Source organism: Chryseobacterium urinae (genome assembly GCF_030518295.1).
Lineage (GTDB): Bacteria > Bacteroidota > Bacteroidia > Flavobacteriales > Weeksellaceae > Chryseobacterium > Chryseobacterium mucoviscidosis.
In genome coordinates, this window is record NZ_JAULSJ010000010.1 from 57,672 (window position 1) to 143,139 (window position 85,468).

Here is an 85,468-nt window from a genome sequence, read left to right on the forward strand (position 1 = left end):
CTATCTGTTGCTTGATATTTCTAACATTAGTTTTATTTGTATTACTAGTTTTACTTTCTATACTTGATAAGAAAATACCTTGCTCAAAAGAATACTGTTCTTGAATTTTGTAATAATTCATTTGTTGAACCTCAGAGATAACCGTACTTAACTCTTCTTTATCAGTATTTTGATAGGAGATAGTTTTATCATTACTTTTTACATTAATACGATAGAAGAATGGATTAATATTTTTAATTTTAATAGCAACAGGCTCATTTCTTCTAACTTGAATTTTCTTCTCATCAAATTTCCCAGACGCAAAATCATATACTATGAGTTTCGTCAACCCTTCTATAAGAGGCTTACTTTCTTTGCAAGTCTCTTTTTGTGGCACGGCTAGACTATCTTGAGCACTTAAACTATTCACTAATAGAAAAAATAATGTTAATAATAAAATTTTAGTTTTCATGGCTATTAATTTTTAAGTTTGTCCTTCAAAGTTCCTTTAAAAACAAACTTCTGTCAATTACACAAATGGGTGATTTAACACAAAAAACAGCACCATAAAAATGATGCTGTCTGTATTCAATATTTAAAATTTACTATAAATCGATTCTGAAAAACAGATGTGTTCCGTTTTCCGTGGTGACTTCGCAGTGTCCATTTTGTTCCTGCATTCTCCGTTTCATATTTCGAAGTCCGTTTCCTTCTGATTTTTCGTGGTTAATTCCTATTCCGTTGTCGGAGATTTTCATCATGAATTCTTTGTCTTTCTGGATGAATGACAATTTAATCTGATTGGACTGGCTGTGTTTGTAAGCATTGTTCAAAGCCTCTTTTAAACATAGAAATAAATTTCGTCTCTGTTCTGTAGTGATTACTGTTTCCAAAACAACGTCTTCGCTTTCTGTAAGCAGGAGAATTTTTGTTTTTTTCAAAAAATTTTGTGCATACATCTTTGAATAATCGATGAAGCTTCCCAACGTATCGTTTCCTGAATTGAGGCTCCAAAGCATTTCCCGCATGGAAAGATTCATTTCTTCGGAGGTTTTCAGGAGTTCATCAATATCATTTTTCAGATTATCATTTTCAGCTCGTTGTTTTAAAAATTCTGCCTGAAGTTTAAGAGCTGAAATTCCTGCACCGAGATCATCGTGCATATCGTGTGAAATCCTTTCACGCTCTGCTTCAATGGATTTTTGTTTTTCGAGTTCTTTTTGGAGGAGCTGGTTTTGGTGTTCGGATTGTTGGAGTTGTTTTTCACGTAAATGAAGAATTTGTCTTTTATTATAGGTTAAAACTACAAAAATGATGAATACCACAAAAATCATCATGATTCCGATTGCAATTATATAAGCAAGCTTTATATCATCTTGAATATGCACCATCATTTAGCCTTTCATATTTTTTTAATGAAACGTAAAACATAATATACATTCCAATATTAATAATATTCTGTCCTCTCCTTAAAAACTGAAGAAATTCTTCATCTTCTTTTTCAAAATAAAACATTGGTGTTACTCTAAAAAGAAAAAAGCAGCTCCACATTATTAAGGCTGTTGCAATCCAAAATGTAGAATCATTAGTGATTTTATCTTCATCAAAAAAAGATACTTTTTGATAAAACCACAAAAGAGAATTTATTATATAAAAAGATAAAAGTGTGATTCCAATATTTTTATCAAAATCTGAACTTAAAAAATTAGTAAATAATAAAATTAATAATAAAGAAATTACTGCTATTAAAAATGATATTTTTTTTAAATTATTTAATAAAACTTTAGAAAAATAAAAAGAGAAAAACAATATACAAAAAATATTGTATAAATTATATAATATACCAATTTTACTATCTGGATAATATATATAAAATAAAAAAGAGATTAAATCTGTGAGTAATGAGACTACAAGATAAATTAATAAATAATTTTGAGCAGATAAGCTTAATTTTCTGCTCAAATTATATGCTTTTATTGCTGTTAACAATAAAACTATTTTATATATAATTCCAATAATCATTTTTATGGTCTTAAATCTCCCATATCGAAGTAATAAGATGATTTCCCAAGTATTTTTGTTCTGTAAAACTCTCCAATAATAGTAAGTTGCTTTTCTCGGTCTTTATATGCTTCTTCATATTTTTGTACTATGATAGAATCCTCTGTTATTCTTCCTACTCTAAACATAATAGAATTAAAATTTATGATTTCTGCAAGTCTAAATTTAACATATTCATAATTTTTAATCCTTGCATATTCAATAATATTATCACTAATATCATCCCAAGAATAATAAATGGCCTTTGTATTTCCCATACCATAGTGTGAATAGTATTTAGTTAATGCTTTGTACATTGGACTATTATTATGGTAATCATATTCAAGTTTATCATATTCTTCATCTGTTAATATGTTATCGCTTAATTTAAAACTATTATTAATTAGATTGAAAATAATATAATTTCGATTTTCACTTGCTGGTTTTGTGTCTTTTTTTACTGGGATAGCAATTAAATACAAATAATTTGGAGAATTTGTTTGTTTGGTTATCTTTCCATAATTATCCTTTAGTTCTACAAAACGTAGTTCAAGACCAACACTATTACTAATGTTATTATCTCGTAATTCTTTTAATATAGATACAGGAACTTCATAAGTATCAAAGTATTGCTTATAATCGACAGTTGTTATATTTTTTAATACTCCATTTTTAGCTTGATATATAAAATGTTCAGCCAAGTAATCATCAATCTCTTCACCTCCTTCTCTCATTGGTTTAATTCCATATTGATTGAGTGGTATTAATTTATTTCCTTTCGCCCTTTTTGAATATGTCATAGTGTCGATTTTATTTTTTAAGATATCATTACTGTTTATATTTTGAGATTGCTCCTTTTCATCTGGTGAATGATTAGCATTTCTATCTTTTACACAACTTATAACTGACATATAAATTGCAATGTATAATAGATACTTGTTAAATTTTTTTTCCATGATTTCTCAGTTTTTAAAATGGTTAAATTTATTAATAGCCTCCACTTTGTTATTGACGTGGAGTTTTCTGTAAATGTTTCCGACGTGTTTTTTCACGGTATCGATGCTGATGAATTTCTTATCGGCGATTTCTTTGTAAAGCAATCCTTGAGATAAAAGTTCCAGTACTTCTTTTTCTCTTTCCGTAAGTTCATCATAGCCTTTTATTTCGGGGAGCTTTCTTTCGAAGTGGCTGAGAACTTTTCGGGCAATCGAGAAACTCATGGGAGCACCACCGTTGTAGACATCTCTTATTGAGGAAAGGATTTTATCCATGCTCTCGCCTTTTACAAGGTAGCCCATTGCACCGGCTTTTAAAGAATTGAAGACCTTTTCATCATCTTCAAAACTGGTACACATGATAAACTGCGTTTGAGGCAATCCCTTCCTAAGCTTTTCGATAATTTCAATACCGAGCATATCCTGTAACTGAATATCCATCATCACTACATCCGGAGAAAGGTCAGAAAGATTTTTTAAAGCTTCATTTCCATCAAAAAACTGCGCAACCACTTTCATGTCATCCTGATAATTGATGACTTTCTTCAACGCATTGTTGTAGTTTTTTTCGTCTTCTACTATGGCTATGGAAATGCTCATGTCGGTAATTTTGTTTAAGACAAATTTCAACAGAAAACAAAACAGAGTCAATTACCCTTTTGTGTAATATTCAGAGTTTGAGTTCATGACCATTTGGTTTAGTTTTTGTTTTTACTAAATTTAGTGAAAATTATTTTACAAACGAAAATATTTAACAATCAATACCTTAAAAAAATTAACATCATGAAAAATGTACTTTTCATCGCCGTTTCAGCGCTTTCTCTGTCGCTGATAAGCTGCAAAAAAAGTGAAGAAGGGAATAAAAATGTTTTAAAAACCTCCGATTCGGGAGCTATATTGGCAGATAACGGCAAAGTAGACTCTACGATAAGTTACGATACGGATATTAACGGCAAGAAAAGTATAAAAACAGATTATGTATACAAAGCCACCGACGGAAGCCTTGCAAAAGTGGTTTTTAATTATGAAGAAAAGACAATGAGCATAAGAAGTAACAATAAAACTTTCATTTTAAATAAAGTAGAATCCAAAGGAAATGAAACAACTTATGAAAAAATGGATATGAAGGCTACCGTGAAAAGAGACAGCTTAATTTTGGATCAAGGGAACAACATCATCCAGCTTGTAAAAACTAAAATATAAAACATAAAAAAACCGTTCAGATTGCTGAACGGTTTTTCTTTTTATATCTGATGAATATTATTCTTCAGTTTTTTCTTCTGTAGAATCTGCAGCTTCAGCCGTTGGCTCAGCAGCTTTTTCTTCTACTACAGGAGCTTCAGCTACTACAGCTTCTTTCTTAGCTGTTGCAGATCTTCTGCTTCTTCTTGTTGCTTTTTTCTCTTCCGCATTTGGATTGTAAAGCTCGTTGAAGTCTACCAATTCGATAAGAGCAGTATCAGCAGCATCACCTGGTCTGAATCCTGTCTTGATGATTCTTGTATAACCACCGTTTCTCTCAGCGATTTTTGGAGCTACAGTTCTGAACAATTCAGCAACTGCTTCTTTATTTTGAAGATATGAAAAAACAATTCTTCTGTTGTGTGTAGTATCTTCTTTTGCTTTTGTTAATAGAGGCTCAACATATACTCTCAAAGCTTTAGCTTTAGCAACAGTAGTGTTGATTCTTTTATGCTCAATTAGAGAACAAGCCATATTAGAAAGCATAGCACTTCTGTGAGAAGCTGTTCTTCCTAAGTGATTGAATTTTTTACCGTGTCTCATTATTAATTATTTATCAGCGTCTAACTTATATTTTGCAACGTCGAAACCGAAGTTAAGACCTTTTGAATGCACTAATTCTTCTAGTTCTGTCAAAGATTTTTTACCAAAATTTCTGAATTTCATCAAATCAGACTTACTGTAAGAAACCAATTCTCCAAGAGTTTCCACTTCAGCCGCTTTCAGACAGTTAAGGGCTCTTACGGAAAGATCCATATCTGCTAATTTAGACTTAAGTAATTGTCTTGTATGAAGAGTTTCCTCATCATATTGGATAGATGCTTTTACGGCTTCTGTTTCAAGCGTGATTCTCTCATCAGAGAACAGCATGAAGTGATAAATTAATATCTTAGAAGCTTCTGTTAAAGCATTCTGAGGACTGATAGATCCGTCAGTTTCTATATCTAATACAAGTTTTTCGTAGTCTGTTTTTTGCTCTACACGATAATTTTCAATGCTATACTGTACTTTCTTGATTGGCGTGAAAATAGAGTCAATCGCAATTGTACCTACAGGTGCATTGTTTGACTTATTTTGTTCAGAAGGAACATACCCTCTTCCTTTTTCTATATTGAAAGTAATTTCGAAAGTTACATCACTGTTCAGGTTACAGATCACCAAATCCGGGTTTAATACCTCAAATCCGTTGACAGACTTACCTAAATCACCAGCAGTAATAATCGTTTGACCTGAAACTTTAGCAACAACCTGCTCATTCGATTGGTTTTCTGCCGTAGCTTTTAATCTTACCTGCTTAAGGTTAAGAATAATTTCGGTAACGTCTTCAATTACTCCTGGAATAGTTGAAAATTCGTGCTCTACACCTTCTATTTTGATAGATGAAATAGCATAACCTTCCAGAGAAGAAAGCAACACTCTTCTCAAAGCATTACCGATTGTAAGCCCGAAACCTGGTTCTAGTGGTCTGAACTCGAATTGACCTCTAAATTCATCAGAGTTAAGTAAAATTACTTTATCGGGTTTTATGAATTGTAAAATTGCCATATTATTGGGTTGAGCAAAAATTTGATTAAAAAATTATTTAGAGTAAAGTTCGACGATAAGCTGTTCCTTGATGTCTTCCGGAATTTGGATTCTCTCAGGAGCAGAAACGAAAGTACCTTCTTTCTTCTCATCGTTGAATTGTAACCACTCATAATTTGCTTTAGAAGCTAATGCGTTTGTAACTACTTCAAGAGACTTAGACTTTTCTCTTACAGCGATTACATCACCAGCTTTTAGCAAATAAGATGGAATATTTACCAGCTCTCCATTCACCGTAATGTGTCTGTGAGAAACCAATTGTCTTGCAGCAGATCTTGTTTTAGCAAAACCTAATCTGTACACTACGTTATCCAATCTAGATTCGCAAAGTTGTAATAGAACTTCACCTGTTACACCTTTACTTCTGTGTGCTTTGTCGAATAGGTTAGCAAACTGTCTTTCTAAAATACCGTAAGTATATTTAGCTTTTTGCTTCTCAGCTAACTGAACTGCGTATTCAGATTTTTTAGCACCTCTTCTTTTGTTAGGACCGTGTTGTCCTGGCGGTTGGTTTTTTCTTTTCTCGAAGTTTTTGTCATCTCCGTAGATTGCAGCACCAAACTTTCTAGCAATCTTAGTTTTAGGTCCAATATATCTTGCCATTGTTTTAGATTTTAGATTCTAAATTTTAGATTTTAGATTTTAATAAATGTAATCAAAGACATTTAAAATTTAAAATTCAAAAATTTAAAATTTTAGATTATACTCTTCTTCTTTTTGGTGGTCTACATCCATTGTGCGGCATAGGAGTCACATCAATGATTTCGCTAACTTCAATTCCTGAATTGTGGATAGATCTGATTGCAGATTCTCTACCTGCTCCCGGACCTTTCACAAACACCTTTACTCTTCTTAATCCAGCTTCGTGAGCTACAGCAGAGCAATTTTCAGCTGCCATCTGAGCAGCAAATGGAGTATTCTTTTTAGAACCTCTGAAACCCATTTTACCGGCAGAAGCCCAAGAGATAACCTCTCCGTTTTTATTTGTTAAAGAAATGATGATGTTATTGAAAGAAGCCTGAATATGAGCTTCACCAATAGCTTCAACTTTTACTTTTCTTTTCTTAACTACTTTAGTTTGTTTTGCCATAATTCCTAACGATTATTTACTAGCTTTTTTCTTGTTAGCAACAGTTTTTCTCTTTCCTTTACGGGTTCTAGAGTTGTTTTTCGTTCTCTGGCCTCTTAAAGGTAATCCAAGTCTGTGACGTATTCCTCGTTGGCATCCTATGTCCATTAATCTCTTAATGTTCAATTGCACTTCAGATCTTAATTCTCCTTCTACTTTTACGTTTTCAGAGATGTATGTTCTGATTGCAGCCAATTCATCGTCATTCCATTCGTTGACTTTCTTGTCTTCGCTGATACCGGCAGCTTTAAGGATTTCTGAAGCAGTGCTTCTTCCCACCCCGTAGATGTAAGTTAAACCGATAACGCCTCTTTTGTTTTTTGGTAAATCAATACCTGAAATTCTCGCCATAATTTAATTTTAGCCTTGTCTTTGTTTAAATTTTGGGTTCTTTTTGTTGATTACGAATAGTACACCTTTTCTGCGTACGATTTTGCAATCAGCGCTTCTTTTTTTAATTGATGCTCTTACTTTCATTTTGATAGTATTTATTTTTTAACAATAGCCAAATGGAACGGATGCTCCATTTGGCAGATTGTTTTTAATATCTAAATGTAATTCTCCCTTTTGTTAAATCATAGGGAGACATTTCCAATTTCACCTTATCACCAGGTAAAAGTTTAATATAATGCATTCGCATTTTACCAGAAATATGAGCGATGAGTACATGCCCATTTTCAAGCTCTACACGGAACTGGGCGTTTGAAAGTGCTTCCGTAATAACGCCGTCTTGTTCAATATGTTTTTGTTTCGCCATAAATTAATATCCAGTCGTTCTTGATAATTTAGACTGCATTAAGCCATCATAGTGATGGTTCAGCAGATAAGTATTAATCTGTTGAACGGTATCTAAAATTACTCCCACCATAATCAATAGTGATGTTCCCCCGAAAAATAGGGCAAACGCATCTGTCTGAACAAAGGTTCCATGCACAATTGCCGGAAGGATTGCAAAGATAGACAAAAATATTGCACCCGGCAAGGTAATTTTTGATAAAATATCATCTAAATAATCAGCCGTCTCTTTTCCGGGTCTTACTTTCGGTACTAAACCTCCGTTTCTCTTTAAATCATCAGCCATCTGGTTCACCGGAATTGTAATTGCAGTATAGAAAAACGAGAAGATAATAATTAATAGCGCAAACAATACATTGTACTGCCAGCTAAAAACATTCTTGAAACCTGCAAGAAAAGTATTGGACTCATCTACTTTCGTTAATAAACCAGGTACGAACATCAATGCCTGAGCAAAGATAATCGGCATTACACCGGCTGCATTAACTTTCAATGGAATCCACTGTCTCGCTCCCTGCATAAGATTTCTGTTTACACCTCCTCTTGCCTGAGCTCTGCTTACATACTGAATAGGGATTTTTCTAACAGCCACAGATAATACCACAGCTAAAAGAACAACCAACATCCAGAAAATTACTTCAATAAGGATCATGATAGATCCCATTCCACCTTTTCCGTTCTGCACTGCCATTTCCTGAACGAATGCTTCCGGTAATCTTGAAAGAATCCCCACCATAATAAGGATAGAGATACCGTTTCCGATACCTTTGTCGGTGATTTTTTCACCTAACCACATTGCGAATACTGAACCGGCAACCAAAATAACAATACTTGGCAACCAGAACATAATAGAATTTGGCTCTACATAATATGCAGATGAGAACTGAGCATACGGTAAAAACAACTGAGTGATCGATGTTAAATAAGAAGGGGCCTGTACAAGACAAACTCCGATTGTTAACCATCTTGTGATCTGGTTCAATGTATTTCTACCAGACTCTCCATCTTTCTGAAGCTTCTGAAGATAAGGAATAGCCATTCCCATCAACTGAACAATAATAGAAGCAGAAATATAAGGCATGATACCTAACGCCATTACGGAAGCGTGGCTGAAAGCTCCCCCCGTAAACGACGAAAGCAAGCCAAGGAGACCTGCTCCTTGCTTGTTACCGCCTTGATTTTTATAATGCTCTAAGAGATCCCCTACTTCCGCAAGGTTAATTGCAGGTAATGAGATATAAGATGCGAATCTATACACAAGGATAATTCCTAAAGTAAAGAGAATTTTATCTCTAAGTTCTTTAAGACTCCAAATATTTTTGAGGGTTTGTATAAATTCTTTCATTAGTGATTATTATAAGGTAATTGCTTTTCCACCTGCCTTAGCGATAAGCTCTTCAGCAGATTTAGTGAACTTGTCAGCAGAGATTGAAACCGCAGATTTCAATTCTCCTCTACCCATAATTTTCACTAATTCGTTTTTAGTAATTAAACCATTCTCAATCATAACTTCTCTTGTAATATCTCCTGTGATAGATTTATTTTCAATTAAAGTCTGGATTGTATCAAGGTTAACTCCTCTAAACTCTTTTCTGTTTACGTTTTTGAATCCGAATTTCGGTAATCTTCTTTGTAAAGGCATCTGACCTCCTTCAAAACCGATCTTCTGAGAATAACCGGCTCTTGCTTTCTGTCCTTTGTGACCTTTAGTAGCAGTACCTCCTTTTCCGCTGCCTTGTCCTCTACCAATTCTTTTTGAATTGAAAGTAGATCCTGCAGCTGGCTTTATGTTGTTTAAATTCATTTTAAAATTATTTTAAAAATTATTTTTGAACTTCAAGTAAGTGACTAACTGCAGCTATCATTCCTAAGATAGAAGGAGTAGCTTCGTGTTCTACAACTTGGTGAAGTTTCTTAAATCCTAATGCTTCAAGCGTTCTCTTTTGGGTTTTTGTTCTTCCAATAGCGCTTCTTACTTGCTTTACTTTGATTGTTGCCATTGTTTTATATATTAACCGTTAAACACTTTACTTAGAGAAACTCCTCTCATTCTAGCGATTTCTTCAGGTCTTCTGATATCCAATAACGCTTTGAAAGTAGCTTTCACCACGTTGTGAGGGTTAGAAGATCCTTTAGATTTTGAAAGGATATCGTGAATACCAGCAGACTCCAATACTGCTCTTACCGCACCTCCGGCGATAAGACCTGTACCGTGAGAAGCAGGTCTTAAGAAGATATCTGCACCTCCGTATCTAGCAGTAGTCTGGTGAGGAATTGTGTGGTTCATTACAGGAACTTTCACAAGGTTTTTCTTAGCGTCTTCCACTGCCTTAGCAATTGCAGAAGCAACCTCTTTAGATTTTCCTAATCCGTAACCGATAACTCCATCTTCGTTACCTACAACTACGATAGCAGAGAATCCGAAAGCTCTACCTCCTTTAGTTACTTTTGTTACTCTGTTAACAGCTACGAGACGATCTTTAAGTTCTAATCCTCCCGGTTTTACTCTTTCTATATTATCTAGTCCTAACATATTTTCCGAAATTTAATGATTAGAATTTAAGTCCACCTTCTCTCGCACCATCCGCTAGAGCTTTAATTCTCCCGTGATATACGAATCCGTTTCTATCAAATACAATATTTTCGATTCCTGCAGCGATAGCTTTAGCAGCAATAGCTTTACCTACAGCAGCAGAAACTTCAGTCTTAGTTCCGTTAGCGTCAACTCCTTTCTCTCTTGAAGAAGCAGAAGCCAAAGTTTTTCCACTGTTATCGTCGATTAACTGAGCGTAAATTTCCTTATTACTTTTGTATACAGATAATCTTGGCAATTCAGAAGATCCGGAGATTTTTCCTCTTACTCTTCTTTTGATTCTTATTCTTTTTTCTAATTTACTTAATGCCATAATACTTATAATTTATTAAGCAGATTTACCAGCTTTACGTCTAACAATTTCTCCTACGAATCTTACCCCTTTACCTTTGTATGGTTCAGGCTTTCTGAAAGAACGGATCTTTGCAGCTACCATCCCTAGAAGTTGGTTGTCGTGAGACGTTAAAGTAATAATTGGGTTTTTACCTTTTTCAGTCAATGTATCTACTTTTACTTCGTTTGGAAGTTCAAGCACGATACCGTGAGAGAATCCTAAAGCTAACTCAAGTTTTTGACCTGCATGAGAAGCTCTGTATCCTACCCCTACTAATTCCAGTTTCTTTTCGAAACCTGTGTTTACACCAACAATCATGTTGTTGATTAACGCTCTGTATAAACCGTGAAGCGCTTTGTGTTGTTTAGCATCAGATGGTCTGTTTACATTCAGTTCTCCATCTTTCTGTTCTATAGTAATTCCTGCTGTAAGCTCCTGAGAAAGTTCTCCTTTAGGACCTTTTACAGTTACCACACCATCTTTTTCAGTGATTGTAACTCCTGCTGGAACTGTTATAATTGCTTTACCAATTCTTGACATTTTCCTGTGATTAAAAATTAATAAACATAGCAGATTACTTCACCGCCTACTTTTTCTTCTCTAGCTTTCTTGTCAGTCATTACTCCTTTAGAAGTAGAGATGATAGAAATACCCAAACCGTTTAGTACTCTTGGAAGTTCTCCTGAACCTTTGTACTGTCTTAAACCTGGTCTAGAAGCTCTTTGAATAGACTTGATAGCTGGTTTGTTGGTTTGCTTATCGTACTTTAAAGCGATTTTAATCGTACCCTGAACAGCGCTATCTTCAAACTTGTAGTTTAAGATATACCCCTGATCGAATAAGATCTTAGTAATCTCCTTTTTGATTTTCGATGCAGGAATTTCCACCACTTTGTGGCCTGCGCTTTGTGCGTTCCTTACTCTTGTTAGGAAATCTGAAATTGGATCTGTTACCATTTTTCTTTTATAAATTATTGGTTAAAGAACAATCAGTATTGTAAGGACTTGAAGAGTAAAATATCAGACCTCAGAAATCTTGGTCTGATATTTTTATCTTTAGTATCCAGACAACTTAATTGTCCCGATTTTTAATTAGTAATTATTACCAACTAGCTTTTTTAACTCCCGGGATAAGACCGTTGTTTGCCATTTCTCTGAAAGTTACTCTGGAAATACCGAACGTTCTCATGTATCCTCTTGGTCTACCTGTTAGTTTACATCTGTTGTGTAATCTTACAGGAGAAGCATTTTTAGGCAATTTTTGAAGTCCTTCGTAATCACCAGCTTCTTTAAGAGCCTGTCTTTTAGCAGCGTATTTAGCAACTAGTGCTTCTCTTTTGCGCTCACGCGCTTTCATTGATTCTTTAGCCATTTCTTAGTTCTTTTTAAATGGTAAACCGAAGTGAGTTAATAATGCTTTTGCTTCTTTATCTGTTTTCGCAGTAGTAACGAAAGTGATGTCCATCCCCTGGATTTTTTTCACTTTGTCAATTACGATCTCAGGGAAGATGATCTGCTCAGTGATCCCTAAGTTGTAGTTTCCTCTACCGTCGAAACCATCAGCCTTGATTCCAGAGAAATCTCTGATTCTTGGCAAAGCAGAAGAAGTTAATCTGTCTAAGAACTCATACATTTTATTCGCTCTAAGAGTAACTTTAGCACCTACAGGCATTCCTTTTCTCAATTTGAAAGCAGCTTCGTCTTTCTTAGAGATCGTACCTACAGCCTTCTGACCAGTGATGTTCGTTAATTCTTCAACAGCATAATCGATGATTTTTTTGTCTGCTGTAGCATCTCCTAAACCTTGAGATAAAACAATTTTCTCTAATCTAGGTACCTGCATTACAGATTTGTATCCGAATTCTTCCATCATTGCAGGAACAATCGTTTCTTTATATGCTTTTTTGGGTCTTGCTATATATTCCATGTGTTATTTAAAATTATAAAGTTTCACCCGTTTTTTTGTTGATTCTTACTTTCTTATCTCCTTCGATTTTGTAACCTACTTTAATAGCTTTTCCGTCTTTTCCAACTAAAGCTACGTTTGAGATATGAATAGAAGCTTCTCTTTCAACGATTCCTCCTTGAGGATTTGAAGCTGAAGGCTTAACGTGTTTTTTAACGATATTAAGTCCTGCAACTACTACTCTTGGGTCTCTTCCTTCTTTTTTGATCACTTCAATAACTTCACCTGTACCACCTTTAAGACCTTTCTTACCTGTAGTTACGATTACGTTATCTCCTCTTTTTATTTTTAACTTTGACATTTTTTTACAATTTTAAATATTAAAGTACTTCAGGAGCTAATGAAATGATTTTCATATATTCTTTGTCTCTCAACTCACGAGCAACCGGTCCGAAAACACGGGTTCCTCTCATTTCTCCCGCTGCGTTTAGCAATACACAAGCATTGTCTTCGAATTTGATGTATGAACCATCTTTTCTTCTTACTGCTTTTTTAGTTCTTACTACTACAGCTTTAGATACCTGACCTTTTTTAGCGTTTCCTGATGGTGTAGAATCTTTGATAGTAACAACGATTTTATCACCAACTGAAGCATATCTTCTTCTGGTTCCTCCCAGAACTCTGATAACCAATACTTCTTTAGCACCTGTGTTATCAGCAACTTTTAATCTTGATTCTGTTTGTAACATTATTACTTAGCTTTTTCAATGATTCTTACTAATCTCCATCTCTTGTTCTTGCTCAAAGGTCTAGTTTCCTGGATTAAAACTGTATCTCCTTCTGCGCATTCGTTGTTCTCGTCGTGTGCAGTATATTTTTTCGTTTTTAATACGAATTTACCGTACATCGGGTGCTTTACTCTCGTAGTTTCACTAACAACAATAGTTTTTTCCATTTTATTGCTGGAAACCACTCCGATTCTTTCTTTTCTTAAATTTCTATCCATTTTAAAATGAAATTATTGTTTGTTAGTTAACTCAGTGTTTAGTCTAGCGATTGTTTTTCTCAAATCTCTGATTTGGATCGGGTTTTCAATTGGGCTGATCGCATGAGCCAATTTCAATTTAGAATATTGAGCTTTTGCTTCAGTTAATTGAGCTTGAATATCACCCGCGCTTAAATTTTTAATATCAGCTTTTTTCATTGTATTCAAAGATTAAAGAGGTTTAACAAAATCGTTAGCAACGATGAATTTAGTAACTACTGGTAATTTTTGTGCAGCAAGTCTTAAAGCTTCCTTAGCGATATCGTAAGGTACACCTCCGATTTCGAACATAATTTTACCTGGTTTTACTACAGCTACCCAATATTCCACAGCACCTTTACCTTTACCCATACGTACTTCCGCAGGTTTTTTAGTAATTGGCTTATCCGGGAAAATTTTAATCCATAGTTGTCCCTCTCTCTTCATATATCTTGTCGCAGCGATACGAGCAGCTTCAATTTGTCTTGCAGTGATCCAAGCACCTTCTGTCGCCTTGATTCCGAAAGTTCCATAAGCAAGTTGACTACCTCTCTGGGCATTCCCCTTCATTTTCATCTTATGAACTCTACGGAACTTGGTTCTTTTTGGTTGTAACATAATTTCTAAATTTTAGATTTTAGATTTTAGATTTTAGATTTTTTTTATTTTAAAAAAGTAACGGTAATTTAAAATTCAAAATTTCTAATCTAAAATTTTAATTATTATTGTTATTGTTGTTGTTTTTTCTAGGTCTTCTGTTGTCTCTGTCTCCTCCTCTGTTATCTCTTCTGTCTGACTGACCTCCTTTTTTCTGTTGTCCCACTAATGGAGAAAGTTCTCTTTTACCGTAAACTTCACCTTTCATGATCCAAACTTTTACTCCTAGTTTTCCGTACTGAGTAAGTGCTTCACCGATATGGTAATCGATATCTGCTCTGAAAGTAGACAATGGAATTCTTCCTTCTTTGAAAGATTCTGATCTTGCCATTTCAGCTCCGTTCAATCTACCAGAGATCTGAACTTTGATACCTTCTGCACCCATTCTCATTGTACCTGCCATCGCCATTTTAACAGCTCTTCTGTAAGAGATTCTGTTTTCAATCTGCTTAGCAATGCTGTCTGCAACTAATACTGCATCAAGCTCTGGTCTTTTGATTTCGAAGATGTTGATCTGAATATCCTTTTTAGTTAATTTTTTCAACTCTTCTTTCAGTTTATCAACTTCCTGACCTCCTTTACCGATGATAAGTCCCGGTCTAGCAGTAGTAATTGTAACTGTTACTAATTTTAATGTTCTTTCAATATAAATTCTTGAAATCCCACCTTTAGATAATCTAGCTTCAAGGTATCTTCTGATTTTGTAGTCTTCCGCGATTCTGTCTCCATAATCGTTTCCGCCAAACCAGTTAGAATCCCATCCTCTGATGATACCTAATCTGTTACCAATTGGATTTGTCTTCTGTCCCATACCTTGATTTAGTTTTCTTTATTACCTAAGATTAATGTAACGTGGTTAGATCTTTTTCTGATTCTGTACCCTCTACCTTGCGGAGCTGGTCTTAGTCTCTTCAATTGTCTTGCACTATCCACGAATATTTCTTTAACGATAAGGTTTGCTTCCTCGATGTCAGCCCCTTCGTTTTTCACTTGCCAGTTAGCAATTGCAGAAAGAAGTAATTTTTCTAATTTGTTAGAAGCTTCTTTCTTAGAATATTTAAGGATATAAAGAGCTTTATCTACTTGCTCTCCTCTAATGATATCAGCAACTAATCTCATTTTTCTCGGAGAAGATGGGCAGTTATTTAATGAAGCCTTAACAACATCTTTGTTAGCTTCTTTTCTTGCGATTGCGCTATCTTGTTTTCTTGATCCCATGATTATCTGCTTCCTTTGTTTTTGTTACCACCATGACCTCTGAAAGATCTTGTTGGAGAAAATTCGCCTAACTTGTGACCAACCATGTTTTCTGTAACATAAACAGGGATAAAAGATTTCCCGTTGTGTACAGCAATAGTTTGTCCTACGAAGTCCGGAGAGATCATAGATGCTCTAGACCAAGTTTTGATAACTGTCTTCTTACCAGACTCTATATTTGCCTGAACCTTCTTATCTAAAGTATGATGAATGAACGGTCCTTTCTTAAGTGATCTTGCCATAATTATTTTCTTTTAGATACGATGTAACGGTTAGACACTTTGTTTTTCTTTCTAGTTTTGTAACCTTTAGCCGGTTTACCGTTTCTAGATCTTGGGTGACCTCCAGAAGAACGTCCTTCACCACCTCCCATTGGGTGATCTACAGGGTTCATTACTACCGCTCTTGTTCTTGGTCTTCTACCTAACCATCTGCTTCTACCAGCTTTACCTGATACAGTTAATTGGTGATCAGAGTTGGAAACAGATCCAATCATTGCCATACATTCAGTAAGGATCATTCTGGATTCTCCTGAAGGCAATTTAATGATTGCATATTTCCCGTCTCTTGAAGTTAATTGCGCTGAAGAACCAGCACTTCTTGCTAAAATAGCACCTTGACCAGGCTTCATTTCAACACAAGAAATTACAGTACCCAATGGAATGTTTTTCAATTTCATTGCGTTACCTACATTTGGTTCTACGCTTTCACCTGAAACTACTTTTTGGTCTACTTTGATACCGTTTGGAGCGATGATGTATCTCTTCTCTCCGTCTGCGTACTCTAATAAAGCGATAAATGCAGTTCTGTTTGGATCGTATTCTACAGATTTTACAGTTGCTTCAACGTTTGCTTTGTTTCTTTTGAAGTCAATAATTCTGTATTTCTTTTTGTGTCCACCTCCGGTGTAACGCATGGTCATTTTACCTGTTTGGTTACGTCCACCTGACTTTTTAATACCAACTGTTAGAGATTTCTCTGGTTTGTTAGTAGTAATTTCCTCAAAATTGTTTACAATTCTGAATCTCTGTCCCGGGGTGATAGGTTTTAATTTTCTAACAGACATTACTATTATTTATAATTATAATTAATTTACAGCAAAAATATCGATAACCTCACCTTCAGCAAGTTTGATTACCGCTTTTTTCAATTTGTTTGTCTTTCCTACTTGAAGACCTTTTTTAGTGTATTTCGAAGAAACCTTCGGAGCATAAATCATTGTATTAACGTCTGCTACTTTTACACCATAAGCCGCTTCTACAGCTTTCTTAATCTGGATTTTATTCGCCTTAGTATCTACCAAGAAAGAATAAGAACCTCTTAAATCTGTAAGGTAATTAGCCTTTTCTGAGATAACTGGTTTAATGATAATAGACATGATTTATTTCTTTAAATTTTCCTGGAATTTTTCTACTGCACCTTCGAAGAATACGATCTCACCTGCGTTTACTAAATCGTAAGAACTCACTTCGTTGAAGTTCATTACTTTAGTCTTAGGTAAGTTTCTTGAAGATAAATACACATTCTTGTTAGCTTCAGGAAGAATGAACAAAGATTTTTTACCGTTTAATGTTAATGCATCTAATAAAGTAATAAAATCTTTAGTCTTAGGAGCTTCGAAGCTCATATCTTCTAAAACTTTAATGCTGTTGTCTCTCATTTTCTGAGATAAAACAGATTTCTTAGCTAATCTCTTAAGAGCTTTGTTCAATTTGAATCTGTAATCTCTTGGTTTTGGACCGAATACTCTACCTCCTCCTCTGAAAGTTGGAGATTTAATATCACCATATCTAGCAGAACCAGATCCTTTTTGCTTCTTAAGTTTTTTAGTAGAAGCTGTGATTTCGCTTCTTTCTTTTGCTTTATGAGTCCCTTGTCTTTGTGCTGCAAGGTACTGTTTAACTTCTAAGTAAACCGCGTGCTGATTTGGCTCAATTCCGAATACTGTTTCGTCTAGAGTTACTTTTCTTCCGGTCTCTTTTCCTGATGTATTTAATACTACTAGTTCCATTTTCTGATAATTACATAAGAATTTTTAGCTCCCGGAACAGCACCTTTTACTACTAAAAGATTTTGTTCTTGATCCACTTTTAATACCTGAAGGTTTTGTACAGTTACCTGCTTACCTCCCATTCTTCCAGCCATTCTCATCCCTTTGAATACTCTTGAAGGGTCAGATCCGGCACCGATAGAACCTGGAGCTCTAAGTCTGTTGTGCTGACCATGAGTTGCCTGCATTACACCTCCAAATCCGTGTCTTTTAACAACACCCTGGAAGCCTTTACCTTTTGAAGTACCTGTTACGTCTACGAATTCTCCTTCATTGAACAAGTCTACCTTTACTTCTTCTCCTACTTTTACTTCATCAACGAACTCTCTGTAGAACTCTACCAATTTAGCTTTAGGAGCAGAACCAGCCTTTTTGAAATGACCAGCTAACGCTTTACCAACGTTCTTCTCACTCTTGTCATCGAAACCTAATTGAACTGACTTATAACCGTCTTTTTCAATGGTTCTGACCTGTAAAACCGAGCATGGACCAGCCTGAATAACTGTACAAGGAATATTTTTCCCTGCTTCGTCAAACAAAGAAGTCATACCGATTTTTTTACCAATAATACCTGACATTGTTTATGTTATAATAAAATTTATCCTTTATTTATCACCATTTTTGGAGGTCTGAAGTAATTTCTACTTTTGAATATAGGCATACTACGCCCCTAAAATGAGTGTGCAAATTTATGAATATTTTTATAACTGACAAATATTTTCAGTAAAATATTTTGATTTTTAGTGATTTAGATAATTATGAGAAAACTTGAGCTAAATTTCACAGAATTTTTTTTTGAATTATGAAAAATTTAAAAATGAAATAATTTATTTAACAATAACACTGATTCCAATTTCTTCAAGCTTATTTTTATCCTCGTCTAAAATATCACCATCTGTAATCAGAAAATCAATTTTATCCAGATCCGCGATTTTTCCGAAACCTTTTTTATTCAGTTTGGAAGAATCTGCCAGAATCACTACTTTATCCGAACATTCAATCATCAGTTGATTAAGATGAGCTTCCGCAGCATTCGAAGTACTGATCCCGAAATCCATATCAATTCCGTCTACTCCAAGAAATAATTTATTGCACGAGAAATGTTTCAGAATCGTCTCAGAGATGGAACCTACAATAGAAGTCGAACTTTTTCTCACCTCTCCTCCCAATTGTATAATATTAATGTTCGGATTATTGCAAAGCTCGATCGCAACACGTAAAGAAGAAGTAAGAACTGTTAATGGGCCAAAATTTACCAGCATTCGTGCAAGATAATGCATCGTGGTTCCTGAAGCCAGAATAATACAGTCGTTCTCCTGAATCAGAGAAAGCGCACCTTTCGCAATATTCTTTTTAGCCTCTACATTGATATTTTCCTTTTCATCAACATTTTTTTCGTACGCATACCTCACCTGCTTACTTGCTCCTCCGTGATTCCGGAACAGCAATCCAAGACTTTCAAGATAATTAAGATCCTTTCGGATCGTAACCGACGAAACATTGAATTTCTCACAAAGATCCTGAACCAGAATATGATCTTTTTCGTCTAATTCCTTTAAAATATCATTATGCCTTGGAAGCAATTTCTCCATTATGTTTCGTTTTCTCAAAAATACCATTTTTATTTTGATTCGAAAAATTTCATTTATTTTCTTTTTGGTTTCGTTTTTAATTTATAACTTTGAAAACGAAACATAACGAAATATTATGAAACGAAACGAAGAACTCAGCAAATTATCCACCGTTAAAGAATGGGACTTTATCATCATTGGCGGAGGAGCGAGTGGATTAGGTTCGGCACTGGACGCAACGAGCAGAGGATTTAAAACGTTACTGTTAGAATCTCACGATTTTGCAAAAGCAACTTCCAGCAGAAGTACAAAACTGGTACACGGCGGCGTAAGATATTTAGCACAAGGAGATATAGGCTTGGTAAAAGAAGCTTTAAAAGAAAGAGGTTTACTGGCAAAAAATGCAGCACACGTTGTAAAAAACCAGTCTTTTATTATTCCAAATTACACTTGGTGGGAAGGAATTTATTATAAAATAGGACTTTCCATTTACGATTTTCTAGCCGGGAAATTAAGTTTGGGTAGAACGAAATACATCAGCAAATCAAAAACCGTAGAGAAACTTCCGACCATCGAACAAAAAGGTCTGGCAAGCGGAGTGGTTTACCAGGACGGGCAGTTTGATGATGCAAGACTGGCGATCAACTTAACACAGACCATTATCGAAAAAGGCGGAACAGCGGTTAATTACGTAAAAGTGATTAATCTGATGAAAAATGATTCCAATAAGATCATCGGTGTTGTTGCGGAAGATCAGTTTACAAAACAGCAATTCGAAATCAAAGCGAAAGTTGTTATTAATGCAACCGGAGTTTTCACGAATGATATCTTAAATATGAACAACCCGAAACACGGAAAATTCGTCGTTCCAAGTCAGGGAATCCATTTGGTTCTGGATAAATCGTTTCTGAAAAGTGATGATGCAATCATGATTCCTAAAACTTCAGACGGAAGAGTTCTATTTGTCGTTCCGTGGCACGACAGAGCTTTGGTAGGAACAACAGATACTTTACTGGAAAACGAAAGTTTTGAGCCAAGAGCTTTGGAAGATGAGATTAAATTTGTCCTGAATACCGCAAGACAATATTTAGCAAAGAAACCAACCCGTGAAGACGTAAAATCTGTTTTCGCAGGACTCAGACCTCTCGCAGCTCCGAAAGACGGCAGCAAAAGCACAAAAGAAGTTTCCAGAAGTCATAAAGTCGTTACTTCAGACACGGGACTCATCTCCATTATCGGAGGAAAATGGACGACATACCGTAAAATGGCGGAAGACACGATTGATGAAGCCATGAAAGTTCATAACCTCGGAATAACCACTTCCAAAACAGAACATCTTTCGATTCATGGAAATGTGAAACCCGAAACGGTAAACAGAACCCATCATTTATATGTTTACGGAGCCGATATTCCGGAAATAAAAAAACTACAGCAGAACAATCCTGAATTATCAGAAAAAATACATCCTGATCATCCCTTCACCATGGCAGAAGCAGTCTGGGCAATACGAAGCGAAATGGCACAAACCATTGAGGATATTTTAGCACGAAGAGTACGGCTTTTATTTTTAGATGCAAGAGCAGCAATCGACAGCGCGCACAAGATTGCACAGATCATCGCAAAAGAAAACGGGCATTCTGCGGAATGGGCAGATGAACAGGAAAGAGAATTTATCGAATTGGCGAAAGGATATTTACTGACTCCTTATTCTCCAAGATCCATTTAACCTTAATTTACGATCACAGCATGAGTGAAAAGTTGATTCTCGCTCTGGACCAAGGTACGACTTCGTCGAGAGCCATTTTATTCAATCACAGCGGAGAAATTGAATTTGTTTCTCAGAAAAGTTTTGAACAGATCTTTCCTACACCGGGCTGGGTAGAACACGATCCCAATGAAATCTGGTCTTCACAGGTTTCCGTAGCGGCGGAAGTCATTGCCAAAGCAGGAATTTCCGGTCGGGAAATTGCCGCCATCGGAATCACCAATCAGCGTGAAACCACCGTTGTATGGGATAAAGAAACCGGAGAACCTGTGTATAATGCCATTGTATGGCAGGACAGAAGAACGTCCAAATATTGTGACGAATTAAAAGAAAAGGGACATACTGAAACCATCAAAGAAAAAACAGGTCTTGTACTGGATGCTTATTTTTCAGCAACAAAACTGAAATGGATTTTAGACAATGTAGAAGGCACAAGAGAAAAAGCAGAAGCCGGAAAATTATGTTTCGGAACAGTAGACACTTTCCTTGTCTGGAAACTTACGCGCGGAAAAATGTTCATCACCGATGTTTCGAATGCAAGCAGAACCATGCTTTTGAATATTCATACTTTAGAATGGGACGATGATTTACTGGAACTCTTCAACATTCCAAGAGCGATTTTACCTGAGGTGAAACAAAGCAGCGAAATCTACGGAGAAACAGCCACTACATTATTCTCCACAAAGATTCCGATTGCAGGGATTGCGGGAGATCAACAGGCTGCATTATTCGGACAGATGTGTACGACTCCGGGAATGGTAAAAAATACGTATGGAACTGGCTGTTTCCTTTTAATGAATACAGGAACAGAAGCCGTTTTATCTAAAAACAATTTACTGACGACCGTTGCATGGAAAATTAATGGAGAAGTGAATTACGCTTTGGAAGGAAGTGTTTTTGTAGGAGGTGCAGCGATTCAGTGGCTGAGAGACGGTTTAAAATTAATCCGTTCCGCAGAGGAAGTAAATACTTTGGCACAATCGGTTGAAGATAATGGCGGTGTGTATTTTGTTCCTGCATTAACGGGTTTAGGCGCTCCTCACTGGGATCAGTATGCCCGCGGAAATATCGTTGGCGTAACCCGCGGAACCACAAACGGGCATATCGCAAGAGCAACTTTGGAAGGTATTGCTTTTCAGGTGTATGATATTGTAAAAGCAATGGAAGCTGATTCCGGAACGGAAAGTCTTGAATTAAGAGTAGATGGCGGAGCTTCTGCAAGCGATTTGCTGATGCAGATTCAGTCGGATTTATTCGGATTTAAAATTACAAGACCAAAAACACTGGAAACAACCGCTCTGGGAGCGGCTTATCTTGCCGGACTTGCTGTCGGATACTGGAAAAATATTGATGAAATACAGTCTCAATGGATCATTGATAAAGATTTCCATCCGCAACTGGAAAAAGAAAAAGTGGAAAAGATGGTAAAAACCTGGACAAAAGCAGTACAGCGTTCTCAAAACTGGATCGAAGATTAACCTTTTAAAATAAAACTATGACTCCATTTACAGCAGAAATAATCGGCACAATGCTGATGATCCTTTTAGGAAACGGCGTAGTTGCCAATGTTGTTTTGAAAGGCACAAAAGGAAACAACTCCGGCTGGATTGTAATTACCACCGCTTGGGCTCTGGCAGTTTTTGTGGGGGTAACCGTCGCAGGACCTGTCAGCGGAGCACACCTGAATCCCGCAGTGACTTTAGGTCTGGCTTTCGCAGGAAAATTTTCATGGGATCTGGTTCCTACCTATATTGCCGGAGAAATGATCGGGGCAATGTTGGGTGCGTCTCTGGTCTGGATATTCAATAAAGATCATTTTGCCATTACGGAAGACGAAGGGGCAAAACTTGCATGTTTCAGTACAGGACCTGCCATCAGAAAACCTGTTTCCAATTTAATCAGTGAAATGATCGGAACTTTCGTTTTGGTATTCGTGATTTTTCATTTTGCAGATCCAAGCATGACTTTAAATAATGATCCGAACGCAAAAATAGGATTAGGAAGTGTAGGAGCTTTACCAGTCACTTTATTGGTCTGGGCAATTGGTCTTTCTTTGGGAGGAACCACAGGCTACGCTATTAATCCGGCAAGAGATCTCGGACCAAGAATTATGCACGCTCTTCTTCCGGTAAAAGGAAGCAGTGACTGGAGTTATGCATGGATTCCCATTGCAGGACCAATCATTGGAGCTGCTCTTGCTGCGTTACTTCACGGAATACTGAGCTAACAACACCTTTTTTTATGAAAAAACTAATCTATTTATGCCTGATTTTATCAGGTACAGGGAATCTTTTTGCCCAAGAAAACACAGAAACAAAGGAAGAAAGCAGACTGGATTTTACCGCAAACATTCAGAATAACCATCTTTGGAGAGGTTTAATAATTACCGATAAACCAGTCGTTATGGGAAATCTTTCCTACGCTCTGGATAAAGAAAAAAAATGGAAGGTCGGGATTTGGGGCGCATCTGCTTTAACGGACGACAAAGACAATACGCATTATAAAGAAATCAATTACTATGTACAATTTTCCAACGGAAGATTTTATATTGGATTGTGGGATTTATTTAATTCAAGAAATATAAACACTGCGGTGGCTTCGGAAGATATTTTTAATTATTCCAACAGGAGAACAGCGCATATTATCGATTTAAGAACGAATTATACATTTGGTGCTTCTTTTCCTTTAAATATTGAAGCAGACATTATGCTGTATGGAGGAGCTAATGCGGGAGAAGTGGTTCTGGAATCTGACGGAACGTATAAAAAGAATAAATATTCAACATATATTCAGGCGAGTTATCCTGTCATTAAAGATAAAAAAGTAAATCTGGACGCGTTTGTAGGAGCCGGATTTGCGTTAAATGATAAAAGATTTCTTTACGGAAACGGAGAAAACAGTTTTGATATTGTAAATGTAGGCGTGAAGGCAGGTAAAACGGTAAAAATCACAGATCATTACAGCCTGCCTGTTTCCATGATGGCAATGTGGAATCCTTCCAATAAGTTCGCAAGAATTCAATTAGCTGCAACGGTATTTTAAAAATTAATTGTTAGTGATGTACAAACCATCTCTTTTTGAGGTGGTTTTTTGCTTTTATTAAAAAAATTTTGTTTTTCGAAAATAAGTGAAATGCCTTTGCTTATCTAAATCTACGGTGTTAATAATTTCAATTTCTTTGTCTTTCTTTGCGTTTAGTTTCATCGCTAAGTTAAACAAAGAGTAAAATTAAACTTTACAAAATCTTGTATAAAAGTAATTACCGTGATTTTACGGTGTAATTTTTGATAGGATATTTTTAATTTTGGGAAAAATTCACTTGTGAAAAAACTTTTATTTCTACTCACACTTCTTTTAGGCTTCCTGTCATTTGCACAGTCGAAAGTTCCGTTTTTCGGGAAAAGAGATTTTATCATAGAAAACGGAGCTAACGGATCAGGAACGCCCAGTTATTATATTAACATCAAAGATAACGGCGATGTCTATTTCGGTTTTATACAGATCAATCAGGCAGACGGAACGGAAAACAAAGAAGAGATCAATGCCGGAAAATATAACCCGAAAGTAATGAAGGTTTATTTCAAAACTTATAATGAAACATTTTACGTGAAATTCGATAAAGAAAAAATTTATCTGACCGATGAAAACGGAAAAGTGAAAAGATCCGATGATTGCTGTCCTGTTTCTGAAATGGAAAAAACAAATTGCGAATGCTCAGGAATATTATACCAATGATGAAAGCTTCTCAACTTCTGTTAATTTTATTTCTCGTTATTTCCTGTGGTAAAAAACAGTCTCATCCGTACACTTTTTATTACTGGAAAACCCGTTTGGCTTTAGACAAAACAGAGAAAGACGTTTTACAAAAAGCAACCGATCCTTATTTATATACGCGTTTTTTTGATGTTGATAAATTGGACGGGAAGTTTCAGCCTGTCGGAGTTATTACAAAGGATCAGAGTTTCAGTACCGACAAAACTGTTGTTCCAACTGTTTTCATCACGAACCGGACTTTTCTCAACATTACCAATGAGGAAATACAGTTTCTTGCAGCAAGCATTAATGATTTAATTAAAAAGAAGACTTCAGAATATCAGTTGAAGACCGGCAATAAAATACAAATTGACTGCGACTGGACTGCAGGAACCCGCGGTGATTATTTTAAATTTCTGAAAAAATTAAAGGAAGTTTCTAAAAAATCGGTAACCTGTACACTTCGTCTTCATCAGGTAAAAGATAAAAATATCATGGGAGTTCCACCGGTTGATAAGGTTTTTCTCATGTGCTACTCCACTTCTTCACCACTGGAAAATTCTGATAAAAATTCTATTTTGGATGTGAGTACACTCAAAAATTACCTTTCTAAGCTGGAAGATTATCCTGTTAAAAAGATTGAGGTTGCCTTACCAATTTATTCGTGGGGAATTGTCACCAATCATTTGGGAAAACATAAACTGATTAATGCTTTATCTGAAAAGGATCTTAAAAACCCCGATTTTAAAAGGATATCCGACACAGAAATTGAAATACAGAAGGACGGATTTTATTTCGGAAGTTATCTGAACAAAGGTTTCAGAATTAAAATTGAAGAAATTTCAGATGAGCAGCTTCAGGAAGTTATCCGTTTTCTGGAGAAAAAAATAAACAACTTTACTATGATTTATTATCAGCTAGACAGTAAATTTGTTACAGGTCAGAACTTTAGCTTGTAAATTCAATTAAAATTCTGCGTAAATTGCATTATGCTTAAAAAGATAACTCTTACAGATTTTTAAACGAAACGGCGTAAGATTTATTTCAACTAAACATACATTCATTAAAATTATAAACTTAAAAAAACACCATTAACAAAATGAAAAAGTATTTTCTTTCGCTTGCGGTTCTATCGCTTTTTTACAGTAAAACTGAAGCATGCGCATGGTCTGATCCGGATTATGAATATTTCAATCTGTTTACGCAGAGTATCATCAAGGATAAATCTTACCTGCCTTTTCTTCACAGCTATTCCACCAGATTTTATACTGATTTTAAACAGTCCCAGATTCCTAATGAAAATGTGGATGCCTGGAAAAAATTCTTTAATAATCAACTAACTTTTGCGGAGACAGATTATCTGGTGAATAAAATGAACATCAATGATCTGAATGCTCTGAAAAATGGCAGCACGAACAATCAGCTTCTTACGAAACTCGGATTTGGTTTCTATTCTAAATATAAGGAAGCGATTGATTATCTTATTGAGGCAAAATATCTTGAACCGTACATGAAAATCAACTATGTTGAAAGTCCGGATTCTTTTTATTACCGTGAAAGCGAAAGTTCCCAAAATGCAACAAATCTTGATTACAATAAAACCATCACGGCATTAACCTCTCTTTACAATGCGGCAAAAAATCCTGAAATCAAACAGCGTTACGGATATCAGTTGGTGCGTTTCAACCATTACACAAGAAATTACGAAGCAGCGGTTGAAGCTTTCAAGAATTATGTTGAACCCATAAAATTAAGAGGAGCAACCTATTTTATGGCTCTCGATCAATTGGCGGGCGCACAACGCGGACTGGATCTGAAAAGTGATGCCAACTGGAATTTCTTTCAGGTTTTTATGAACAGTAAAAGCCGCAAAGAATCTGCCTTCGTGTCTATGAAACTTTCGGACACTGCTTCTTTTAATAATATTATGAAAAGAGCGGGAACAAATGAAGAAAAAAACATGGCTTATTTTCTTTTAGGCTATGAGGATTTCAACAATCCGATTCCGATCATGGAAAAAATGTTTGAAATAGATCCTGATTCTGAAATTCTGAAAGTGATGGCGGTGAGAAGCATCAATGAACTGGAAAGAAACTATCTTCCGATTTATTATTACACCAACAATAATGAAAAAACTGCGGTAAAAGTTTCTGCAAACACTACAGCGGATCAGCCAAAAACTGAAGTTGCGGAAGCTCCAAAAGAGGAAAAAATATCGTTCTGGCAGAAAATCGTGCGCTTTTTTAAGAAGTTATTCGGAGTTAAAGATAAAACGAGTACTGAAATGAAAGCAGATCAAAGCGATGATGAATTGCTGGACAACCCGAACAGAATTCCGGTTTTCAACAAGAATAATTATTACTATGACGATCAGACGAAAGATTTCTTAGATGATCTGGAAAAATTCACAAGCAAAACAAAAGAAAAATCTAAGGACGAATACTGGCAGATTGCAGATGCTTATCTGAAGTTCCTTAAGAAAGATTATAAAGCCAGTACGGAGATCTTATCAGACATTCAAACCAGCAATCCCGAATATCAGGAACAGATTAAAAGAATGAAAGTTCTGAATGACATTGTTTCCCAGCCTAAAATTGATGCGGATTTCGAAGATCATTTAATGAAAGATTATGCTGAATATTTTGTGGATAAACCGGAAGAGCCTAAAAAAGACAGTACGGAAACAGAATATGATTATTATGGTGAGGCTCCTTCTACAAAAGATTTCCTGAAAGATGTTCTTGCCAACCGATATTTCCTGCAGGGTGAAGACGGAAAATCTTTCCTGATGAGCAATACGCTTTCTGATCTTCAGTACAATCCCAACTCCAGTCTGGTAAAAAGTGTGGAAGATTTTTACAGAAAGCCGAACAAAACGAAATTCGAGGAACAGATTATTGCTAAAAATATTGATGATGTAGGAAATATCGATGCCTTTTTTGCCGTTATTTATGGTGACAGAGCCATGAGACAGGCAGATTTTGAGAAGGCTAAATCATACTACACAAAAGCTCAGAATTTCACAGGAATTCCTAGAATCAATTATGACTGGGACGGGAATTCTCAGAAAAAAACGCCTCATCAATACGGAGCTTCAGAATACAATGGTTTCCGAAGTATTTCGGATCTTGTTTTCGGGCATAATGTTTGGGAAAGTTATCAGAGTGCGCCAGAAGAAAGTATGGTGAAGGAAGATTTTTCTCAGTTTTCTTTCATTAAACCTATGATGAATAAACTTGAATTGGCAGATGCTTTAATTCAGCTTAAAAAAATAGGAAGCGGTAAGGACGAAAGATCAACAAAAGCCAATCAGCTCATTGGAAATCTTCTTTACAATACTTCTTCTTTGGGATATTACAGACAGTTATTTGTGATGGATGTTGACAATACGAATGGCGGAAAATATAATTTCTGGAGCACCGACAGTGAAACGCCGTATCAGTACTACTACAAGAACTTTACAAATACTACTTTTATTGAACCTGATAATTTTGATCTGGCAATTAATTATTATAAAAAAGCATTGAATACATCAACGGATAAAGAACAGAAAGCAAGAATTCTGTTTCAGATGGCAAGTGCGGAACAGGGGAAATATTATCAGTATGAAACTAAAAATCCTTCGAACGTAGACTACTCGGATCCAAAATGGAGCGAGAAAACGGATGCTTTCCAAAAGCAGTTAGATCAGATTAAAAATCAGAAATACAGAACGTATTTTGCCATGCTGAAAACGCAATATGCAGATACGGAGACTGCCAGAAATTTAATGGGAAGCTGTTCTTATTTCGGGTATTTTATGAAATAGTATTCAATAAAAAAAGGAATCAGATCGATTCCTTTTTTTTATTTTCTTTTTGCTGTTGCAACCACTCTTCATGTTTTTTTCGGAAAGCATCATGCTTCCGATCCTGATTTCTTTTGGCAGCATCAATAGAATGTGAAGAATGGATATCTTCATCTTCTTCTGCAAAATCTGCCAGTTTTTCATAGTAACAATGGAGCTGATCGAGTTCTTTCTCCGTTAGATCTTCAATATCCACAATTCTGTTGCTGGCTTTTTCATTCGCGGCGATCAGTTCATTTAATTTGATCTGAATGGCTTTCGAGTCTTTATTCTGTGCCTTCTGAATTAAAAATACCATCAGGAATGTGATGATGGTTGTTCCGGTATTAATTACGAGCTGCCATGTTTCGGAGTACTTAAAAATCGGTCCTGAAGCACCCCAGATAATAACGATTAAGGTTGCTCCGATGAAGGCGTAGGAACTTCCTGTAAATTTTGTTGCCCAGTCTGAAAATTTTTCGAAAAAACTTTTGTCTGAAGTTGCCATTTTTCTTGATATTAATACTTTTTAAACATCAAAAACTCCGCCGAAAAAACTGCGTTTAAAGATAAGTTAAAAGGGCATGAGTTTTATTTATATTGTATGGCTTGTTTCCAAAAACAAAATATGACAATACATAAAAAAATCCGCTCCCCGAAAGGAACGGATTTTATATAATCATTGCAAAGTATGCAATTATCACACTTTAATTTCAACATCTACACCTGAAGGAAGTTCTAACTTCATTAGAGCATCAACAGTTTTAGAAGAAGAAGAGTAGATATCCATCAATCTCTTGTGAGCTGATAACTGGAACTGCTCTCTTGCTTTCTTGTTTACGTGTGGAGATCTCAACACTGTGAAGATTCTCTTGTTGGTTGGCAATGGAATTGGTCCGTTTACAACAGCACCAGTAGCCTTTACCGTTTTTACGATTTTCTCTGCAGATTTATCTACCAAGTTGTAATCGTAAGATTTAAGTTTTATTCTGATTCTTTGTGACATTTTAATCTAATTTAATATTAACCTTTAGCCTTAGCGATTACTTCTTCAGCAACGTTTGTAGGAGCAGCTTCGTATTTCTCGAATTCCATAGAAGATGTTGCTCTACCTGAAGATAACGTTCTAAGAGAAGTTACATAACCAAACATTTCAGATAGTGGAACGAAAGCTTTGATAACTTTAGCGTTGTTTCTGTCGTCCATACCGTTTACAGTACCTCTTCTTCTGTTAAGGTCACCTACGATATCACCCATGTACTCTTCAGGAGTTACTACTTCAAGCTTCATGATTGGTTCCATGATAACCGCTTTAGCAGCTCTACCAGATTCTTTGAAACCTAGCTTCGCAGCCAATTCGAAAGATAACTGATCCGAGTCAACCTGGTGGTAAGATCCATCTTTCAATGTAATCTTCATAGATTCTACCTCAAATCCAGCTAAAGGACCGTTCTTCATTGCTTCTCTGAATCCTTTTTCAACTGAAGGAACAAATTCCTTAGGAATGTTACCTCCTTTAATTTCGTTGATGAATTCAAGACCTGTTTTACCTTCGTCTGCAGGACCGATTTCGAATACGATATCCGCGAATTTACCTCTACCTCCAGACTGTTTTTTGTAAACTTCTCTGTGGTTAGCTTTTTGTGTAAGAGCTTCTTTGTATTCTACTTGCGGCTGACCTTGGTTAACCTCTACTTTGAACTCTCTTCTCATACGGTCTACGATGATATCCAAGTGAAGCTCACCCATACCTGAGATAATAGTTTGTCCTGAAGCCTCGTCTGTCTTAACCTGGAATGTTGGATCTTCTTCAGCTAATTTAGCTAAAGCGTTACCCATTTTATCCTGGTCAGCTTTCGTTTTAGGCTCAACAGCGATACCGATTACCGGATCTGGGAAGATCATTGATTCAAGAACGATTGGGTTCTTTTCATCAGATAATGTATCTCCTGTTTTAATATCTTTAAATCCTACAGCAGCACCAATATCTCCAGCCTCGATATACTCAACCGGATTTTGCTTGTTTGCGTGCATCTGATAGATTCTTGAGATTCTTTCCTTGTTACCAGATCTTGTGTTTAGTACATAAGAACCAGCATCCAATCTTCCTGAATAAGCTCTGAAGAATGCTAATCTACCTACGAACGGGTCAGTAGCAATTTTGAAAGCTAATGCAGCGAAAGGCTCCTCAACAGATGGTTTTCTTTCGATATCAGCGTCAGTTCTTGGATCTGTTCCTTTGATATTGTCCTTATCCAATGGAGAAGGAAGATATTTACAAACAGCATCAAGCATGAACTGTACTCCTTTGTTTTTGAAAGAAGATCCACAAGTCATTGGAATGATAGAAAGATCGATAGTCGCTTTTCTTAATGCTTCGTTGATTTCCTCTTCAGAAATTGAATCAGGATCTTCGAAGAATTTCTCCATCAAAGTCTCATCATAATCCGCTACAGCTTCTACTAATTTCTCTCTATATTCAAGAACTTCATCCTTCATGTCTTCAGGAATCGGAACTACTTCATAAGTAGCACCTTGTCCTGCTTCATCCCAGATGATCGCTCTGTTCTTAATTAAGTCTACAACCCCTTTGAAATCTTCTTCAGCACCGATTGGTAAAACGATTGGAACTGCATTAGATCCTAACATTTCTTTTACTTGTTTTACAACGTTCAAGAAGTCAGCACCCTGTCTGTCCATTTTGTTTACGAATCCCATTCTCGCAACTTTGTAGTTGTCAGCCAATCTCCAGTTTGTTTCAGACTGAGGCTCTACTCCATCTACTGCAGAGAATAAGAATACCAAACCGTCCAATACTCTCAAAGATCTGTTTACTTCTACAGTGAAGTCAACGTGTCCCGGTGTATCGATAATGTTGAAGTGGTAAGGTTTTGTTTCAGGTAATTTCTTACCTTGATCTGTTGGGAAATTCCAGTTACAAGTAGTTGCAGCAGAAGTAATCGTAATACCTCTTTCTGCTTCCTGTTCCATCCAGTCCATTGTAGAAGCACCATCGTGAACCTCTCCAATTTTGTGGTTTACACCTGTATAGAATAAAATCCTTTCTGTAGTGGTAGTCTTACCTGCATCAATGTGAGCAGCAATACCAATATTTCTTGTAAATTTAAGATCTCTTCCCATTTCAGATTAGAATTTGAAGTGTGAGAAAGCTTTGTTTGCTTCCGCCATTTTGTGAGTATCTGTTTTCTTTTTGAAAGCAGCACCTTCTTCTCTTGAAGCAGCTACTACCTCATTAGCTAATTTTAAAGCCATAGACTTATCATTTCTCTTTTTAGAGTAGCTAATTAACCATTTCATTGCCATAGAAATTTTTCTATCTGCTCTGATTGGCATTGGGATCTGGAAGTTAGCTCCACCTACTCTTCTAGAACGTACTTCTACGTGAGGCATAACATTTGTTAATGCATCTTTCCAGATTTCAAGGGCTGTTTTTTCAGAATCTCCTTTTTTAGTTTCTACGATATCCAACGCATCATAGAAAATTTTGAATGCGATTGACTTCTTACCGTCAAGCATTAAATTGTTTACGAATCTCGTTACCAACTGATCATTAAATTTTGGATCTGGTAACAACGGTCTTTTTTTCGCTTTCGTCTTTCTCATTGTTTCTGTACCTTATTTAATGATTATTTTTTCTTTCCTTTTGCTGGTGCAGCTGGTGCCTGACCTGGTTTAGGTCTCTTAGCTCCGTACTTCGATCTTCTCTGCGTTCTTCCATTTACACCTGCAGTGTCTAATGCACCTCTTACGATGTGGTAACGTACTCCCGGTAGGTCTTTCACCCTTCCGCCTCTAACCAATACTATCGAGTGCTCCTGAAGATTGTGTCCTTCGCCCGGGATATAGGCATTCACTTCTTTACCGTTAGAAAGTCTTACCCTTGCAACTTTTCTTAGTGCAGAGTTAGGTTTCTTAGGTGTAGTAGTATATACTCTCGTACATACACCACGTCTTTGTGGACAAGAATCTAGGGCAGCCGATTTGCTCTTCTTGGCAAGCGTGGCTCTTCCTTTTCTTACTAATTGTTGAATAGTAGGCATTTAATTGCTTTTTATTTTAGGGTGCAAAAATAGTAATATTTTTTTAATTAACAAGCAGTTATATAGAAATAATATTTTTATTTAAAATTTAATTAACAGATACTTACGGTTTAATCCACGATTGTGACTTGTACGTTTCGGTTCCACTTAAAATTCCTTACATTCTATTTAAGTTTATTAAGATTATTTTTATTAATTGAAATGGATATTGTTAAAATAAGTAGCATCGACTACAATTTTTGATTTAATATATAATATGTATACAGAAGAACTTCATGAAACTGATGTTGCAAATTAGAATGCAAAGATTATTATATTTAAATTCATTCTAAAAATATCAAAGATAAGTATCATCAATCACGAAACCGCATTTTCGGCACAATATTTACTTAATATTGTTACAGAAAAATAAACTACAATAGAGATATGAAAAACGCCAACATTATCGGTCTTAAAGAAACCGACTGCAAAAAGATTTCAGAAAAATTAAATATTCTTTTAGCTAACTATTCTGTATTTTATCAGAATACAAGAGGCTCTCACTGGAACATTAAAGGAGATCAGTTCTTTACCCTTCACCCAAAATTTGAAGAGCTTTATAATAGTCTTGTTTTAAAGATTGATGAAATTGCAGAAAGAATTTTAACATTGGGTGCTACACCGGCTCACAATTATTCAGATTACCTGAAAGTATCAACCATAAAAGAAAGCGTGGAAGTAAGCGATGCTACAAAAAGTGTTGAAAACATTTTAAATTCATTTAAAGTGGTAATTGATCTTCAGAGAGAACTTTTGGATATGACGGAAAAAGCAGGAGATGAAGGAACCAACTCGCAAATGAGCGATTATATTACAGAACAGGAAAAAGAAGTTTGGATGTACAACTCCTATCTTGGAAAGTAAAGAAAGAAAAAATATCCGGAAAATTTAAAAAAATCACCTTACATTTAGGTGATTTTATTTTTAATAACTATATTCGCGTACAAATTACACAATTATGCACAACGTACGATTAAACTCTATCCTAGATAACGACTTTTATAAAATAACGATGCAGAATGCGGTAGTAAAATTATTCCCAAGTTCTGTGGTAAAATATGAATTCATTAACCGTGGAAAACATCAGTTTCCTGAAGGTTTCGATATTGCCTTAAGAGAAGCGGTTAATAAAATGGCAGAACTTAAGCTGACAAAAGACGAAAAAAAGTTCATGGCAAGAACCTGCCCTTATATTGATCTTCCCTATCTTGATTTCCTTGAAGGTTATCATTATGATCCTTCCGAAGTTAAAATTCATCAGGAAGGAAACGATCTTTCCGTAACCGTTGAGGGATTATGGTACCGAACGATACTTTGGGAAGTCCCATTATTAGCTCTTATCAGCGAGCTTCACTACGAAATGAACCACATGGAAAGAGACTCTAATGAAGTGGTGATGAACAAAACATTGGAAAAAGCTGAAACACTGGCAAAACTGGGCGTTAATTTCGCAGAATTCGGAACCCGCAGAAGACACTCTCATAAAGTTCAGAATCTGGTTATGGAAGCTTTAACACAAAAGAAAGACTCTACATTCATCGGTTCTTCTAATGTACATTTCGCCATGAAATACGGTGTAAAACCTATCGGAACCCATGCTCATGAATGGTTTATGTTCCACGCAGCAGAATACGGTTTTAAAATGGCAAACGAACTGGCTCTGGAACATTGGGTGGATGTTTACCGTGGAGATTTGGGAGTTGCGCTTTCAGACACCTACACAACAGATGTTTTCTTTCAGCAGTTTGATAAAAAGTTTGCGAAACTCTTCGACGGTGTTCGTCACGACAGCGGCGATCCTCTGGAATTTGCAGATAAAACCATTGCCCATTATGAAAGACACGGCATTAATCCGCTATTTAAATACATTATTTTTTCAGACGGTTTAAATCTTGAAAAAGTAGAAGAAATCACCAATTACTGCAAAGGAAAAATCGGAGTTTCTTTCGGAATCGGAACTAATCTTACCAACGATGTCGGCTTAAAGCCAATGAATATTGTCATGAAACTTATCGGCGTTCAGGCTCCGAACAAAGAATGGATTCCAACCGTAAAATTATCCGATGAACATGGAAAATATACCGGAGATCCTAAAATGATTGAACTGGCGAAGGAATTTTTAAGAATAAAAGAGTAAAATAATTATGAAGAATTATTTTAGTTTTTAATTAAAAAAACGGAACGCTTCCAATAAATATAAAAAGACGATTTCTAATCATAGTCTTAATGAGAAAACTATCTTTCGTTTTATTGTTACTATCATTAATCAACTGCAAGAATAAATCTTCCGTATTTGAAGTAAAAATAAATCATGTTTCAAAAAATATTATTAATGAACTTAAGCATTTAAAAGAAGAGGAAACCAACTTTTCCGGATTACTTTATAAAGATGAAAAATACGAAGTGCGGAAAAGCTGCTCCGGTGAATGGGGAGGAACTGTTTATTTTAAAAACAGACAAAACAATGTCATTCATTATGCAGTGGCAACCTGCCCTGTTTCTGTAAATAAAATAAACGGAAAATATTACGTTTCGAATTCTTTGGCGCATATGATGGGATTTTCAGAGATTCTTGAAATTGCAGATCCTGAAAAAATGGCAACAACACAAAAAATTCCGGTTTATCATCCTGATATTATAACTCGCGAATATGAATCAGAATCAACTTTAGGAACAAAAAAAATTCTTGATACAACAAGAGTTCTCATCGTATCAAGTTTCGTTTATAACAAAAACTGTATTCAATAATTTCAGGTATTGACGGAACAAAAACAACCATTTCGGAATTAAAAAATAACCGGTTTGAAACAGCAACTGAACTTCCTGAAAAGATTTTTTATTCAGAACCCATTATTGTTAAAAAAGCAGAGAATGATCTTGAATTATATTTCCAACATCCCCAAAAAGGAATTATGAAAGTTCATGATAATAAAATTCAGATAACGTATTACGAAAAATAAAAAACTGGCTGTCAAAATTATGACAGCCAGCTTTTTCTAATAATCAATGCAAATGTAAGGTTTACGCGCAAGTACACAACAATAAGGATTACTGCAGAAGGTATATCCCGGATTACAGACTCCGTATTCTAAAGGAACTTGGCAGTTTTCATAAGCGCCACCTGCAATTGCTTTCAGCTCTTTTCTGTTTAAAGACTTTAAATTTTTCATAGTATTTTGTTTAATTTGCTCCTACTCTTAAGATTTTCGGACACCTCTATAATAATTCCTTTTGTGGAGATTTAAATATACAAAATATTTTTACACAAAAATTTACACAAGGTTTTCTTATCTTTATAAAAAACAAAACATCATGAAAACCATTGAAGAAGTTCTGAAAAAATTAGACGAAATCATTATCTGGGCGAAAGAAAATCAAAGTCCGGTCGGATATTTTGCCTGTACCTACAGAATTATGACGGCGCAGGTTCTGAAAGGAATTCAGCAGAAAAAATTTGAAGACAATCCGAGAATGACTGTACTGGATATTGCTTTTGCCACACGTTATCTTGAAGCTTGGGAAGCTTATTCGAAAGGACAAAAATGCACCAACTCCTGGTTTATCGCTTTTGAAGCCGCAAAAAACAAAAATCTGCTCATCTTACAGCACATTTTCTTAGGCATGAATGCACACATCAATCTCGATCTGGGAATTTCCGCTGCATCCATTATGCCCTACCGAAAAATCAATCCGCTGAAAAAAGATTTTGAAAACATCAACAATGTGATTGCTTCCATTAACCAGAAAGTTCAGGATTCTTTAAACATGATTTGTTATCCAGTAGAATTAATTGACAAACTTTCCAACGGAAAAGACAACGTTATTTTGGATTTTGCCATTTCAAAAGCGAGAGATACTTCATGGGCAACTGCCGTTATCGCGTCAAATACGCCAAATTTCCTACGCGAGAACGTGATCGGAATTGTTGATTATGCAGCAGCAAAAGTTGCCACCCAAATTTTGAATCCTAAAATCCTCACTCCTTCTTTATTAAAGGAATTGAAAAAATGTGAAAGCAATGACGTGGTAAAAAACATAGAAATTTTAGCCTCCACCAAAAATGTTTAAGTTTCTTATGTAACCTTACCATTAATTTAATCCGATCCAAATAAGATTCTTAGTTTTTACCCAGCTTTTTCATAAGAATAGCTTCCATCTTTTCGTAGCCTTTTGCCGTAGGATGAATTTCGTCTTCGGTGTAGATCTTATCCAGTCCGTTTCGGGAATCTTTCATTTCGGAATGATAATCCACGTACGGAATATTGTTCTTTTTCGCATACGCTTCAATCATTGTATTCAGGGCAATTACTTTTTCCGCAGGATGCATATCTTTTCTCCAGCCGAAATCGTAAGCAGGAAGCACCGAACAAAGCACCACTTTAATATTATTCGCTTTTGCGAGCTCCACCATCGAAACAATATTTCCGAAAACTTTATCCAGAGAAATCGGCCCCTGATTTTCGGCAATATCATTGGTTCCGGCAAGAATAATGACTCTTTTTGGTTTTAAATTGATCACATCTTCACGGAATCTTAAAAGCATCTGCGAAGTTACCTGTCCGCTGATCCCTCTTCCGACAAAATTATTTTTTGTAAAAAATGATGGATCTGTGGAAAACCAGCCTTCCGTAATAGAATCTCCCATAAAAACAGAATTTGGAGCCGTTTTTTTGGCTACAACTTCCCGATTTTGCTTTTCATATTTCGTATAATTGGCAAAATCCTGTGCGGAAAACAAGGCTGAAAACATAATGGCCGCAATGCTTAAGAATTTCATGAAACTTATTTTTGATTTGAAAAGATGAAATAACGGAAAACAAATTGATCCTGCAAATATCTTTTCCGAAAAACTAACATTTTTAGATGATTAATTTTTAACAACAATATCACAAAACATTTTTAATTTTTTATTACACCAAAAGCTTTGAATATCGTAATCAACATATTATAATTGAATATCCGTTAAACAACCTATTACTATGCACTGAAATGAAAATCAATTATTTATAACAGGCACTTCGACAAGCTCAGTGTGAAACCTCTAATACTAAACGCTTAATTTCTAGCGATGTCAAGCTGAGCCTGTCGAAGCTTTAGGTTAATAAACGTACAATCAATATTATAACGATCTTTTAAACCTTTTGCGGCTAAAAAATAATTCCTAAAATAAAACTTACGGTTTTCCATAAAAGAAATCAATTTTCCTTTTTGTAATTTTGAAAAATGGAGATGACATATTTAATTATAGGATTTATAGCCGGAGGAATTCTTGGTGCGGTTATTTTATACTTCGCCCAGAAATCTTCTACCGTTTCGAGGAATTCTTACGATGAACTCAATAATTTACACATTAAAAACAGTTCCGATTTAGAAAATTCCAATCAGAAAATTCAGGAATTAACACAAAATATCAGCAGGGAAAAAGAAATCAATGCACAGCAGAGCGACCTTCTGAATGATCTGAAAAATGAATTTGCCAAAATTTCTGCGGAATACGCTTCTTTAAACACTCAGTTTTCCGAACAGAAAGAATTTAATGCGAAACAGAATCTTCAGATCGAAAATCTTTTAACAGAAAAACAGACTTTGTTTGCAAAAAACTCCGAGCTTTCCGCGATTAACGAAAGCTTACAGAAATCTTTGCAGACGCAGAAAGAAGAGATCGCAAAAATTCAGGAAGAATCTAAATTGCAGTTTGAAAATCTAGCCAATAAAATCCTTGAAGAAAAGACGGAAAAATTCACCACCTTAAATCAAAACAACCTTAAAACCATCCTTGAACCATTTCAGGAAAGAATCGTGGAATTGAAAAACCGCGTGAATGAAGCCTACGAAAAGGAAAACAAAGAGCGTTTTTCTCTTGCCGAAAAAGTAAAAGAATTAGCAGAACTGAATCAGCAGATTTCTGAAGATGCGAAAAAACTGACGAGAGCTCTGAAAGGCGAAAGCAAAACGCAGGGAAACTGGGGAGAAATGATCCTCGAAAGCATTCTGGAAAAATCCGGACTGGTAAAAGGTAGAGAATATTTCCTTGAACATGAACTTCGTGATGAAGACAACAAAGCATTGTTCTCAGAATTTTCCGGTAAAAAAATGCGCCCCGATGCCGTTATAAAATATCCCGATGAAAGAAATGTTATCATAGATTCTAAAGTTTCGCTCACAGCTTTTACCGAACTGGTAGACGAAACCGATCAGGATGTTTATTTAATGAAACTCAATCAGCATTTATCTTCTATTAAAAATCACATTACCCAGCTTAGTCAAAAAGCATATGATGATTACGGAAAATCTCTGGATTTCGTGATGATGTTTATTCCAAGCGAACCGGCTTATATTGCAGCAATGCAGGCAGACCAGAATCTTTGGAATTTTGCCTACGAAAGAAGAGTTCTGCTTTTAAATCCAAGCAATCTGATTACTTCTTTAAAACTGATTGCCGATCTCTGGAAACGCGAATACCAGAACAGAAATTCTATGGAAATTGCGGAAAGAGGGGCAAAACTGTATGATAAATTCGTAGGTTTTATCGAAAATCTGGAAAAAGTAGGAAAAAATCTAGATCAGGCGAAAAACGTTTATAATGATGCTTACAAGCAGCTTTCAACAGGAAATGACAATTTGGTGATCCAAACCCAAAAGCTGAAATCTTTGGGGATAAAAAATAAGAAAGACCTTCCGCAGAGTCTGGTAGAAAACTCCCAGACCGCACTGGAAAATTTAGAAGAATAAAATTTACAACCTCAGATCGGCTCTGAGGTTTTTTATTTAACTGCAAATTTTAACTAATTTTGCAGGATGTTAATAGAAAGCTTTCAGAACGAAAAAGTAAAATACGTTACCAAACTTCTTAGTGATAACAGATTCCGTAAGAAATCGGATGTTTTTGTGGTGGAAGGACAGCAGGAAAACGACCGCGCTCAGAAATATCATTTTGAACCGGTAGAATTTTTTATCTGTGAAACTATTTTTCAGAAAGAACTTCCCAAAGGAAAAATTCATCTCGTTAGCGAAAAAGTGTACGAAAAAATCGCCTATCGCGGAACTTCGGAAGGAATTATCGGGATTTACAAAACAAAAGAAGCCGATCTATCTTCGTTTAAACCAAAGGAAGATTCAACGATCATTATTGTAGAAGGTGTTGAAAAACCGGGAAATCTGGGGGCTATTTTGCGCAGTTGTGAAGCTTTCGGTATTGATGCGTTAATTGTTTCAGACGGAAAAACCGATTTTTATAATCCGAATGTAATCCGCTCAAGTGTAGGCTGTTTATTCGGAATGGAAGTTTTTCAGGCAGAAAACCATGAAACATTAGATTTTCTTCAGAAAAACAATTTCAATATTTACACAACGATCATGGATGAAACTGCCGAAGATCTTTACAAAAGAGATTTCAAGCAGAAATCTGCCGTTCTATTCGGGACAGAACATTCGGGATTAAGTAATTTCTGGATCGGGAAAGGAAAAAATACACTGATTCCGATGGCAGGAAGCATTGATTCTTTAAATCTGAGCAATGCTGTTGCCATTACGTGTTACGAAACACTGAAGCAGAAGAAGGGGTAATTTGGTTGTTGAGGATTGGTTGATGGTTCATCGTTGATCGCTAACAAACCAACAATTACTAAACATATAAGCATAAAAAAACCGTTCCACTGAGTGAAACGGTTCTTTTATTTTTAAGCTTAGATTATTTCTTAGCAGCTTCTTCTTTCTTAGCTTCAGCTTTGATTTCTTCTTTAGCAACTTTAGCGTCAGCTTTAACTGAATCTTTAGCAGCATCAGCAGCAACAGTTACTGAATCTTTAGCAGCGTTAGCTGTAGAATCGATAGCTGTAGTAGCAGAATCTGTAGCAGCAGCAACTGAATCTGTAGAAGCTTCAGTAGTGTTAGCTTCAGTTTTTTTACAAGCAACTAGAGAGATTGCAGCGATAGCAGCTACGAATAATGACTTTTTCATAATAAATTAAATTTAATTTTGTTAATATTGTTTTATAAAATCTTTTTCTGTTCTGTTATTTGAACAAGACAAAGGTATAGCAGATAGAAAATTTGTTTAGGAAAAATAATTGTAATACCTTTGTAAAATAGTTTTACAAAATAACATTACTGATAATCAATAATTTAATCATTTTAAAATAAATTGACGGACTTAGATCTATTACATTTTGAGCAGTTAAAAAAGGATGTCCAGGCTCAATATCTGAAAGAATACACTCCTTCCTATGACGATATTTCGAAATGGAAGGGTATCGACATCATTTATTTTCAGGAAGATCTCAGAAAAAAGGCAAAAGGGAACATCAGCGAAAAATCTTTTTATACCTATTTTAAGAATTCGCCGGTTACCAAACTGCCAAGAATCGATATGCTGAATTTACTCAGTATTTATGCAGGTTACGACTCATGGTATGAATTCAAAAAACAGCATCTTTTTGCAGGTGAATTGCTGCAGGATGATGAAGATTTGAAAGACAATGAACTTAAAGAACTGGAAAAAACAGTTTCTGCATCACTCGATTTGCCAAAAGATGACGATTTACCTAAAAAACAGGAATTTAAAACCCCTGAAAACTCAGATTTACAAAAATCAATAATTGAAAATCAATTAATTACTAAAAATTCAGAGACTGAAAAAATTTCCTTAGCAGAAGTTGAAAAACCCAAGAAAAATTTCATCAGAAAGAATGTTTGGGCAATTGTCACCACTATTTTGGTAATTCTTACCGGACTTTTAGGATTTAAAGATGCGATCTTCCAAAAAACTTATGTGTACTGTTTTACGGATGCCGACAGAAATTTAAGTATTCAGCGTGAAATAGAAATCAAAGTGATCAAGGAAAACGAATCTCCAATTCTTTATCGGATAAAACCCGGAGAATGTTTCAGATATGCCACAAAGGACAAAAATCTTAAAATGCAGATCAGTTCTCCGTTTTATGAATATCTGGAAGTGAACCGAAACTTAGAAAATGCCCCTGAAGAGGAGACCATCGAGCTGAAACCCGATGATTATAAGATGGCGCTTTATTATTTTTCAACAAAGGATGTAAAGGGAGAAAATTCGCAGGAACAGAATGATCTCATCACCCAAAAAAGAAGACAACTGGAAAACCGAATCAGCAATAACGCCGTGATCACTCAGGTTTACGACAGTGATATTTACGGACTTGAAACCTTGGATAAGGAAGATTACATTACCTTAGTTACCACACCTACAACATCACTTAAAAACCTTAATGTTATCGAGATGAAGACGGATAACAAAGGGAAAATCGTATCTATTAAATTTAAAATCTCAGCCAATGAAAACAATAAATAACTTTTTGTTTTTTATCATATTAATAGGATTCACCATGACTTCGTGCATTAAAAAAGAAGAAAACGGAGGACAGAGTGATCTGGAAAAGCTACGAAATACGAACAACAAAACGGTAAAAATGGACAGTACTCAGGCTATCAATTCCATTACTTCGCAAAAAGTACAGGATGTGCTGGATTTGTCTACGTTATATCTTTCCGGACAGAGAAATACGGAAATTGACACGGCAATTTACTCTAAAATAGAAAAGTATTTCCAGAAGTCTGATTCTACTACCTTTAAGGATCTTTTTAAAGAGCTTGAAAGCCTGAATGTAAAAAAAGTACGCGTAAGCAATCTGAATGTTTTCCAGAAAATTAAGGAAAAAGACACGCTGAATTTTGCCAAATTCAATGTGGAATATTTTGGGGATAAAAATAAATCTTTGGGAAATTTTGAGCGAAATGCACAATACACTTTGGTATCAAAACCTTCTCAGAAAAGCAAGGAATTTAAATTTTACTTTGTGAAATTTTACTCTGATGCTCCTGAAAAAGACAGTACCGCATCGGGTGTCACCAAATAGTCGAGCGGAATATCATTTTCCCAGACATCATCAATATTTTCTTCGGGGTTAAAATAATTAACTCCGATTTTTTTTGTCTTTTCCGAAAGCGTTTCAAAAAAACCATCGTAGAAACCTTTTCCGTAACCTACTCTATTTCCTTGTCTGTCGCAGTATAAAAGGGGCGTAATTACAAAATCAAAATCCAGAATACCTGAATCTTCATCAGAAACAGGTTCGGAAATTCCCCAGTTATTCAACTCAAATTTAGAATCTGCAAAAATTTCTACCGAAATCAGTCTTGTATCGACAATTTTAGGGACAAAAACACGGATCTTTCTGCTTAAAAAGTAGCTGACGAAAATCTGGGTATTTACTTCCCTAAACTTCTCAATCGGAATAAAAATATGGATTTTCTGGTTTTGAGAAGGTTTGAAATATTCAATGAAATTTTTAAAAATCTTTTCAGATAACAATAAAGCCTCATCAATCGACAAGGCTTTTCTTTTTTGCATATATTTTTTTCTTAATTCTGCTTTTAACATAGTGTTTATGCGTTTTCAGAATCAAGGATTTTGTACAATTTATCCGACAGACGAACTCTGAAAGGCAGTTCGAAAGTAATCTGATCTCCTGCTTTTGCTGTGTCGCTGAAAGCTCCGTTCACAAAAATCTGAGAAATGGTTATTTCCTGATCTCCTGTTGTCGGACCGGAAATTAATACTTTATCTCCTACTGCAAGTTCATTGTTTTCAATTAAAAACTGAGCAATCTTAGATTTTGAATAATAATGCTCCGCTTTTCCGATTAATGTCTTTTTAACTTTTATTTTCTGACGGATATCTTTTGTTTCAGCTTTTGCTAAAGGCTTATCTGGTAAATCTCCGGATTTTTTGAATTTCAAAGCTTCAGATTTTCCTTTTCTGAATACTTTATTTCCTACCTGAAGCCCCTTTCTTTTAGCAACCTGCTCTTCCCAAGGCAAATGGATCGTTTCCTGACATTCTGTCGAACAGCAGTTTTCCATCGCTGCTTTACATTCATCACACTGGATAAACAGTAAATGACACGCATCGTTCGCACAGTTCGTATGATTGTCACACGGTTTTCCACACTGGTGACACTGCGCAATAATGTCATCGGTAATTCTTTCGCCTAATCTGTGGTCGAATACAAAGTTTTTACCGATAAACTTACTTTCTATGCCTTCTTCTTTTATCTGACGGGTGTATTCTATAATTCCGCCTTCCAATTGAAATACATTTTTGAAACCCTGATGTTTGAAATAAGCACTCGCCTTTTCGCAACGGATTCCTCCGGTACAGTACATCAAAAGGTTTTTATCTTCTTTGAAATCCTGTAGCTGCTCGTTGATAATCGGCAGACTTTCTCTGAAGTTTTCCACATCCGGAGTAATTGCTCCTTCAAAATGCCCGACTTCACTTTCGTAGTGATTTCTGAAATCTACGACAATGGTGTTCGGATCTTCAAGCAAACTGTTAAATTCTTTTGCTCTTAAATGAACGCCTTTATTGGTAACATCAAAAGTCTCATCGTTCAGACCATCGGCTACGATTTTGTTTCTGACTTTGATGGTTAATTTTAAAAAGGAATGATTGTCCTGCTCCACTGCTACATTCAGACGAATGCCTTTCATGAAATCGTATGCTTCCAGGGTCCCGCGAAATGCTTCGAAATTATCCGCAGGAACGCTCATCTGAGCGTTAATTCCTTCATGCGCTACGTAGATACGACCAAGTGCATCGAGTGCATTCCAGGCTATAAATAAATCGTCGCGAAATTTTTTGGGATCTTCAATTTTGGCATACGCATAGAAAGATAGGGTAAGGCGCTCTTTTCCGGCCTCATCAATTAGTCGAGCTCTTTCTTCTGCGCTTAAGGTGTTATACAGTTGCATGCTATAAACGTTTTAAGTGAGAAAATTTTTGCAAAGATAATTATTTTCAGATTAATGAAAAATATAAGATTTGTCAGGTATATATTCAGATTGGTACTCTTTTGGATGAATCATCTTCAACCTTTGTAATTTTATGACATTTAAAACATCAATATGCCATAATGTCATTAATATTTTTTTAAGGTTCGTTAATTGAGATTTTAAAATTTATGGGATAATGCATAAATTATTGCAATTGTTGTTAAATTTTAGTTAAAAATGAAACATTATGTACCAATTGCATACGTATTTAGCATTAAATTTGTTTCCAGTAAAATGAAAAAGTTAACATCAATAAATAACAAAGAAAGATATACAATGAAGAGTACTTTAAAAAAACTATTACCATTTGCAGTAGTAGGAGTAATTTCCGGTGCTACTACCGTTGGAGGATTACAGTATCTTAATCACGATTCCAACAGCGCAGATCAATCATATTTTACAAAATCTTCTAATGTTTCCTTCGCAGGGATGAATTCCGCTGCAGTGGGGGACGATTTTGTAAAAGCTGCCAAAACGACAGTTCCGGCAGTGGTAACCATCAAAAATTACCAGTCTAGAACCACAAGTAGAGCTTCTGAGCAGGATATGTTCGATTTCTTCTTCGGAGATCCGTTCGGAGGAAGAGGACAGCAGAGACAAAAGCAGCAGGTTCCGGATAATATGCCTTCAGGAATGGGATCGGGGGTAATTATTTCGCCGGACGGATACATCATTTCGAACAACCACGTTGTTGCAGGAGCCAATAAGTTAGAAGTGGTTTTAAGCAACAAAAAATCTTATATAGCCACTTTAGTAGGAACAGACCCGAATACAGATATTTCCCTTCTTAAAATTGAAGAAAAAGGATTGCCTTATTTAAATTTTGCAAATTCCGATAATATTGAAGTAGGACAATGGGTACTTGCCGTAGGAAATCCGCTTGGATTGAATTCTACCGTTACAGCAGGTATTGTGTCTGCCAAAGGAAGAGGAATCGGAATTTTAAGTTCACAGGGAAAAGCCGCTAATCCGATTGAAAGTTTCATTCAGACCGATGCAGCAATTAATCCGGGGAATTCAGGAGGAGCTTTGGTAAACACAAACGGAGATTTAATTGGTATTAACTCAGCGATTCAGTCTACAACAGGTTATTACCAAGGGTACGGATTTGCAGTTCCGGCAAACTTAGCGAGAAAGATTGTTGAAGACATCAAGAAATTCGGTATCGTACAGAGAGGATTCTTAGGGGTTACTTCTTTAGATCTTTCAGACGATCAGCTTGTTGCCGCTTACAATAAAGATAAAAAGACCAATTATAAATCCGGTTCAGGAGTTCTGGTAACAGGATTCGGAGAAAGCAGCGGTGCAGAAGATGCAGGATTAAAAGTAGGTGATATCATTACCCAGATTGATACAACGCCAATTACAGATTTTGCTGATCTTTCCATTGCGATCGGAAGCAAACGTCCGGGAGATAAAGTGACGGTAACTTACCAGAGAAACGGAAAACCTTCCACAACAACGGTTACATTAAGAGATCAGAAAGGAGGCACTTCTACAAGAACCAAAGCAGATCTTAGTGTAACGGAAAAAATCGGAGCCGATTTCCAGAGTATTGATGATAAAACAAAAGCGTATTATGGGCTGAACAGCGGAGTAATCGCCAAAAATGTAATTGAAGGTGGTGAAATGGCTAAAGCAGGAATCGTAGACGGATACATCATCACAGAGATCAACGGGAAACCTGTAAACTCACAGAAAGACGTAGAAAACATTCTGAATAAGTTCACCGGAACTGCCCAGATCAAATACATGGATGACTACGGAAGAGGGTATCAGAGAGGCTTTAAAATGCCTTAATAAAAAGAGCTAAACTTCACTTCATATCAAAAACCCGGCTGCCTCAAATGAGGCAGCCGGGTTTTTTTTAGTTTAATATTCAGAAACATCTTATTTAATTGAAAAAGAAATCCTGCAACTGAAATCAGCAAACCAGCCTTCCGGAAAGCTTCCTGCACCCCTGCAACAGCTTTTCAGGGAACCGGGAAAGGATGTTTCACCCCTGCAGCAAACTTTCCGGAAAGCGGGAAACCTTCCTGCACCCTAGTAAGAAACTTTCCGGAAACTGATACACAAACAAAAAACGCTGCATTTCTGCAACGTTTTTTTATTTAAGATTTATTCATTTTTTCAGCGATTCTTCTTTTCTTCTTTCGTTCATAAATGACTTCTACAATCTTACCTCCGATCCACGAAAACGGGAAGAACGTAAGAAAAATAGAGATTTTATAGAAGGTAGGATGATAAGGGAAAACAATAACATCCAGCATGGCTATAAAAAGCATAATGAAACCAATAAGAATAGCATAAGCCACCTTAGCATATTTTACGATAATGGCAGTTGCCACCCCTCCCACTGTAGTTCCCAATCCGGAAATAAACAGCAGGAAACCGAAAAACGCACCGTCGTTCTGCTTGCTCTGAAGAAATCTCTGCCAATGCTCGAACGGAGCAAAAGCATCGAAATTTACCCATTGCGGAAATGCTCTTATCCCAAGAGTAATGATAAGCCCTGCAATCACAAGACCTACGATAACCGCAATTGTATTTCTTATAAAGTTCATTAATCCTGATGTGCGATCATAGAAATTTCGATATCCACATTTTTCGGCAGACAGGAAACCTGTACCGTTTCACGCGCAGGAAAGCTTTCCGCGTCCAGATAGGAAGCGTAAATATCATTCATTACCGCAAAATCATCCATGCTTTTAAGGAAAATGGTTGCTTTTACCACATTCTTAAAAGTCATTCCTGCTTCTGTAAGAATTGCTTCAAGGTTTTTCATTACCTGATGGGTTTCTTTTTCAATTCCTTCTACAAGTTTACCGGTTGCAGGATCTACAGGGATCTGCCCGGAAATATACAATATTCCGTTTGCCATATTGGCTTGTGAATATGGTCCGATCGCTGCAGGAGCATTTACGGTGTTGATTACTTTTTTCATGAAAATTTATTTTGGGTGCAAATATAAAATTTATATTCTATTTCTATAATCAAATATTAGAAAGGTGCGTTTGGCTGTGTAAAACTTCTGTCTTTATACTTCAGCGCATCACTTAAGATATTGGCTTTGATCCCGATAAAGAAGTCATATACTTTATATTGCCCGAAAGGAACCCAGTTGAAATTAATGGTAAAACTTCGCTGATCTCTTGCAAAACCGATTCTGGTATATGCAAGTTTCTGCGTCACCATATCGTAGTGGGTACTTCCGTTGATGTTCCAGTAAGGCGTTAGCTTAAGACTTCCGTCCAGTCCCACAGAAGCCAGTCTCGTTGGTGTTCTGGAAGCTGAACTTTTGGTGTAGGCATAGTTTGCATTTACATTCAATGTCCATGCCTGATCGAAATGCGCATAATTATCATCATCAAAATAATAATTTTCGTTCCTTACTTCCCCTTTGGTTTTATACTTTTTGGCATAATCTGTTTTCTCTCCAAAGATTTCGCTGCTCAGAGGATAAGACATCTGAACGTTGAATCCCTGAACACTGAAGTAACCAAACTCTTCTGTTCTTATTCCGGCATCCTGTCCCGGAAGATAGATAATTCTGTATGGGTCCAAAGATAAGCTTGTATTCAGGCTCAGTTTATTATTAAAGAAAGAAGACTGTCCTGTAATTGTTATGATAGAAAAAGGATGATCTTTCGCTGCAAAATTATAATTTCCGGAAAGGTTAAGAGATTCAAAAATCTTTATTTTCTTCACTCCTGTAGAATCGCTTTTCGATCTTACCTTCATCTCTAAATTATTCCCGATGTTAAAACCTAAAGCTCCTACTAATCCTGTCGTCGGACTTCCGATAATTCCGCCTTCAAAAATAGAATATGGTGTTAAAGCTCCATTTGCATCGTAATAATTTTTAAAATATCCATATCCGGAACCTCCGAAATCCGGAGAATAGGTAAACCCAATACTTGGCGTCATCATGTGTCTGATAGCCTCAATGGCAGAACCTTTCTTAAAGTTTGCCTGTCCATACAAAGTAGTCTGAATACTTGCTGTTGTTGAAAACGTAGAATATCCTGAAATTCCTTTATTGGTTTCTGTAACTACTTTATTCTGGATAGGGTCGTAGAATTTATTGATGGTTTTTGTGGTTAACGCATTATCAATATTCGCTCCCAAACTGAATGTGAAATATTTTGCTACGGTTGTATTGGTTCCCAGAGCAATGTTATTTTTCACTCCGGTTTGCAGTTTATCCCACATTGCCGCTTTAAAAAGCTCGCCCTCGTTGGTCTGAACAAAGTTTGATAAATTAATTCCTGTGTTTACGGTTAAATTTTCAAGCAGACCGGAACGCACTCCTGTTTTGGATCTGAATAAATAAAACTGATTGATCGCCACGTTCATCTGCGGCAGACGAAGATCTGATAAACCGGTGGCAAAATTCTGCGAATAGGAAGCCGTTCCCGTAATGGTAACCGGAAGTTTTAAAAATCTTTTGGTAAGGGTAACCGTAGAGTTTTGCTGGGTATTTAAAACATTCTGATTTAAAATATAATTATTGTTCAGTGTATTGTTATAAAATTTTGTACTCACAATATCTACCGATGCAGAAAATGTAAGGAAAGGATTGGCTTTGGAATCCTGTGTATGTCTCCACGCAATTCTGTACGTTCCTGTTTTGCTGTAATCATCTAAACCTTTGATCCCACGAACCATGGTTCCGATGTCCGCAGAAAAGTTTCCGGAATAGCGGTATTTTTTAATATAGTTCATTTCAGGCCGCAGGTTCCAGCTTCCTTTGGTGTAAATATCCGAAAGGATTTTAAGGTCAAAATGTTCCCCGATTGGCTGATAATAACCTAAACCGTTCAGGAAGAATCCTACATCCTGTCTTTCCCCGAAACTCGGAATCAGGATTCCCGCAGATCTTTTGCTTGAAAAAGGAAGGATCGCAAAAGGCATGATAAGCGGAGTGGGAACCTGCTCTATATACATCTGGATCGGTCCCGAAACAATAGACGATTTATTTTTTGTTTTTACAAGCTTCAGATATCTTGCTCTTAAAAAATAATCTGCCGCTGTATCTTTTTTCTTGATGTAATAATCGTCCGTCGTATAATCTGCCCGGCTCATCGCAAAGATACTGTCGTTGTACTTTTTGGTTTTGTTCGCGGTAATAACCCCTTCGTTTTCTTCGGTTCTTGCATTAAATGCAATTGCCTGTCTTGTTAAGGTATTATACTGAAATTCTGTAGTTTCGTATTTCTTCCCTGCCTGTGTTGTAATAACAGGCTCAATAATTCTTCCCAAAGAGTCCTGTTTTCCTCTTGCGTACATGAGATGTTTCTGCTCATCAATGGAAATATAGTCTGCATCAATCTGCATATCCTGATATTTCACCTGCGCATTTTTGTTCAGATACACCATTTTCTTCTGGAAATCTCTTCTCTGGTAGTCTGCTTTTGTCTGCAGAACAGATTCCAAAGGTTCCTTTTTCAGAACAATGGTATCTTTTTTGGAAATAGTATCATTAACCGCATTTTCAGGCAATTTTTTGGGCGTTTGCTGTGCTAAAAAATTGTTAAAAATTAGGATAATTAAAATTTGTAATATATTTTTGGAGACGGTTTTGACCAATTTTTTGTTATATTTATATGTATACAATTAAGGCTCAAAATTAATATAAATTTTAAAACTGTAAGATGTACAAAGTAAATTTTAAAATAATTTTATCATTTCTCTTCATCCTGACTGCCAACTTTATTTTTTCGCAAAAGAAATTTACCATTGTTTTGGACGCAGGACACGGAGGAAGTGATTACGGAGCAAACAGAACCTACACCGATATCGGAAGGATCTCCGAAAAGGATGTAACGCTCTCCATTACCCTTAAAGTAGGAGCAATGCTCGAAAAAAATAAAGATTTTAAAGTAATCTACACAAGAAAGATCGACGAATATCCTTCTTTGTCGGACAGAACCAATCTTGCGAACAGAAGCAAAGCGGATCTTTTTGTTTCCATTCACTGTAATTCTTCTAAAAGACCAACCGCATACGGAACCGAAACTTATGTACAGGGACCGGATCAGAATGATACCAATCTAGAAGTGGCAAAACGTGAAAATGATGTGATCTTTCTGGACGAAAAAGATAAGCAGACCTTCGGTTCTTATGATGCAAGCTCTCCGGAATCTTTAATTGCCCTGAAACTTCAGCAGAGCAAATATCTGGAATCCAGCCTTCTTCTGGGCGGACTGGTAGAAAATAATTTTGTAAATAAAGACAAAAGAAGTTCCCGCGGTGTGTTCCAGAAAAACCTGCACGTTCTGCGTATGAACGCGATGCCTTCTGTATTAATTGAAACCGGATTCATCAATCATCCAGAAGAAAGCCATTATCTGGCTTCTGAAAAAGGACAGGATGAAATTTCCGAAAGTATTTATCAGGCAATTATTGATTATAAAAAAGCGATCGACAGAAAATCAGGTGTTTCCGCAGTGGTAAAAAAACCTGAACCTGATAAACTGGCGGAAATCGCACTGAAAAATGATTTCAGAATTTTACTGTTGAGTTCTCCGGAAAGATTCAAGGAGGGAGATCCTGCTTTAAAAGGGTTAAATTACATTCTGCCTATTAAAGAGAACGGACAGTACAAATATTATTACGGGGTTACCAACCTTGCTTCTGTAAGAGATATTAACATTAAAACAGCAAAAGACGCCGGATTCCGGAATGCCTATGCGGTAGGATTTATGCCGAACCAGAAATTAAGTACAGGATATTACACCATTGAAGTCTACGTGGGCGAAAAACTGAATGGAAATTCTTTCATTCTTCAGACGCTGAAAGACGTGGAAAGAAACAAAGAAAGCGGCGTTTTCTATTATACCTACGGAAAAGTGTATACTTTGGAGGATGCGGTAAAATTACAGAAAGAGCTTGATGCTAAAGGAATTAAGAATACTGTGATTCAAAAAGTTTTCAAATAATAAAAAAATAATTTTGAAGTTAAAAAGTTAATTATTACTTTTGCAACCTCAAAATTTGGCCTATTCGTCTAGTGGTTAGGACTCAAGGTTTTCATCCTTGCAACAGGAGTTCGATTCTCCTATAGGCTACCAAATTTATATCATGCCGGATTTAAAAATACAAGAAGCAAAATTGCTTTTTAAGAAAATCCACTCTAACCCAAAAAGTTATGATTTAAAAATCAATGAAGACGGGATAACAGGCAGTGATGATAAAATAAGTTTCAGACTTGACAGGACTGGAGAAAGGGTAACTTTTGAAGTAACGATTGACGGACTTACCTTCACCAACACCACTGGAGAATGGAACAATGCGATGGTAATGCTGAAAAGCACCATCAAAAAATTAGAAAGAGAAGAAGAGAATATTAAAATAGAACAGGCAATAGATAAACTCAAAAAATATTTATCTGAAGAAAATTAAAAATTTTTGAAAATAAATTTGGAGGATAAAAAAAAAGTTTTTACTTTTGCACTCACATTTGAACGATATGGCAAATCATAAATCAGCATTAAAAAGAATCAGACAAAACGAAGTAAGAAAACTTCGTAACAGATACTACCACAAGACTGCTAGAACAGCGATGAAAGTGTTAAGAAATGAAGAAGATAAGGCTGCTGCTGCAGAGCAATTGCCAAAAGTTATCTCTTTGTTGGATAAATTAGCTAAGAAAAATATTATCCACAAAAACAAAGCAGCTAACTTAAAAAGCAAATTAACTAAGCACGTTAATAAACTAGCTTAATAAGTATAGTTGGCCCGTTCGTCTATCGGTTAGGACCTCAGATTTTCATTCTGGTAAGAGGGGTTCGATTCCCCTACGGGCTACAAAACTTAATTACTACTCTAACCTGGTAATTAATAAGAGTTGAAACTTATAAAAACAAAAACTAACCCTGCGATTATTCGTAGAAATTAGATGGCCCGTTCGTCTATCGGTTAGGACCTCAGATTTTCATTCTGGTAAGAGGGGTTCGATTCCCCTACGGGCTACTACACACGCTGTAAATCAGTGATTTACGCATAGCGGGGACTAAAACAGGGACTTCAAGTCCCTGTTTTTTTATTATCTCTTTCTTCCATATTGTTGTATTTCTATTTTTTGTACATTTTCATTTTCAAAATTTTTATCAATTACTCTGATAATATTCGTCTTAAATAATTGTGAATTCTCCACCATTCTCTCCTCTAAATAACCCCTACTCTCATTAATTTTCAACTGCATTTCCTTCTCCTCCCTATACTTCTCAACCAATCCCTCCCGAACATTAGGCAAATCCTCCAACCTTTTATCCAATTCAGCAATCTTATCTTCAGTAATTTTTGTCTGCTGTTCAATCTCCGTCACATTCACGCCTTTTTGAGAAAGAATATCAATTTCCTCTTGGACTTTCTCCTTTGTCAAATCAATCGTTTTTTGATAAAATGGAAGCTGGTTTTTCCAGTATTCGGCATTGTCGCCCTCTTCCTTGGAATAGCCTAAGATTCGGTTGTAGTTATGTTGCGCTTTAGTTACTTCTTCCTGAATTTTAATAAAACTGTCATATTTTCGAAGCACAAAAGCAGAATCAGCCAAAAATTTATTTTTTTCGGTTTCAATTTGCTTTTTCATCAGTTCAATTTCTATATTCGCTCTGGTTTCGGGATTCGTGATAATGGCGGTTTTCAGTTCCTGCGTGCTGATGTCAGAAATATCCAAAACATCGGCTCCCTTCTTCATTGCCTCCAAGTATCTTGCCTGTTTGGATTGCAATTTTTGAAGCATAAAGACATCAATGCTGTCATTGGTCAACATAAAGTTGATTCTTACATTTTCGTTCCTATTTCCTTGTCGCCAAGCACGACCTTCCACTTGCCGTAGAGAGGTAAAGTTGTACGGAAGAGAAAGCATGTAAATATCCGTCGTATTTTCCTGAAGGTTCATTCCTTCCTGAATCGCCTCGCTTCCGATGACCACCTTTATTTTTCCGGAATTGAAATCGTCCTGAATCTTTAAACGGTTTGGTTTGCTGGTTGCTCCGGTGATGACTCCGACTTCTTCCGGTTTGTAGCCGACCTCCCGTACCAAATATTCCCTTAGTTTCAGAAATTCCGAAACAGCTAATTCAGAGTAGATAATCTGTCCCGAATCCGGAATGTCGTTTTTGTTCTGCCGAATCAAATCCATCGTTTGTTTTAGTTTCGGAGAATCCTCTATAAACTCTTCTAAAGACGGTTCTTCTCCTTCATAATAGGGAGAAAGATATGGTGAAATCGCAATCAAACGGGCATTAAGGATATGCGTAAGAATTGCCCCTTTTTGGGTTTCGGTAAAGTTTTCATTGAGCATTTCGTATTGCTCACTCGTTAAATAGTTCTGCTCAATCTTATATTCCTTGTTGATTCGGTTGGGCCGCACCAATTCTGGATTGTCTTCTTCGCCTTTGATATCAATAAATTCAGATAAAAGTTGCTGAAACAGCGAATTGTTTTTAAAACGTCGAACATTCGCCTTGAATTTCACATCACCTTTTGCGTCAATCTCCATGTCGTTGTCTGCCTCCATAAAGGTTTCAAAGAAGGTATTCACATTGAAGTAGCCCGATTCTTCTAATCTCTTGTTCGCAATCAAGGAGAGAATAGAATAATATTCCAGTGGTTTATTGGTAAATGGCGTTGCAGAAAGCAAGGTAACATTTCTACCGTCGTTCTTTTCTTGGATGTATTGCGCAGCCATCCAAGTATTGATACCCAACTTTGAAGTCTGCTGGTTTTGATTTCTAAAGTCTGAAGCAAATCGGCGGTCTTCTATTCTTACTTTTCCTACGATATGGTTCGCGTTGTGGACTTCGTCATAAGTCAGATGGTCAAAACCAAAGTCTTCCCAATCGTAAATCTTGCCACGCTTCATTTTACCCACCAGTTCTTTTTCTTTTTCCAGTTCTTTCTGAAAATCCCTTTCGCTGATGGTGTTTACACTTCTTAATTCATTTTCTGAAATATAGGAGAACTTGGAAGCCAGATTTTGGGTAATATTTTCAGAAAAACCGATATTGTTAAAACCCTCGTAAGTGACGATGGTGATTTCCCCATCCTTGTTGTCGAATTTTGAGAGGTCGAAGTCTTTTCCGAGATTTCCCAAGACATTCACTTTGGCTTCGGGAATGGTTTCAAAAATGGTTTCCACCCACTGTTTCAGAATGCTGTCATTGGGAACGACAATCAGCGGTCTTTTTGCGTTACCTCTCTCCATCGCTTCGTGCATGGAGAGAATTCCCGACAATGTTTTTCCAAATCCAACCTCGTGTGCGAGTAATCCAACACCTTTGGTTGTCTGTCGTCCGATTCCTGCTTTTTGCACTTCGGTTAAGCGCAGTTCTCTTCCTTTAAAATTCAAATGGATTTTTGAAAACAATGGAAATTTTGAATAGTCGGGAACAGAGAGGTTGTTGTAGTTTCGGTTAAAATCTTTTACGAAACGCTCCCTTAAATCGTCCGACAACTCTTCCCTCAAAAATTTTTGAAACAAATCATTGGCTGCGGCTTTTCGTCTTTCACGAACCAAGGCATTCCGTTCCTTGTCGCTTCCCGTAACGTTTTCGTTGTCTACAAAACTTCTGACCTCCCAAGATGAGGAACCTGCAAATGCCTCACTCGAAAGTGTTCCGACAAAATCCTTGAATTTTTCAGCAAGGTTATAGGGAACGGTTGCGGTTTCCGTCTGTCTCGTGTTTTGATTCCAGCGTTCTTTTTCAACGGTTCCAAAATCAAACTGGTGGACAAATTCATGATTCGGACTGATTGAGATTTCGTCTAAAGTTTTTGGTTTTGGAAGAACATTGAGGAGTAAATCCTTTTGTTTCTCATATTGATTTTCTGTTCCGCCAACCGAGAACCTGTCCTTAAAGTCTATTTCCAGTTGTTCTAATTTGGCGTAGATATTCCCTTCGGCGTAATAAAAATCGTGAACCCAATTTCCGTCCATATAGTTGGCAAATTGGTAGTGCTTACCGTGATTGTTTAATGTGCCGTCGTAGGAAGTGTCCCGAAATGCCTCAATCTGTTCTTTAGTAATATCGGTACTGTTCTGAAGCGAGGCATTCACAATTTCATCGGCTTTGAAAAATTGGTATTTTAAAACCCCTTTCTTGATTTCCGGTTTGGTCTGAATTCGATATTCCGCATTTTTCTCTTTGTGGGACTGGATAATTTTATCCGCTTTACGATGAATTTCATCAATTTGGTCTTTCGAAAAATTTGGGGGATTATCAAAAATTTGGGTTTGGAATTTGAAATACTTCTCAATCTCCTTTTCAATTGCGGGAGATTTGAATTTTACTTCATTAAGTCTGGAAAGAACTTGCTCAATTTTATCTTTCGTTTCTGCAAGGTCAATTTCTTCTGTTTTAGCGGGAATGGTGTTTTCTAAAGTTTTGCTTTTTGATTCTCCTTTAGGTTGATCAACCTCCAAAAACAAATCTTCAAAGAGGTTTCCAATTCTTTCGGTCTGCTTTTTATTTTTGAGTTGCTCAATCCTAGATAAGGCGTCCTCTAAATTTCCATAGACATAGTTTTCCAACCTCCCAAAACGGTTGGTTTTCTCTCGGGTTTCCCCTAAAATCCTGTCGGGATGTTTTTCAAAATAATTGGAAATATCTGTAGAAATTTTCTGGGAATTTTTTTGCAGAATAATAATGTCCGTTCCTACCTGAGTTCCGGCAAAAGCACCATTCGGCAGACGAAAACCTTCCAAAATATCTGCATTTTTTAGTTGGGCTTGTCGGTTCAACCAACCCGAAGGAAGCACCATTGCCAAAACACCATCTTGTTTTAATGAATCTATAGACCTTTTGACGAAATAATCCTCGTATTTGGAGAGTTTGGGTTCTTCTCCCAAACCTTTGTATAATCCACGATGGTCGCCATAAGGAGGATTCCCTATAACCAAATGGTATTTTTCAGAAAATTCCTTCTTGTTGCCTTTCTCGTCTATAAATTCGGTTTCAAAGGAGCGAAGGTGGATATTGGATTCGGGATGAAGAATTTTGGCTATTTTTGCCGTGGTTTCGTTGATTTCAAAGGCGGTAATGTTGGATTTGATTCCCAAATCCTTTACGGCATACAGAAAATTACCTGTTCCAACGCTGGGTTCCAAAACCTCAATTTCCTTTTGGGTATTAAACTGGTCTTTGATTAAATTTCGGACGGCATCTACAAGCCTTGAATCAGTGTAATATTCATCTAAAATTCCCCTGCCTTCTTTCGCCGTACCGCCACTTTTGAATTGATGACAGATGTCTTTTAAATCTTCTGTAATGGTAATATTTTCCTTGAGTTTAATTTGATTATCGTTGGAAACAAAACAAGTTGCGGAAACGACTTCCGCAACTTGTTCATTGGTCAGTTTTTGACCTTTGTATTTTGAAATAAGTTCTTCTAATTCCTCGTTGTTTCGAGTAGATGTTTCTACTACTTCTGCTGTTCCATCGGATACAGTTCTCCCGGATACGATTCCGCCCACGAAATGTTCTGCTTCCTCATTTTTTGTAGCATTTTTCGGTTGTGTTCCGTCAACAGGTCCTCGCTCTGGTTTTCCGACCAGATGCTTCCAGATTGTGTCTTCAAGTCCATCTCCAGCATGGTTGCCGTCCACAGCTTGTCCTCCAAAGTGATTTCCGTTTTGCTCGGATTGGCTTCTTTGGACAGGTTCTCCAGAATTTCGTTGAGAAAGTTCGGCTCCCAAGTGCTGAGAGTTGGAAATTCCTTCGGATTGAGTTCCATCGTCTTCATTTCTTATCGTTTTTCGTTCAACTAAATTAGTATTTTTCTCTTGAACTTGGAGTTTATTTTTTAAATATTCTTCCAGGTTTTGGTTCCCATTTTCAGAAATTCCATACAGCAGGCGGATGTCCTTGATATTTTTATTTTGAAATTCATTGAGGATTTTTTGTGTAGACCTATTTCCGTCATCATCACCGGTTAGACACAGAAATATCTTTCCGCCGTAGTTTTTAAACCGTTCGACAAAGCTTCCAGTATTTTCATTATAATTGAGTGTTACAAGGGTTCTGCCGTTGTTTTGATTGTTTAGTTTCAAAAGTTCCAAAAACGAATCTTTGTCGTTATCGCTGTTAAAGACAATCAGTTCGTTTTTAGTTCCCTCAATAATGGAAATTTCTGAACTAGAATGATTTAAATAGGATGTCTCACTCACTTTTTCTGTTTTTTACGAAGTGGTTGAACTCAAAAATGTCTTTCGCCGTGTCGTCCCAGTTTTTTCTGGGAAGCAGTTGCAGGCTTACAAAGATGTCGGTCTTCTTGTTGTAGGAATCGATGCGCTCCAATCTGCCTCCATAATCCTTTTCTGCATGTCTGTAGAGGGAATACGGCAGAATCGTGTCCGTTGGATAGATGTAGAAACGGGTATAGTTCCAAGGGGAATTGACTTCGAAGCGTCTGTATTTTTTCTTGAATAACACCGTGTCGGAGAGTTTCCGCCTGTTCTTATAGTTGGGAATCATTTCTTTTGAGAAAATGGCGCCGTCCTTCTTGTTCCAAACTAGTGACGGTTTTTGTTTTTCAAGAATATCGGAAAGAATGATGTTGCCGTTTTCAGCATCCAATGGATAGCACAAAGAATCTCTCACGAGATAGGCATTTTGATTCATTTCGGGGCAGGTGTGGTCTGGAACCAGCTCTAAAATCTGGTCTCCCGAATAACTCATTTTCGAGATGTGGAAACTCTGCATCTTGTCCAATCCTTTGGACGCATCAAAATAGACATTGGAAATGAGGTCGATTCCGCCTTTTTCGGATTTGATTTCCTTGTGGCAGGAAGTCAGTAGAACTGCAGGAACTAGGACTAAAAATATGGATTTGATGTTCATAATGATTACATTTTAAAAAAAGCGGCAAATCAAAATTTGACTTACCGCCTTCGGATAATAGTCAGGTATTATTTATTATCGTTTGATGCTCTGTTCCTTCACATGGGCTTTCTCCTGTTTTTCTTCATTTTCCAAGCCCTGTAAAGGTTTGTTGGTGTTGATGCGGTTCATATCACTGTCGTAAAGGTTCAGGTTTTTATACTGCGGATTGAGTACCGCTTTTCCTTCCATTACCTTATCGTCCATTTCAAATTTTACCTTGACCACATTTCCTTTTTCAAGGGATTTGATGGTGTTTTCCCTGTATTCCGGCTTGTCGAAAACGAGGTTGGCTTTTTCCACGATTTTGTCGGTATCGACACCGTAGTTTTTGTAGAAATTCTGGAACATATAGTTTCCTTTTTCCGTCTTTGGCTCCTCGAAGTTGAACTGCACGAATGCGGTTTCCGACTGGTCGCTCTTTGGGTTGTGGAACTCGATTTTCACACTTCTTCCCTCCAAAAGGTTTACTGCTTCTTTCGCGGTAAAGGTGTTTTCTCTGTTTACCGAAAAATTGTGGGTGATGTCTTCGCCTTTCTCATTCTTTAATTTGGCGTCGTAGGAGTTGAGGAAAACGCCGCCGCTTTCCGTCTTGTTGAATTTCAAGGCAAAATCGACCTTGTTTCCGGGCAGTGCCTTGTCCGATGAAGTTTTGATTTCGAATTGCTGGTTTTTGGACTTGATACCTTTTTCCAATTCTTTGTGAAGCTTTTCGTCTTCGCCGAAACCGAGGTATTTAAGTTGATTTTTTAGATAATCTACCTGGTTGAATTCTTTTTGTGTTTCCATAATGTTTGGGGTTTGATTGTTAAAATATTCTTTGTTTTTATTGAGATGTTGTGTTATTGTATCTCCGTACATTTTGGCATAATCCTTTGTAGAGGGCTCGCCAATGATGTCGTCTATCGAAAATCCTGACCTTGTGGCATCCATTTCTTCTTTAAATCTCGAATGAAAATTATTTTGGATGAATAAATTGCTCCGTTTTTTGTCGTCGGGAAGAAAGAGGCTTTTAAGGGAGTCGATAATTTTTTCCGTTTCTTCATTTCCCTCGTAGGTAAGCAGTTCTCCGCCGACGAATAGCAAAACATGGTCTTCGGGCTTTCGATACAGGAAGATTTTTGAGGCAATCTGGATGTAGTTTTCTTTGTCGTCCTCCGTTAAGGAAATTTCAAATTCGTGCTGGGTATGACCTTCGGAATCGTCAATGAAAAGTTTGACGTAATCCTTTTGTGGTGGTTCTTCCATATTTTTAGAATTTTTAGAGTACCTATCATTTTGGTTGTTTTCCGATACGCAGATAATGGGTTCCGCATTCAGGTGGTTTTTGCTGAATTTGTCCAAAAGTTGGTCATAGACGTTGATTTTGGTTTTTTCGTAAAGAGAGTGATAGTTTCCGCTTTCCAATAAAATGGCGTCCAAAGCCGTAAACCCCATCAGTTCGAGTTTGTCGCGGTATTCCTTGTACATCTGCTCGTTCACATTATTTCCGTAGAGGATGACTCCCGTTCCAGCGTGGATGGTCATCAGTTCCGTCAGTTTTTCGAATTGCCGATGCTGCGGAAGAATGAATTTTCCCACGATGTCGTTCGCATTGTTCAGGATGATGGCTTCCGTCTTGTCGGATAATCCAAACTTTTGGCTTGAAATGTAGGCGGCGGAATCTTCGGGACTGTTGATTTTGAACGGCTGATAATTGGCGGCAAAAATCTGCTTGTTAAAGGAAAAGGTGCTGACTTTTCCCTGCTGTTGATTTTGCTCGGAAAGTTCCAGAACACGGTCGCTTCCCAAATCTCCGTTGAATACCAAATATTTCCCCGAACGCAGATTGATGACGATGCCGTCTTCCACCTTTATTCCTGTATGGTCGAAAATTTCGTGCAGTCTTTGCAACATGAGTCGGTCATGTTTGCTCGAAATCAGTTGTCCGCTCGGATGGTTGTGGACGAGCGTGATGCTTTCGGGCTGCATTTTGAAGACGTTTCCCGTCAACAACCGTAAATCCACAACGGTGGAAGTAATTCCGCCTGTCGAAAGATGTTGAACGAGATAACTGTCGTCCTTGAATTTGTAGAGTGCAAAGGTGTGTTCCACCGCCTCGTCTTCAAGCGCACGGAAAAGCCAAGCCACATCGTTCACATCAGAAATTTTGGTTCCCGCCATGAATGAAAGACTTTTGTTTTCCGAAAACTGCCGCTCTACGAGCGCAAAGTCATTGGCGTAACCTTGATTGTCCTTTTCCCGTAGGATGGCGGAATTTGGGTCAGCATCATTTCTCCCACTGAAGAGTTTGTACGGTAATATTTCGCCCGCCGACGTTTTGAGATATTGCGTATCCTCGTCCGTCGGAAATTGGAAATTCGTGTTCGGTCCATATTTGCTCTGGTAATTGATCGTTTCTGTTTCCATCTTTTCAAAAATTTATCTGCGGAATCCACGGCGTTTTTCCTGTTCCTGTTCGATTTCCTGTTCGATTTCTTCTTCCTGCTCTTCCCGGTTTCTGTTCGCGTCTTCGTACCTATCCCTGTCATTGACGTTCAGGTCAATTTCGGAATTGCCACCTTTTGAAATCTGCTTCTCATCGGGTGAGATGCTGTTTACGGTGTTGATTTCTCTGGAAACGATGTTCAAGTCGTTGGAAATTTCCTTGGCGATTTCGGGATATTGGTCGATTTTATCCATCAGGAAATTTTTCAGTTTCTGAAGTTCGTTTTTGTAGCGGTTCATTTCCGCGACATCCTTCTTGTCGGCAATGATTGCGGTGAGTTCGGTGGCATTTTTAATGAGGTCGAACTCGGCGACGATGTTGTTTTCCTTGTCGTAGATGAATGCCTTTTTTTCAAGCGAAAGTTTCTTCTCATTTTTGTTTGAAAGGTCTTGAATAGTGGAATACTCAATTCCATCCTTGCTGTTTCTGAGGATTTCGGAGATGCTTTTATCCCGCTCCAGAAAGATGACTTTCAGTCGGGTGTTGTTTTCCGTGAGTTGGAAAGTTGCCCTGTTTTTGTCGTTGTCTGCGACAATCGTGTAGCCCTGCAGAAATTTTTGGATGTCGTCCGCTTTCAGTTTTTTTGAAAATGACAAATCTTCATTGATGATTCCGAACTTTTTAAGTTCTTCGGTAGGTAGGTTTTCAGTTTGCATAGTAGGTTGCTATTAAATTGTTTGCTTTGTTTAGGTCGTTTAAGAAATGGTAGGGATTGATGCTTTGTCCAAACTCCTTTACTGCAAAATGCAGGTGCGGTCCGGTAGAGTTCCCTGTGTTTCCACTTTTCCCGATGATGAAGCCCGCCCTGACTTTTTCTCCGACTTTGTAGTAGATTTCGGAGAGGTGGAGATAGGAGGTTTCAAATCGGTTGAAATGTTTGATTTTGATGTAGTTTCCACCGCCTTTGGAATCCCAACCTGCTTCGGTAATGATTCCATCAAGCACGGCGTGAACATCTTCGTAGTTGGCTTTGAGGTCAATTCCGTTGTGCATTTTTGCAGTGCCGAAAATTGGATGCATCCTTGTTCCGTAAGGCGAAGTCACGCTAATTCTATTGCGCAAAGGCATTGAGATATTTTTCCGTAAACCTTCAAAGGTGGTTTCAAAATCCTTTTCCTGCTTTTTTTCGGGTTGAAAATTTTGCATCAGTTCAAATAGTGAATCTTTCATCTTTTTGTAGTCCACGTTACTTTGATTGTTTCCATTATGGTAGTTTTTAAGCATCGTCTTTAGAGAGTCGATTTGACTCGTTAACATCTTCATTGAACTTTCGGTTTCGTTTTTCAGTTCCGATTTTGGGGTGATGTTGAAGATTTCTTTCCACGATTTTTTCTCCTTTTTTTGGTTGGAATTCTCCTCTTTTGGGGTTTCCATAATTTTAAAGTCTTCCGTTTTGTGTGGTTTTGTCGGCATCAGCGTATTGAATTGAGCCATGGAATAACCGCCTGTTAAAAGGAGAATTGTTAATGTTATTATTGTCGTTCTATTTTTCATTTTTAGTAAATTCATTTACGATTAATTCAACCTCCTTATTGATTTTTCTGAAGTTGGTCATCAGGACATCGTTTTTCCTATTGTTTCCCATTTTGTCGACAAATGAGTAATAGGAAGGCATTTTCACATAGTTGTGTTCTTCCTGTTTGATGGCCTTCATATCCAAATTGATTTTGCCGTTCATCGCCGAAGTTTTGTATTCCTCGGTGTCGTTTTCCTCGCCCTGAGCAATCATTCCGACCATTTCGCCAGTTTTGAGCGTCGCAATTTTTCCTGCAGGAATCATAAAGTCCATTTTCTCGTTGATGCTGGTCGTCGTTCCTTGTTGGGAGATGGATTGGGAATAGGATTTTTGCTTGATTTTTCCGAACAGTTTCTCCAGCCATTCCAGAGTATTTTTGTCCCTTGCGGAACCTGAAAGGATATTTCCAACAATGGCGGAAATGGTGTCGGCAACTTCTTTTTTGTAAAACTGTCGGAGTTGTGGGATTTCCTGAAGTCCCAATAAGACCGCCACTTTGTTGCTCCTTGCGGTCGCCACCACGTTGTCGATTTTATGTATGTAGATGGTGGGAAACTCGTCAGCAATAATTCCTCCCGGCAAATTGTGTTTGGAGTTGATGAGTCGTAAAGTCCTGTTTAAAACCGATGAATAAAGGGCGGAATTGATGTCCTGCGTTCCTGGATCGGATGCCAAAATCAGGATGGAAGGATTCTCCCTGTTCGTAATTTTTAGTTCCACTTCGTCGCCCGAAAACACCCAGAAACTTTCCTTGGTCGCCAATCGTGAGAGAAATATCTTCAAGGTTCCGACCTGTCCCTCCAACTGGTCAAATGCCTTGTTTTCATACGCCGTCTTAAAGGGAGAAAGCAGTGAGAATATTTCCTCGTTGGTAAAAAGTGTGTCAAAAATCTCCTTGTAACTTCGGTTCATAAAGGACAGGATATGTGGTAAATCCGAATATTTTCCGTCCTCGTAGGTGGCAAAAAAGTAGATACTCGACGAAAGAAAGTTGATGGCAGATTGGGTGAAAAAAGCATCGGAGCCGCCTCCCGAACTTGAACCTCCCTTTTGGAGCGACGATACCATTGACTCCGCCATTTCCTGTGCTTCCGCCAAGGTTTGGATGTATTCTTTTTTCAATGGATTTACCCTTTTGGATTTTTCTACCTCGTTCAGATTGATGACATGAAAATCGTATTCATACCCTGAATCTTTGCTTTTCTTCAACAGATAATGGTAGTAGGCAATCTGCGCCAAATCGGGAAACTTGAAATCGTAAATACACAGGCAGAAGCCTTTCGCTATCATTTGCCTGATTGCGGGATTGATGATTCCGAAAGACTTTCCACTTCCAGGCGTTCCAATCACCATCGTCCCACGAAATGGATTGATATTGACCCATCCCTTGTTGATTTTTTTACTGTATCTGAAGAGATATGGGATATTGATCGAGGTGTCCGTTTCTACCAGTTCCTGATTTTGGGCAAAACTTTCTTCCTCTACATTCCATCGGTCTTTTCCCATTTTTTGTTGCATGAGTTTTGAGATGGCGTCTGCTCCCATTTGAAGGATTACTGCACCCAAAAAAGACAATACGGCATAGATGACCTGATAAAGATTCAGTGCAGGAAAAATTTTAGGGAGTTTGGAGTTTCCTGCCTCGTTTTGCCAAACGAGTGAAGAAAAAATCATCAACAAGCCCAATATCATGGGGATTACGATTTCCGTGGCGATGTTCAAATCCTTTTTCTTCTTCGCCTTTGTCCCGACAGCAACCAATCCAATCAGAATCAGGGTCGCAAACTTTGCGTTGATGGGTGGGTAAAAGAAACTCATCTTCGAGAAATTTTTCAATAGATTTGAAACTATAGGAATATCTGCATCGAGGTAGAAAAGCGACGCACAATCCAATGCCACGACCGCATAAACCGCCTTCTGAAGGAATCCGTAAATCTTAATTTGGTGTTGTTGTTCCTGCATTACTTCCTATAAATTGTAGTTTTTTAAAAACTCTTTCTCTTTTTCCTCAATACGGTCTTTACCATAAATCTTCACTGCAATCTCCTTATACCACGCTTTCAGATAAGCCATTTTTATAATTTCCTTTTCTATTTCCTTCTTTGCTTTTCTGAGACGGAATAAAAAAAATATGGATATGCAAGAAGCGATGAAAGCGATGAACGCCAGGAGAAGGACAATAATTAATTCTGTTGGTAATGGGTTCATAACTAAAATGTATCTGCTTTTAAAATATCTGAATAATTCACCTTCATCTCGATGGTTCTTCCCGAGAGTTGTTCCTCAATCAGGCGGATCATCATCACCTTGCTGTTCGGAAAAGTGAATTTTTTGAAGACATAGATGTTTCTGAAATTTTTCCTGAAATGTTTCGGGGCGTAAAGTCTAAAAATCGGTGTCATCTCGATGCTTTGATTGTTGGTCGCCTTGTAGATTTTTTTGTCCTCGATGGAAAATTTTAGGTCTTCGATATCGTAACTCAGGTTCGAGCTGTTTTTGAAGGTCATATCGAGAAAGATGTAGTCGCTGATAACGTACACATTGTTGAGCTGCATACTGAGTTTAAGGTCTTTTTGCTCCCTGATTGGATTTTCTTCCGTCTTCTTCTGGATGATGTCCATCGCAAACTTGGTCAGCTCCAAGTTGGAAAAACGGGTTTTGTCCAGTTCAATCGGCTGCATCTCTTCTGGCTGGATATGGATGTTGGTCACGGTGTTTTTATTTTCCGAATTTCTGTAAATAGCCTTATATTGGGCAATAAAAGACTGACCTACAACGGTTATTATTCCTATTTTGTCGCCATTCAATAAAGAGGTGGTTTTTGCCTTTTCCTTTGGGTCGACGTTGGTAGGAGCATCCGTGATCTTGATTCTCGCGATATTGATGTTCGGTAGATCACCCGTGAGTTTTTGGGTGGACAAATCCACATATTGGATGGGTTCCGGTGAGATGATGTGCAGGTTGACGCCCTCCGTAATCACTAGTTCGGGCAATTCCGAAATGACTTGTTCCTTGGTTGCGGTTTGGGCAATAAAAAGGTTGGATATAAGGAATAATAGGATATTGATTGCTGTTTTCATTTTTATTTCTTTTGTTGGTTTTGTGAGTCTTTAAGCTGTTTTTCGTCGATGAGAAATACATAGGAGTTGTATTTCAGTTTGGCTTTGTTGGTTTTAATGAGGTTGGCTATGGATTTGGAGGTGGAAGTGAACAATTTTGAGCCGATGCTCGTGAAAAATCCCTGTCCGCCCATATCCATCTGTGTTCCCTGTACGGAGTTGCTCCCCATTTCCCGAATCATGTCCCTGAAGACGCTTTCCGGAACATAAAGTCCCTTCAAACCGTCGATATCATAGATGGAAAGGTTGACGGGAAGAATTTCTCCCTTGGTAAATACCGAGACAATCTTGAGGTCAACCCGCTGCATGGAAAATCCCGAGATTTGCCCGTAAAGGATGGAGCCTTTCTCAATTTTTCTGTTGCCGACGAAGATGTCTTCCAATAATCGGAACCGGATTCTGCTTCCCAGAAATCCCTTGTTGTTTTCATCAATGACGGCTTTGATAAAACTGTTCTCATTTTCCCTGTAGAAGGCATTGAACTCGCTGTTGATTCCCGACTTGCCGACATTGAAGGTGGAATTGAGGAACTCGTCCATCTTTTCCTTGTTTGCCTTGAGTTTCTGTTCCGCCAAGAGTTTGGCTTGGTATTCGGGATCCCTCGCTTTTTCTAGGGAATCCATGACGAGCATCTGCTGTTTCAGATATTTTACGGGGTCTTGCTGTGCATTTTGATTACTAGATTTTTGATTTTCTGAAAGTTGCTCATTTTCCTGTTTCCCATTGGACTTGTCGTTCAGCATTCGGATGATTTCAGAAGACCTCTTGAAATCCTTGTCCTCATTTTGCTGTTTTGGATTGTAATAGGAAGAGTTGCCTCCTTTTGACGCCTGCTGATTTTGTCTGCTGGAGACCGCCTTCAGTGAATCGATCTTTCTTTTCTGGTCCAAAGACAACTGGTCTTCATAACTGAGCAGACTGTCCTCTTCCTTGTCCAATCCTCCGAGCATCGTCCTGTTGTCGTCCTTCTTGAAAAAGGCGTCGTAGGCATCGTTCTTCGTCATGATGGAGTCCCGTGTTTCTCCCAGAGACAGGGAAAGTTCTTTCGGCTTGTCCTTTTTAGAGGTGTCCTCTTTGGTAAATTGGGCACCTACATACACAAAGAGCAGCAGGAACGGCAATGCCAGAAGGGGCATCACATATTTTTTTTCCTTAAAGTTGATTTTCTTAATGTCCATGTTGCAGTTCTTGGTATTGGTTGTACAAATATTCTATTCTCAGGCTGTCTTCTTTTTGGAGTTCTTTTCGGTCCCTTTTCATTTTTAAAATTTTGAGTTCATTAACTATTTTCTCCATTTCTTTCTCTTGGTTTTTATTAATTTGCTGGGTCGTGTTGCTTTTGGAATAGAGGTTTGGGGGCTTGATTTTAAATGTCGACTGGCTCGGAAAGAAAATTCCCTGTATCAGCGATCCGATAAAAGACACGGAGAGAAAAACCATCGAATGGGTGAAAAACTTCTTCGGATTTTTTGCCGCCCATTCCAATCCCTTTTTTGCGGTTTGTTTTAGAAAATTTTTCATCTTTAATAGGAATTTTTGGTTTGGTTGGAGATTTCCTCGTTGTCGATAATCCTCCAATTTTTAAGCATCACACCGTGCGGATTGTTTGGACTTCGGATGATGTCCTCAAAGTATCCTTCGGTAATCAATTTTCTTGTAATCACGGCAGACTTTCTGGTAATCATCTGCTTTCCGAAAAAGGAGAATTTCTGTTGCTCCATATTGAGCGAGATGGAATCCGTATGAATACTGACCATGGAACTGGAGGCCACAATCTGGTTGTAGAAGCCTTTTTCCTTGAGATTGGTGTATTCTTTTTTTCCGCTGTCGTCAATGAGGTACAGTGATTTTTGAATATTCTCCTTGATGTAGGCATCATCGGGAGCCAAGGTGAAAAATAGTCGGTGGAACAGTTCAATTTGGGCTTTGTATTCTACGGGTCTGTTTAACAAGACATCGGTCTGCTTTGCCAGTACCGGAACCCCGTTGTCCAAAATGTAGATGGATTTTCTTGAATCCTGAATCATCCGATAGGCAAAGAAGAAGCCCGCCAATACGATAATTACGGCAAATGCTATTGTTCCCAGCGAAACTACCTTGTTGATTTTTATTCTTTGTTCGATATTTTTGATCAGCATCTTATTTATTTTTTGTTGTTATTCATCGCACTGTTGACCATTCCCGATGCGGAACCTGATGCAGCCGATTTTGCTGCTGCTCCCGCTACGGAAGCTCCACCGGTTTTGGCTGCCAATACCGTTGTTTTAGCGGCACTCGCCATTCTTCCAGCAGCACTCTTCATCTTGGTCATCGCACCTGCACCTCCCGCTGTAACAATGGTGTCGGCAATGGTGGGCGTCATCAATACCCCGATTCCCGTCACGATATAGGCGACACAGGTAAAGAGCTGGTTGTAGATCATTCCCGAATTGCTCACATAAACCATCAAGGCATCTAAATTGGTGATGGTTCCATTGGTTAAAAGCGTGTCATACCGCTCAATCTCCATTTCATAACCCGAAGCGATCAGTTGCTGACCAATATTGATGATGGTATAGGCTACAAAGGTGTATAGGTTGATGTTGATGAACTTGGAAACCCAGCTGTACAGCGAGTTTTCAAATCCTGGAACGAGCGCCATACCTACCGCAATAGGCCCCAAAATAATGAGGATGTAGGCCCAAATTTTTTGGATGAAGAAAATAAGGTAGACACAGATTCGAAGGATGGAAAGGCAAACGAACTCGATAATTTCTGCAACCAGTTTTTGGAGCTGGAACTCCATCCGTAACTGCCATTCCTTGATGGGTTGGATGAGTTTGTCCAGTCCCTCGCTGATGTCGAACCAAGAGTCGTCGGCATCTTTGCCGGTGTTGTTGATGACGTCCTGCTTCGCATCCTCGTCGGCTTTCAGTTTGATGACGGCATCGAGTAGCTGCTGCTGTTTCTTGAATCGTTGAATCCTCAAATCATTCACTTCGGACTCAATGTCGCTGAAAATGGCGATTCCCGGTTCTGCAATGGCTTCAAAGGGTGCCTGAATCAGATTGACAAAACCACTCCAATACACCAGGGTAAATCCAATGAGGATTGGTTTGAGCATCGGGGTGATTTCCCATTCCCGGTCGCCCGCCGCCATTTGCCAACCCATGTATCCGAGATACATCAACGCTCCCAGTCCTCCGATCGCCCTTCCAACCAAAGCGGATCCGACAGCACCGTCTTGAACGCTGTTGTCCAGTTTGGTAAAGACCTCCATAAACCATTTCTCAAATGCGCCGTCGCCCTTTAGAAATTGGAGCAGGTTGCTGTAGTCGCCGTCGGTTTGGGCAAAGCCGATTATCGGCAGCAATATTGCCAAGAGGCAAAATAAGGGTGTAGTATTTCTTTTCATCACTAAAATTTATGTTTGTACTGCTGCATCGTGTTGTGGATGATCTGCTTGTCGGAAGCGGGAGTCCAAGCCTGTGGCAATGCATAAGGCGAATGGTTTTTCAGAATATTTTTATAGTCCAAAAGAAGTGTCGTCTTATCGTTGTGTTTCCTTAATTCCTGCACGAACCTTCTCCATTTGATAAGGGTGTCATGGTACATCAAAAAGCGTTTTCCTCTCGGCATATCCATCGACCTCGACATTGAATATTTTTCCTTGATTAAGTCCAATTCCTCCTGAAGTCTTTTTAAAGTTCCCGTGGTATTGAGCGTTTCGTAGGTTTGCTGGTTCTTCAGCCTCCATTCGATAAAGTTTTGAGGATTGTCTGGAAATTCGGTAATGGGTCTGAGCATCCTTTTGTAGTAGAGCAACCAGAGCGGGTCTGCATCGACCGTCGCCGAAGTCCAATGGGCAAAGTCTTGGACGCTTCTTTTATAGATGGTGTCGGATGCCGCCTTTATCTTTTTTGCCTCTTCCTCTTGAAATTTCACTTGGGCAAAACGCTGGTTTTGAAGTCCCGTCGGTTTTAGCGGTCGGATATCTTCTCCATCCTTATAATCCCTGTTTCTGCTGGGAGCCCACATTCCCCAAACGGTGGCATACGCGAAGTTGGTCTGAATCCCCAAAAGGTATTTTGGATAGGGACGCCAATCGCCCCAACTCTGGAACACCATCCTTTTGTGCTGGGCTACGATGGAGGGGTCGTTCAAACGCTTTACGGTAAACTGCCCGAATACGCCGACTGCTGTCAGCAAAAGCGGAACGAGGGCAAATTTTTTAACTAATTTTTTCATCTTTTTAATTGAATATGTATTTGTATTTCTGGATAATGTCTCCGACAATCGCCCTGTCGATATTGAGGTAGTTTCTTAGCACTGGAACCTGGTACAGGTACGGAATCTTCTTGGCGTTTTCTAACCGCAATATGATGTAGAGGATGTTTCCATTGATGTTCCGAACTCGGGTAAACACCTTTTCAATAAGCATCTCCCTGTCCATCGGATCCATCAGGAAATCCTTGTTCTCGTTCAAAATATCCTGCGTGACTTCCTGCTTGAGTTTTAAGGTCTGTTTGCCGATTTCGACATAGTATTTGGAAACCAAGACGGCATATTCTGGATGTTGCGCCGACAAGTCCAGCATTTTGTTGGAGTTGTTCGCTACCTTTCCCAGATATTGGTACAGATAGATTAACTTTTTGCTCTGCGTGAGTGCCGAGTTGACATTTTTTAGTTGTTGGTAGATGTATTCCTGAATGGCGATGACCTGTGCAGTCTTGTTTTTAATGTCGTCGTACAGTTCCTTCTGTTTTTCATAAGAGTTTAGAAATGCCTGCTCGCTTCCCAGCCTTACGCCGTGGTTGGTGGTCATCTGCACCAAGAGTTTGTCGTTGATAACAATCTGCTGTCCGCTTACAAAACCAACAGAAAAAAACAAGATTCCTCCGATAAATAGTTTTCTCATTTTTAAAAGGATTTGATGTTTTTCATAATGTTCTCGACCACCTGTTTGTCCCGATTCACATAGTATTGAAAGGCTCTTTTGTTTCGTAAGACTTTTGCCTTGATGTCCCGAATCTTTAAAAGCATATGGGTAGAATTTCTGCTCAGCGTCTTGACTTCTCCCAAGGCATAATCCAATAAAATCTTGCGCTCCGACTTTTCCATCTGGTTCATTGCCCCATAGGAAACCACAATCCCGACAATCAGCCTCGTCACCATTTGCAGATCATCCACAAACTGAACCTGTGAAGGCAGAACCGCGATGATGGAATAAGGTGCGGTACTGATTTCATGGATAATGGCTTGCTGGTTTTGGGTGATTTTCGTAATCTCCCTGCTCATCGCAATTCCTGTGGGAATCGCTTGAATGGCGAACGATACGATTCGAAGTCTGTCCTGAATTTTGGTCACCTTGTCCTTGAAATTGTTCCACTGGGTTTTGTTGGCGGTTTCCACCGTGGCATTGGCAATTTGGTTTTTCCGCATCTCCTTCTGCCTCTCGTTTTCATCCATCGTCGCCTTGATTTCTAGGTTCATCATCGGAAAGGATACGTTTTCCTGCTGCCAAGACGGCGTGGAGCCGCCACTGGATGAAGTGAGCACAAAATAAATCAGCAAGCCCCCAAACCCCCGAAGGGGGCTTTTTAAAGCGTTAATTATGGGATGTTTCATTTTCATCTTATTTTTTTACATTGTTCCCCTTTGGGGACAGGGGCTAGAAATTTCTTTTGTATCGGTTCATAATATTTTCTACAATTCCCTTGTCGGTATTGATGTATCCTGCAAATGGATTGATGGAGTTCCAGAATCCCAAACGATTGGCTTTTTCCAGTCTTAACTTGATTGCCAGAAGCCAAAGCTTTAGGTTTTTGACATTCTCGGAAATGTTGTGCAATATCTTGTATCGGTCTCCCGCAGTGGCAAGGTTCAGCTCTCCCGAGGCGAGGATGTCGGAGACATCAGTCACTATTTTTATACTCTGTTCATAGGTTTTCTGTGAAGCCTTTACCCCGAAAATGGCATATTGTGGATGTGCCGATGCCAACTGAACTACCTGCGATGAATAATTGTAGCATTTGTTGAGTTCCGAATAAATCTCCTTCACCTGGATTCCGTTCTGCAAGGTTCCCGAAACTTCCTTCAGACCTTTCAGAATCTTATTCTGAATATCGTTGGCAACCACCATCTGGGTTCCCACCCACGCTTGGGCATCCTTCAGTTTGGAGGTTTCATCAATCACATCGTTCTGCTTGGCTTTCAAGTTTTCTGAATAGAGGATCATCGCCGCCGTTACCGTCGGGTCGATGTAGGTGTTTTGGGAGAAGCCCCATGTCCCCCAAAGGGGGAGAATCAACAGGAAAAGCCTCCTCCAAACCCTCCAAGAGAGGGAATTTATTGAAAGTCCCCTTTGGGGATTTTGGGGCTTATACTTTTTCATATTCCTCGTGTTTTTGGTTGATTAATTCTGAAAAATGGATATTTCGGTTTTCCAATTCCTGCGAGATGATTTTGAAGATATTTTGCCCTTTGTGCGTCTTCTTCATCATCCTGTAATAGGAAACCACCTTTTTGTCCAATGGCTTTTGATAAAGGTTGACGAGCGATACCAAGTTTTCAAGGCTGTCTCCGAAATTTTTCAAATCGCCTACAATTTTTTGCAAAGCCTCGTCGTAGTTTCCGTATTGTTGGACATAGTATTCGACTGCGGATTTTTCTGGTTTTTCCGTGGTGTAGGTTAAATACTGCTCCAAGGAAACCTCATTGCCGTGCACTTCTCCTTTGGAACCCCGCTTCAGATAAAATTCCTTGAAACGGCTTCTTCCAAATTTGTTGTTCAAATTATTGATGGTGAAAATCTTGTTTTGTTCCACCTTGTTCAATGAAAGCAGTGATGCAATCTTGTCGAAGTTGTCCTTGAACTTGGTCTGATCCAGCAATATGAAGGTGTCCGAGTTATTAATAATACTGTCTTTTACGACGGCATTTCCGATGATGTCGTCCAATTCCTGGGTAACAACCACTGCTTCTCCCCAAAATTTCCGAACCGTCTTGTAGAGATAGAGAATATATCCGCCCATCAGTTTGCTGGCAATCGCCTTCCATGCTTCCTCGATGATGAGCGCCTTTCTTCGGTCTTTTCGGAGACGCATTTTCTGGATGAAGGTATCCATGATAATGAGTGTCACGATCGGAAACAGTTTCGGGTTGTCTTTCACATTGTCGATTTCAAAGACGATGAATGGTTCGTCAAAGAGCGTGTTGTCTGCACTTTCGTTGAGTGTCGTTCCATATCTTCCGCCTTTGTAGAAATCCTTCAGCACGAACAAGAATGTCCTTAGATTAAATTCCTTTTCGGTGATGTGGTGTTTCTTATTGTTCAGGTAAAGGGGCAGAAATTTATCGCAGTAGTCATAGAATCCGTTGAAGGAAAGTTCTTTTGCCTCCAATTTTTCTTCGAGCTCCTTAATTTTCTTGATGATGGTTTTTCGGAAGGACTCGTTCCATTCTTCCGCCGTTTTCGGCTGCCTGATAATCTCGTTGGACTTGATGAGGATGAGTTGCGTCTCATTGTAGATTTTTCTCTTATCTTCATCGTTCAAGGTTTCATAAGCTTCGTAAACCTTGTAGAATTTTTCGCTGTCGTAATTCGGGTTGTTCATATTTTTGTCCGGATGATATTCGATGGCGAGTTTTCGGAAAGCCTCCTTAATCTCGTCAGAACCTGCATCGAAAGCGATTCCCAAAATATCGTAATAGTTGTACTGTCCGTTCGACTGGTTCTCAAAATCTGAAATAATGTCTTCCTCGTGGATGTTGTATTTGTTCAGATAGAGAATGAGTTCCTCCGAGGTCTTATGCTCATACCACCTGGTTCCCGAATTGAAATATTGGTGGTAATACGACATCAGCACATTGTCCAAAATAGATTTTTGTGCGGACGACATCGTGGCATCGGGACCTTGCCAAATCAGGAAAATCAAATTGGTCAAAAATTCTATTTTTTCGATGTTGAACTCTTTCTTGTTCATCAAAAAAGGATTCATGGTGATTGGTTTTTCTTCAGTGTATTGGATGTATCTCCCGCCTTTGTATTTGCAGGTTCCCGAATAGGAATCTCCCGTGTCCACAATGACCACGTCATAATTGTAGGTCAGGTATTGCTCAACGATATTGTTCATCAGGAAGGACTTTCCAGAACCTGACGGACCGAGGACAAACTTGTTTCGGTTGTTGATTCTTCCTGTCTTCATCGGCAAGTCCGCCGGATCAACTTTCAATGGAACGCCTTGTCGGTCGGTAAAACGCAGATAAAAATTGGATTCCTCGTTCACGGGGTAACTTTCTTTAAAAAAAAAACACAAGGCCGCTTCGCTTGTCGTCATAAATAAATCGTATTCCCGAAGTTCCGTGGCATTGCCTGGAATGGCGGAGCGAAATAGTTCGAGCTGGTTGTAGGCGTTCTTGGAGACGATAATTCCTTTCGTAAAAAGCTTGTTCTCGATCATCGACTGTATTCCTTCCATTTTTTCCAGTGTATGTGTTGAAAATATTAGGGAGAAATGGGCATTGACCACGAGTTGTCCGTCGATGGCGATATTGTGGAGAAGCGTTTGGATTTCTTCCGCAATAATGGCGTTGGATGGAGAGTTGTTTGCCGCCCCCTCGTGCTTCTTTTTCTTTTTGTCGAGTTCCCGCTGTTGTTGCGCCTGCAGAGGAATGGTGATGACCTGATTGTAGATGATGGTTTCGTAATCCTCCAATTCGTTGATGAAGGTGAAGTTGTCCACCGCCGTTTCCGAGGCTGCTCCGTTTCCTCCCAATATGGAAAAAGGATCTATTTCTGAAGGCAGGTCGATATTTTCGACATCCACATAGGAAATATTTTTGACGAAGCGGTTTCCGATTTGGAGATATTCGTTGGTACTTTTGATATTGTCAAAAACCGGGGTTTCCGTAAACTGCATCGACAATACACCCGAAATGTAGTATTCAAAATCTTTCTCATATAAAAATTGGGGTTCGCAACCGCTCTGCTTCAAGAGCATCAACACCTTTTGGCATTTGTCGCGAAGTTCCTTGTAACTTTTTTCGGAAAACTGGTAGTGCTTGTTTTTCTTCTTGAGTTTGTCGTCCACAATGTCCGTAAACAGGAGTACCGTTTCGATGGTTTTAAATAGTCTTCCGTCAAAATGCTCGGAGTATTTCTGCTGGAGGAACTGGTTGGAGGATTCGGCGGTATATCTCTTTTTGGAAAAGATGTCGAGTTTTTGAACGATTCTTCCTTCGCCAATAATGGATACGACTTGATTCAGCACGGTATGGAAGTTCAGGTAGTTGTCTGGGTCGGCGGAATACTGTTCCACAATGTTCTTAATTCTGATGCCGATAATCGGATTCCCGTACTGTCCGAAGAGGACATCAAAATCCCATCCAAAATCCTTTCCGTAATCGTAGCCGATGAAGGGAATGTCAAATGCCTGTTTCTTTGTCTTTACCATCTTTTAAAAATCTTTTGTTGTTGAGTTTTTTTGGAAAAATGAATATCTGGTCAAAATTTTTGGTCTTGTCGTAGAGTCCGTTTTTGTCCTGCTTCTTGAAAATGAGGTAGACACCTCCTGCGGTTACCAATAAACCTAATAATGAACCCAGCAATCCGAATTTGGATAAGATGAGTGCCGCAACCACACCTGCGCCGATGACGGCTACCGCATAAATGATGTATTTGCCTTTGAGTCCGAAGAATACAAGGGGTTTTTTGAGCCCCTTGTACAGGTAGTATCCCATCTTAAGCAAAGAATGCGGTTACAAATTCCGGAACCACGATAAGGAAGATCATCGCACCGCCGTAGCCGAGGATTTCTTTGTTGACATCCTGGTCGCCGTTCGTCCATTTGTTGTACACCCTCAATCCTCCGATAAATCCTACGAGTCCACCGACTGCCTTTAATATCAGCTTGATGGGGTCCCAATAGTCCTTAATGTCGGAAGCGGCATTGGAGATGGCGGTCGCTCCGCCCTGCGCAAGCATCGGGGTCATTGCCAGCATCACCAAGGCAAGGGTTAGAACTTTCTTTTTTGTCACGTTTTTTCTGATAAAATTTTTCATCATTTTTAAAATTTAGGTTAGTTATGTATGGTAAATTGGTTAAATCGTCGAGTGGTAAACCTTTTGTCCCTCAATATTGTCCACCAGTTTTACGTTGGTTTCAGAAAGGTTGACAAATTCTTTCCATTGGTCTTTCTTGCTCTGTGCATCATTTTTTTTCTTGGAAACTATTGGCTCAATAATTTCTGGCTTTTTGCTGATTTCCGTTTGCTGTGGCGGATTTTCATGGTGTTTGGTTTCGGGCTGTTTTGAGCTGGTCCCATCCAAATCCTCTTCCTCTTCAAATCGTTTCCTCAATTCTTCCAAACTGGGATTGTCTTCAAAATTGTTCTGTCTTTGAATCGGAATGGGTTCGCTTTTTAGGAATGATTTCGGGGTTTTGAGATTTTCCACATCCTCGATGCCGATCAAGGTGGGTTCCTCATTCTCCGCCTGTGCAAAGTCGCCGAGTGAGTATTCTTCTGCAACATCGGTCTGAACGGTTTTCTCTTTTTTTAGGAAAAGGTCGTAGACGATATTTCCGGCATAGTACAGAAAGTAGGCTCCTAAAAGGATGAGTGAGTATTTTAACATAATGTATTGATTTGAGGTTTGTGGTTTATGGATTATTTTTTTCTTGTCTCTTTTGTCTCTCGTTAAAGCGCAACTTTTTTGACCTCGCTGATCTGCTGTATAATTTCGTCGAACGGCTTCTTTACGGCGTATTTTTGCTCGTAGGTGAGTTTTCTCGTGTCGATGGTTTGGAGGCAGTTTCTCTTGAACACGGGATTTTCTAGTAGAGTTCCGTATTTTGCCAACTCGATATCCATTTCCTTTTGGTTGAGATATTTGTAGCCCTTGTCGTATTTGGAGCGGATGAAGATTCTTTCCGCCTCGCTTTCCAACAAACCCAGAAGATTTTTGAATACCAAGGTTGATTTTACGGACACATCGGAATACTCAAAGGGAATGATGATGAAGTCGCTGTACACCAAAACATCGCTGTATCTCTGGTCCAGTGTTCCCGCCAGATCGAACAGGAACAGGTCTTTGCTTTCTTTCAGGTCGACAACCTGTTCCAAGTCCTCGAAAGGCGGCTCATCGTCATCTTCGCCAATGACTTCCACCTCGTAGAGTTTGGGCAGTTCCGAGTCCGCATCCTCCCTCCATTTGTTGAAGAAGGATTTTTGGTAGTCGAAATCAAACACCTTGATCTTCCTTGTAGAAATTCTGGAGAGATAGTTGGCGAATGCGATGGCGAGGGTGGTTTTCCCTGTTCCGCCTTTTTGGGTGGCAAATGTGATGATCATTCTTATGTTCTTTTTTTATTTTTGCGTCTTTTTCTTAACTCTTCTTCGGCAGGGTCTCTCCCTGTTCCTCCCGACGGTTTGGTGAATTGGAAAATCAGGTCGTCTATGGTTCTATCCAGTTCCTTGGAAAGATTTTCATCTCTACTTTCCGGTGTCAATTCTTTGCTTGGATTGAGGAATTTTTGATAGGCATTCTCTCCAATTAAGTTTTCCAATGAACCCACATAATGCAGTTTGGAGTGGACGGCATAATATTTTCCATCTTCCGATTTTATGAGGTGGACATCCTTGTTATTCTGTGTTTCGACATAATCCTTTACCTCGTTTTTTATGGCGTTGAAAACCTCGCTGTTCTTTATTTTCTTAGACTCGAAAAGCATAAATTCTATTATAGCGTTTTCGGGATTCTGGCGTTTCAGATGCTCCATTAATATTTGTTTTGAAAAACTGTCCGCCAGATTATAGTCCTTTAGACTTTCAAAAAGTTTCTTGTCAATTTTCTCATCGGTCATCTCAAACAGGTCGTCCATCTTCATGATCTCACTTCCCTTGAACACCTTTCCCGATTTGTGGTCGATGATGCTGTATCCGAAGGGTTTCTGTCCGTCCTTGTGGTGGAAGACCACATCCAGTCCGTAGATGTCCCGCAATTTTTTCTGGAGCTCGCTCTCGAACTCTATCTTGGGTTTCCAATGGTCGCTGTGCCTTTCTTCCGGTAGCAGTGATTCCTGCGCCCTTCTGTCCTCTACCTTGAAGACTTTATTGGAACAGAGGTCTTTGTATTTGCTCAAAATGGCTTTCAGCTGTCTCATTCGTCCGTTGTCCGAATTGGGGGTAAAACTGATTTGGTTACCGTGGATGGTTTTAAGTTTTACCCCGTTCTTCAGAATGGAAAAGTCATTTTCATCATTTGTGTCTTTAGTTAGTTTGAACCCGCTTCTTTCAAGCAGGAGTTCCAGTTGGCTGAGTGAAGCAATTTGATAGTTTAGCAGTTTTTCTAATTTTTCCTCGGAACTTACTCCGTATCGTTTTTCTAGTGTATCTGCCAATGCTTTTTGGGCTTTCAAGCGTTCGTAACTGTCGTTGATTTTCTTTCCGGTCTGCTTGTCAACCCTTGTGGAGACGATATGGACGTGGTTGTTCTCGGTGTCGCTGTGGTAAACAACTATGAACGGCTGTTTTCCGTAGCCCATTTCCTGCATGAAGTCTTTGGCGATTTCGGTGATTTCTTCCTTGCCATGATTCTGATATTTTGCAGAAATGACGGCGTGGAACTGTGGTTTCTTTACCTTCTCATTTTTTGAAATGGATTTGAAGTAGTCCCGAACCTGCTCCGGACTGCTTTCCCCATTGATGAAGGAGGGAAAGTTTTTCATCAGCATCAGTTCTCCTGTTCCTTTCTCCATCTTTTTGTCGTTGTACTGAACGCCGTGAAAATCCGAGCCTGAAGCAGGAATAATCTTGACAATCATTTTGCGAGCATTTCATAGATCTTTTCGAAGATTTGGTTTTGCTGCTTCTTCAATTTGGCGATTTCTGAAAGCTTTGCGGTGAAGTTTTTCAGTTCTGATTCCGAAATAAACTTTTGTCCGTTTGCAATTTTCGCTACCTGGTTGATGTTGGTCTCTATCTTGATGAAGACGTTGTCTTGTTTTTCAATGAACGCCAGTATCTGTCTTCTTTCGTTGTCTAAAATTCTGTTCTCAACTGATGCCGTCAGTAAGTCGGTCAATGTGAGGTTTCTGTCTTTGCATATTTTTTTCCAGTCCTGTTTTTTGGTTTTGGATATTCTGAATTTTATGTAGTCTTCTTTTTCCATTAAGGACTTTGTTGAATCATCAATTAGGGCAGATAAGGCTTGATCCAGTTGGAATATCCTTGAACTTCTCCGTAGGTGTAGTAGGATGTGGACATTGCGTTTAGGGAGGTTTGCGGAATCTGGATGCTGTAATTCTCCAGCAGGGCTGGAAAATATTGCGTGGAATTTTCCGTATGCAGTAAGACAATCTGGTTGGGAATGTATCCGATGTCGCTGTAGATGCTCGCAATGCTGATGAAGGCGTTTCCCGTAATCGGTGCGGAATCAGAAGACCTGTACATCTGAAACCATACATTTACAATTCCCTGTACTTTTCTGAACAAAACCGCTCCCTTTAGTCCTCCGAAATTTTTGGTTCCGATGGTGTAATATTTTGAGGAGGTAAGATAGGCGTGGCTATTTCCCGAATAGTTTACAGGGGCGGACCAAGTTGAAGTTGCTGTCAGTGCGGCGGTGCTGTTGGGATCGAAGGTGAGTACAATTCTGTATTCGACAGGCTGTTTCTCCTTTGCGAAATTCTGCCATACGTTGCCGTCAAAATAATACATTCCTGATTCTGAAATATTGATGACCTGCCCCGAAAGATTGGAAGCCGGAGCGGTGGCAAATACAACCGCACCTTTTTTTGCCTGTGTGTAAAACTTGTTCGCCAACTGGTCGCCCGTTATCCTTGGAGGAATAATCCCGTCATGATGTGAGGTGTCGTTTGGTTTTCCTACTACATCAAAAGTAGTTTCGGGTGTCTGTGTGTTTATTCCGACCTGCGCATTGAGGTTGATGGCAAAAAGTGTCAGGAGAACATAGAGGGTTGCTTTCATTTTTTTGATTAAAATTTCTGTTGCAAAATTGGGACATCAAATCCGTGAAAACAATAGTGTTCATGGGGCGTGGGCTAAATAAGAACAATTTAGACGAGTTTAGATTCTCCGAAGATTAAAAAAGAATAATTTAGACGAGTTTAGATGCTTGAACCAGATTTGGTGATTAAAAAAAACAAGTTCCGCCGTTTTTTCCCCTTTTGCAAAAAGGCAAGACCGTCTTTGTCCCAAAACTTGAAAAGTTTGTGGGTACAAAGACACATCTTGCAACAAAAGTTTACTGATTTTTTTAGAGGTCTGAAAAGGTTCCTCGAATGCTTATATTAGGGTTGTTTTGCGGTTTTTTATGATAAAGTTGCTTTGGAAGGAAAAAAACATGGAAAACGGGGAGAATTGAGGTGTAACTTTTCTACCCACGTTTGCGAGTAGGATGTGGCTGATTTACGCAGGTTGCATGATAACCTGTAGCTAAATTACCCAACTTATTGAAAAAGATAAGTTTATTTGGTGCAGGTTTTGAAGGAAGGTGTGTCTTTTTATCATTGAAATTTTTGTCAGAATGCTTATCATTTAGGAAAATGTAGGGTGGGTCTATTTTACCCAGGTTGATTTTGAACTTGTGTCTATTTTTCGCAGGTGGTTACTTTGGGAGTGCATATTTAACAAAAGAATCGGAAGGACTGAAAATTCTGTAGATGATTATTTCAGAGTTATTTTTTAGATTTTAGTTTAGATAATCTTGGAATTAAAAATAATGAAAAAGATTCTCTTGGAAATGGGCTTTTTTACGCGGCTTTGTGATTGGGATGTGCCCAATTTACGCAGGTTGAAAAATTGCCTGTGGTTAAATCAGGCAGGTTTTTGAAAAAGATGACTTTATTTGTTGAGAATTTGCACTAATAATGCACGGAAATCCCTCGTTTCTGTAAGAAATCTTAGCATTAACAATTATTTTTTTAAAAAAAACATCAAGCTTGATACCCCAACAATTTCCTAATTTGATAGAAAAACCTTTCAATTAGCCTTAAATCCTCGGTGACAATCTCGGCACTTCCTTTGAGCTCTCTGTCAAATGGCAACTTTTTCCCAAAAGAAGTCCGCAATCCTTTTGGAAGCAAAACGTCAACATAATAGTTCCCTTTATCATCTGGAGTAAGAGAAATGTTTTGGACCTTGCCTTCAACGATTCCATATTCTTGGTATCGGTAATTATCAAGCTTTACTAAAACCTTTTGATTTGGTTTAACTTTACCGGAATTCACTGATGGAATCAACATCCGACCAACAACTAATTCCTTATCATTGGGTAGAACAGACATCACAATATCACCGGGTTTTACAAATTGGTTCTCGCCCCAAAATTGTTGGAAACTAACTACTCCTTCAGTAGAAGAAATAATGAGATAATTTTGTTCCCATTGTCTCAGTGATTTTCTTAGCTGTTCAAATAATTGGAGCGTTTGGGAGCTGTATGTAATCTTATCTTTCTCAGTATTTATTGATGCACCGCTTTTGGTTTTATTTAGATTTGAAACCGCTTCCTGCATCTGTGACAATGTTATATTGATATTTTTCAAATTTTGTTCTGCCTGTAGAAATTTTGTTTTTTCATTTTCTAGTTCCATCGCGGCAATTACACCTTGATTGAACAATTCTTGGGAGCGCAAGTATTTTTTTTGGTAAGGTCAAATTTTGTAACTTCTAAGTTCCGCTGCTGTTGTAATGTAGCAATCCTTGCCCTGTATTCCCCAAGACTTTGGTTTGCTGCAATATTTTCAGGAGCATAGGGCTTAAGACGAGTAAAAAGTTTTTCATCCTGCAATGCTTTTGCAAAACTATTGTATTCTCCCTGTATTTCGCCAAGTTTGAAGGTTGATGCCTGTTGAGTAGGGAAGTAGAGAACTTGTGATGATGACATTGAATCAACTATATCTTTTAGAGCTAGAATATCCTTGTAATCAGCAGCTGACTGAAGCACCATCATGACTTGATTTTTATTTACAGACTGATGATCTTTCACTAAAATTTTTTCAATTTTAGAATTTGTTCTTGCTTCAAGTTTTTCAGGTGGATTTTTGGAAGTTACGACTATGGGGGCAGGTATAAACTCAGGATATTTAATTACATAACTCATCAAGAGAACCATCAGGAGAATGACGAAAATTACCGTGTTTCCCCATCGAATCATCCAATGTGGCGGCTGCGTGAGAATATCCTGCACGTTTTCTGAACGTAGTTCAAGATTGTCTAATATGTATTTTTCCTTTTCCAATTTATTATTAAATTTTAAAATGTCCCAAATACGTCATAACAATATCCAAACTCTTTGTATTAACTGTGGAGCCATCATGAATACAATTATCTGTTGGAGCTATATAGTTGGTCCTTAAATCCTCCGTAGATTTTTTTTTTTAGCCATTTCATGAGTTTTTAAAAGGTTAATAAAAACAAAGTTACTAAAACGGCAAATGGGAAAAGCTACCGGAGGTTTAGTTCAACAGCTAAGTTCTTGTTGCGTGCGAATAACGAACAGTGATACCCTATTTAACGGAAGCTTCGGGAGTTTTTTTTCAGCATTATGGGTTTATCGGCGAAGGATTTTAGAGATTTACAGGGGATTTCTGAAAGAGTCTCTTTTTTGGGCGGTTTACCCGTTTTTAGTTAATTTTACAAAGTTACAGATTTAGGCGGTTGTTAAAGCTGCCGAAGCTTTAGTTCAGCGGATCTTTAAGTTATTAATTTCTTTAAAAAAATAGAAAAATCTATAATAAATCTGTTATTTCTCCAATTTATTTTTGGTTTTAAATTGGATCTATACTGTGGAAGAAGTGATGTAAGCAGGGAAGAACAGTCGATTTAAAAAAATCTATAAATGTAATTGTCCGGCAAATGAGTAAAAAAAACTTGGTTGATATCATAGAATTTTCAGAAGAGTTATCTGAACCAATTAAGACACTGAATTACGAGTGGCTTGAAAAATATTTTCGTATAGAAGAAGGTGATGTTGCATCACTTTCAGATCCCCAAAAGCATATCATAGACAAAGGCGGCCATATTTATTATGCTAAACTCAATGGTGAAATTGTTGGTACAGCCTCACTGTTAAAGAAAAGTGAAACGGTTTACGAATTAGGTAAATTGGCTGTCAGCGACAAAGCACAGGGACACGGTATTGGGACAATATTGATTGAACATTGCTTAAATATTGCCAAACAAAAACAAATAACGATACTTATTTTATACTCAAACACAACGTTGCAATCGGCTATTCATTTATTTAGAAAATATGGGTTTGAAGAAGTTGAACTTGAAAGTGGAGTTTACGAAAGAGCAAATATCAAAATGGAGAAACACTTTTAAACAGGAAAGAACAGCCGTTTTAGAAAAAAATTATAAAGAATCCAGCGGACTTTTTATCCTGGACTTTGAAAGGTCTGTCACATGCGTGTAGATTTGGGTGGTTTTAATGGAATTATGCCCAAGGAGCTCCTGAATAAAGCGGATATCGGTTCCTGTTTCCATTAAGTGAGTGGCAAAACTGTGGCGCAATCCGTGAATACCGACTTTCTTGCGAATGCCTGCCTTTTCCATCGCCTTCCTAAATACCGCCTGCGCAGACCGTACAGAATATGCCTCGCCTTCTTTACCCTCGAAAAGGTAAACCTTTGGGCGGTAGCTCAGGTAATATTCCCGCAATTCGGGCAGTAAGCTTTGGGGAAGTACGGCGATGCGGTCTTTTTTACCTTTCCCCTGTTCGATGCGCACCAGCATTTCCGCACTGTCGATATCGGAAAGTTTTAACGCTACCACTTCACTCACACGGAGCCCCATGCCGTAACACACTTTCAGAACAAGTGAATGTTTGAGATTTAGTGTGGCAGCTATTATTTTCTTGATTTCAGCTTTGCTGAGCATTTTGGGAAGCAGCAGCTTTTTCTTTGGGCGCGGAATGTCGAAAAACATTTTTTGGCGGTGGAGCACTTGCTCAAAATAAAACTTTACGGCATTCATGCGGCTGTGGATTTCGCTTTCCGAGAGTTTCAGTTTTTCGTGGCAGTAGAGGAAATAAGACCGCAAACGTTCGGGAGAAAGCTCCTGCACGGGATAACTTTTTAGGATGTAGAGCAACTGTGCAAATTCTATGCTGTAAGTGCGTAAGGTATTTTGACTGTACCGCTTCAGCAGGAGATGTTCCTGGAAACGCTGGAACTCCGGCAAATTGACAAGGTGAATTTTGGAGAGTACTGCCTTGCCGGTTATTTTCTCGGGCAGCCCAAAAAGTTTGCGGTAGTGCCTGTTATCGGTAACATACCATTTTTTTTGTGAGGCGGACCACCGTGCTTTTGTGTGTTCGCGCAGAAAGGAAATGAGCTGCCGGTCTTTTTCAAACTGCACCCAAATAACGTTGGAGCCGTTGTGAGTTCCGGAGGAAAACTGAAATCTTTTGTCTGAAAAATCCATACCACCACTGCGTATTTTTTATATATTAAAAAAAGCTAAAATCAGATGGCGTTGGATGTTATCCGCCGCCAATAATTTAAAATACGCAATCCAAATATAGCTATAAAATATTAATATACAAATACTTAATAAAGATTCAAAAAAAATTACGATTTTATGATGCTTGATTCATAAATATTCATATATTTGAGTGTTAGCGGTCAGGTAAGGACAACAAAAACTTTCTGGTCGGAATAAATATTTAATATATCATAAATGTGAAAGAAATAACCTTCGAATTCAAACCACTAAATGAAACACAACTGCCAATATTAACAAAGTGGCTTAACTATCCACACTTACAAGAATGGTGGAATTCAGAAGAAATAACACTTGAGAAGGTTCGGGATAAATATCTACCAAGAATTTTAGGTAATGATTCCGCAAGACCCTATATAATCTATCTTGATAAAAAACCTTTTGGATATATTCAATATTACTATGCATCGGAGGGCGACCCAAATTGGTGGCCAGATGAACCTGGACAAGGTGTCATTGGAATTGACCAATTTATTGCTGACAACAAATTATTAGGTAAAGGTTATGGAACGCTGATGATAACTCAATTTATTCATTTTCTGACAAAACAAATTAACATTACAGAAGTACGGGTTGACCCAAGACCTGATAATCATAGAGCAGTTAATTGTTATGAAAAAGTAGGCTTTCGTAAAGTTCAAAATATAATTACACCAGACGGACCTGCGACAATGATGATACTTGACATTACTCTTATCGTAAATGAATGAAAATTTTTGACATTAATAAGATTGAGAAAACCCGAACCGCCAACAATGGCTATAAGTAATTGCTTGTTCTCACCTACTTCTGAAAATCCTCGCGGATTTTCAGTTTGGTGTGTATTTGCAAAGTTTCGTGCTAAACCACGCAACTACTCATAGCCGAGACCGTTAGCGGTCAGCTTAAAAGACGACACCGACAAAAATGAAAAAAGAAATTATATCCCAAATAATTGGACAACTAAAACAAGATGACAATTTCCCCGATTGGTGGAAAAGTGAAGAAATATCCATTCCGTTTTTTGACAATGAGAAATTGACGATAACTTTTATGGATTTTGAACCTGAACACGATAAGACTTTTATTAAAGAAGCTGACCAAGCTTTGAGAAATTTTCTTGCACTAAAAACAGATGACCGAAATTCAATTTCAGAATTAGCGTACAAAAACTGTATGGACTTTTTGGAAGCAGTAGAATATGACGAAGATTACGAGCCATTAAGACAAATAAATAACAAAAACGAAATTTGGAACTTTATACAACCGAGCGAAATTTATGTAACAAGACGACCTTACAATGACCAAGACATTTATGTTTTCATTGCTTGTGAATGCGATTGGGAACAAGAACACGGACTTCAATTGGTATTTAGGCAAGGAAAAAAGCTTACAAGAATAAGCGACCAAGATGGACATTTAACAGAAGCTGATGCCTATGACAAACCAGACGAACAAGATGAACTTTTATCAAAGTTTTAAAAATAAACCCCAAAAAGCCGAACCGCT

At 37.9% G+C, this 85,468-nt stretch carries 97 protein-coding genes and 3 tRNA genes (1 of these 100 running past the window's edge); 26 read left to right on the forward strand and 74 right to left on the reverse strand.

Going from position 1 to position 85,468, the window contains the following annotated elements:
• From QWT87_RS08125 to QWT87_RS08145, 5 genes are all read right to left on the reverse strand, one after another.
• A protein-coding gene (locus tag QWT87_RS08125) for a hypothetical protein (RefSeq protein ID WP_302715584.1) crosses the window boundary here: on the reverse strand, window positions 1-451 show its 5' portion. The gene continues 1,301 nt to the left of window position 1, outside the view; only the first 451 of its 1,752 coding nucleotides appear in the window; its start codon is at window positions 449-451; its stop codon lies off the left edge, out of view.
• 133 nt (window positions 452-584) lie between these two features.
• Window positions 585-1,373, reverse strand: coding sequence for a sensor histidine kinase (locus tag QWT87_RS08130; protein ID WP_302715586.1), 789 nt, complete (start codon window positions 1,371-1,373; stop codon window positions 585-587).
• The gene (locus tag QWT87_RS08135; protein WP_302715589.1) at window positions 1,351-2,001 is read right to left on the reverse strand and encodes a hypothetical protein; all 651 of its coding nucleotides are present in this window, start codon (window positions 1,999-2,001) and stop codon (window positions 1,351-1,353) included. Before QWT87_RS08135 ends, QWT87_RS08130 begins: the two co-directional genes overlap by 23 nt.
• A gap of 2 nt (window positions 2,002-2,003) precedes the next feature.
• Window positions 2,004-2,975, reverse strand: coding sequence for a hypothetical protein (locus QWT87_RS08140; protein WP_302715591.1), 972 nt, complete (start codon window positions 2,973-2,975; stop codon window positions 2,004-2,006).
• A gap of 6 nt (window positions 2,976-2,981) precedes the next feature.
• On the reverse strand, window positions 2,982-3,614 hold the full coding sequence (locus tag QWT87_RS08145; protein ID WP_087707992.1) for a response regulator: 633 nt from the start codon (window positions 3,612-3,614) through the stop codon (window positions 2,982-2,984).
• 183 nt (window positions 3,615-3,797) lie between these two features.
• Between QWT87_RS08145 and QWT87_RS08150 the strand changes: the two genes are divergently transcribed.
• Window positions 3,798-4,217, forward strand: coding sequence for a hypothetical protein (locus QWT87_RS08150; RefSeq protein WP_302715594.1), 420 nt, complete (start codon window positions 3,798-3,800; stop codon window positions 4,215-4,217).
• A gap of 57 nt (window positions 4,218-4,274) precedes the next feature.
• On the opposite strand, the gene rplQ is transcribed toward QWT87_RS08150, so the two are convergent.
• The 29 genes from rplQ to QWT87_RS08295 all read right to left on the reverse strand — a co-directional run bounded on the left by rplQ (window position 4,275) and on the right by QWT87_RS08295 (window position 19,176).
• Entirely contained in the window at window positions 4,275-4,799 is a 525-nt protein-coding gene (gene rplQ, locus QWT87_RS08155) for a 50S ribosomal protein L17 (protein ID WP_076391872.1), read from the reverse strand.
• A 6-nt stretch (window positions 4,800-4,805) separates the two neighbouring features.
• The gene (locus QWT87_RS08160; RefSeq protein WP_185208605.1) at window positions 4,806-5,801 is read right to left on the reverse strand and encodes a DNA-directed RNA polymerase subunit alpha; all 996 of its coding nucleotides are present in this window, start codon (window positions 5,799-5,801) and stop codon (window positions 4,806-4,808) included.
• A 33-nt stretch (window positions 5,802-5,834) separates the two neighbouring features.
• Complete coding sequence (gene rpsD, locus QWT87_RS08165; protein ID WP_029297746.1) at window positions 5,835-6,443, reverse strand: 30S ribosomal protein S4; 609 nt, start codon at window positions 6,441-6,443, stop codon at window positions 5,835-5,837.
• A 97-nt stretch (window positions 6,444-6,540) separates the two neighbouring features.
• A complete protein-coding gene (gene rpsK, locus QWT87_RS08170; protein ID WP_002983263.1) occupies window positions 6,541-6,930 on the reverse strand; it encodes a 30S ribosomal protein S11 in 390 nt (129 codons plus the stop codon).
• A gap of 12 nt (window positions 6,931-6,942) precedes the next feature.
• Window positions 6,943-7,320, reverse strand: a complete 378-nt coding sequence (gene rpsM / locus QWT87_RS08175) for a 30S ribosomal protein S13 (RefSeq protein WP_076391870.1) — start codon at window positions 7,318-7,320, stop codon at window positions 6,943-6,945.
• A gap of 9 nt (window positions 7,321-7,329) precedes the next feature.
• On the reverse strand, window positions 7,330-7,446 hold the full coding sequence (rpmJ, locus tag QWT87_RS08180; protein WP_007839480.1) for a 50S ribosomal protein L36: 117 nt from the start codon (window positions 7,444-7,446) through the stop codon (window positions 7,330-7,332).
• 64 nt (window positions 7,447-7,510) lie between these two features.
• Window positions 7,511-7,726, reverse strand: a complete 216-nt coding sequence (infA, locus tag QWT87_RS08185) for a translation initiation factor IF-1 (RefSeq protein WP_055861802.1) — start codon at window positions 7,724-7,726, stop codon at window positions 7,511-7,513.
• A 3-nt stretch (window positions 7,727-7,729) separates the two neighbouring features.
• Window positions 7,730-9,109 (reverse strand): preprotein translocase subunit SecY, encoded by a 1,380-nt coding sequence (gene secY, locus QWT87_RS08190; protein WP_072953559.1) that lies wholly within the window; start codon window positions 9,107-9,109, stop codon window positions 7,730-7,732.
• A 9-nt stretch (window positions 9,110-9,118) separates the two neighbouring features.
• Window positions 9,119-9,568 (reverse strand): 50S ribosomal protein L15, encoded by a 450-nt coding sequence (rplO, locus tag QWT87_RS08195; protein ID WP_087707997.1) that lies wholly within the window; start codon window positions 9,566-9,568, stop codon window positions 9,119-9,121.
• A gap of 19 nt (window positions 9,569-9,587) precedes the next feature.
• Window positions 9,588-9,764 (reverse strand): 50S ribosomal protein L30, encoded by a 177-nt coding sequence (gene rpmD / locus QWT87_RS08200; RefSeq protein ID WP_007839493.1) that lies wholly within the window; start codon window positions 9,762-9,764, stop codon window positions 9,588-9,590.
• An 11-nt stretch (window positions 9,765-9,775) separates the two neighbouring features.
• Window positions 9,776-10,297 carry a 30S ribosomal protein S5 gene (rpsE, locus tag QWT87_RS08205; RefSeq protein ID WP_047401284.1) on the reverse strand — a complete coding sequence of 174 codons (522 nt, stop codon included), beginning with the start codon at window positions 10,295-10,297 and terminating at the stop codon, window positions 9,776-9,778.
• A 19-nt stretch (window positions 10,298-10,316) separates the two neighbouring features.
• Window positions 10,317-10,670, reverse strand: coding sequence for a 50S ribosomal protein L18 (gene rplR, locus QWT87_RS08210; RefSeq protein WP_087707998.1), 354 nt, complete (start codon window positions 10,668-10,670; stop codon window positions 10,317-10,319).
• Between the two features lie 15 nt (window positions 10,671-10,685).
• Window positions 10,686-11,231, reverse strand: coding sequence for a 50S ribosomal protein L6 (gene rplF / locus QWT87_RS08215; protein ID WP_087707999.1), 546 nt, complete (start codon window positions 11,229-11,231; stop codon window positions 10,686-10,688).
• A gap of 17 nt (window positions 11,232-11,248) precedes the next feature.
• Window positions 11,249-11,647, reverse strand: coding sequence for a 30S ribosomal protein S8 (rpsH, locus tag QWT87_RS08220; RefSeq protein WP_116095828.1), 399 nt, complete (start codon window positions 11,645-11,647; stop codon window positions 11,249-11,251).
• Window positions 11,648-11,792: 145 nt separating this feature from the next.
• Window positions 11,793-12,062, reverse strand: coding sequence for a 30S ribosomal protein S14 (gene rpsN, locus QWT87_RS08225; RefSeq protein ID WP_029297771.1), 270 nt, complete (start codon window positions 12,060-12,062; stop codon window positions 11,793-11,795).
• Window positions 12,063-12,065: 3 nt separating this feature from the next.
• The gene (gene rplE, locus QWT87_RS08230) at window positions 12,066-12,617 is read right to left on the reverse strand and encodes a 50S ribosomal protein L5 (protein ID WP_072883928.1); all 552 of its coding nucleotides are present in this window, start codon (window positions 12,615-12,617) and stop codon (window positions 12,066-12,068) included.
• 13 nt (window positions 12,618-12,630) lie between these two features.
• Complete coding sequence (rplX, locus tag QWT87_RS08235) at window positions 12,631-12,957, reverse strand: 50S ribosomal protein L24 (RefSeq protein ID WP_076391862.1); 327 nt, start codon at window positions 12,955-12,957, stop codon at window positions 12,631-12,633.
• 19 nt (window positions 12,958-12,976) lie between these two features.
• Window positions 12,977-13,345, reverse strand: a complete 369-nt coding sequence (gene rplN, locus QWT87_RS08240; RefSeq protein WP_007839504.1) for a 50S ribosomal protein L14 — start codon at window positions 13,343-13,345, stop codon at window positions 12,977-12,979.
• 2 nt (window positions 13,346-13,347) lie between these two features.
• Window positions 13,348-13,602 carry a 30S ribosomal protein S17 gene (gene rpsQ / locus QWT87_RS08245; RefSeq protein ID WP_029297775.1) on the reverse strand — a complete coding sequence of 85 codons (255 nt, stop codon included), beginning with the start codon at window positions 13,600-13,602 and terminating at the stop codon, window positions 13,348-13,350.
• Between the two features lie 12 nt (window positions 13,603-13,614).
• Window positions 13,615-13,800, reverse strand: coding sequence for a 50S ribosomal protein L29 (rpmC, locus tag QWT87_RS08250; protein ID WP_027381309.1), 186 nt, complete (start codon window positions 13,798-13,800; stop codon window positions 13,615-13,617).
• 12 nt (window positions 13,801-13,812) lie between these two features.
• The gene (gene rplP, locus QWT87_RS08255) at window positions 13,813-14,238 is read right to left on the reverse strand and encodes a 50S ribosomal protein L16 (RefSeq protein ID WP_029297776.1); all 426 of its coding nucleotides are present in this window, start codon (window positions 14,236-14,238) and stop codon (window positions 13,813-13,815) included.
• Window positions 14,239-14,335: 97 nt separating this feature from the next.
• A complete protein-coding gene (rpsC, locus tag QWT87_RS08260) occupies window positions 14,336-15,088 on the reverse strand; it encodes a 30S ribosomal protein S3 (protein ID WP_087708000.1) in 753 nt (250 codons plus the stop codon).
• Window positions 15,089-15,096: 8 nt separating this feature from the next.
• Window positions 15,097-15,495 carry a 50S ribosomal protein L22 gene (gene rplV / locus QWT87_RS08265; RefSeq protein WP_050020604.1) on the reverse strand — a complete coding sequence of 133 codons (399 nt, stop codon included), beginning with the start codon at window positions 15,493-15,495 and terminating at the stop codon, window positions 15,097-15,099.
• Window positions 15,496-15,497: 2 nt separating this feature from the next.
• A complete protein-coding gene (gene rpsS, locus QWT87_RS08270; RefSeq protein WP_002983209.1) occupies window positions 15,498-15,776 on the reverse strand; it encodes a 30S ribosomal protein S19 in 279 nt (92 codons plus the stop codon).
• Window positions 15,777-15,778: 2 nt separating this feature from the next.
• Window positions 15,779-16,600: a 50S ribosomal protein L2 gene (gene rplB / locus QWT87_RS08275; RefSeq protein WP_027381305.1), complete on the reverse strand. Its 822-nt coding sequence runs from the start codon at window positions 16,598-16,600 to the stop codon at window positions 15,779-15,781.
• Window positions 16,601-16,621: 21 nt separating this feature from the next.
• Window positions 16,622-16,912, reverse strand: a complete 291-nt coding sequence (gene rplW, locus QWT87_RS08280; RefSeq protein ID WP_042720941.1) for a 50S ribosomal protein L23 — start codon at window positions 16,910-16,912, stop codon at window positions 16,622-16,624.
• Between the two features lie 3 nt (window positions 16,913-16,915).
• Entirely contained in the window at window positions 16,916-17,545 is a 630-nt protein-coding gene (gene rplD, locus QWT87_RS08285; protein WP_076391856.1) for a 50S ribosomal protein L4, read from the reverse strand.
• Entirely contained in the window at window positions 17,536-18,162 is a 627-nt protein-coding gene (rplC, locus tag QWT87_RS08290; RefSeq protein ID WP_076391854.1) for a 50S ribosomal protein L3, read from the reverse strand. The genes rplD and rplC overlap by 10 nt, the downstream gene beginning before the upstream one ends.
• A 249-nt stretch (window positions 18,163-18,411) precedes the next feature.
• The gene (locus tag QWT87_RS08295) at window positions 18,412-19,176 is read right to left on the reverse strand and encodes a DeoR/GlpR family DNA-binding transcription regulator (protein WP_185144384.1); all 765 of its coding nucleotides are present in this window, start codon (window positions 19,174-19,176) and stop codon (window positions 18,412-18,414) included.
• A gap of 115 nt (window positions 19,177-19,291) precedes the next feature.
• Here QWT87_RS08295 and QWT87_RS08300 point away from each other — a divergent pair, with 115 nt between their 5' ends.
• From QWT87_RS08300 to QWT87_RS08330, 7 genes are all read left to right on the forward strand, one after another.
• The gene (locus QWT87_RS08300; protein WP_302715656.1) at window positions 19,292-20,881 is read left to right on the forward strand and encodes a glycerol-3-phosphate dehydrogenase/oxidase; all 1,590 of its coding nucleotides are present in this window, start codon (window positions 19,292-19,294) and stop codon (window positions 20,879-20,881) included.
• A gap of 20 nt (window positions 20,882-20,901) precedes the next feature.
• Window positions 20,902-22,398 (forward strand): glycerol kinase GlpK, encoded by a 1,497-nt coding sequence (gene glpK / locus QWT87_RS08305; protein WP_302715657.1) that lies wholly within the window; start codon window positions 20,902-20,904, stop codon window positions 22,396-22,398.
• Between the two features lie 17 nt (window positions 22,399-22,415).
• The gene (locus QWT87_RS08310) at window positions 22,416-23,147 is read left to right on the forward strand and encodes an MIP/aquaporin family protein (RefSeq protein WP_108409355.1); all 732 of its coding nucleotides are present in this window, start codon (window positions 22,416-22,418) and stop codon (window positions 23,145-23,147) included.
• 14 nt (window positions 23,148-23,161) lie between these two features.
• Window positions 23,162-23,962, forward strand: a complete 801-nt coding sequence (locus QWT87_RS08315) for a hypothetical protein (protein WP_302715659.1) — start codon at window positions 23,162-23,164, stop codon at window positions 23,960-23,962.
• Between the two features lie 279 nt (window positions 23,963-24,241).
• Window positions 24,242-24,655: a hypothetical protein gene (locus QWT87_RS08320; protein ID WP_302715661.1), complete on the forward strand. Its 414-nt coding sequence runs from the start codon at window positions 24,242-24,244 to the stop codon at window positions 24,653-24,655.
• A complete protein-coding gene (locus QWT87_RS08325; protein WP_302715691.1) occupies window positions 24,655-25,632 on the forward strand; it encodes a hypothetical protein in 978 nt (325 codons plus the stop codon). The genes QWT87_RS08320 and QWT87_RS08325 overlap by 1 nt, the downstream gene beginning before the upstream one ends.
• 140 nt (window positions 25,633-25,772) lie before the next feature.
• Window positions 25,773-28,481, forward strand: a complete 2,709-nt coding sequence (locus tag QWT87_RS08330; RefSeq protein WP_302715662.1) for a hypothetical protein — start codon at window positions 25,773-25,775, stop codon at window positions 28,479-28,481.
• Between the two features lie 19 nt (window positions 28,482-28,500).
• Here QWT87_RS08330 and QWT87_RS08335 read toward each other — a convergent pair whose 3' ends face one another.
• The 5 genes from QWT87_RS08335 to rpsL all read right to left on the reverse strand — a co-directional run bounded on the left by QWT87_RS08335 (window position 28,501) and on the right by rpsL (window position 32,560).
• Entirely contained in the window at window positions 28,501-29,007 is a 507-nt protein-coding gene (locus tag QWT87_RS08335) for a low affinity iron permease family protein (protein WP_302715663.1), read from the reverse strand.
• Window positions 29,008-29,199: 192 nt separating this feature from the next.
• On the reverse strand, window positions 29,200-29,505 hold the full coding sequence (gene rpsJ, locus QWT87_RS08340; protein ID WP_002661363.1) for a 30S ribosomal protein S10: 306 nt from the start codon (window positions 29,503-29,505) through the stop codon (window positions 29,200-29,202).
• Window positions 29,506-29,522: 17 nt separating this feature from the next.
• Window positions 29,523-31,640, reverse strand: a complete 2,118-nt coding sequence (gene fusA / locus QWT87_RS08345) for an elongation factor G (protein ID WP_087706507.1) — start codon at window positions 31,638-31,640, stop codon at window positions 29,523-29,525.
• A gap of 6 nt (window positions 31,641-31,646) precedes the next feature.
• Window positions 31,647-32,123: a 30S ribosomal protein S7 gene (gene rpsG, locus QWT87_RS08350; protein ID WP_066695920.1), complete on the reverse strand. Its 477-nt coding sequence runs from the start codon at window positions 32,121-32,123 to the stop codon at window positions 31,647-31,649.
• A 23-nt stretch (window positions 32,124-32,146) separates the two neighbouring features.
• Window positions 32,147-32,560 (reverse strand): 30S ribosomal protein S12, encoded by a 414-nt coding sequence (gene rpsL / locus QWT87_RS08355; RefSeq protein ID WP_027381287.1) that lies wholly within the window; start codon window positions 32,558-32,560, stop codon window positions 32,147-32,149.
• Window positions 32,561-32,986: 426 nt separating this feature from the next.
• Here rpsL and QWT87_RS08360 point away from each other — a divergent pair, with 426 nt between their 5' ends.
• The 3 genes from QWT87_RS08360 to QWT87_RS08370 all read left to right on the forward strand — a co-directional run bounded on the left by QWT87_RS08360 (window position 32,987) and on the right by QWT87_RS08370 (window position 35,347).
• On the forward strand, window positions 32,987-33,463 hold the full coding sequence (locus QWT87_RS08360; RefSeq protein WP_087706511.1) for a Dps family protein: 477 nt from the start codon (window positions 32,987-32,989) through the stop codon (window positions 33,461-33,463).
• 94 nt (window positions 33,464-33,557) lie between these two features.
• The gene (pncB, locus tag QWT87_RS08365; protein WP_116095808.1) at window positions 33,558-34,736 is read left to right on the forward strand and encodes a nicotinate phosphoribosyltransferase; all 1,179 of its coding nucleotides are present in this window, start codon (window positions 33,558-33,560) and stop codon (window positions 34,734-34,736) included.
• An 89-nt stretch (window positions 34,737-34,825) separates the two neighbouring features.
• A complete protein-coding gene (locus QWT87_RS08370; protein WP_302715668.1) occupies window positions 34,826-35,347 on the forward strand; it encodes a hypothetical protein in 522 nt (173 codons plus the stop codon).
• Window positions 35,348-35,595: 248 nt separating this feature from the next.
• On the opposite strand, the gene QWT87_RS08375 is transcribed toward QWT87_RS08370, so the two are convergent.
• Entirely contained in the window at window positions 35,596-35,769 is a 174-nt protein-coding gene (locus tag QWT87_RS08375) for a bacteriocin-like protein (protein ID WP_157967225.1), read from the reverse strand.
• A gap of 142 nt (window positions 35,770-35,911) precedes the next feature.
• Between QWT87_RS08375 and QWT87_RS08380 the strand changes: the two genes are divergently transcribed.
• Complete coding sequence (locus tag QWT87_RS08380; protein ID WP_302715669.1) at window positions 35,912-36,667, forward strand: DUF5995 family protein; 756 nt, start codon at window positions 35,912-35,914, stop codon at window positions 36,665-36,667.
• A gap of 49 nt (window positions 36,668-36,716) precedes the next feature.
• Here QWT87_RS08380 and QWT87_RS08385 read toward each other — a convergent pair whose 3' ends face one another.
• Window positions 36,717-37,376, reverse strand: a complete 660-nt coding sequence (locus QWT87_RS08385; RefSeq protein WP_288462043.1) for an SGNH/GDSL hydrolase family protein — start codon at window positions 37,374-37,376, stop codon at window positions 36,717-36,719.
• Window positions 37,377-37,822: 446 nt separating this feature from the next.
• Between QWT87_RS08385 and rmuC the strand changes: the two genes are divergently transcribed.
• Complete coding sequence (rmuC, locus tag QWT87_RS08390) at window positions 37,823-39,331, forward strand: DNA recombination protein RmuC (RefSeq protein WP_407933584.1); 1,509 nt, start codon at window positions 37,823-37,825, stop codon at window positions 39,329-39,331.
• A gap of 66 nt (window positions 39,332-39,397) precedes the next feature.
• Complete coding sequence (locus tag QWT87_RS08395; RefSeq protein WP_302715671.1) at window positions 39,398-40,165, forward strand: TrmH family RNA methyltransferase; 768 nt, start codon at window positions 39,398-39,400, stop codon at window positions 40,163-40,165.
• 124 nt (window positions 40,166-40,289) lie between these two features.
• On the opposite strand, the gene QWT87_RS08400 is transcribed toward QWT87_RS08395, so the two are convergent.
• Window positions 40,290-40,559: a hypothetical protein gene (locus QWT87_RS08400; RefSeq protein WP_076391816.1), complete on the reverse strand. Its 270-nt coding sequence runs from the start codon at window positions 40,557-40,559 to the stop codon at window positions 40,290-40,292.
• A 183-nt stretch (window positions 40,560-40,742) separates the two neighbouring features.
• Between QWT87_RS08400 and QWT87_RS08405 the strand changes: the two genes are divergently transcribed.
• Window positions 40,743-41,921, forward strand: a complete 1,179-nt coding sequence (locus QWT87_RS08405; RefSeq protein ID WP_302715673.1) for a hypothetical protein — start codon at window positions 40,743-40,745, stop codon at window positions 41,919-41,921.
• Window positions 41,905-42,486, forward strand: coding sequence for a hypothetical protein (locus QWT87_RS08410; protein WP_302715675.1), 582 nt, complete (start codon window positions 41,905-41,907; stop codon window positions 42,484-42,486). The genes QWT87_RS08405 and QWT87_RS08410 overlap by 17 nt, the downstream gene beginning before the upstream one ends.
• Here QWT87_RS08410 and QWT87_RS08415 read toward each other — a convergent pair.
• Entirely contained in the window at window positions 42,435-43,010 is a 576-nt protein-coding gene (locus QWT87_RS08415) for a 5-formyltetrahydrofolate cyclo-ligase (RefSeq protein WP_302715676.1), read from the reverse strand. The two genes, QWT87_RS08410 and QWT87_RS08415, sit on opposite strands and share 52 nt — an antisense overlap.
• Before the next feature lie 5 nt (window positions 43,011-43,015).
• Entirely contained in the window at window positions 43,016-44,383 is a 1,368-nt protein-coding gene (gene trhO, locus QWT87_RS08420) for an oxygen-dependent tRNA uridine(34) hydroxylase TrhO (RefSeq protein WP_302715677.1), read from the reverse strand.
• A gap of 357 nt (window positions 44,384-44,740) precedes the next feature.
• Here trhO and QWT87_RS08425 point away from each other — a divergent pair, with 357 nt between their 5' ends.
• The gene (locus QWT87_RS08425; protein ID WP_302715678.1) at window positions 44,741-46,264 is read left to right on the forward strand and encodes a trypsin-like peptidase domain-containing protein; all 1,524 of its coding nucleotides are present in this window, start codon (window positions 44,741-44,743) and stop codon (window positions 46,262-46,264) included.
• Between the two features lie 311 nt (window positions 46,265-46,575).
• On the opposite strand, the gene QWT87_RS08430 is transcribed toward QWT87_RS08425, so the two are convergent.
• The 3 genes from QWT87_RS08430 to QWT87_RS08440 are packed head-to-tail and all read right to left on the reverse strand — an operon-like array spanning window position 46,576 to window position 50,053.
• Window positions 46,576-47,028 (reverse strand): hypothetical protein, encoded by a 453-nt coding sequence (locus QWT87_RS08430; protein WP_185208563.1) that lies wholly within the window; start codon window positions 47,026-47,028, stop codon window positions 46,576-46,578.
• A complete protein-coding gene (locus tag QWT87_RS08435) occupies window positions 47,028-47,408 on the reverse strand; it encodes a RidA family protein (RefSeq protein WP_076391804.1) in 381 nt (126 codons plus the stop codon). The genes QWT87_RS08430 and QWT87_RS08435 overlap by 1 nt, the downstream gene beginning before the upstream one ends.
• Window positions 47,409-47,464: 56 nt before the next feature.
• A complete protein-coding gene (locus tag QWT87_RS08440) occupies window positions 47,465-50,053 on the reverse strand; it encodes a putative LPS assembly protein LptD (protein WP_185208561.1) in 2,589 nt (862 codons plus the stop codon).
• 65 nt (window positions 50,054-50,118) lie between these two features.
• Here QWT87_RS08440 and QWT87_RS08445 point away from each other — a divergent pair, with 65 nt between their 5' ends.
• The 6 genes from QWT87_RS08445 to QWT87_RS08470 all read left to right on the forward strand — a co-directional run bounded on the left by QWT87_RS08445 (window position 50,119) and on the right by QWT87_RS08470 (window position 52,438).
• A complete protein-coding gene (locus QWT87_RS08445; RefSeq protein ID WP_185208559.1) occupies window positions 50,119-51,405 on the forward strand; it encodes an N-acetylmuramoyl-L-alanine amidase family protein in 1,287 nt (428 codons plus the stop codon).
• A gap of 57 nt (window positions 51,406-51,462) precedes the next feature.
• Window positions 51,463-51,537 (forward strand) — tRNA-Glu (locus QWT87_RS08450).
• A gap of 10 nt (window positions 51,538-51,547) precedes the next feature.
• A complete protein-coding gene (locus QWT87_RS08455) occupies window positions 51,548-51,868 on the forward strand; it encodes a hypothetical protein (RefSeq protein WP_076391800.1) in 321 nt (106 codons plus the stop codon).
• Window positions 51,869-51,935: 67 nt separating this feature from the next.
• Entirely contained in the window at window positions 51,936-52,190 is a 255-nt protein-coding gene (gene rpsT, locus QWT87_RS08460) for a 30S ribosomal protein S20 (protein ID WP_076391798.1), read from the forward strand.
• An 11-nt stretch (window positions 52,191-52,201) separates the two neighbouring features.
• A tRNA-Glu gene (locus QWT87_RS08465) sits at window positions 52,202-52,273 on the forward strand.
• Window positions 52,274-52,366: 93 nt separating this feature from the next.
• Window positions 52,367-52,438 (forward strand) — tRNA-Glu (locus QWT87_RS08470).
• A 73-nt stretch (window positions 52,439-52,511) separates the two neighbouring features.
• Here the strand turns inward: QWT87_RS08470 and QWT87_RS08475 are convergent.
• The 26 genes from QWT87_RS08475 to QWT87_RS08600 all read right to left on the reverse strand — a co-directional run bounded on the left by QWT87_RS08475 (window position 52,512) and on the right by QWT87_RS08600 (window position 81,713).
• The gene (locus tag QWT87_RS08475) at window positions 52,512-57,638 is read right to left on the reverse strand and encodes a helicase-related protein (protein WP_159109015.1); all 5,127 of its coding nucleotides are present in this window, start codon (window positions 57,636-57,638) and stop codon (window positions 52,512-52,514) included.
• A complete protein-coding gene (locus tag QWT87_RS08480; RefSeq protein ID WP_159109016.1) occupies window positions 57,631-58,311 on the reverse strand; it encodes a hypothetical protein in 681 nt (226 codons plus the stop codon). The genes QWT87_RS08475 and QWT87_RS08480 overlap by 8 nt, the downstream gene beginning before the upstream one ends.
• 75 nt (window positions 58,312-58,386) lie before the next feature.
• Window positions 58,387-60,759 (reverse strand): JAB domain-containing protein, encoded by a 2,373-nt coding sequence (locus QWT87_RS08485; RefSeq protein WP_159109017.1) that lies wholly within the window; start codon window positions 60,757-60,759, stop codon window positions 58,387-58,389.
• A 12-nt stretch (window positions 60,760-60,771) separates the two neighbouring features.
• Window positions 60,772-61,494, reverse strand: coding sequence for a hypothetical protein (locus QWT87_RS08490; protein WP_024565604.1), 723 nt, complete (start codon window positions 61,492-61,494; stop codon window positions 60,772-60,774).
• Window positions 61,484-62,332 carry a M23 family metallopeptidase gene (locus tag QWT87_RS08495; RefSeq protein ID WP_024565603.1) on the reverse strand — a complete coding sequence of 283 codons (849 nt, stop codon included), beginning with the start codon at window positions 62,330-62,332 and terminating at the stop codon, window positions 61,484-61,486. Before QWT87_RS08495 ends, QWT87_RS08490 begins: the two co-directional genes overlap by 11 nt.
• Window positions 62,322-64,316, reverse strand: coding sequence for a type IV secretion system DNA-binding domain-containing protein (locus tag QWT87_RS08500; protein WP_024565602.1), 1,995 nt, complete (start codon window positions 64,314-64,316; stop codon window positions 62,322-62,324). Before QWT87_RS08500 ends, QWT87_RS08495 begins: the two co-directional genes overlap by 11 nt.
• Before the next feature lie 6 nt (window positions 64,317-64,322).
• Window positions 64,323-64,562: a hypothetical protein gene (locus QWT87_RS08505; protein WP_024565601.1), complete on the reverse strand. Its 240-nt coding sequence runs from the start codon at window positions 64,560-64,562 to the stop codon at window positions 64,323-64,325.
• A 2-nt stretch (window positions 64,563-64,564) separates the two neighbouring features.
• Complete coding sequence (locus tag QWT87_RS08510) at window positions 64,565-65,434, reverse strand: DUF4138 domain-containing protein (RefSeq protein ID WP_024565600.1); 870 nt, start codon at window positions 65,432-65,434, stop codon at window positions 64,565-64,567.
• 2 nt (window positions 65,435-65,436) lie between these two features.
• Window positions 65,437-66,645 (reverse strand): conjugative transposon protein TraM, encoded by a 1,209-nt coding sequence (traM, locus tag QWT87_RS08515; protein ID WP_024565599.1) that lies wholly within the window; start codon window positions 66,643-66,645, stop codon window positions 65,437-65,439.
• Window positions 66,641-66,994, reverse strand: coding sequence for a hypothetical protein (locus QWT87_RS08520; protein ID WP_024565598.1), 354 nt, complete (start codon window positions 66,992-66,994; stop codon window positions 66,641-66,643). The genes traM and QWT87_RS08520 overlap by 5 nt, the downstream gene beginning before the upstream one ends.
• A gap of 2 nt (window positions 66,995-66,996) precedes the next feature.
• A complete protein-coding gene (traK, locus tag QWT87_RS08525; RefSeq protein ID WP_024565597.1) occupies window positions 66,997-67,611 on the reverse strand; it encodes a conjugative transposon protein TraK in 615 nt (204 codons plus the stop codon).
• Window positions 67,612-67,616: 5 nt separating this feature from the next.
• The gene (locus QWT87_RS08530) at window positions 67,617-68,867 is read right to left on the reverse strand and encodes a type IV secretion system protein (protein WP_029738611.1); all 1,251 of its coding nucleotides are present in this window, start codon (window positions 68,865-68,867) and stop codon (window positions 67,617-67,619) included.
• Between the two features lie 2 nt (window positions 68,868-68,869).
• A complete protein-coding gene (locus QWT87_RS08535; protein ID WP_228457572.1) occupies window positions 68,870-69,748 on the reverse strand; it encodes a hypothetical protein in 879 nt (292 codons plus the stop codon).
• Window positions 69,705-70,370, reverse strand: a complete 666-nt coding sequence (locus tag QWT87_RS08540) for a hypothetical protein (RefSeq protein ID WP_024567401.1) — start codon at window positions 70,368-70,370, stop codon at window positions 69,705-69,707. Before QWT87_RS08540 ends, QWT87_RS08535 begins: the two co-directional genes overlap by 44 nt.
• A 2-nt stretch (window positions 70,371-70,372) precedes the next feature.
• Entirely contained in the window at window positions 70,373-70,894 is a 522-nt protein-coding gene (locus QWT87_RS08545) for a hypothetical protein (RefSeq protein ID WP_228457571.1), read from the reverse strand.
• Between the two features lie 229 nt (window positions 70,895-71,123).
• Window positions 71,124-71,846: a hypothetical protein gene (locus QWT87_RS08550; protein ID WP_024567403.1), complete on the reverse strand. Its 723-nt coding sequence runs from the start codon at window positions 71,844-71,846 to the stop codon at window positions 71,124-71,126.
• Entirely contained in the window at window positions 71,833-74,907 is a 3,075-nt protein-coding gene (locus QWT87_RS08555; RefSeq protein ID WP_024567404.1) for a TraG family conjugative transposon ATPase, read from the reverse strand. Before QWT87_RS08555 ends, QWT87_RS08550 begins: the two co-directional genes overlap by 14 nt.
• A complete protein-coding gene (locus tag QWT87_RS08560; protein ID WP_024567405.1) occupies window positions 74,879-75,193 on the reverse strand; it encodes a hypothetical protein in 315 nt (104 codons plus the stop codon). The genes QWT87_RS08555 and QWT87_RS08560 overlap by 29 nt, the downstream gene beginning before the upstream one ends.
• Before the next feature lies 1 nt (window position 75,194).
• A complete protein-coding gene (locus QWT87_RS08565) occupies window positions 75,195-75,518 on the reverse strand; it encodes a DUF4134 domain-containing protein (protein WP_024567406.1) in 324 nt (107 codons plus the stop codon).
• 36 nt (window positions 75,519-75,554) lie between these two features.
• Window positions 75,555-76,088 carry a hypothetical protein gene (locus QWT87_RS08570; protein ID WP_024567407.1) on the reverse strand — a complete coding sequence of 178 codons (534 nt, stop codon included), beginning with the start codon at window positions 76,086-76,088 and terminating at the stop codon, window positions 75,555-75,557.
• Window positions 76,089-76,150: 62 nt separating this feature from the next.
• A complete protein-coding gene (locus QWT87_RS08575) occupies window positions 76,151-76,804 on the reverse strand; it encodes a ParA family protein (RefSeq protein WP_024567408.1) in 654 nt (217 codons plus the stop codon).
• A gap of 2 nt (window positions 76,805-76,806) precedes the next feature.
• The gene (locus QWT87_RS08580) at window positions 76,807-78,276 is read right to left on the reverse strand and encodes a relaxase/mobilization nuclease domain-containing protein (protein WP_159109018.1); all 1,470 of its coding nucleotides are present in this window, start codon (window positions 78,274-78,276) and stop codon (window positions 76,807-76,809) included.
• Window positions 78,273-78,623, reverse strand: coding sequence for a hypothetical protein (locus QWT87_RS08585; protein ID WP_024565585.1), 351 nt, complete (start codon window positions 78,621-78,623; stop codon window positions 78,273-78,275). Before QWT87_RS08585 ends, QWT87_RS08580 begins: the two co-directional genes overlap by 4 nt.
• 23 nt (window positions 78,624-78,646) lie before the next feature.
• Window positions 78,647-79,441 carry a hypothetical protein gene (locus QWT87_RS08590; RefSeq protein WP_024565584.1) on the reverse strand — a complete coding sequence of 265 codons (795 nt, stop codon included), beginning with the start codon at window positions 79,439-79,441 and terminating at the stop codon, window positions 78,647-78,649.
• A 968-nt stretch (window positions 79,442-80,409) separates the two neighbouring features.
• Window positions 80,410-81,066 carry an HlyD family efflux transporter periplasmic adaptor subunit gene (locus QWT87_RS08595; protein WP_214649542.1) on the reverse strand — a complete coding sequence of 219 codons (657 nt, stop codon included), beginning with the start codon at window positions 81,064-81,066 and terminating at the stop codon, window positions 80,410-80,412.
• A gap of 8 nt (window positions 81,067-81,074) precedes the next feature.
• A complete protein-coding gene (locus QWT87_RS08600) occupies window positions 81,075-81,713 on the reverse strand; it encodes an HlyD family secretion protein (protein ID WP_228050502.1) in 639 nt (212 codons plus the stop codon).
• 617 nt (window positions 81,714-82,330) lie between these two features.
• Between QWT87_RS08600 and QWT87_RS08605 the strand changes: the two genes are divergently transcribed.
• A complete protein-coding gene (locus QWT87_RS08605; protein ID WP_024565583.1) occupies window positions 82,331-82,801 on the forward strand; it encodes a GNAT family N-acetyltransferase in 471 nt (156 codons plus the stop codon).
• A 30-nt stretch (window positions 82,802-82,831) separates the two neighbouring features.
• On the opposite strand, the gene QWT87_RS08610 is transcribed toward QWT87_RS08605, so the two are convergent.
• Entirely contained in the window at window positions 82,832-83,902 is a 1,071-nt protein-coding gene (locus tag QWT87_RS08610) for a tyrosine-type recombinase/integrase (protein ID WP_024567409.1), read from the reverse strand.
• A gap of 257 nt (window positions 83,903-84,159) precedes the next feature.
• On the opposite strand from QWT87_RS08610, the gene QWT87_RS08615 reads away from it, so the two are divergent.
• A complete protein-coding gene (locus QWT87_RS08615; RefSeq protein WP_058878818.1) occupies window positions 84,160-84,690 on the forward strand; it encodes an aminoglycoside 6'-N-acetyltransferase AAC(6')-D292 in 531 nt (176 codons plus the stop codon).
• Window positions 84,691-84,886: 196 nt separating this feature from the next.
• Complete coding sequence (locus tag QWT87_RS08620; RefSeq protein ID WP_159109019.1) at window positions 84,887-85,441, forward strand: DUF6985 domain-containing protein; 555 nt, start codon at window positions 84,887-84,889, stop codon at window positions 85,439-85,441.
• Window positions 85,442-85,468 lie beyond the last annotated feature (27 nt).

Excerpts from the sequence above, each read along its gene's own strand:
- QWT87_RS08415 (WP_302715676.1), bottom strand. The coding sequence starts at position 43,010 with ATGTTAAAAGCAGAATTAAGAAAAAAATATATGCAAAAAAGAAAAGCC.
- QWT87_RS08385 (WP_288462043.1), bottom strand. The coding sequence starts at position 37,376 with ATGAAATTCTTAAGCATTGCGGCCATTATGTTTTCAGCCTTGTTTTCC.
- QWT87_RS08430 (WP_185208563.1), bottom strand. The coding sequence starts at position 47,028 with ATGAACTTTATAAGAAATACAATTGCGGTTATCGTAGGTCTTGTGATT.
- QWT87_RS08360 (WP_087706511.1), top strand. The coding sequence starts at position 32,987 with ATGAAAAACGCCAACATTATCGGTCTTAAAGAAACCGACTGCAAAAAG.
- QWT87_RS08335 (WP_302715663.1), bottom strand. The coding sequence starts at position 29,007 with ATGGCAACTTCAGACAAAAGTTTTTTCGAAAAATTTTCAGACTGGGCA.
- rpsC (WP_087708000.1), bottom strand. The coding sequence starts at position 15,088 with ATGGGACAGAAGACAAATCCAATTGGTAACAGATTAGGTATCATCAGA.
- rplV (WP_050020604.1), bottom strand. The coding sequence starts at position 15,495 with ATGGGATCAAGAAAACAAGATAGCGCAATCGCAAGAAAAGAAGCTAAC.
- QWT87_RS08550 (WP_024567403.1), bottom strand. The coding sequence starts at position 71,846 with ATGAAAAAGTATAAGCCCCAAAATCCCCAAAGGGGACTTTCAATAAAT.
- QWT87_RS08530 (WP_029738611.1), bottom strand. The coding sequence starts at position 68,867 with ATGAAAAGAAATACTACACCCTTATTTTGCCTCTTGGCAATATTGCTG.
- QWT87_RS08370 (WP_302715668.1), top strand. The coding sequence starts at position 34,826 with ATGAGAAAACTATCTTTCGTTTTATTGTTACTATCATTAATCAACTGC.
- QWT87_RS08520 (WP_024565598.1), bottom strand. The coding sequence starts at position 66,994 with ATGAAAAATTTTCTAAAACAAACCGCAAAAAAGGGATTGGAATGGGCG.
- QWT87_RS08140 (WP_302715591.1), bottom strand. The coding sequence starts at position 2,975 with ATGGAAAAAAAATTTAACAAGTATCTATTATACATTGCAATTTATATG.
- rpsQ (WP_029297775.1), bottom strand. The coding sequence starts at position 13,602 with ATGGATAGAAATTTAAGAAAAGAAAGAATCGGAGTGGTTTCCAGCAAT.
- QWT87_RS08130 (WP_302715586.1), bottom strand. The coding sequence starts at position 1,373 with ATGATGGTGCATATTCAAGATGATATAAAGCTTGCTTATATAATTGCA.
- rpsL (WP_027381287.1), bottom strand. The coding sequence starts at position 32,560 with ATGCCTACTATTCAACAATTAGTAAGAAAAGGAAGAGCCACGCTTGCC.
- QWT87_RS08560 (WP_024567405.1), bottom strand. The coding sequence starts at position 75,193 with ATGGGATACTACCTGTACAAGGGGCTCAAAAAACCCCTTGTATTCTTC.
- QWT87_RS08505 (WP_024565601.1), bottom strand. The coding sequence starts at position 64,562 with ATGAACCCATTACCAACAGAATTAATTATTGTCCTTCTCCTGGCGTTC.
- QWT87_RS08160 (WP_185208605.1), bottom strand. The coding sequence starts at position 5,801 with ATGGCAATTTTACAATTCATAAAACCCGATAAAGTAATTTTACTTAAC.
- QWT87_RS08555 (WP_024567404.1), bottom strand. The coding sequence starts at position 74,907 with ATGGTAAAGACAAAGAAACAGGCATTTGACATTCCCTTCATCGGCTAC.
- rplO (WP_087707997.1), bottom strand. The coding sequence starts at position 9,568 with ATGAATTTAAACAACATAAAGCCAGCTGCAGGATCTACTTTCAATTCA.
- rplQ (WP_076391872.1), bottom strand. The coding sequence starts at position 4,799 with ATGAGACACGGTAAAAAATTCAATCACTTAGGAAGAACAGCTTCTCAC.
- trhO (WP_302715677.1), bottom strand. The coding sequence starts at position 44,383 with ATGCAACTGTATAACACCTTAAGCGCAGAAGAAAGAGCTCGACTAATT.
- QWT87_RS08135 (WP_302715589.1), bottom strand. The coding sequence starts at position 2,001 with ATGATTATTGGAATTATATATAAAATAGTTTTATTGTTAACAGCAATA.
- QWT87_RS08310 (WP_108409355.1), top strand. The coding sequence starts at position 22,416 with ATGACTCCATTTACAGCAGAAATAATCGGCACAATGCTGATGATCCTT.
- QWT87_RS08585 (WP_024565585.1), bottom strand. The coding sequence starts at position 78,623 with ATGGAAAAAGAAGACTACATAAAATTCAGAATATCCAAAACCAAAAAA.
- rmuC (WP_407933584.1), top strand. The coding sequence starts at position 37,823 with ATGGAGATGACATATTTAATTATAGGATTTATAGCCGGAGGAATTCTT.
- QWT87_RS08375 (WP_157967225.1), bottom strand. The coding sequence starts at position 35,769 with ATGAAAAATTTAAAGTCTTTAAACAGAAAAGAGCTGAAAGCAATTGCA.
- QWT87_RS08500 (WP_024565602.1), bottom strand. The coding sequence starts at position 64,316 with ATGCAGGAACAACAACACCAAATTAAGATTTACGGATTCCTTCAGAAG.
- rpsE (WP_047401284.1), bottom strand. The coding sequence starts at position 10,297 with ATGTTAGGACTAGATAATATAGAAAGAGTAAAACCGGGAGGATTAGAA.
- secY (WP_072953559.1), bottom strand. The coding sequence starts at position 9,109 with ATGAAAGAATTTATACAAACCCTCAAAAATATTTGGAGTCTTAAAGAA.
- pncB (WP_116095808.1), top strand. The coding sequence starts at position 33,558 with ATGCACAACGTACGATTAAACTCTATCCTAGATAACGACTTTTATAAA.
- fusA (WP_087706507.1), bottom strand. The coding sequence starts at position 31,640 with ATGGGAAGAGATCTTAAATTTACAAGAAATATTGGTATTGCTGCTCAC.
- QWT87_RS08580 (WP_159109018.1), bottom strand. The coding sequence starts at position 78,276 with ATGATTGTCAAGATTATTCCTGCTTCAGGCTCGGATTTTCACGGCGTT.
- QWT87_RS08490 (WP_024565604.1), bottom strand. The coding sequence starts at position 61,494 with ATGCAAACTGAAAACCTACCTACCGAAGAACTTAAAAAGTTCGGAATC.
- rplF (WP_087707999.1), bottom strand. The coding sequence starts at position 11,231 with ATGTCAAGAATTGGTAAAGCAATTATAACAGTTCCAGCAGGAGTTACA.
- rpsM (WP_076391870.1), bottom strand. The coding sequence starts at position 7,320 with ATGGCGAGAATTTCAGGTATTGATTTACCAAAAAACAAAAGAGGCGTT.
- rpsN (WP_029297771.1), bottom strand. The coding sequence starts at position 12,062 with ATGGCTAAAGAATCAATGAAAGCGCGTGAGCGCAAAAGAGAAGCACTA.
- rpsH (WP_116095828.1), bottom strand. The coding sequence starts at position 11,647 with ATGGTAACAGATCCAATTTCAGATTTCCTAACAAGAGTAAGGAACGCA.
- QWT87_RS08145 (WP_087707992.1), bottom strand. The coding sequence starts at position 3,614 with ATGAGCATTTCCATAGCCATAGTAGAAGACGAAAAAAACTACAACAAT.
- QWT87_RS08575 (WP_024567408.1), bottom strand. The coding sequence starts at position 76,804 with ATGATCATCACATTTGCCACCCAAAAAGGCGGAACAGGGAAAACCACC.
- traK (WP_024565597.1), bottom strand. The coding sequence starts at position 67,611 with ATGCTGATCAAAAATATCGAACAAAGAATAAAAATCAACAAGGTAGTT.
- rplB (WP_027381305.1), bottom strand. The coding sequence starts at position 16,600 with ATGTCTGTTAGAAAATTAAAACCTATCACCCCGGGACAGAGATTCAGA.
- QWT87_RS08380 (WP_302715669.1), top strand. The coding sequence starts at position 35,912 with ATGAAAACCATTGAAGAAGTTCTGAAAAAATTAGACGAAATCATTATC.
- rplC (WP_076391854.1), bottom strand. The coding sequence starts at position 18,162 with ATGTCAGGTATTATTGGTAAAAAAATCGGTATGACTTCTTTGTTTGAC.
- rplR (WP_087707998.1), bottom strand. The coding sequence starts at position 10,670 with ATGGCATTAAGTAAATTAGAAAAAAGAATAAGAATCAAAAGAAGAGTA.
- rplP (WP_029297776.1), bottom strand. The coding sequence starts at position 14,238 with ATGTTACAACCAAAAAGAACCAAGTTCCGTAGAGTTCATAAGATGAAA.
- QWT87_RS08570 (WP_024567407.1), bottom strand. The coding sequence starts at position 76,088 with ATGTTAAAATACTCACTCATCCTTTTAGGAGCCTACTTTCTGTACTAT.
- QWT87_RS08435 (WP_076391804.1), bottom strand. The coding sequence starts at position 47,408 with ATGAAAAAAGTAATCAACACCGTAAATGCTCCTGCAGCGATCGGACCA.
- QWT87_RS08510 (WP_024565600.1), bottom strand. The coding sequence starts at position 65,434 with ATGAAAACAGCAATCAATATCCTATTATTCCTTATATCCAACCTTTTT.
- rpsD (WP_029297746.1), bottom strand. The coding sequence starts at position 6,443 with ATGGCAAGATATATTGGACCTAAAACTAAGATTGCTAGAAAGTTTGGT.
- QWT87_RS08455 (WP_076391800.1), top strand. The coding sequence starts at position 51,548 with ATGCCGGATTTAAAAATACAAGAAGCAAAATTGCTTTTTAAGAAAATC.
- rpmC (WP_027381309.1), bottom strand. The coding sequence starts at position 13,800 with ATGAAAAAAGCTGATATTAAAAATTTAAGCGCGGGTGATATTCAAGCT.
- QWT87_RS08565 (WP_024567406.1), bottom strand. The coding sequence starts at position 75,518 with ATGATGAAAAATTTTATCAGAAAAAACGTGACAAAAAAGAAAGTTCTA.
- QWT87_RS08400 (WP_076391816.1), bottom strand. The coding sequence starts at position 40,559 with ATGAAAAAGTCATTATTCGTAGCTGCTATCGCTGCAATCTCTCTAGTT.
- QWT87_RS08485 (WP_159109017.1), bottom strand. The coding sequence starts at position 60,759 with ATGGAAACAGAAACGATCAATTACCAGAGCAAATATGGACCGAACACG.
- QWT87_RS08545 (WP_228457571.1), bottom strand. The coding sequence starts at position 70,894 with ATGCGGAAAAACCAAATTGCCAATGCCACGGTGGAAACCGCCAACAAA.
- QWT87_RS08150 (WP_302715594.1), top strand. The coding sequence starts at position 3,798 with ATGAAAAATGTACTTTTCATCGCCGTTTCAGCGCTTTCTCTGTCGCTG.
- QWT87_RS08330 (WP_302715662.1), top strand. The coding sequence starts at position 25,773 with ATGAAAAAGTATTTTCTTTCGCTTGCGGTTCTATCGCTTTTTTACAGT.
- rplW (WP_042720941.1), bottom strand. The coding sequence starts at position 16,912 with ATGTCTATTATCATTAAACCAGTTATCTCAGAAAAGGCTAATTACCTT.
- glpK (WP_302715657.1), top strand. The coding sequence starts at position 20,902 with ATGAGTGAAAAGTTGATTCTCGCTCTGGACCAAGGTACGACTTCGTCG.
- QWT87_RS08595 (WP_214649542.1), bottom strand. The coding sequence starts at position 81,066 with ATGGAACTAGAAAATGAAAAAACAAAATTTCTACAGGCAGAACAAAAT.
- QWT87_RS08315 (WP_302715659.1), top strand. The coding sequence starts at position 23,162 with ATGAAAAAACTAATCTATTTATGCCTGATTTTATCAGGTACAGGGAAT.
- rpmJ (WP_007839480.1), bottom strand. The coding sequence starts at position 7,446 with ATGAAAGTAAGAGCATCAATTAAAAAAAGAAGCGCTGATTGCAAAATC.
- QWT87_RS08410 (WP_302715675.1), top strand. The coding sequence starts at position 41,905 with ATGAAAACAATAAATAACTTTTTGTTTTTTATCATATTAATAGGATTC.
- rpmD (WP_007839493.1), bottom strand. The coding sequence starts at position 9,764 with ATGGCAACAATCAAAGTAAAGCAAGTAAGAAGCGCTATTGGAAGAACA.
- rpsG (WP_066695920.1), bottom strand. The coding sequence starts at position 32,123 with ATGAGAAAGACGAAAGCGAAAAAAAGACCGTTGTTACCAGATCCAAAA.
- QWT87_RS08325 (WP_302715691.1), top strand. The coding sequence starts at position 24,655 with ATGAAAGCTTCTCAACTTCTGTTAATTTTATTTCTCGTTATTTCCTGT.
- rpsT (WP_076391798.1), top strand. The coding sequence starts at position 51,936 with ATGGCAAATCATAAATCAGCATTAAAAAGAATCAGACAAAACGAAGTA.
- QWT87_RS08620 (WP_159109019.1), top strand. The coding sequence starts at position 84,887 with ATGAAAAAAGAAATTATATCCCAAATAATTGGACAACTAAAACAAGAT.
- QWT87_RS08300 (WP_302715656.1), top strand. The coding sequence starts at position 19,292 with ATGAAACGAAACGAAGAACTCAGCAAATTATCCACCGTTAAAGAATGG.
- rpsJ (WP_002661363.1), bottom strand. The coding sequence starts at position 29,505 with ATGTCACAAAGAATCAGAATAAAACTTAAATCTTACGATTACAACTTG.
- rpsS (WP_002983209.1), bottom strand. The coding sequence starts at position 15,776 with ATGGCAAGATCACTTAAGAAAGGACCGTTCATTCATCATACTTTAGAT.
- QWT87_RS08395 (WP_302715671.1), top strand. The coding sequence starts at position 39,398 with ATGTTAATAGAAAGCTTTCAGAACGAAAAAGTAAAATACGTTACCAAA.
- QWT87_RS08480 (WP_159109016.1), bottom strand. The coding sequence starts at position 58,311 with ATGAACATCAAATCCATATTTTTAGTCCTAGTTCCTGCAGTTCTACTG.
- rpsK (WP_002983263.1), bottom strand. The coding sequence starts at position 6,930 with ATGGCAAAACAAACTAAAGTAGTTAAGAAAAGAAAAGTAAAAGTTGAA.
- infA (WP_055861802.1), bottom strand. The coding sequence starts at position 7,726 with ATGGCGAAACAAAAACATATTGAACAAGACGGCGTTATTACGGAAGCA.
- QWT87_RS08425 (WP_302715678.1), top strand. The coding sequence starts at position 44,741 with ATGAAGAGTACTTTAAAAAAACTATTACCATTTGCAGTAGTAGGAGTA.
- QWT87_RS08590 (WP_024565584.1), bottom strand. The coding sequence starts at position 79,441 with ATGAAAGCAACCCTCTATGTTCTCCTGACACTTTTTGCCATCAACCTC.
- QWT87_RS08605 (WP_024565583.1), top strand. The coding sequence starts at position 82,331 with ATGAGTAAAAAAAACTTGGTTGATATCATAGAATTTTCAGAAGAGTTA.
- QWT87_RS08540 (WP_024567401.1), bottom strand. The coding sequence starts at position 70,370 with ATGAGAAAACTATTTATCGGAGGAATCTTGTTTTTTTCTGTTGGTTTT.
- QWT87_RS08295 (WP_185144384.1), bottom strand. The coding sequence starts at position 19,176 with ATGGAGAAATTGCTTCCAAGGCATAATGATATTTTAAAGGAATTAGAC.
- QWT87_RS08610 (WP_024567409.1), bottom strand. The coding sequence starts at position 83,902 with ATGGATTTTTCAGACAAAAGATTTCAGTTTTCCTCCGGAACTCACAAC.
- QWT87_RS08445 (WP_185208559.1), top strand. The coding sequence starts at position 50,119 with ATGTACAAAGTAAATTTTAAAATAATTTTATCATTTCTCTTCATCCTG.
- rplX (WP_076391862.1), bottom strand. The coding sequence starts at position 12,957 with ATGTCAAAGTTAAAAATAAAAAGAGGAGATAACGTAATCGTAACTACA.
- QWT87_RS08495 (WP_024565603.1), bottom strand. The coding sequence starts at position 62,332 with ATGAAAAATAGAACGACAATAATAACATTAACAATTCTCCTTTTAACA.
- rplE (WP_072883928.1), bottom strand. The coding sequence starts at position 12,617 with ATGGAATATATAGCAAGACCCAAAAAAGCATATAAAGAAACGATTGTT.
- rplN (WP_007839504.1), bottom strand. The coding sequence starts at position 13,345 with ATGTTACAAACAGAATCAAGATTAAAAGTTGCTGATAACACAGGTGCT.
- rplD (WP_076391856.1), bottom strand. The coding sequence starts at position 17,545 with ATGGAACTAGTAGTATTAAATACATCAGGAAAAGAGACCGGAAGAAAA.